This is a genomic window from Aliiruegeria haliotis (assembly GCF_003003255.1).
Classification (GTDB): domain Bacteria; phylum Pseudomonadota; class Alphaproteobacteria; order Rhodobacterales; family Rhodobacteraceae; genus Tropicimonas; species Tropicimonas haliotis.
Window position 1 is genome coordinate 56,784 of sequence record NZ_PVTD01000007.1, and the last position, 115,343, is coordinate 172,126.

A 115,343-nucleotide genomic window follows, 5' to 3' on the forward strand; every position below is an offset into this window, starting at 1 on the left:
TGGTGGCTGACATCTACGCGATCATCCAGATACTTTCATCGTCGGCGACGACCGCCGCAAAGATCATCTGGACACTCGTTATTCTGTTCCTGCCGGTGCTGGGGCTGATCGTCTGGTACTTCGCGGGTCCGAAACCTGGCTCCGTTTGAATTGGAGCTGTCGATCCGAGCGTAAGACACGTCATGCGCGATGGCGACCCGTTCATCCACTTCGCACCGGTCTGACGCCGTTTGGCGCAGGATCGGTGCCCTCTTGCGGGGGCTTTCCAAGTGGCGCGTCCATCGGGCGATAAAACCTGTACGTGGCCTGAACTTGAGTACGTGCCACCGGGTTCCACACGGCAAAAAACGGGATCTAGGACCCCATGAGAAAACTGTCTCTCCTCCTTTTCTGCGCGGCGCTTCTTGCCCTGCCGGGCCTTGTTTCCGCGCAGTCGGCGTCCGAGCCGGTTCAGACGGAGAGCACAATCGAGGTCGGCACTGATGCGGTGAGTGACGCCGAGATCCGGGGACGGATCGAACGGCTGCTGCGGGAGTTCAGCGGCTATGACAAGGTGCGCGTTTCGGTCTCCGAAGGTGTGGTTACGCTCAGCGGGACAGTCATAGACAACACCGCAAAGGATCAATTGACCAAGATTGCCGACCGCGTTGCAGGTGTTGTGGCAATCAACAACAAAACCGAACTGAGCGCCTCGCTCGAAGAGCGCCTGACACCGGCCGCCGAGAGAATTGCGAACCGGGCGCGAGACCTTATGGCCAATGCGCCGATCTTTCTCGTCGCTGTCGCCGCATTCCTCGTCGTGGCAATCGGTGGTTGGTTCCTGACCTCCCGGCTTCCGGTCTGGGACAGGATCGCGCCGAACAGGTTCATTTCCGATGTCTATCGTGCAGTCGCGCGGATTGTTTTCATCGTACTTGGTGTCGTTCTGGCGCTGGACATCCTCAACGCCACCGCACTGATCGGCGCGGTGCTTGGTGCCGCCGGTGTCGTTGGCCTCGCCCTCGGTTTTGCCGTTCGTGACACGGTCGAGAATTTCATCGCCTCGATCCTGCTCAGCTTGCGGCAACCGTTTCGCCCCGACGACTTCGTGGACATTCAAGGTGATACCGGCATCGTCGCGCGCCTCACCTCTCGCGCTACCATCCTGATCTCGCCCGAAGGCAACCACATCCGCATCCCGAATGCGACCGTCTACAAGGGACGGATTGTCAATTTCACCCGCGACCCACACCGCCGTTTCGACTTTGAGCTGGGGGTCGACGCCGATGCCGACCTGGCGGCTGCTATGGCAACGGCCGTGGCTGCGCTGGAGGGTTTGTCTTTCGTGCTCAACGACCCGGCAGTCGGCGCATGGGTGGAAAAGGTCGGAGACTCCAACGTGGTCCTCATATTCACAGGCTGGGTCGATCAACGAAAGACGAGCTTTCCGAAAGCCCGCGGAGAAGCCATTCGAACCGCGAAAACGGCCTTGGAATCCGCTGGGTTTGGGTTGCCTGAACCGATTTACCGCGTGCGGCTCGACGGGCAAGCGCCAGGTGGTCCGCCCCATCACGAGGCCGCGCAAGAAAGACCGGTGCGTCCCGCCGCATCTACGGCCGATGAGACGGCGCTGCCTGCGGCATCGGACCCGGCGCGAAAGGAACACGCCCAAACCGAAGCCGCCTCCCGCGAACGCGCCCTGGGCGAAAACGAGGAAAACCTGCTCGACCCATCCCAAAAAGCGGAATGAGTTGCGGATTCCGAAATGCCGTAACTGGCTTCAAAAAAAGGTCGCGATCAATGGAACTCATGCATGAGTTCAGGGTTTTATTTCGGTAGGCAGATAATGGAGCACTGAAATGGAATATGGTATTTTCGGAATTCTGGTCCTGATCGCGGACGTCTATGCATTGTACCACGTACTGAGTTCGAGCGCATCGACCGGATCCAAGGTCCTCTGGACAGTCGTGATCCTTCTTTTGCCGGTTATCGGCTTTATCGCATGGCTCGTCGCCGGTCCGCGGTCAGGTTCCGTACAGGCTTGATCGGACCTTAAATCCCCTCTTTTGAAAAGGCACCCGAAGCAATTGCATCGGGTGCTTTTTTTGCCTGGCCAACACGAAAAACCCTCTGAATCATCCTTCTTGCCCGACTACAGAAAACCATTTTATTTCATGATCTTGTCGAGACCATAAAACAAAACCGCCAACACAAAATATTTCAAGAATCCGACAGGTCAGCGGGAACCATATCCGGGACACGGCGTTCTCTTATCACAAGCGCCGGCAAGCAGGCTGGCAGACAAACGGACAACAGATAGGAGATCACAATGAAGCGCATTATCACTGCAGCAGCCCTGACGTTTGCAACCTCTGCAACCGCCGAAATGGCGATGACAGACGACATGCTGCGAGCCCGCGACATGACAGCAGCCGACATCTACACGACCGCAACGCAGGACGGCTACAAATGGGATCTCGAAGTCGAAATGACCGGGCTTGATCCCGAATGGAACCGGATCGGCGAAATTGAAGACGTGATGTTCGACAAGGAAGGCAAAATCGCCGGTGTCGTGGCCGAGGTCGGCGGTTTTCTTGATATCGGTGACAAGCACGTGTTCATCGGGATCGACGAAGTTCGTATGATCCGCAACGGAGACGCCGACGATGCCGAACTGGTCTTCGTCACCGGCGCCACCGAGGAACAGCTGGAAGAACGTGAAGGCATCGACGAAGGGTTCTGGGAGTAATCTCCCCACTCTCTGACAATACCATTGCCCGGGCCATTGGGCCCGGGCGCGTTCCCCGATTCCAGGAGGCGACCCAAGATGACACAGCACCCCAGCAAGATCACCCCGAAATCCCCAACCGACACTACATCGGGTACCGGTTCATCCGATGCCAAGGCTGCGCGGATTGACGAAGCCATCGAGACGACCGGCGACGCCGTTAAATCCACCGCACAAGAGCTGAAATCGGGCGCGGAAGACATACTGGACAGCGCTCGGGACACCGCCGACACCACTGCGGAGCGTGTCAGCAACGCGGTCGACCGGGCATCCGACACCTTGCGTGGCGCAGCGAACAGCCTGCGCGAAGGCTCCTTGCAGGAGCGGACGTTCGGCCAGTTGGCCGCCAGCCTTGCGGACGCATCGGATGCGATCCGTGACAGGGATCTGGGCCAGTTGAGCAAGGACGTGTCCAGCTATGCGCGGAACAATCCCATTGTGTTTATCGGCGGCGCTGCCCTTCTGGGCTTCGCAGTCGCGAACATGATGAACAAGTCGCGCCAGCAGTCGTGACAGCCATGAAACAGAACACAACCACAATCGGACTGGTCACCGACATCCTGCGCCAGGCGATGCGCCTCTTCCAGCACGAGGTGGAGTTGGCGAAAGCCGAGGTCTCCGACGGTGTCACGCGCGGCGCGGTTGCCGCCGGGATGCTACTGGGTGCTGCCGTGATGGCGATGATCGCATTGAACTTGCTGGCCGGTGCGCTGGTCGGATTTCTGGTCGCGGGCGGGATGGCGACGGGTGTGGCGACATTGCTCGTCGCCGGTCTTTTCGCGGCCGGCACCGGAATCCTGTATGCTGTCGCTGTCCGCATGTTTCGCCGTGCCAGCATCGTCCCGCGTCAGGCCTTTCACAGCGTCCGTCGTGACGCAGCTATGATCAAGGAGAACGCTCGTGTCTGATATCAATGACATTCAAAGTGACATTGCCGCCGAACGGATGGCGCTGGATGCCAAGCTTTCTGCACTGGGAAACCGGCTCTCTGTCGACAACCTGGCCGACGAGGCCAAGGATCACGCCCGCGGTCTCACGGACGATCTGGTCCGACCCATCCTCGACCGGGTATTGGAAAACGTCCAGCAACGCCCTGTTGCGACCGCGATGGTCGGGGCCGGACTGAGTTGGTTAATGTCGAAGCCCGCACAGCCACAGGCAGTGGCAACCAGTGAGCATCGATCCGTCGGCACATATAACGGTCCCAAACCAGCGGAGGGCGACCCCGGTCTGGAAACAACGGTTTATGGCGCCCCGGTTCACGGCCCGTCTGATCCGCCCAGCGATGCAACTGCGGTGGAAAAGGCACAAGACGTCGCCGAGCAAGTCGCCGAACAGGGGCGTCGGAAACTCATGGAACTCCGTGGCCAAGCCCGGGAATTGCGCCGTCACATTGCCGACGGCACCGAAGAGATGAGCGACGCTGCAAGGACGCGAGTCATTGAAGCCCGGGAGAAGGCGATTGACGCGATCGACAGCACCCGCACCCAGGCCCGGCGCTCCGCCCGGAGCAGCGCAGATTTCGTGCGAGAGAACCCGGCACTTGTTGGTGGGCTTGCTCTGACCGCAGGCGCGGCCCTGGCTGGCATCCTCCTGACTCGGCGCAGCTCGGACGAGGACACCGACCGTGACGATGATCGCCGTTTCGACGCATTCGACGAAGCCGACCGCATCTATGACGAGGAAGTGGCAAGGATGCACGTGGGCACCGATCATTCCATCACGGGAGAGCTGAACGACAGTGAAAAACGACAGGACGCCGGCACGTCGAGCCCCTCGCGCTCAGCCACAAGTGACGGCTCCGTCCTGTCGAAACTCAACGATTGAGTGTGTCATGGAACGCGGCAGGCAGGAGTGGACCGGTTCTGACAACGGCAAACAAATGGGGCGATTCTGCGTTGCGGGTCGCTGCCCGCAACGCAGCGCGCCATTCTACCGTGGTAGCATTCGCTCGTCCTTCCGCACTTCCACGCACTGGCCGTACATTCCCTTGTCGGCTGGATCCACTACCGGCGGCCCGACAACTCATTTGGAGGATTCCCCACGCGTCCTCCGCGCAGTCCGGCGTGTGTCCAATTCCCATCGGGTGCCTGAGCATCGTCCCAACTTGCCTCGACCAAGGCGAATGCCAATGCCCGATCCGCAGAGATACCTCGGATGTCTTGCGTCGCCTCCATTCGGCAACGCAGGGTCGTCCGGGCAAACGAAAGGCCCCAACTCCAGGCAAAGTCCATGAAATCTGAACGCACCCCCCGCGCGCATTGGTCTGTCATCGGCCTGTTTCTGATGGCGGCAGTCTACATGCTGCACTGGGCGCACGAATTCCTCGTGCCTCTGACCGCGGCGGTGCTGGGTTTCTTCGTGGCATGGCCGCTGGACAAACGCCTGTCACGGCTCGGGATTCCCAGCGCCGTCACCGCTCTGCTTTTCACCGGTGCCGTTGCCGCAGCCATTGTCGTCGCCATCGGTGTTCTGATCACACCGTTGACAACACTGCTCACCGATTTACCGGACATGATCCGCAACGTTCAGCGCGACCTGGCTGGCGCCGGCGGCGAGGCGATGGAGCAATTGCAGGAAGCAGCCGAAACGGCAGAGGACGCGCTCAACGGCGACACCGAGGACAAGATCGAAGTCGAGGTGGCATCCGACACCACTCTCCTGTCGCGTCTCCTTGCCACGGCACCTGCCGTGTTGGGGCAGATCGCATTGTCCCTGATCCTCATGTTCTTCCTGATCGCATCCGGTTCCAAGTTCGTCAGAAGCGTCGTTCAGGCCTCCGACAATTTCTCTGACAAACGCAAATCGGTGGAGACAATCCGGGCCGTCACTGACCGCCTTGGCACCTATCTTGGCGGGATCACCGCGATCAACGCCGGGCTCGGTGTGGCCATCGGCTGCGCGATGTGGATGCTGGGCCTGCCCAATCCGATACTCTTCGGGTTCATTGCGTTTCTGTTCAACTTCGTCCCTATCCTCGGGGCGATGGCCGGAGCGGGACTTGCGGCAATGGTGGGATACAGCGAAAGCACAGACCTTGCGGTGTCGTTCTGGGTGTTCGGGACCTACATGGCGATCACCTCGATTGAAGGCCAGTTCGTCACGCCCTACCTGATTTCGGGGCGGCTCAACCTGAATCCTGCTGTCGTCTTCATCTCGGTGGCGTTCTTTGCCTGGACCTGGTCGATCATTGGCATGGTCGTCGCCGTCCCGATCCTCGTGGCTGTCAAGATCCTGCTGGACGAGAACCCGTCCACGCGGGCAATTGGACGGTTCCTCGGCGAAGGGGAGGCGATTGCATCAGAAAACCAAGACCCGACGGATTGAGTACAACCCGTGTGACCTTCAGCGGCTGACCGGTTTCACTGCCCGTTCGAACATCCCTTTCGCCCACTGGTCCGCGACCATGCCGAAGCAGTCGTGTATGCTGTCGGCAGCAATGACGCTGCCCTCTGTCAGGCGCCCCAGCATCGACATTCCCCGCGTCGTGATCCCGTCTGCGGCCACAACCTGGCCATCCGAAACGGTTTCGACCCCAGCTGTGTCGGCAAGCGCCCGGACCGCGCCCCGCCCTGCAAGCCCGCGGATCAGCTTCGAGTCGAGAGAGGAAAAGGCAGCGGAGGGGAGGACGGCATCAATCATCACGCCAGCGGTGCGCCGCCCGTCAAGCCGCCAGCCTTCCGGCACCAGTTCGATATCGGGATCGTTGGCAACGGTCAGGCGAACCAACCCTTGCTCGATTAGCGCAAGCAGCAACCGCGCATCCTCGACCGGCGGGCCGTAGGAATAACGTTTCAGCCCGGTGTCGAAGCCGACAATGGCCATACGCGTGTCAGCGCGGGCGGGTGTGTTGCGCAAGACGCGCCGCAGATCGGGCTGCCAGCCGCGCCAGATCTGGCCAACCGTGTAGCCAACCGAAGGTGGCTCGTCGCCGGCCGCGATCGCGATATCCCGGCGCAGCGCGGCGACCGGATCTTCACCGCGTTGCGTGCCCGGGTTGATGAGTTCCGTGTCAATCCACTCGGATGCATCAGATCCGCAGATGCGGGCGACCGGTTGCAGGAGTGTCTGTGCCAGATGTCGCACGGATGCGTCCGGATCCAGCGCCAGTGCCTCCGCGAGCAAACGGCGGAACGTCTCTTTCTCAGAGGCGTCCAGCGCAAAACGCGCTGCCAGTTCCGCAGTTTCGGGCTTGGGCGCTGGCGCCATTCCATCGAGGGAGAACGGCAGGATCGTGGCGGGTTCACGACCCGAAGGGATATAGCGCCCCGCATGCATGTGACCGCCGCGCCCGAGCGTCAACACGCTGATCATGTCGAGTGTCGACAGCCCGAGACCACGGATGCCAACCACCGAATCCGTCCAGTTCTCCGCCGCAGCGACAACAGCCTCTGTGGGATACGCGGCCAAGAAAGGCAGGCGATGGCGATCCGCATGCGCCCGCCAGCGCGCGATCTGCTCGTCTGGAATCGTGTCCGGCTGGCCAAGGCTGAGCAGAACCTCGTCATAGGGACCAAAGGACTTGTCCCCCGCATTGAGCACCCAGGCCCCATCGTCGCCCTTCCCCGCATACGTCACGAAATGCGGCAGGATACGCAGTCGGAAAGTGTCAGGCAGAGCTTCGCGGACAGCAGAGAACCGAGCCGAGAGATACGCGCCCAGGTGTGCCCGTGGCAGAAAACGGTTCTGGTCGTGCTCCTGCACCCATTCCTGAAACTGCGGAAAGGAAACGTTCGGCGGATCCGGGAGCTTCACATCCCGCAACGGAAGGTTCAGCAGACAACGCGGATCCTCTTCGGGGCTGAAATTCGGGCCGGCGCCCGGGTGCGGATCAGGCTCGAAAACATCCACGGAGATCGGCCCGTGTCCGTGGCGCAGAAGTGCCTCCAGAGCACCCAGGCCGCGCGGGCCGAACCCAACAATTGCCAGGCGCATACGTTACTCCCCTGCCAGTTCCGGCATACGGACGATCCGAATGCCGGCCCCGACCAATGCGTCCCGTCCACGCGCGGTAAGATCCGAGATGAACGCAAATTGATCGCGGATCTCGAACGGATATGCCCGCAGCAGCACCCGCGTTCCGCAGGACTCGTTTCGCATCACCACGACAATCGGTCGTTCCCAATCCAGAAACGGGCTGGTGAGGGCCACATCTTTCAACAGATCGGAAATGCCATCGGCACGGCGCCCCGGGTCGATCAGGAACTCGGCCACGCACATCAACGTGTTTTCACCGTTGTTGCTGTTGATGATGTTCTCGGACCAGATACGCGAATGCGGGATGGTGACCACGTCATCATCTGCCGTGCGGAGTTCGACCGCCCGCAGGCCAATCTCGATCACCTCGCCATAGTCGTCACCGATCCGGACCCAATCTCCGGACCGATACGGCTTTTCGTAGACCGCAACCAGACCCGCGAATGCGCTGGTCGCGAAGTCCTTCAGCGCGAAGCCCAGAGCCACGCCAATCGTACCGAGGATCAACACCAGGTTTTCCACGGTCACATCGAAAAGCAGCGGAATGATCAGCAAAAGGGCTGCCAGCATCAGAACAATGCGTGCAAGGGGCACTGCGTTCAGCACCATGATCCGCAGGTTGGTGGGCAGCAACTCGGCCAGTCGCGGAAGCGCGATTTTCACCAACTTGTAGAGCAAGATGAACAGGACAGCGATTGTTACGGCCTGCAGGATGTTCCAGGTCCCGAAGTCCTCGAATAGCGACCTGATCTGGTCGGCACGATCTTCCATCGCCTATACCTCCCCGACCGGAAAACCGGCCTCGCGCAGAACCCTGTGAACATGCGACGCCATGTGCGGAACGATCCTCAGGTGGCCCGTGTCGTCCATGCACAGGAACCCGCGCCGCTTCAGGGCGCGAAGAAGGCCGTAGGGCAAGGTCAAGGGCAGCACGTTCGCGATGTCCTGTGGAGCGAGCCCGCCGTGGATCAACACCGCGTGCAGCAGGAACCTGGCATCACGCGTGTGGTTCATGGGCAAGGCAGGCCAGTCATACCGATCCAGCCAGGTCACATCGGCCTCCTCGGCGCTCACATTCCGCGTGACCGAGTGTTCAAACACCTCGAGTGCAGCCCAAGGGCACCCCCAGACGTCCGCAGCCAGGTCGATCATGTAATCGTCGGCAAACTCCCCATCCTCTGTGTTCAGGATGGCAGCGCCGGACTTCACCGACTTGAAGCAATGCGCATCGTGCTCGATTGCCAGCAAGGACGCGAGAGCCGCGGCGTCCAACGGCGGGATCATGCGAACGTCCGAAACAAGGAGGTCAAGTCCGCAGATCCAATGAATGAAGCTCCACTGGATCGTGGAGCCACATAGCAGCAGCCGCGTCTTGTCCGTCTCGGCCTTTTCGCAGAACCGGCGAAGGCGCTCCAACCCGCTCGGGCTGCGCTCGCAAAGCGGATCGAGCGAAGGCAGCACCGCAAACCGCAACCTGCCATCCAACTTGCCATCCTCCAGCGTGGCATGCCCGCGCGACTCTGCCCATCGCTGGAACAGATCGCTCGGTGCACTCGGCAACGACAGGCAAGCGCACACCCGATGCGGCGTGTCTTCCTCCTCGACCCAATCCGCGAAACTGTCATCCAGAAGGCCGAAAACGTGCTCGTCCAACCGGTCGAATGTCTCCTGTCCAAAGATCGGGGACGTTACGGATTGGAGGTCATCGGGGACGAGATCGCTTTCATCTTCGCCATTGTCCAGATGCAGGTTCCGGCGCAGTCGCAGGAATGCATCGCGCACCCGGTTGGTCGCCCGTGTCTGCGGCTTTGGATAATCCGGAAACGATACCAGCGATTTCGGAAAGTGTTCCATCCTGAATTCCTATAGAACCGTGTCCGGTCAAACTCACCAAACCACCAATCTGCCTGGGGAGGGAAATGAAAAATCCCCGCAACCGGCCCGGGTTCGCCCGGCGAGGCGTCAGGTTGCTTTCCTGTCAGGCTTGCAGCGAAAAAGGGCGCCGGATGCATGCGGCATCCGGCGCCTTGGCGACGTCTCGTCGCTTGCGCAGGTCATCAGCTGTTCAGCCAGCTGTCGACCTCTTCTTTCGCTTCCTGCTTGGTCTTTCCGTATTTCTGCTGGATGTGGCCTTCAAGCTGCTCACGATCACCGTCGATCTTGTCGACTTCGTCGTCCGTCAGCTCGCCCCACTTCTCCTGGACCTTGCCTTTGAGTTGCTTCCACTCACCTTGGATCTGATCCCAGTTCATATCCTGCTCCTTTCGTGTTTCGGTTTGGTCTGTTGTGCCGGTGTTCGACATGTCATCAACGCCGCTGCCAGCATTTCGTTCCCGAATTTCTGAGGCCGCGAGTTATTCCGCGCTCTGGTTGACGCCACCACCGGTCGCGATCGCTGTCATCCGGCGGTCGCCGTCGTAGCCGGCATCGAGCATCTCGGAGAGCGTTGCCGCATCACCATCCAGATCAAGCTGGTTGGCAAAGGCCCGCAGAGTGCCATAGGCGGCGATCGCGTAGTGTGCGAGGCGCTGATATTGCGAAATGATGACAGCGTCGCGCACGTCACCTGAGGTCATCTCGGCATCAACGGCGTGAGCGCGTGCCTCCGCTACCAGACCTTCCATCCCTTTGCAGTGATGTGCATCGGGATCGATGTCGTGGCTGGCACAGAGCGAAGTCAGAGCGTCCATTCCACTCGAAATGCCATTTGACGCGTCGACCAGGGCTTCGGACAGCGCCGTGTCCCCCGCTGCGCGGCCCATTTCAACGGTAACGTCGAGCGCCTGCTTGCAGGCAGAATACGCATCTTGCAGGCCTTCGTGGTAAACATCGTGGAGTGTCTTGTCGGACATGGTGACTTCCTCTTCGTACTGTTGCGTCATTTCCGAACTCGTGATCATCCAACAGCCAGACGAACCTTTTGTTCCCCAAGCGACGGTTGCGAACCGACACGGAACCAAAGCCGCCCTCGTGCGTTGCCAAGTCACTCAGTGCCCACGACGCTGTGCTTGCCATCGCGCACCGTGGAGCGGACCAATCAATACAGGAGAAACCCATGTCCAAGACGCAAACGCGCCACCATGTCATCGAAGGCCTTAGAGGATCCGAGCAGCACCACCCGCTTAAAAACGAGCCGGGGGAAAAGGGTGATCCGGACCACAACAAGCCCGAGTCCGAGGGTGGAGACGACAAGAAAAGCACGACGGATTGACGTCCACCAAGGGCGCATTGGCACCCGGGTCAACCGGAGGTTTCGGCGACGAGCCTTCGGGCGAGAGAGAGATCTACCTTGAGAGATCGCCGCGCGACCGCAGCGCTCTCGCCAGTCAAACGGAGGACATAGCTGGGGTGCCAGGTGAGAAGAACCTGTCCCCCGTCCGGTGTCCGCTCAATAGTGCCGCGCCTCGGCGCCAGCGGCGCGTCATTGCCTGTCAGCGCAAATGCAGCCGTCGCTCCCAGAGCGACGGTCAGCCGCGGTTTGACGAACTTCCGTTCCAGATCAAGCCACCAACGACAATGCAGGACCTCATCCCGCGATGGTGTCTGATGAAGGCGCCGCTTCCCGCGCGGCGTGAATTTGAAGTGCTTCACCGCGTTCGTGAGCCAAACCGGTCCTGTGCCGACCTCGCCCATCGCCTCGGTCAACACCTTGCCAGCCGGGCCGACGAAGGGTTGCCCGGAAAGGTCCTCAGCATCTCCTGGCTGCTCTCCTACGATCATCAACGGCGCCGACGGATCGCCTCGCCCCCAGACCGTCTGTGTGGCCGCTTCGCATAGACCACACCGCCGACACACACGCGCAGCATCGGCTGCGGCCTCCAGGCTATCGACCGATCCGGGCGCGCCTTCGGCGAGCCGTTTCAGGATACCGGAAGCGCGGCTCGGTGGGGACGCAGGCTGTGCTGCGCGCATCGCGGCCACGCGCCGGTCGGCCTGCGCGAGCATTTCGGGGATCAGTTGGGTTTCGGGCATGTTCTTCCAGTATTTCTTCGGCATCTCCGACTGCATCGCCTTCAAATGAAGGCGTGCGGGATTGAAGATGTTCTGGAAATAGGTTGCCCAAAGGCTCTCGCAGGCGTCTTCGGGGACATCGGGCCGTTGCGCTGCGGGGTGAAAAGAAAGTGCACCATTCTCGAACCGGGCGACGCCAGCCGGTGTTGCGATGGTCCAGTCCATGTCCGCAAAACGCTTGGCAAAAAACGGAGTGGCGGCCTCGACGATACGGTGTTCCGGCTCGAACCACGCACCAAAACGTCGCCGGCTGGTCTCTGTTGGTAGTTCGCGAAACCGGACAAAGGCGTGCATCTTGTGGATGTCGCGCCGAACGGCCTTCGCCAGACGCTCCAGCCGACGCGTGAGCGGGTCGGCGGGGTTGGCAATTGCCCTACGGTCGCTCTGATGCCGGTGGAACGCAGAGTAGAGCAAGGCGGGCACCTCGGCCTCCTGATGGCACAGCACGCTACCCGCCAGATCGTTCAGGGGACGTGAAACCGTCGCCCGGCGCGGTCCCACTTCTCCCGGCAGCGGATCGCAAGCGAAGAGGTCGCCGCCGCCGCCAAACCGCCAGATGATGGCGTCGGGCGCAATGTCATGGCTCAGAAGCAGCCGCGTCGCGTCACGCCACCGCTCGGCGAAACCAAGTTCGGGAAGATCGATGCGGTACATCAGAACAGGCTGAGTTGCTCGGGTGGCGGCTCTAAGCGCGCTTTCAGATCGTCCGCGTCGGTCATCGCGCGAGGAGACCAATCCGGCGTCAACACAAAGGGCTTTGCCTTGCTCATCAGCGCGCCGATTTTCAGAAGGTCTCCGTAGCGGACGAGTCCGGAACGCCTGGCATTCAGAATACGGCTGACCGTTCGGGTCCCGAATCCCGGAACCCGCAGCAGAGTGTCCCGATCGGCCAGATTGACATCGACGGGAAAGACGCCTCGATTTGCCAACGCCCAGGCCAGCTTCGGGTCCACCTTCAGATCGAGGTTGCCGTCCAGCGTGGGGGCGGTGATTTCATTCACATCGAAGCCATAGAACCGCAAAAGCCAGTCCGCCTGGTACAGCCGATGCTCCCGCATCAGCGGCGGGCGGATCAGGGGCAGCGCCGCCGACGCCTCGGGGATCGGCGAAAAGGCCGAATAGTAGACACGCTTCAGATCGTAGCCGGCGTAGAGGCGGACGGAGGTGGACAGGATATCCCGGTCATTGGCCTGATCGGCACCGACGATCATCTGAGTCGACTGCCCCGCAGGCGCAAAGCGCGCAGGTCGTTTGCCAGTGTGCGTTCGCTCGCGGCTCGCATCCCTTGCCAGACGCACGTTCGCCATCGCCGCGCGGATGGTTTCTGGCTTCTTTTGCGGCGCCAATGCGCGGGTACTGGCATCCTTGGGCAGTTCGATGTTGATCGACAGCCGATCCGCAAAAAGCCCGGCCTCCTCGATAAGCTCGGGGCTCGCTTCCGGGATGGACTTGAGGTGAATGTAGCCCTTGAACCCGTGGTCCCGCCGCAACATGCGGGCGATACGGACCATGTCGGCCATCGTGTCGTCCGGGCTGCGGATAATGCCCGACGACAGGAACAGGCCCTCGATATAATTGCGCCGGTAGAACTCCAGCGTCAGCGAGACCACCTCGGCAGGCGTAAACCGCGCCCGCTCCACGCCCGACGACACCCGATTGACGCAATATGCGCAATCGAAGATGCAAAAATTTGTCATCAGGATCTTCAGAAGGCTGATGCAGCGCCCATCCGGTGTGTAGGCATGGCAAATCCCGGAACCGCCCGCGCTGCCTATGCCGCCTGAGCGGCTGTCGCGCCGGGTCGTGCCGGAGGATGCGCAGGATGCATCGTACTTGGCCGCATCCGACAGAATGGCCAGTTTGTCTTGGAGGGTTCGTCGCATGAGAACAAATATAGAACACTTGGGAGCACTGACAACCCCCCGCACACTTCGTCACCGGGATGACGCGCGGCACTTGGAGGGCCGAACGCCAGACGCAGGGCCTACCAGCAGGACCGTAGCCCCCTCAAGCCTGTTTGGCTCGGCTACGCTCGCCGTATCCTAATCCTTGTGGGGTAAGAAACCTGAGGGCTCTTCCCCGACGACGGTTGTCTGTGAGATCGCGCGTTTGACGTCCAACGCACTGAGCGGTTGTCCTTGCAGCCCAACAAATGGACCGCTTCATCAAACCCCAAATGAGCAGTCCGACTTCTGCACGATCATTTCGCCCCAGGTGGCCCGGACAGCCTTTTTGCTCCATGGAATGCCGCAAACCCGATGCTGTTCCCAGAGCGCCCCACGCCGGACGGACTCCGTGCTGGAAGTGCTACCATATTCCTCTCACGACCAACAAAAGACCCTGCGCGAACAGGGCTTCAAACTATCGATGAGCGAAGCAGCCAATCAGGCGACCGAGGCGTGAGCGCTTGACGCTCTTTCGGCAACGGAATCGGTCGCCTTGTCCGGAGATCCGGGGCGCGAGTTGACGCGGCAAGGGCAAGGAAAAAAACGGGTGGAATAAAGGGGTGGAAAGGGCTAACGCAGGTGGCTAAGGAGCCTCGAGCATGTCACCATCTTCATCGAATTCGCCACTCAGGGGAGTATGGATGACCCCATCCGGGACGGCGATCTATCGGCACATTCCCAAATGCGCGTCCTCCACGCTTGGCCAGGTATTGTATTATCTGGAACAAGGAGAGTTCGCTCCCAGAGATATTCACGAGCAGAAAGAAGGTCTGATCAAGGGAGACACCCCCGAAGGCAGTGCTCAAATCCAGGATGCCCTGAAGCGCCAGAGCGTCTTCGTTTTCACATGCGTGCGCAACCCGTACCCGAGAATCCTGAGCAGCTTTTTCGACAAGATCTGCTCCATTCAGCGTTGGGGTCGCCGGTACCGGCAACAACAACTTTCGCCGATGCTTGAGGCCTATCGCATCGATGTCGGCAGCCCTGAGAACGGCTTCGACTTCGACCAGATCGCGAGTTTCCGAAAGTATCTTCGCTTTGTGCGCGACAACGTGCTGTATCATGATCCGATGCCACCCGATTTCCATTGGGACAGGATGGCGGGTCTGGCCTCAAATGTTTCGCGGGCAGGAGGGCGCTATGACACCGTCATCAAAGTCGAGGCTCTGGGAGAAGGCGTCGAGAAAGTCCTGACGCGCGTCAAGGCACGCCATCCTCTCCAGAAGGACGAAGTGCCACGCTTCAACGAAAGTGGGGATCGCGGCCCCAAACGGGCACATCCAGTATCCGACTACTACGGTCCGGAAGAGATCGACATAATGAAGGCGGTCTTCGAAAAGGACTTCGCGATTTTCGGATATGAAGCTGAGAGCCCTGGTGGCGGTCTTGGTTCATCCGAGCTTGATATCGATGAGGTCAATCGAGCCTTGGCGGCGACACGAGCCGACAACCGCAAGCCGACACGCACCATTCCTGCCGGGTCTCTTACATCAAGCTCAGGTTCAACTGATGCAGAGCGGGTGGAACGCGCAGTAAGGTTCCGTTTCGGCGCATCCCATGATGCAAAAAAGCTTGTCATGCCCGCTGAAGTCGCAACCACTGAAGCGACACTGAAGGAGAACGTTTTTGCGTTCGATTTGGCGGACATGAAGGTTCTTCCCCTCAATCATGGCCAAAGACGCATCAATGTTCGCAGAGACAGGTTCGTTCGCGGACGGGACGGAAAGGGAGCTGCGTGGCGGGCCGCCCAAACTGCCAACGCCGCACGTGCTGCAGGTGTGACCGTGCCGCTTCTAGCCAACCTGTCCGATGGAGCAGTGTTTGATCCCAAGAGACTCGGTCCGTCTTGGCGTGACACCCCGGTGGTCCAGCATTCCCGGCGTGTGGGATCGGATGGGCTTTCCGTACTGGTGCCACTCCCCGGCTATATGGAGCCACGTGGAGAACACCTTCCCATACCGGGCTTCGATCCCGTTTCCTTTTTAGAAAAGTTCCCGAAGGCGATCTGGCGAGGAAATCCTTCGGGTCTGATCACCACAGAGAATGGCGGGCGCCGGTTTCTGCCTTGGGTGCTCAACGTGGCAAACAATTCAATACTTTCTGGCGGCAAGGCGGATTTGACAACGGTCTCCAAGTTCAGACGATTCCGCTTCCTTTCGGGTTGCGCGGACAAGCCGAGGGTCGACGCCAAGTTCATTGCCCCCGAAAGCAGGGATGGTTTCTTCGAGTCGATCGCACCCGAATTTCAATCATTCTTCGGCACACCGATGCCGCGCGAGGCGCAACTCCAATACCGCTATATCATTGCACTGGAAGGCAATGATTTCCCGACAAGCCTGTATTGGTCTCTCGGCTCCAACTCGGTAGTGTTCTGCACGCCTCGCAAATGGGAGTGCATTCTGGATGAGGCCCTGACGGCCTGGGAGCACTACGTTCCCATTGCAGAGGATGGCTCCGACGTCGAGGCGCGCATCGACTGGTGCGAAAGCAATCCGAGAGAGTGTCTGGCGATCATTGGTCGAGCCAACGCAGCGATGCGCGAAATGACCGATATTGCGCTGAGGGATGCTATCGACGCGGCCGTGTGGGAGGTCTACCAGTCGAGACTTTCCGGTGTCAGCGCCTAGCGGAGAGATTGCGGCGCCCCCCCAAAAAAACGGGCCAGTGGTTGGTCCATAAAAAGGGGGGCGGAAGATGGCTCGGAAACGGTATTCGGGCGAGGATGTTCTGAAGCTTCCGCTTAAGATTGGGCTAAAACTGACGGGCGGTGACGACGTTTGGTCGGTGTCAGCCAAGCGACTTGCGACAATGAGCCATACCCGCAGCACAGGTCCGAGCGAGTTGCCGATGGTTTGCGCCACCGGCTCAAACAGCAATTGGCGACAGCGAATGTATCAACGGTTTTGTTGGATGGGCAATTCCCAGTTGCCCGAGTTGCGCAACCTTGAAAACGAGGACGCAAGGCTGGCGAAGATCGTGACCAAATGAAAAAGGGACAAAGCTGATCAAGAAGAAAAGCCAGAACTACCATAATCCGAGGGTTCCGCTGACCGGCGGGTGATTGCAAGGCAATCACCTAAAGGGAAACGGCGGGCCAGCTTCGTGAGATCGCGATTCAAACGCGCCAGTGGTTCGCAATGTAGGAACGCCAAACCTGAAGGCTGATCGGATTGGCACCCAACTCGACGCTGTACCCGGCGGTCACGAGGATCCATTTTGAACTGTGGCTTGCCATGATCCAAGGGGCAAAGTGCTGCGGTCACTACGGATATTGCAAGGTGGCCGACCTGCTGCGAGCTGAGCGCTGGTGCGGGAACCACGTCCAAGCGAAGCGGCTCTGTGGCGAGGAACGGCTCCGGCAACCACAGCGGCATATGAGAAAACGACGCCGCTATCACAATGGCAGCTTGATCATCCGGTGCCCCTCGCCCCCCCCCAACCACGTCTAGAGCGTCGACTTCGTTTTTATTGCAAACTCAGTAGTGGGTGCGTCTACAAGATGTTGACGACAAACGACGAATACTCTCGCCAAACACTGAAAGTGAACGCGCGCACCAAGATGCGACGAGTGGAGATGTTGTACAGCTGCTCCCGACGCGCGGGAACCTTGGCGGCGACGTCCCGAAGGACATCGCCCTCCGCCTTCACGGCAAGACCTGGCAATCTCCTCGCCCGTTTTACGTCATAGCTCCGCGAGGTAGAGGCCGAAACCTATGGCAACGACGGCAATGACGGCGGCAGCAACCAAACCAGATTTCATCACATTTCTCCGTGTGCGTGTTTCATCAGGTCAAAGCGCGATCCGGCAGCAAGGTTCCACCGCCGGTCAGATTGTCACGCCGGGATCACCCGCTTTCCCATCGCCTGATGCAACACACCGGTCTGTGCAGTCTCGAGCTCAAGGGCCTCGGCCAGGTTTTGCAGGAACGTCCGCTCGTGCCCGTTCTCGGGATCGCCCACGAGCAATGCCGCGGCATAAACCTCCTTGCGCGCATCGCTTGGCGTGTCGGCCGCGATCGCTCCAGCGTCAACAGGTTCTGTCAACGCATCTTGCAACAACCGGCGCTCTTCCTGTGTCGCGTCATCGAAAAACGACATCAGCGCGGATTGCTCGGCTTCATCAATCTTTCCATCGGCCCGCGCCATCTGGACCATCGCCCGGATCATCGGTCCGGCCGTCGACGTGTCCTCGATATCATTGAAGTCGAGTTCATCCTGAAGGTTGGGGCCAGACGCAGATGGCGCCTGCCCAGCCTGTCCGCCCAGAGCGGACGCAAGGGTTGAAAACAATCCTCCGATGCTCTGCGACCCAAGCTGTCCGGTCACGCCGGCTTCACGAGCGCCAGTTGCTTCTGCAAGACCAAGCGAGCCAAGCAGGTTCCCAAGCCCATCGGTGCTGGCATCCGTTGCCCCGCCAATGCGGCCAACCATGCCACCGCGGCCACCACCCGCCGGCACCGCGTTCGCGGTCATGGAGCGTTTCAGCCCCTCGATCCCGCCGGCTGAACGGAAAAGTTCCATCCCTTTCTTGGCAGCAAAGGCGAGGGCAAGTTTCGTGATCATGCGTTTCAACGACATCGGGTGTCTCCTTGTTGTTGGAAATCGGTTGTCGGTGGCGCGGGCGTGTGGTGGCTTCCCGGGATCCGGCGTGAGGATCGGCGCACCGCCAAGGGTGGCCGTGGGGTTCTACATGGTGAACGCACCCACAACGAACGACAGGATGCGTGCCGCGGAACACCGAACACGCGACAGGTAGAACCAAAAATCTCGCCAGCGTTGATCACGTCGAGTTTCCCAAAGCAGATGGAGCAGCAGTAGGCCGCATCCCTGAGGGAACAACTTGAAGCGGCAGGAGTTGTTCCATCAACGAGGCCGGCAAAGGAAACCGAATGGACATCCTAGGCGCAGAACCGACAGCCCAAATTGGCGCGGTAGCTTTTTCCACGCATAGCCCGGGGCATACGCCGGCTTTGGTGGCTATCATCGGACCGACCTCGAAGAGGCGCGCTCGGCGGGCCCTCGCATGCGTGTGGACGGCTCCTATCTGGCGGACTGCGCCCAGCGCGGTTTCCCCGGTTGTTTCCATCAGGGCCAACCCACAGAAGAATCCGCAGAGACCAGCCCTTACAATTCGTTTGAAAGCCAAAGGGTTAAACGAAATGAAAGGCGCGAAGCAACCGGCACCACACGCCCGACTTGGAGCAATTTCCCGGCGTTCTCCGAAGTGCCGGACCTTCACGCGCCGCCCGCGTCGCCCGCACCATGCGCGCTATCGACTCGGCAGCCGTCCTGCAGCGACTGAAGAGTATCGACCACGCCAACGGCACGAGGCGGAGTGCATTGTAACACGCCAAGCCAACGTAGGGCGGGCGACCCGGACCAGAGAACGAGGACGCAAATGACCGACACCAAAATCACCCCAACGGGCCCTGTCGAAGAGGAGAAGCTTGAGCAGGCCGAACCTCTTGCCCCGCCCCTGATCTACGAGGCCGTGCGGCGCGAAGGTCTCGCTGAACTGAAGCGACCCTTTCAGGCGTTGTTCTTTTCCGGCATTGCCGCAGGGATCCTGATCAGCGCGTCGGTCCTCGGCGAAGCGATCTTTCGTACCTACCTTCCAGAGGCGCCGTGGCGACCGCTGGTCGAGAACCTCGGCTATTCGCTCGGCTTTCTGCTGGTGATCCTTGGCCGGATGCAACTTTTTACCGAGAACACCATCACGACTGTGATGCCGTTCATAGCCGGCCCATCGGTGAAGAAGGCGGCAATGGTCGCCCGGCTTTGGTCCGTGGTGCTTGGAGCGAATGTCATCGGGGCGTTCATGGCCGCCGCCATGTTCCACACCGAAGCTGTTCCCAGCAATCTGTCACCGGCGATCCGGGCGCTTTCCGAACATGCGATCGGCATTGGAGCGTGGGACAGCTTCCTTCGCGGCATCCCTGCGGGCCTCCTGATCGCAACCCTGGTCTGGATCCTCGCGCAGGGCCGAACATCGGAGTTCCTTGTCATCCTCGCAATCACATGGCTGATTGCTGCCGGCGATTTCACACACATCGTCGCAGGCTCGGTCGAGGCGGCCTACCTGCTGATCGACGGCGCCGCTTCGCTTCCGGAGGTCCTGACAGGGTTCTTCGTGCCGGTATTCCTCGGAAATGTTGTTGGCGGGACGGCTGTGTTTACCATGCTGGCCTGGGGACAGGTGAAGGAAGAGATTGCGACAGACAGCGCCGCTCGACACCGCGTGGCGCGGGCGGAATGATCGGCACTCTGCCCGCCCTCGCCCCCCCGAGGCGATGTCTGCGATGTGGGGAAACCCTCATCGCACAGGCGGCGAACCCATAGTGCCGTCAATCGAGACCACCGCTTTTCTCGATGGCTTCTATCAGCGAGGACGTGGTGAACGGGATCGGAAGGCGCACGACAGCCTGCTGTTTCGACACGGCCTTTGGGTCCGGTTCCTCCGTGACCCCTTCGATGACAACCCACTGCGCGCCCGTGTCTCCCAGTTCTTCGGTCAAGGCTCTATAGCAGGACCGGGTTCCCAGATGGCCAGCAACGACCAACCGGGGCGGCGGTGGCGAACGCATGGACGCCACAGCGTCTGAATAGGTCGCCGCAACGACGGGGGCGCAGTTTTTCCACCGGTCCGAGACGATTTCGGCGATGTCCTCCGCGATGAGTGGGGTGGACTCAACTATGAGGATCTGGTGCATTGCTCTCACACGATCAGTTGGACGATCACCTTTAGACCGCTAGCGGGACCCCGGTCTTTAACATTTGATGTAGAGGGATCATGAAAGCAGAAACTGATTGCGCCGCCTGCCCTCTTCGGAAGTTCGCGCTCTTCGAGGCGCTTGACGAAAACGATGAAGAGGCGACCCGTCGCTTCAAGGACGGAGAGCGCCGGGTCGACCCCGGCACCATCCTGATGCATGAAGGCATGGTCAGCGAGGACTTCTACACCGTGCTTTCGGGCATGGGCTTGCGGTACAAAACGACACCCGATGGCAAGAGGCAGGTGATCAACTTCGTTCTTCCGGGAGATTTCATCGGTTTGCAGTCCGGCCTGATGTCCGAGATGAAGCACTCGGTGGAAACGACGACGCGGATGCACCTCTGCCGCTTCAAGCGCTCCTCCCTTCTGCCCTTCATGCGAAACAACCCCGGCCGCGCATTCGACGTGACCTGGTTGTCTGCTGTCGAGGAAAACCTCGTGGCCGAAGCGCTGGTGTCTATCGGGCAGCAACCGGCTGCCACGCGATTGGCCTGGGCCCTGCACAGGCTCTACACCCGCATTTCCGCTGTGGGCGCGGACCTCGGGCCTGGACGGATCCCCCTGCCTTACACTCAGCAGGACATGGCCGACGCGCTTGGCCTGTCTCTGGTGCATACCAACCGTATCCTGCGGCTTTTGCAAACCGACGGGATGATCAGTTGGCGCGACAAGGTCCTGACTGTGCATGATGAGCGCGCACTCGCGAACCGGGCGGGCATGACGGCCGACATGCAGGAGACGATCCCGCGACGCCCACTGATCTGACCCGTTTGCACGGCGAACCGGCCAAGGGCTTCATCCGCCTCAGTCCGCCTGATCGCTCTCCGGGTCAACGACTGGCAGCGCCACGAAGGTCATCGAGACGCAATAGATACCGTCATCGACCGACACAACAACCCGGCCGCCAAGTTGCAACGCGAACGTCTGGATAAGACGCTGACCCAGTGAGGTTGAAGGGCTCTGGACCTGCAACTGTCGCGCCTGTGCTGCCGAAACGCTGTTTTCGATACGAACCTCGACACCACCTTCGGCATCGGTTTCGCGTAATTGATAGCGAACCCAAGGGGCCGCGCCCCCGTCGGAATCGGCATAGGACACGGCATTCGCCAAGCCTTCGATCGTGAAAAAGGCCAACGGCAGAGCCTGATCCGGCGTCAACGGCACCGAGGCCACGTCCCGTTCGATCGGAATGTCGATCCTGTCCGCCCGTTTCGGCACGACATCCGCCAACATGCGGAACACCCGCTCCAGCAGATCATCGGCACGGAGCTTTCCAATGGCATCAGTTCGGTAGAGCACCTTGTGCACAACGGCCATGCCCGCGACCCGCCGCTGGATGCCATCCAGAACGGCCATCGATTCCGCTTCCTCGATGCCCCGGGACTGCATGTTGATCAGCGACGAGATCATCTGAAGGTTGTTGGATACGCGGTGATGAACCTCTTTCAGCAGCACCTTTTGCTCAACCATTGCATTCAGCAGATCAGCCTCGTCACGGATCAGCTTCTCGGCCATTTCCGCAAACGTCGTCTCGATATAGGCCAGTTCCTGCGCGACCTTCTGCTCCGGCGGAGCAGGCAGCTCACGTACCGCTGCGAAACGGCGCATCTTGTTGGCAAGACCACGCACGCTCGCCACGACCTGCCGCTCGACGGTCAGGGTGATGAGGATGAGGCTGGCCAGCCACATGGCGAGGGCAAAGGCTGCGGGCGTGGATAGAAAGAAGCGCGGATCGAACCCTTTGGGCTCGGTCGACCAGGCCCCAACGGCAAAGAACGACCCTGCAACAACCGGAACCACCGAGTAATGCGTCATGGTCCCCGCGCCGCTCTCGGCGTCGAAGTTCTGCGCCTGCTCTCCGTCAACGGTGAGTACCTGTTGATCCTTCGGAAGCACGGAAGCGGCGTCCTCCAGCTCGAAGGACGCGGTCACCAACTCGCCGTTCGCATTGGCGGTGAAGAACCACGCACTCGCATCGCTGACCGGCGAATTGGCCATCTCCAGCACGGTTTCCCTCGGAAGTGAGACGGTCATGAAGCCCAGAAGCTCATCATTCGCGCGCCGGATCGGAGCGGTAACGATGACAACGGCCTGTTTCGACATGGGACCGTTCGCGCTCACGTCGACCCGGATGCGCGGATCTGCAAGCGCACGTTGAAAGCTCTCCGTTTGAGAGAACTCGCCGGTCTGCCCGGTTGAGGAGCAGGTCATGTTGCCTTCGGTGTCCACGGCTCCGGCGAACACATAGGCACCATCCGATCGCGAAACGAACGCCCTGAGGTGTTCCGAGCAGGCCGGCGACGATAGTCCGAATGAAGCGGCAGAAAGCGCGAGGGCCTGCGAGGCGCCAATTGCCGTGTCGACCAGCGCACGCTCAGCCTGCGCGATTTGCACCGTCTCCGCTTGCAAGGCTTCTTCGGTCCTCAGGCGCAGATCTTCCTCGATCTGCATCGACTGGAGCATTGCGATCAGGCCCAAGGGGAGCAACGCCAGCGTCAGAAGGAAGCCCAGCCTCCTCGACAAGCCCCACCGGTTCTCCACCTGCCCGGTTGTCTCGGTGTCCGTCATTGTGCACCAGCACCCGGATCGCCTTCCGGATCATCGCCGCTGGCGTTCCCGGCATGGCCGGTGGGCGGAAGCGCGACATTCCCAAGCTTGCCCAGCAATCCGAGGAACTCATCGGACATGTCTTCACACGTGTCGTCCTCGAATGCTGACCGCAAGCTCGCTTCCAATTGCGCTCTGGCCAGATTGCTGATCCTGCCCTGTCTCACGTCATGCCTCGCCCGGTCTTCCTTTCCACCAACATCGGTGAACCACCTGCTCCGGCCTGTGCAACAACCGGAAAACAAACAAGAACCGGCATTGGATGCCGGCGCGGCCAATATTTCTCTGACCTTTGCACGGAACCAACGCACAAGTTGCGCGTTAGTTCCCCGAAACAGCAATCTTTTTTGGGAAACAAAATGACGCCGCAGGATACCTCCGCTGCCGAAGCGCCACGCACCATGCGCGGGCTCATCGCCCCCCACCTGCCCTTCCTTCGTCGCTATGCCCGTGCCCTGACCGGGCAGCAGGTCAGCGGGGACAGACTGGCGGCCATGACACTCGAGGCGATCCTGGCGGAGCCCGAAGCGCTTCCTGTCGGATCTTTGTCCCAAAGGGCCGCACTGTACTACGTCTTTCACCGCATCTGGGTCAGCCTTGGCCGCCCGATGGCAGACGACACGCAGGAGAGCGACCCGCTGCGGGCACGCGCGCAGGACAAGATCGCGAAGCTCACTGAGAACACGCGGGAGGCGCTGCTGCTCCACACGGTCGAAGACTTCTCGGTCCAGGATGTCGCGGCCATCATGGAACTGACCTTAGATGAAGCCCGCCATTTGATCGAAACCGCACAAAACGAAATGCTCGGTGCCGTTGCGGGTCGGGTGATGATCATTGAGGACGAGGTATTGATTGCAATGGACCTTCAGTCCATCGTCGAAAGCCTCGGCCACACTGTCACCGGCATTGCCCGGACGAAGGATGAAGCCGTGGCGCTCGGCAAGGCCAGCGAGCCCGACCTTATCCTCGCCGACATTCGGCTGGCAGATGACTCCAGCGGTATCGACGCAGTCAACGAGCTTTTGGAAGCGTCCCCCCAGGTGCCAGTGATCTTCATCACCGCGTACCCCGAACGCCTGTTGACCGGAGAGCGCCCGGAACCCGCTTTCCTGATTGCCAAGCCGTTCAACCAACAGCAGGTCATCTCCGCCGTGGGACAGGCGATGTTCTTCGCCTCGACGGCGCCACTGCATCGGCAATCGGCTTGAAGAAGAGCGCCTCCAGAGGCCCTCGCTTCAGTGCTGGAAGTTGCCGCCAGCAAGGCTGAGCCACCCTGGATGGCGATCCGGTCGCACCCACAATGGCGACCGGAACGCCATCAGGAGCCGCTATTGCGACTGGAGCGGCACAACAGCAGACAAGGCCATTTTGCCCGATCCGTCCGTGACTTGCGCGCCATGACTGAGATAGACCAGCGCGTTTCGAGCCGGATCGGCAATTCGCGTCACCTTGAGCGACTTGAGAATGAGCGACTGGCGTTCGGAGAAAATCTTTTCCTTCCGGGGAAGGTTGGCGATGTCCTCTGACGCGATGGGACCGGTCGCAACGCAATCGATGGCGCTGTAGCTCGGGTCTTCGAACCAGTTTCCCTTCTGGAGACGATCAATCATCCCCCGGTCGAAGTACGAGACGTAGCAGGCGACTTGAGGCAGATCAGGATCCTGAACGACTTCCACGATGACGTCGTTGCCCACCCAATCCACACCCACCTCGGCCACCACATCGGCATGCGCAGACAGGGGTGTGGCAAGGGCAACAAGCAGGCTGGCGCCCTTCGCCCACTTGCCTGCACGATTGACCGCTGACGTGCGGTGCGCTTTCAGGTCAGTCGGACGGGGTTTCCTGGCGGTCATACGCGATCTCCGGTTTCGTCTGCAGTGCACCACATGGGCAAGCTCGCTTTCCCAACGCGCAACGACCCATTTCGTTCCACTATAAGCGCACTTGGACCAGCGGCGATCGCCGGCCATCCCTGCCCTTTTCCACCTGTCCTTCGGTTCTGAACGCGGTCAGTTCGCTGCGCGTCTGTCCTCGCCCCCCAGAAGGATTTCTCGCGCCGTCCATTTTCACGGCGCCGATCGTCTTGCTTTGGCAACCGTTGTGCTCCCTGCGACGAGTGGCCGGGTGCAGCATGCACTTTCCCATGAAAATGACCGGTCTCAGGTCCGTCTTGCAGACCCTCAAACGGCGCTGAGCAAGGTCAGTGGCAGGGCCAGCGCCGTGCCGAGGGCGGCAAACCCGAACAGAGCGAACACGCCGTCGCGCATGAGCAGAGAGGTCGAAAACAGCACGACCGCAAGGCCGAGGATCGACGACGAAAAGGGCACGAGTTCCAGCAACGGCATGGCGCATCCGCAAATGAGGCACAAAAGCTGGATGGTCGAGCGTCCGGCCGGCTTCATCAACAACTGGAGGCGCTCCTTGGAGTGATCGTCCAACCAATCCGCAATCGACCGGAGGCGTATCATGACCCTTTCCGCCTTGTCGCCGTCAAGTTCGCGGCGCATCAGCCATCCGGGAAGCCAAAGCGACTCGCTCTGCATCAGCATTTGTACGGCGACGAATGCGATGGCGAGGCCACAGACAGTGGCAAACCCCGGAATGCCGCTCAGCGGCGATACGACCAGCAGCGCCGGCACCAGCATCACCGGCACGAAGCAGTCTGACCCGAACGCATCCGTCACTTCGGCAAGCGAGACCGTGTTCTGCTCCGCCAGTTCGGCCACGTTGTCGACGATGCATCGCACGGGCCGGTCCACCTCCTCCAGATCGGGCGCGGAAACGGAGTTGTTGTCGGTCATGGTGATTTGCCTTTCAGAAGGTGGCCGCCTGGCGCCCGCATCGCGAATGGTGCGCTGCCTGAGCGAAAACGCGGCCTATTGGCTGCCGACCGCTTCGCCGAGGCTATCTGCCTTGACGGCACCGCGCTCGCCCATCGGCTTCTCCGGCCCGACAGTCGAATCCTTCCGTGTCTGGGCCTCCATCTCTCCGTTCAACTCGGCGCCAAGCAGGATGATGAAGGCCGAGATCCACAACCACATCAGAAGCACGATGACACCGGCCAGCGCTCCAAAGCTCTCATTGTAGCTGCCAAAGGTACTGACGTAGAAGGCGAAGCCCGCCGATCCGGCCATCCAGAGCGCGCAGGCCACGATGGCTCCGGGCGTTACCCATTCGACCCGGGCCGCCGTGCGCGACGGCCCCCAGCGATACAGCAGGGCAAGGCCGATCATGGTCAGCACGAGCATCGCGACCCACGCGAGAGCAGTGCCACCAGCTTCGGCGACGCCACCCAGATTGATCGTGGCGAGGGTCGATGGCAGGACGATTGCCACCAGCACGCCGATGATGAGGCCGATGAGCAACAGCACGGTCATCCCCAGCGTCACGGCGGTCAACAAGAAGTATCCCCTCTTCTCCTTCTCGTCGTAGGCGACGTTCAGCCCGGTGATCAGGCCCCGCACCCCGCGCGACGCGGAGTAGATAGCCAAGCCGAGACTGAAGAGAGCGGCCAGCCCAAGGCGACCGTTCTCGGCCCCGGACACCTCCTGGGCCTGGCGTGTGATGATGTCGAGCGCGTCCTGCGGCACAAGCCCTGCGAGTTGGGACAGCGTATCCACGATCTCGTCTGGCTCGACCAACAGGCCCCCGATCGCAAGCACCGCGCTGATCGCAGGAAACACCGAGAGCAGACCATAGAATGCAGCGCCGGCGGCAATCAGGGAAATGTGGTCGGCAGTGACCTCATTCTTGACCCTCAACAGGATATCCTTCCACCCGGAGCGGGGGATCTGCGTCGGGGAAGTCGCCGTGCGTCCACGTGCCATGAGGGACCTCACTCTGATTGCAAAACAAAGCTGAACGGTGGCCCGGAAGCGGGGCTCCCGGCCGAACAGCAAACGGGAAAGTGTTGGATGGATGATGCGGCGGCACAATGCACCGCGAAAGGAGCGCCGATTAGAAGAGGAAACTGATGATTGCCAATGCCACGACGACGACGCCGATGATGTAGAAAAGCCGGTGCATGCTATTTGTCTCCGTTACTGATGCTTTCCTAGACAACGGCTCGCACCGGATTTGGTTCCCACGCACGGGCCATGTTTCCGGAATCGGTGACCGTGACCGGGCTCAAAGCGTCCAGAGAATGATCCCCGTGGCCACGGCCCCGATGCTGAGGATTGCGGCAAGCAAAGCCATTCGGCGCGCCGACTGAGCTTCCGCATCATGCTCGGACATACGTTTGTGGGCCTTGCGCGACTTTCTGACCGACGCCCAGAAGATCAGGAGGGCGGACAGGACGAAAATCTCGGCAACAGCCTTCGCCAGGAGCGGATAGTCCGTGTCCTGGAAGACGGCCTTCAAACCGAGCGCCACAGCGATACAAGCCATTCCGGTGCGCATCCAACTGGCAAATGTACGCTCGTTGGCAAGGATCGTGCGGTCCTCCGCCCATGCTGTGCGTGTATCGGCCAGTTCCTCTGAGGAGGGATTCTCGGAAAGATTGGTATCGGGCATCTGCGGATCAGGTCCTTGGTTGCGCGACCGTCAATAGGTGACGCTCAGGTGATTGCCTCGGTCAACTTGCGGGATTCTGTAACCAGTTCCGCCAAACCAAAATCGAGCACAGCGTTGTGAATCGCCTCGGGGTCGTCCGCCTCTTCAACCTGCCCCAAGTCGGGAGAGACCGGCAACTCGGCGTGCTCGCCGTCGGCCAGCTTCAAGAGCGCGTCGCAGATGCCTTCCATTTTCTGGCGCGTGCCTTCGTCGGCCGTCCAGCCTTCTTCCACGGCACGGTCGATGATCACGATGGAATTGTAGACCCGTCTCAGGTGCTGGATCTGGTCGTTCGCACCCGCGATGCTTCCCAGCCGCATTTCTTCGGCTGCGGTCGCCGCCCGGTCAAACTCCTGCCGGTAACGGCGGTCTGCCTCTGCTGCCACGGTGTTGCAATTGCTAGATGACGCTTTGAGCACTTGGGCCAAACGTTCCGAGAGTGCTGCCAGCGCCGCTCGACGATGCCGCACAAATCGCGCCTTGGCGCGATCCGGCCACACTAGGATCGACACTGCAATCCCCACCCCGACACCGATCAGAATGGCAACTCCACGGTCGATGCTCACGTCGACGACGTTCTCCGGATGGCCCAAAGACAAGGCAATCGCCGCCACCGTTCCATATTGCCATGACGGCCGCACGACCGAAATGGCGTTCAGCAGGAATACCGTGGTCGCGAGTGCGGAAACGGTGCCCCAGTGGCGTGGCAACAGCCAGAGGCACAGCAGCCCGATCAGCGACCCGACGAGCGTGGCCGCGATGCGGTGCATGCCGGCCCCGACGCTTTCGTCGGTATTGGTGGACAGGATGAACACCGCAGACAGGACCGCCAGGAACTCTTCCGGCAACGCCAGGCTGCGCATCAAGATGAGGGACGTGGCGGCGGCCACCGCTCCCTGGACACCAAGACGGATCGCCTCGCTGCCTTCGTGATGCCAGCGAAATTTCTCGACTGCCTGGTTGAATACGGACCCCACGACGCGCAACGTCTCCTACCCTTTGCGGAGTGCGTCTATGAGGTCGTCCTTTGACATGTCTGAACGGCCGTCGATCTCCAACTCCTGCGCCCGCTCGTACAGCTCTTCCTTGGTCCATGCCTCGTAGGCACTGGCCGATCCGCCCTTTTGACCAGGATTCTGCCGGTCGTTCGCGTGGGCATTCGCAATTCGCGCGGCCTTCTCCTTGCTGGCTCCATCCTCGCGCAGCGCTTCATAAACGTCGTCATCCTTGACCGAGGGTCCATGATCTGATGTCACAACCGGTCTCCGCAGTTTGAACGGTGAAAAAAATGGTGGGCCGCCAGGGGTGTGGTCGGCCCACCAAGTGAGGGACATTGAGCAGGCTCGCGACGAACCGTCTCTGTCTCGTGAACGTTTCAACGGCAAATTGGTTCCACAGCTTGACTGGGAAACTGGCCAATCAGCCGAATTCGACGGTGCTCCTGTCCCGCGCAGTCCCAAGCAGATCGGCAAGGCGCGCTTCGAGCTTGTCGATGGGCTCGTTGGTCAGGTTCTTGTCGACCTCGGCCACCACTTTGTCGCGCACTTCACTGTGCAACTCGGTGCGCAGATTGCCCAGCAGCGAGGGCGCAGCGACGATCACAATTTCCTCGAAGTCACCAGCTATGGCGCGTCGATACAGAAGGTCCGCCACATCGGTCGCAAAACGTTCCTTCTCCAGTTCGTGCCAGTCGGTATCCGCGACGGCCGAGCGCTGTACGGAGGGTCCATCGTTGAAACGTCCCGGCTTGTGCGCCCCCTGCTCCCGGGTCGCTGGATTGTCCTGCGTCTCCTTGCGGACGACCTCGAAGTGGAAGTCGAATGCGTCCCCCACATTGCGCAGGAACAACGCCTTTTCGCTGTCGGCGACGAGAACCCATGTTCCGGTCATGATCGTGGTACCCATCATTGATCCTCCTCTTCGTCGCTGCGGAGCACCCGGGTCTTGCCAGCCGGGCGTTCGTTGGCGCGTTTCAATTCGTCTCGCGTACCGATGTCGCGCGGCAGACGCCCACCGGAGCGGCCCTGTTGAGAGACGCTGCCTTCTGCACCGAGGAAATCCTTGTCCTCGTCCTTTTCCTTGCTCGGGTCATAACTCCGGGATTGTTTGCTCATGGTCCTGTTCCTTTCTTTCCCTGTCGCGTTGGACACCGACGGGCGTTTGGTGTTTGAACCGCCTCGCCCGCTCGGGCGCGCAGTGCACAGGGATCGGCACCGCCTTCTTCACACCGACAACGATTGCGAGAGGGAAATGTTCCGGCAGGTAAGACCTCTAACAGATCGAGAACGCCCCAACGCGCGCCCACCCGGCAGAGGCAAAGCGTCAAAGACCATTCCACCCACGGTGGCATTCCCGTCTGAAAGCCAGGACGAACGTTGATGTGCCGTTTTTGCCAAGTGCGGCATGGAGAATGACTGCTCGGACTCGGAATCAAGCTTCTGATATTGCGTCTGAAAAATAGTTGCGGCGACTCATAACCAGTGGTCTGGAACTCGTCGCGCAGCAGGCAGAGTGACTTGGTATTCTGCCCGAACTCCCTTGTCAGTCCAGACTACTTCGCCATGGATTGCCCTCCAAAACACCGGGCCATTGTCTGAACACGAAACGGGGGACACGAGATGCCTCGACGAAGGTACCCGGATGAGGACATCTGGAAGCTGCTGCGTGAGATAGAGCTGAAACTGGCGGATGGAGATGTCGTGCGGTCGGCCTGTCGTGCGGTCGGTGTCAGTGACCCAACCTTCTACAACTTGTGTCGTCGGTTTGGCGGCATCGGCAAATACCAGCTATCGGATTTGCGCAACATGGAGAAACAGAATGCCAGGCTGAGGAGCTAACGGGAGCGTGGCCGCAGTGCGGCCGTGTAGGCCCGCAGAACAGTGGCAGAGCGAGAACTCGATAGGCTCATTCTCAAGGAAAGCCTGAACCACCAGAAGCCCAGGGTCACGCTGACCGACAGGTGATTGCGGGGCAACTACTGAGAGGGAGACGACAAGCCAGTTTCGTCAGGCCGCCATTCAAACGCGTCAGAAGCTCGCCACACCCACTGCTCGCTGACGCCGATATCCCGAGACCAACGAGCGCATCTCCACCTGCTTTCAGCTACTCGATGTCAACTCTCTCGGCGGTTTTCCGGTCCAGCGCCGCATCGCTCGCGTCAGGGTTTCCTGGTTGGCGTAGCCGAGTTCGGTTGCGAGGTCTTTGAGCAGTGGTGGCGCCGGCTCCTCCAACCTCGCAATTGCCATGCTGGCCCGTGTGCCTTCCACGAGGCCAGAGAAGCTCTTTCCTTCTTCGCGAAGACGGCGTTTGAACGTCCGACTGCTCATGTCCGCGGCAGCGGCCACAGCATCGACACTGGGCTTCGTCCGCGGCAGCATGCTGGCAAGCAAAGTAACGACATCGTCGGCCAGGCAGTTACCTAGCTTCAGAGGGGGCACGGTGGGGTCGGCGATCTCGGACGCACGTTCCCGAACGCTCTCAGGCATCAAGCAATCAGCGACCTGCCCGTCTATTGCGATATCCAACAGGCGGTCCTTGCGGCCGCCGACCCTTTCTCCGAGGAACGGTTCCAGGTGTGAAACACCCTCACTTGGATGCGGAACAAGTCCGAGTGTGGCGATGCTGGTGGGGAACCCCGTCGCCTCGCTGCAGATCATGTCCACGAGAGAGGCCACATATTGCTGGACATAGTGCAGAACCTCGTCCTCTCCGAGATTCAGTGTCCAGCCGTCATTGATAGTGATGCCGGGACCATCCGTCTGAACGGCAAAGATCTCATGGGTAGAGTGAACGGGCATGCTCTGTGAAAGCCTCCGAAACCCGGCACGCACCGTGGGGCCCATGAGGGCCGCCGCACCAATGAAGCCAATCTCGTAGCCGCCACGACCCCTTGCGATCCGCCAGGGCGTGTCGGGACCATCGGTTCTTGCAATGTCCACCAGCAACCGAACCGCGCCAGAAAGCGGAATAGGAAGAAGGGGATCCCCCGTCGATATCCACTCAAGGCCGGCGCGCGTCATGAAGGGCGCAGGATCGTGGCCGGCCTCGACCAGCCATCGGTGCATCGGTGCGATCGATGCGGCCCGGATCAATGGAATGCTCTGCGACATAAACTCTCCTCTCGTGTGGATGATTATGGCCCAGGAAGTCAAATTCAAGCCGAATACCTTGATACAAATCATGATTGCGAGATGCCGCAATTTGAAGAGTGCGGTCGATGTCCGGAGAACGGGCGCAACAACAGAGGAAACGAAGATGTTCAAACGCGATATCTTTGCAGCCGTGTTGACAGGGGCAGTTCTGCTGATGCAGACGACGCTCCCCGTCGTGGCTGAAACAGCATCCGGTGCACCGGGCGCAACCCGGGTGATCGAGGGCGCGCAACTGCCGCCGGCGCCAGGGAAGTTTGGTGGTGATATCGAGCCTCAAGCAATGAAGTCGACGCCCTGGTGGCCCCCACGCGTAGTGCCGCCCAAGGACGCGCCCAATGTCCTGTTGATCATCCTCGACGATGCCGGCTTCGGCATTCCCAGTACGTTCGGCGGCGTGATCCCGACGGACACGATGGACGCGCTGGCCAAGGAAGGTCTGAGCTACACCAACATTCACTCCACCGCGCTCTGCTCACCGACCCGCGCGGCGCTGATCACCGGGCGCAACCACCATTCGGTGGGCTTCGGCGTGATCTCGGAGCAATCGACCGGCTATCCGGGATACAACTCCATCATCCCCGACAGCAAGGCGACGATCGGGCGGATCCTGCTGGAGAACGGCTACAACACCTCGTGGTTTGGCAAAGACCACAACACGCCGGCCTTCGCGGCGAGCCAGTCCGGCCCGTTCGATCAATGGCCGACCGGCATGGGTTTCGAATATTTCTACGGTTTTGTCGGTGGGGACGCCAACCAGTGGCAGCCGAACCTGTTCCGCAACACCACCCAGATCTACCCGTTCGACGGAGATCCGGAGTGGAACCTGATCACCGGCATGGCGGATGATGCCATCGACTGGATCACGCGGATGCACCAGATCGACCCGGACAAGCCCTTCCTGGTGAAATACGCGCCGGGCGCCACCCATGCCCCGCATCACCCGACGAAGGAATGGGTCGAGAAGATCGAGAAGATGGAACTCTTCGACGACGGCTATGAAGCGCTGCGCGAGACGATCTTCGAGAACCAGAAGAAGTTGGGGCTTGTGCCCGAGGATGCGACGCTCGCCCCCTGGCCGGCAGACAAGATCAAGCCGTGGGATCAACTGACGGACGAGGAGAAGAAACTCTTCATCCGCCAGGTCGAGGTCTTTGCCGCCTATGCCGCCTATACCGATCACGAGATCGGCCGGGTTGTGCAGGCCGTCGAGGATTTGGGTGAGACCGACAATACGCTCATCATCTACATCAACGGCGACAACGGCACCTCTGCCGAAGGTGGCCCGATGGGTACGCCAAACGAGGTGGCATGGTTCAACGGCATCGCCGCGATGCCCGCCAAGACACAGATGCAGTGGTATGACGACTGGGGCACCGAGGCGACCTACAACCACATGTCCGCCGGCTGGTCCTGGGCACTCGATACGCCCTTCGACCACTTCAAGCAGAATGCCAACCGCCTGGGCGGCATCCGGCAGAACATGGTGGTCTCCTGGCCCAACGGCATCACCGACAAGGGCGGCATGCGCGACCAGTTCATGCATGTGATCGACGTCGTGCCGACCATCCTCGAGGTTGCCGGGATCGACGCGCCGCAGGAGGTTGACGGCATCATCCAGTCGCCGATCGAGGGCACGAGCTTTGCCTATACGTTCGACAAGGCGAACGCGACGGCGCCGAGCCGCCACCGGACCCAGTATTTCGAGATGATGGGCCAGTGGGCGCTCTATCACGAAGGCTGGCTGCTGAGCACCAAGGTCAACCGGATGCCATGGGAAACGCCAAAAACGCCGAACGCGGACCCGCTCAACAACCAGGTGCTGCAACTCTATGACCTGACGACGGACATGAACCAGCGCAAGGATCTTGCCAAGGATCATCCGGAGAAGGTCGAAGAGTTGAAGACGATCTTTATCGAGGAGGCGAAGAAGTACCAGGTCTTCCCGATGGATGCCTCGGTGACATCTCGCCTTGCCCAGCCGCGGCCGAACATCACCGCTGGCCGGAGCGAGTTCGTCTACACCCAGCCGATGACGGGCCTGCCGCAGGGCGACTCGCCCTCGCTGCTCAACGCGTCCTACACGATCACTGCCGAGATCGACGTGCCGGAGGGCGGCGCAGAAGGCATGATCTTGACCTCGGGCGGTCGGTTCGCGGGTTACGGCTTCTACCTGCTCAAGGGCGTGCCGGTCTTCACCTGGAACATGCTCAACCTCGAGCGCATCCAGTGGAAGGGACAAGAGGCGCTGACCCCGGGCAAGCATACTGTCGAGTTCGACTTCAAATATGACGGGCTCGGTGCGGAAACCCTCGCCTATGGCAGCACCAGCGGCCTCGGCCAGGGCGGCACCGGTACGTTGAAGGTGGACGGCAAGGAGGTCGCTTCGAAGCAGATGAAGCACACCATCCCGACGATCCTGCAATGGGACGAGGCCTTCGATGTGGGCGTGGACACGCTGACCGGCGTCTATGACACCGACTACACGCCGCCCTTCGCGCTGACCGCGAAGCTCGACAAGCTGACCATCAAGGTCGACCGGCCAAAGCTGAGCAAGGCAGACATCCAGAAGCTCGAGGAAGCCGCCCAGAAAGCGAGTGACTGAACCGAAGGGCGTCGGCCGGGCCCCATCGCCCGGCCGACGACACACTCAAAAAGCGACCAGAATCCGAACCAGGGAGGGATGTATGGCGACCAAATTGAACGGATGGAAAAGGAGCCTTTGGGTCACGGCCTTTGCCGCCGGGCTGGTGTTTTCCTGGACCAGCGGACCTGTCGAAACAATCACCGGAACCGACCTGTCCGGCAGGCTCGGTTTCGCGGTCGCCGAGGCGCGCCCGGGCGCTCGCACTGTGCGTCGCGTCGATCGGCGCACCACGCGCCGGACCGTTGCGGCGACCACCGCGTACCTCAGCACCTTGCCGGGGAATTGCCCCCAGCGGGGTCGCTATTGGTATTGCGACGGCACCTACTACGAGCAGGTAAACCATGAGGGACAAGACGTCTATGTGGTGGTGACGCCATGATCCGGATCACACAAGCCGTCCTGCGGCTGTCCGCCATATCCTGCCTTGTCCTGACCGCGCTGGTATCGACACCCGAACCGGCCGCAGCCAACGACATCATCGGTGCCTGCGAAACGGAGATTGCCACCTTCTGCGCCGCGGTCGAGCCGGGCCACGGGCGGCTCGCAGCTTGTCTCTATGCCCATGAGAACAAGCTCGATGCGGCCTGCGACAGCGCGATCGGCGATCTTGGCGACATGCTTGACTTGTTCTTCGAGGAGGTCCGTTTCCTGTCCCAGGTATGTGCCGATGACATGACCAATCTCTGCGCCGAAAGCGCCGCGGAAGCCGGCGGTCACTTCTACTGCCTGAAGGAACACCAGACGGAGCTTTCACCGGGCTGTGCAGCCGTCGTCGAACCCCTGCGTCTGATTGACGACTGAGCTGCTCACGCGCTTGCTTCCTGGTGGGGAGCAAGCCTACCAGCCGAGAGAAACCCGAAAACACGTGAGCCGAAGGTTGCTGCACCGGCGTAGCTTGGGTTGCGTCGATTGAAGGAACTGCATCACTCGGAATACGACTTTTGTTGCGGGGTACTACGCTCCGGCGCCTTGGGTGTGGCGGTGAGCGGTGAGCGGACACACACTCCCTGCGGCTGAGGCGTTTCAAGCGCCGATCACGACAGTTCTCGTCGCAGAAACGCGGCAGCCGGATCCGGTCTTTCTCGGTGCATATTGATCGCACCGGAGCAGCCGAACGGAACGGTTTAGCACCCGCTCCCCCGAACACACTGCTCGTTGAGCGAGATCGTCGTCACCAGGGCGACAGCGATGCCCCTTGAGCGTGTCGTTGTCGGGCAATCAAAGCCAGCGCGGCTGCGGAAGGATCGCACTGCGGGGGGCTGTCGGACGAGTTTGCGCCACTCTCCGAATAGTCAGTCAGCCCACCCAATATGCCGCGCTGAGTTCGCGCCCCTCGTTGGAGCGGCGAGACGGCCGGCCGGAGTCGTGGAGGGCCTACCAGCGGTCGCTCAATACAGCCCTCCCGTTCCGCATTCTCGTATCAAAGCTCTCCAAAACGTCTTCTTCTTGATAACAGACTGCCAGCGTTCATCGTTGACCTTTGCGAGAGCATCGTCGAGGTTCCTGCGCCACTGTGACCAAACATACCGGCGTTCTGCGTGTTTTCCACGAATCCTGGAAGCGAAAGTCGGGCTAAATCGCCGCTGCCGGAACTGAACGGCTTCATGACCGATCTCGATCCCGCGCTTTCGCGAAAGGCCTTCGCCGTCTCCGAATCAGAGTGGAAATCTGAAGGACAGCATCGCCACCAAGCGGGCCGTTTCCGGGCCGATCATGAGGTGCTTGCAAGGATCGCCTCTCGTTGCCCGGCAAGGCTGGCCAGCCCCTGCCCGGCCTCAAACCAAGGTCGTGTGACAACCCGACCGTCGGACTGCACGACGCCCCCCAACCGGGGGGCGCAGCAGATATCTCAGATCCCGCAGATATTGACCGAAATCCCGAGCTTCCTGGCCAGCTCGGCGCGGATTGCGAGTGCCCGGTCGGCCTCGTCTGCGCTGTTTGCGTAAACGACCTGGATGTGATTGGCACGGTGCCGCGCCATCATCTGATCCCGGCTGACGCCAGTCAGCACTCCGTGCATGACCGGCCATTCCGGAGTGGTCGAAGCGCTGCGGCGATTGGTTTCCGCTTCCGGAAGTGACACCGCCTGACCGCGGCCAATGTCCATGTGAAGAGCCCCATCTTCGACGAAAATCCGCGACCAGATGATCTCGCCCGGCTTGGCGATGCCCTTGAGCGTTCCGCCGCCATTGGGGAAGAACATCGGCGGCTGCCGCAAGCTCTCGCTTCCGGCCCAGCCTCCTACGTTGTGCGCCGGCGGAACCGCACCGGAGATCTCGAACACCCAGACAAAGTCGTCACGGTTCCCCGACCGGTCCGCATCTCCCCACCGAAGGTCATGCAAGGTCGTCTCCACTGGCTGACCAAGCGCCCGATGAACCCGGTTGATCAGGACGGCATCGAGGCCGGCGCATTCATCCACCTCATTGAAATGCACGATCGCTTCGCCCGGGCGGATCGGCTGGCCGTCCGCGTCAACGACATCGGGCCGGTCATCGTTGTTGAGCATCCCTTCCACCAGATCCGAAGCTGGCATCAGGTCTTTCAACCCCTGCTGGTACTGTATGCCTATGGCTTCGCAGCCAAACTCATCGGCCAGCCGAACAGCCGCGATATACATCCGGCATTGGTCAATCACCTGCGCCTCGGTCAGATCGGTCGCGTGATCCGGGCCGAAGTCGAACGAAAGCCCCCGCGCCTTCAGCCAGTCGAACACGGCGCGGGCTTCGACCTCGGGCACCTGTGTTGCGGCATGGAACAGCGTGGATTGTGACAGCCGTTCCTTGAACACGCCGAGCGGCATCAGAAGCTCGTCGGGGATGATGGCGTTGAACATCCCCATGCAACCTTCATCGAAAACGCCGAGGATCACCTTGTTGCGCATCAGGTCATCTGCGATGGCCGAAACGATGTTGCGATCCTCAGCGCCGAGATCGGCCCCCTCGAAGGGCCGGACATGGCTCAAGTCATGCGTGACCGAACCGGAATCCAACCACTCACGCAGACCGGCGAGGAAGAAATCGTCATCGAAATTCTCGCTCCATAGCGTGGAAAACCGCACGCCCGCCTTGATGAGCGAGCCATTGAGGTTGAGCATCCCGACCAACCCCGGCCACTGCCCGGACCAGTTTGCCACCGTCAGGATCGGCCCCTTGTGAGAGGTCAGCCCGGCGAGAACGTGGTGGGAGTATTGCCAGACCGCTTCTGCCACGATCAATGGGGCCTGCGGATCGATACCGCGAAAGACGTCCATGCCCTCGCGCTGCGAAGCGATGAAGCCGTGGCCGGCAGGCTTGATCGGGTGAGCCCGCTTCACGCTGTGGCCCATGTCCGCCAACACTTCGGTCAGCCCGTCCTCCATCGCCTTTTGCGCAGGCCAGCACATCACGTTGGCGCTTTCCCGAAGGTCGCCACTGGCGATCAGGGTAATCTCGGTCATTGTTCCGTCTCCTCGGAGTGCATGAGTTCGGCGTAGGCGGCGAAGTCGTCCTGCATCCGCCTGAACACCCGGTACTTTCTGTCGTGGTATCGGGCGATTGCGTCGCCACGCGGCCTGACGACCCGTCCCGGCCCGCTCATGGCCCGCATCGCGGCCTCAAGGCTTTCGTAGTCGCCGCCGGCCACCGCACCCAACATGGCCGAGCCGAGCAAGACGGGCTCCTGCTGGTCCGGCACGATCACGCTGACGCCACAGGCATCGGCCAACTCGCGCAGAAACAATGCGTTCTTCGCCAATCCGCCGCTGACCACCATCGTCGAGACAGGGGCACCTCGCGATGCCATTTCCTCCAGAACATGTCGGGTGCCATAGGCCAGCGCCTGAAGGGTCGCGAGGTAGTCGAGGGCAAGGTCCGTCATCCCGTGGTCGAGCGACAGCCCGCTGATTGCGCCTCGGCGTGTCGGGTCGGCCAAGGGCGCGCGGTTGCCATGAAAGTCGGGCTGGACGTGCCGTTCGGTCGTCAGAACCGTTGTCTCCTGTCCCATCTCCTCCAAGAGTTCTTGAAGGATACGGTGGATGCTCCTGCCCGACGATTTGGCCCGTTCGTGCAGTTCAGCGCTGGCGGAGTGACGCGCGATAACGGCGTCGATCAGTGCGCCGGCCGCCGATTGCCCGCCTTCCAGCGCCCAGAGGCCAGGAAGCAGCACCGAGTAATATGGCCCCCAGACGCCAGGAACGAAGACCGGGTCCGACGACAATGCGATGTGACAGGTCGATGTGCCGGCGATCACCGCCATCCGCTCGCTCAGCGCGGCGACATCGGGCTGGCAGCCAAGTGTGCCAAGTGCACCCGAATAGGCGTCGATCAATCCCGCGGCGACGGGGATACCCGCGACCAATCCCAGTTCGTCGGCCGCCTCCGATGTCAGAGACCCGATCGGTTCTTCGGGGGCGCAAAAGGCATCGCCGATTTTCGTGCGGCCTTCGCCAGTAAGATCCTCGAGGCCAATCCTCGTGAGGAAGGCGTCGTCCCACCCCTCTCCCGATTGTCCCTTGTGGGCAAGGTAGGTCCATTTGCACGTGCTCGAGCACAACGAGCGCGTCTTGCTCCCGGTGGCTCGCCACGCCAACCAATCAGGAAGGTCAAAGAACAGTCCGGCCTTCGCCCAGACATCCGGCAAGTTGCTCTTCAGCCACCGCAACTTGGGCATTTCCATTTCTGGCGAAATCGCTTTGCCGACGTAGTCCAGCACACCCGCCCCGGTTGCGTTGATCTCGTCGGCGTCACTGATAGCGCGGTGATCCATCCACAGGATGATGTCCTGCTCCGGAGCCCCATCTGGCGAGATGCTCAACGGCGCACCATCACCTTCGGAGACAACGAGGGAGCAAGTCGCGTCAAACCCGATCCCGCCAATATCTTCCGGCGCGACACCGGATTGATCCATCGCCTTGCGAACGGACGCGCAGATCGCTCGCCAGATATCGACCGAGGATTGCTGTGCGAAATCGGCGGCCGGTCGCCAGGTCCGGGTGTCGCGGGAACCGACGCCCAACAGACGCCCTTCGCTGTCAAACACGCCGGCCCGCGCGCTACCGGTGCCAACGTCGATGCCAAGATAGCAGCTCATGTCCGTCCCTCGATCCTATCCATTCGATGTATCCCCGGTCGGAGCGACCTATCGCCGGCGCATCGCTGAAAAGCGCCGGACTTACTGAAAGGCAATGCAGCCAATGGCTTGCATCCATCGGCCTCGGGATAGCCGACTTTCGAAACTGCATTTGCCTGACCTTCCGGTCCCATTCTGACGGCCACCCTTGGGCTAGCGAGCGCGGGGTGGCGCGGTTGAGCCACCAAGCTCGAGCTCCGGAACCATGAAGGCCTCGCGCGGCGGTTGGCCCGTATCCGCGCCCGGAAGGGCCAGCCGCTCCAGCAGCCACCCGGTTGCCTTGGCCGCCATTTTTGAAACCGGTTGAGCCGTGCATGTTACTCTCGGTTCGATCAGATCGCTCCAGGGAAGGTTGTCGACACTGGCCAGCGAAACGTCCTCCGGGCAACGCAGCCCAAGCGCCCGGACCGCCTTCAGGGCGCCGTGCGCGGAGGTGTTGTTCGCCGTGATGATAGCGGTGGGCGGCTCCGGTCGGTTCAGCAGATGGAGCGCCTGCGCATAAGACGGCTCTGACCGGAACTGACCATTCACCACGAGGTCATCAGGCAAGGGCAAACCCGCTTCCGACATCGTCTCCCTGATACCTTCCAGCCGTTCACGGGCGGTCCAGAGCCCCGGTGTTCCCGCGATATGAGCAATCCGGCGATGACCAAGGTCCAGCAGATGCCGGGTGAGCATTCGAACGGCGAGCCGATTGTCCAGGCCGACGTGGTCACAGGCCAATCCATCCAGATGCTGGTCGAAGGTCACGAACGTCATCGGTAGCGAGGTAAGCTCCTCCACGTACTGCGCATCATTGCCGGACGCGGTGAGGATTGCCCCGCGAATCCGCATGGACTGGAAACGCCGCAGAATCTCGCGCTCCCGGTCCGGGCTGTCATCGCTGGTCGCCGTAATGACCAGAAAACCCTGTTGCGCAGCATTTTCCTGCACCGCCCGCAAGATCGACCCGTTGTGGGGGTTGCGCATGTCACTGACCATGAACCCGATCAGCTTGTTTCTGCCGGACTTGAGGCTTTGGGCCATCGCATTTGGCGCATAGCCGATCGCTCGCGCGGCGCTCAGCACGCGCTCAAGCGTGTCAGCCGAGACCCGCTCAGGCGCACTGAACGACAGCGATGCCGTGGACTTTGCCACCCCGGCCCGCTGCGCGACATCGGAGATTGTTGCATGTTTTCCGGTTCGTCGCGTCAAACTCGGCACCTCGTAGTTACGAACCGGTTCGAAGAAAGCCGGTTCACCTTACCGCCCTGAGAGTAGGCTTCTGAAAAAATTGTAGCCAACTCATCTCGATTTGACCATAGTAAATATCGAACCGGTTCGATTGATTCGACGCGATGCCCGCAAGAAGGTCGACCGGTCCGATTCTGGGAGGAAGCAATGAAAGTACTGGGCACCGCCTGCGTTGTGTCTCTGGCAGCACTGGCCATTGGAATGCCGGCCGTCGCGGCCGACAAGGCGACGGTCAAGTTCTGGACCCTCAAGAACCCTGGCATGGCAGAATTCGCCGCAGAAGCCATAGAGGCCTTCAAGGAGAAGCGCCCCGACATCGAGGTTGTCTACGAGGACTTTCCGAACGAAGCGTACAAAACCGCGATTCAGGTTGCCTTGAATGGCTCCGAGCCGCCCGACGCGTTCTACAACTGGGTCGGCGAGGACTCTGCCCGCCTAGTGCGGGAAGGCCTGGTCATGGACGTGTCCGAATACGGCACAGAGCCGGACGGGTTCCAGTCAATTCTGAGCGACGGCTGGCTCTCGACACTGCAATATGACGGCAAGCAATACGGTGTTCCGCTGGAGGCCGTGTCCAAGTTCTTCTACTACAACACGAACTTCTTCGCCGAGCATGAGCTGAAAGTGCCGGATTCCTTCGATGGCCTGCTACAGAGCTGCCGCGATATCCGTGCGATCGACGAAGACATCGTGCCGATGCCGCTGGGCAACTCGGAACGCTGGAAGCTCAACCACTTCATCACCATGCTGAACGAACGCGTCGTTGGGCATGAGGCGGCGAACCCGGACTATGCGCTGGAGGCCGACGACGCCACGCTCTTCACCAATCCGCGGTATGTTGAGGCTCTTCAAAAGGTTCTCGACCTGCAGGAAGCTGGCTGTTTCCAGGATGCGCCGAACGCCACGTCGCCCGAGTTGACGCGCACGATGTTCGCCACCGAGGCCTCCCCGATGATCTATTGCGGGTCTTGGTGTGCCGGCATTTTCAACGGCGAAGGTTTCGAGGACTTCAAGATGTTCCGCATGCCGGAAGTCAAAGGTGGTGACGGCGCCGATGGCACCAACTTCCTGATTGTCCAAGGCTACCAGATCTCGGCCAAGAGCAAGTACCCCGAAGAGACCGTTGCCTGGCTGAGCCACCTGGTTTCTCCGGAAATGGCCGTTCGCTATGCCGAGACGATGGGCCGTGTTCCGTCCAACCCGGCGAGCCTCGACAGCTCCGATCAGCTGACGGAATCGTTCAAGTGGATCGCCAAGGACGTCTCGGAGATCACCGTTCCGATCAACGTGCTTGACGTGAAACTGGAGAACACGGTTTCCGAAGCCTACCTCGACGGCGGCGTCGAACTGCTCAACGGAACCCTTACTCCCGAGCAGGTGATGGAAAAGGTGCGGGAAACCGCGCTCAAGGCCAAGGCCAAACTTGACAAGTAACCCCATCACCTGACCCCGCGTCCGCCCAACCATCTATGGGCGGACGCATTTTCCCGGAGAAGGCTCCGTCATGTCACAGACATCCCGGCCCCGCAGTCGGAGCGGCAACCTGGCCGCCGAAAAACTGACCTACGCAGCCATGCTCACACCAGCTCTGCTGCTTCTCGCGGTCTTCGTCTTCATCCCGGTCGCGCTCGTGATCTACGGATCGCTGTTCGACTTCGGCCTGACCTCCCGCGACTGGACGTTCGTCGGCCTCGGGAACTACGTCGAGGCCTTTGGCGACGACGTTTTCTGGATCGCGCTGCGCAACAACCTCATCATCGTTATCGGTTCCATCGTCCTCCAGGTCGGCTTCGGTACGCTTCTGGCGGCGGTTCTTGACCGCGGTGTCCGGCTCGGTCGAACGTTGATGCGGACCATTATCTTTGCACCGATGGTTATTTCCAGCGTTGCCGTCGGCCTCATCTGGCTCATCATCCTCGACCCGAATGTCGGCCCACTGAATGCCGTGGTGAAGGGCGTTGGCCTGACCCCGCCAAAACTCGGCTGGCTCGGCGATCCCTCGATCTCGATCTGGGTCGTTCTCGGTATCGCCGCCTGGCAATACACCGGCTTCATGATGGTCCTGATCCTTGCCGGACTACAGGCAGTACCGAAAGACATCTACCAGGCAGCCGCACTCGACGGCGCCACCGGGCTTCGGGCCTTCTGGTACATCACCCTGCCCTCCATCCGGAACATCCTGATCGTGGCGATCCTCATCACGACGGTTGGTGGCTTCAAGGTGTTCGACCTGATCTTCGTGACGACCGGCGGCGGGCCAGCAAACTCCACGCAAGTGCTCGGTACCTACATCTACCTGCAAGCGTTCAACATCGGTGAAATGGGCTTTGCCAACGCGATCTCCGTGGTCCTGCTGCTGATCGCGGTCGGGTTGGGCTGGCTGCAACTCAAGACATCTCGGAAGGCGTGACCGGTGGAACAGCGTAGATTCAAGGCAACGTCCCTCGTCCTGTACGGTTTCACCGGACTGTGGAGCCTGATGGTCCTGATACCCATCGCCTACATGATCATGGCCGCGTTCAAGACCAAGCGTTCCATGTTCATAGACCCGATCGGATGGCCTGACGCCCTCAACTGGGAAAGCTTCGAGCGTGCCTGGGGCGTCGGTGTTGGCGGGTTCATGATCAACTCGGTCCTCGTGACATTCCTGTCAGTCGTGGTGATTGTCATCTTCTCAGGCATGGCAGCCTATGCATTGACACGAATGCCCGGGCGAAGCGGGCAGATCATTTATCTGCTGATCGTCGCCGGGTTCGCGATACCGGTACAGGCCGTGTTGGTTCCAGTGTTCCAGATCATGTCCGGAGCCGGGTTCCTGAACTCACGGCTGGCGCTGGTCCTTCCCTACGCCGCCTACGGCATCCCGTTCACAGTGATCCTGTTTTACGCTTTCTTCCTGGACTTCCCTCGCGAACTGGAAGAGGCCGCGCGTCTTGATGGATGTACCCGGTTCCAGACTTTCCTGCGGGTGATCCTGCCGCTGTCCGGCCCTGCCATCGCCAGCGCCGCGATCTTCCAATCCGTCTTCATCTGGAACGAGTTCATCCTGGCACTGCTGATCCTCACCAAGCCGGCATTCAAGACTTTGCCGGTCGGGATCCTCGAACTTCAGGGCGAATTTACGTCCGATTGGCCGGCGGTGATGGCCGGGCTCACACTCGCCACCCTGCCGCTGCTGCTGATCTTCGTTCTGGCACAGAAATACTTTGTCCGCAGCCTCGCGGGCCTGGGCAAATGACAAAGGACACACCCTCATGAGCACCGTTGAGATATCGGGCCTCGTAAAGAACTTCGGCGCGTTCCAGGCACTCAAGTCCATCGATCTTTCTATCGGAGACGGAGAGTTCGTGGTCATGGTGGGGCCATCTGGCTGTGGCAAGTCCACATTGCTACGCGCGATTGCCGGACTGGAAATGCCCGATGACGGCATGATCATGGTTGGCGACCGCGACGTGACCTTCGAAGAGCCGGCCGACCGTGGCGTAGCGATGGTCTTCCAGAACTACGCGCTCTACCCGCATATGACCGTGGCAGGGAACATGGGGTTCGGGCTGAAAATGGCCGGGATCGCGAAGGACGCCATTGCGGACGCCGTACAACGGGCCTCCGACATCCTGAGCATCGGGGATCACCTCCACAAGCAGCCCAAGGCGCTGTCTGGAGGGCAGAAACAACGCGTCGCCATCGGCCGCGCAATTACCCGGCAGCCGAAGGTGTTCCTGTTCGACGAGCCGCTCTCAAACCTCGATGCCGCGTTGCGCACGCGGATGCGTGTGGAACTGGGCCGGCTGCACAACGAACTGAATGCCACGATGATCTATGTCACGCACGATCAGACCGAAGCGATGACGATGGCCGATCGCATCGTGGTTCTGAGCAGCGGCGCCATCGAGCAGGTCGGAAGCCCGCGAGACCTTTACAACCGGCCGGGCAACCTTTTCGTGGCGGGCTTTCTCGGCTCACCGAAGATGAACGTTCTGCAAGCAACCCTGGTGTCCGCTACAGACGGCGAACTGACCGCTTCAGTTGCCGGGTTGCCCGATATCACGCGCCCGCTGGACGTGACCGAGGGCCGTGAACTGGCCGTCGGTGACAAGGTTTTGCTGGGCATACGGCCCGAGGCGCTCGGTGAAGGTGACATCAGTTTCAATCTCAAGGCACGGGTTGTCGAGAACCTTGGTCGGGAGACTCTCATCTACGGGACGCCCGAGAATTTCCGCTCTTGCGACGGCGATGCGGAAGACGGCGATATCGTCGTCCAGTATCCGCGCCAATACGATGCCGCAGCAGGGCAGACACTCACTGTCGGAATGCCCCTCGATGCCTTCTACATCTTCGACTCCGATGGACGGACCCGCAGCTTCGCCGCCGCCCACTAAACGCACATCAAGGACGTTTCCCATGCGCTACCGCCAAATCCACCTCGACTTCCACACCTCTGGAAAGATCCCCGGCATTGGCAGTCGGTTCGATCCCAAGGACTTCGCGCAGACCTACAAGAACGCTCACGTCAATGCGGTGAACCTCTTCTCCAAGTGTCACCACGGGTACTCCTACCACCCGACCGAGATCGGCGAAATGCACCCCCATCTGGAGTTTGACCTCCTGCGGGCCCAGGTCGACGCGCTGCAGGCCGAAGGGATAAAGACGCCGATCTATGTCTCGGCAGTGTGGGACGAACTGGCCGCCGCAAAGCACCCGGAATGGCGCATCGTCAGCCCGGATGGGGAGCAACCGATGTTCTATGGCGAAGAGGCCGGTGGCGGCTGGAAATTCCTCGATCTCAGTTCACCTTATGTGGACTACCTGATTTCGCAGATCGAGGAGGTGGTCCACCTGTTCCCGAACCTGGACGGGCTGTGGATAGACATTTGCTTCCAGTTGCAATCTATCAGCCCCTCGGCGCTTGCCGGGATGGCTTCCACCGGGCTCGACTTCCAGAGTGAAGCGGATCGGATCCTCTTCGCCGAGCAAACTGCCCTTGCTTTCTACGGTCGGGTTCGTGCCATCGCGGACAAGGCCGGCGTCCCAGTGTTCTTCAATCTTGGTCACCTGCGGCGGGGCAGGACCGACGTCTTGCGCCGCTATTTCTCCCACCTGGAGATCGAGTCCCTTCCGACAGGAAACTGGGGGTACGAGCATTTCCCCGTCAGTGCCCGATACATGGAACCGCTCGGAATGGAGTACCTCGGCATGACCGGTAAGTTCCACCACATGTGGGGCGAGATGGGCGGCTACAAGAAACCCGAGGCCCTGGTCTACGAGTGCGGGGCAATGCTGGCGCAAGGCGCGCGGATCTGTATCGGCGACCATCTGCACCCATCCGGCCGGATCGACCCGTCGACCTACAAGGCAATTGGCGAAGCCTACAAATGGGTCGAAGATCGTGAACCCTGGTGTGAGGGCACAGCGAACCGGGCAGAGATCGGAGTCATCAGTACAGAATCCATCGACAAACCGGCCTACGGCGATCGCCCGGAGCACCACAACGCTGCGGATGACGGGGTCGTGCGAATTCTGCTGGAGTCGAAGTTCACCTTCGATTTGCTTGATGAGGACAGCGACTACGCCCCGTACCGGCTTCTGGTATTGCCCGACCGGGTTCGCATCGATGCAGCGCTCAAGGACAAGCTGGACGCCTATCTGGCACAAGGCGGACGTCTGCTTCTGACGGGTGCCAGCGGAATCGACGGCGACACAATGCTCTATCCAGCCGGGACCGAGTGGCACGGGACATCCCCAAACAAGGGTGGAGATTTTGGCCTTCCGGTGCAGGATCTGCGCTCCAGCTTTGTCGACGAACCGCTGTTCTACTATGCACCCGCCGAGCGGTTGACCCTCACGTCCGGCAAAAGCCTCGGCGACGTCTATGAGCCGTATTTCGATCGCGGCGAGAACTTCAGCGGTCACCTGAACACGCCCTGTCAGCCCGACCCGAGCGCCTATGTCTTCGGAGCCAGAGACGGGGCCGTCACACGCCTGGCCTTCCCCGTTTTCTCCGCCTACTACCACGCAGGCGCGGTTGCGATGCTTGAGATCGCGACCCGGGCCATTGAATCCGCCCTTGGCCGAGAGCGGATGATCCGTAGCGATCTGCCCACTGGTGCCCGAGCCACATTGCGGGCACTGCCAGATGGAAAGGGAGACGTTCTTCACCTAGTATATGCAACGCCGGTCCTGCGCGGCGTGCTGCGAGAGGACAACGTGCAACCGATTCAGGACATCGTTCCGTTGAAAGACATCTCCGTCGATCTGGAAGCCCGAAACGTCACGTCCGTACGCCTTGTCCCGGAGGGAACGGCTCTAGAGTTCGACGCGACCGGGGATCGTCTTCGCTTCCGCGTACCGTTCATCCGTGCGCATCAGATGGTAGAGGTGTGCTGACCGGGGCGTCTGCAGATGAATGATCTGGGGCCGGATCCTGACCGGCCCCAGGTTCCGGCAAGCAAAAGTGTCATAACAGGCAGACACGGCGTGCATCGTGGACCAGTCAGACAGGTACAGCCCACGCAATCAGAACTGGACTGAGTTCGGAAAGTGGCGCTGTCCATTGTACCGGGCAGGTGCCACGCCGTTCAGCAAGAGCCGCCGCGGGGTTGGCCATGAAGAGGTTTCTGCCGAAGAGGCTGCGTTCCTAGTTGAGGTGTATTTGCGACTGTGGCGTGGGCGGCGGCGGATTTCTGCAGCCTTCGCACGCTCAGGAACTGGATCATAGCTCGCTCCCGTTCTCGGAGTGGAAAGTGCGAACTAAAAAACTCTGTTGCTAGACGAGCTTCCCTTCCCCAGCCAATCGTCGGTATCGAGCGATTTTGGAGCGGCACCACAGTGGCCAAGTGTGTCCTTTGCGATCGCCTCTACTCAACCCTGCTTTCAGGATCTCAATCGTCAGCAACTCATTTGTCGGCCCCGGGCGTTATTAATTTCCACCGAAGCTGTCGGCGGCAACCCGAGAATGTGAAACCTTCTCCGATCGGACGAAATGGAACGCAAGGATCCGCCTCACCGTGTCGGACGGGCAATTGGCTGGCAGGAAGTTGCGCAGAAGAAATGGTGTGGATACCGGAAGCGGCACAGGATTTGCCGAACTCGCGCAAGTGGCTGCTGTTGTCCTATCTGCGTCATGCGAGCCTTCGCCGTGCCGCGCAGATGTCGGTGTCACCTACGAGTGCGCCTCGACCTGCATGAGGAACATCTGCGACAGCTTGTTGAGAGAAAGAATGAGTTGATCCGATCGGTCCTACACAACCAGGCGGCATTCTGCGATCGAATGGAGGCGCCGAACAACCTGACGCAGTTTGCAACCATGGGGCCGTCGCGGACCCACCGAGACCAAGTTCGCCTTTAACACTGCGTCCCGCAGGAGCCCAGAGCGCTCCACCAGCGCAACCCATTGCGATTGATTGACAGTATTCCACTCGAATCTCGTTTGCCATCCACGCACTGCTTACGGTGCTACCTTGGGAGAAAGGGGCAACCTTGGCTGCCTGCGCGTCGGCCAGCCAGAAAGAGTGTCTCCTGTCACCGCTCCGCTCTTCTTGGGGGCTTTGAGCCACACCGACTCATGGCAATCATTGCTCCCGATCCTCGCTTTTGCCCGCACTCCCCATGCGAACGTCAGGATCGTTAGCTACCGTCGCGGTTCCTAATCGGCGAAGGGACTGACGCATTTCTCCTTGCGGAACAGTGCCCCGTCGACCACGACTCCCTCTGCGTTCCAACCCGAGTTCAGCAGCGAAAATGATGCCCGGAACCCGGGCGCAACGCGTCCAAGTTTCCTATGAAGGTTCAGGCAACGTGCCGGATTGGCCGTAGCCATTCGAACACAGCGGCCCAATGGTGTCTGGGCAAATCGGTGCAGGTTCCGGACCGCCTCGTTCATCGCCAGATGGGCACCAGCAAGGGTACCGTCCGGTCCGGTCAGCTTTCCGTCCAATAGATGAATAGATTTGCCATAAAGGTCGAACTCGGTTTTCCCGCCGGCGAGGGTTTGCATCGCGTCGGTCACAAGGCAGAGTCCATCCGGCAGGGAACGCGCAGCCAGTGCAAGGTTCAGGGGATGGACGTGAATACCATCGGCGATGATCCCGGCGAAACCGTGTTGTGTGCCCAGAACCTCGCCCACGATACCCGGATTGCGCCCAACCGTCTGGGACATTGCGTTGAACAGATGGGTTACACCAACCACGCCATCGGCGCGCGCGTCCGCCATCTGTTCGGCACTCGCCGCGCTGTGCCCGGCAAAAAGAACGACACCGGCCGCAGACAATTGACGGAGGTGAGGTCGATGCTGGCATTCGGGCGCCAGCGTCAGCAGGATCGGCAGATCCGCTGCCGCCTGGCAAAGGTAGGCGACATCTTCCTGGTCCAATGCACGGATATGCTCTGTGGGGTGGATCCCCGGGCGTTGCAGCGAAAAGAACGGGCCTTCGAGATGAACACCCAGAATGCCCGGTACGCCTTCGGCAATTGCCTCGCGCACAGCGTCGACTGCACGTTGGTAGTCTCGTCCGGGCGCAGTCGTGAAGGTGGGAAGAAGATACGCGGTTCCGCCGGCGCGCGCGCCTGCGGCGATCGCTCTCAGGCCGGCGACATTCGGCTCGAAGTTGAACTGGATGTCATTGGCGCCATTGATCTGCAGGTCGATAAACCCCGGCGTGACGATTTCCGCTTCGATGCACTCCGACGGCAGTCTGAAGCCGCCCCGGACCGGGCTGAGGCTCTCGATCCTGCCGGCCGCGATACGGATCAGCACATCCTTGGCCGGCACCTCAGCCTCACCGTCGTAGAGGGTTCGAGCAAACAGGTGGAAGGATCGCTGGTCAGCCATGGGACGGCTGCACGTCGATTCCATCCGGGTGGACGTATTGATAATACTCGCGGAGCGTCAGATCAGTGGCCGCGGCGGCATCGAGAACCACCGTTGCCTTGGGATGCAGTTGCAAGGCCGAGGCGGGGCAATGCGCACCAAGCGGCCCCTCGATCATTTTCCGCACCGCGTCTGCCTTGTTGCTGCCGGTCGCCAGAAGGAGGCAATCCCGCGCGTCGAGAATGGTTCCGATACCCATGGTGATGGCGTATTTCGGGGTGGCCTCCTGCCCGTCGAAGTATTGCTGGTTGGCCATCCGCGTGCTTTCCGTCAGGGTCTTCAACCGCGTCCGCGAGGCCAGGCTCGATGTGGGCTCGTTGAAACCGATATGCCCGTTCTGTCCGATGCCGAGAAGCTGGAGATCAATGCCGCCCGCGTCGCGGATCTTCGCCTCGTAGGCTGCGGATTCCGCGACGGGATCGGCCGCATCAGACGCTGGAAGAAACGTCCGGCCAACAGGGAATCCTGCGCGACCGAACAGCCGGCTGTTCATGTAACTCCGATAGGTCGCCGGGTGATCTGGTGCCAACCCCCAGTACTCATCAAGGTTGAACGTCTTGACCTCTTCCACCGGGACGCCGCTTTCCGACAATGCAAGGATCAGCCGGTCATAAACCGCTTCCATCGTTCCACCGGTCGCCAGCCCCAAGACAGACGCCGGACTTGCGGCGATCCGGTTCGACAGGATGTCGGCCACAGCCTGTTGGGCCAGTTCTGCAGAATTGTGTATCAGGACTTTCATCTGGTTTCGGTGCTCCAATCCATTGCTGCGAGCGCCCCGAGCAGCACGCCGTCCGCGCCGAGCCGGGCAGGAACGACGTATGGCCGGAACAGGGACGGCTCGGTGCCCAGATAGTGCGAGACTCTCTGCGCGTACCCCTCCGCCAGGCCAATCCCCCCGCCCAGGACAACGCGATCGATACCTAGAGTTGCGGTTAGGTTGGCGCACATCTCAGCCACCGCGGCGGCCGAGGTGTTGATGATATCCGCGGCCCAGTCGGCACCTGCGCGCCAGTGCTCGAACACCTCCCGAGCGTCCTTCACCCGATGCCCGCGCCGGTTGGCCTCTGCCGAGATGGCGCGACCGGCGGCGATGCTCTCGACCGTCCCCAGGCGCCCGCACCCACATCGTTGCGACGCGAGCCGCGATGTCGAAAATCCGATATGCCCCGACAGCCCGTTCGCGGAGCGGAGCGGCATTCCACCGATCACGAAGCCACCGCCAACTCCAGTTGAAACCGTCACATAGGCCATTGCGTCGCTGCCTTGCCCGGCCCCGAAATGGTACTCTGCAAGGGCGGCCGCCTGCGCGTCGTTGATCACTGAAACCTGCCGGTCGAATACATCCGAACCGAGTGTGCGCAGGTTCACGTCCGAAAGGTTGCTCAGGGTCTCGCTGTTGACCGCCCGCCAGATGCCACCGGCATCCACCCGCCCGGCGACGGCCATCGCGATAGGATCAGACGTTTCCAGTCCAACGTTTCGGGCGAGATCCTGCATGTCCGCAACCTGATCGGCCGTCGACGCGGCGCCGCGCGTCGGCACCTGTGCGCGAGCAACGATGTCGCCGCGTTCAATCCGCGCCGCGGCAAGTTTGGTGCCGCCCAGATCCAGCGCCACGCCAGACAGCGCGCTCCGTGAAAGAACCGTCATCGCCGGAAGCCGTCTCGCACAGCCGCGCTGAACCAACCCGCAATATGCTCGACACGCGTGATCGCACTGCCGACAGTCACGCAGTCTGCCCCTGCCTCGATAGCCTTCCGGGCAAGATCCGGAGAATTATAGCGCCCCTCGGCCATGACGAACGCGCCGAGACCGGAGAATACCTGCACGAGGGCGAGATCGGGCGCCTCCGAACCTGTGTCGGTATCGGCCGTGTAGCCCGACAGAGTGGTGCCAATGATCCCTGCGCCATTGGCAATCGCAGCCTTTGCGTCCGCGACTGTCGAGCAATCAGCCATCGCAATCCGTCCGGCGTCCGTGACTTCGCGCACGATATTCTGCCGAGCATCCGGCATCGGCCGCGAGGTTCCATCATAAGCGACGATGTCCGCCCCCGAGTCGACCAACGCAATCGCATCCGACAGGTAGGGCGTGATCCGCACGGGCGTATCCGGCAGGTCCCGCTTGACGATGCCGATGATTGGCACATCGACCGCGGCGCGCACCGCCCGGACGTTTTCTGCCCCCTCGATGCGCAGACCGCTGGCACCTCCGTTCACGGCGGCCTGCGCCATCGCGACGATGATATCCGTATGGTCCATGGGACCGCCGGTTACGGGTTGGCAGGATGCAACGAACCCGCCTTTCAGGTGTGAGAGTGTCTGCATGGTCATTGCATTAAGCTGGGCAGGCCTGTCGCCAGGATCGGGAAGGCGCAGACCAGCACCAGAACGATGAGCGGCGGGATCAACCACGGAAGAATTGCCTTGGCGAGCTTGTGGTACTCGATCTCGCCAACCTGGGCGACGACGAACAGGGCCATCCCCATGGGCGGCGTCAGCGTGGAGATCATCAGGTTCAGCACGACGATGATCCCGAAATGCACAGGATCAATCCCGAAACCGAGCGCCAGCGGGATTAGGATCGGCACCACGATCAGCAGGATCGCCAAAGATTCGATAAAGGCACCCAGCACGAAGATCATCAGGTTGATTGCGATCAGGAAGGACAGCGGGCTGTCGACAAAGTCGAGAAAGAAGCTTGCGATCTGTTGGGGGGCCTGCTCGCGGGCCAGCACGAAACCGAGCACGGAGACGCCGGCGATAATCGTGCCGATGGTGGCCGAGGTCACGGCGGTTTCATAGATCGCGTCGAAGAAACGGCGCAGCGTCAGCTCACGATAGAACACAAGGTCGATGATGATGGCGTAGAGCACGGTCACGGCCGCGGCCTCGGTGGGCGAGAACAAGCCGCTGAAGATGCCGCCGACAATGACCATCGGGGTCAGCAGTGCGGGGAAGGACTTCAGGAACAGCCGCCAGACCTCGCCCGCGCTGTGGACCGGGTCCTTCGGGTAGTTTCGCCTCTTGGCGAGCACGTAGACCATTGCCATCAACGCGCCGGCGCAGAGGAACCCGGGCACGACCCCGCCGAGAAAGAGCTTGCCGATCGAGGTGTTGGAGATCACGCCATAGAGAACCATGGTGATCGAGGGCGGCACCAGCGGACCGATCATCGAGGACGCGGCCGTGACAGAGCCGGAGAACGCGTCATCATAGCCTGCGTCGCGCATCGCCTTGATTTCCATCTTGCCCAGCCCCCCGGCATCGGCGACCGCCGAGCCAGACATGCCAGAAAAGAACAGGGACGCGAGAACGTTCACATGGCCCAGCCCCCCTGTGAAGCGCCCGACCAGCGCGCGTGCAAAGCCGAACAAGTGGTTGGTAATGCCTGCGGAGTTTAGGATTGCGGCGGCCAGCAGGAACAGCGGCACCGCGAGCATCGGAAAGGAGTTGAGCCCGTCCACCATGCGCTGCACGGCGAACGACATACCCATTCCGGTGTGATAGAAATACCCGACCGATACGAGGATCATGGCGATGCCGATCGGCACGCCACCGAAGACCATGAACAGCCAGACGGCACAGACGACGATCAGGGTCATTTGGTGCCCTCCGGGTCAAAAGCAAAGGGACGGCGATGGATCAATTGCCAGCGGATGCGGCTGGCGACACGCCAGATGATGAAGACCGCGGCAATCGGATAGGACGCGTAGAGCACGGCATCCGAGAAAGGCAGCGTCACGGATTCGTTGCTCCATGTGCGCAGGACGGTCTTGTAGCCGATCCAGAACAGGTGGCAGGTGACCGCAAGGTAGATGATGTCGATGGCGGTGAAGAGAACGAAGCGCATCCGGCCAAGAAGCAATTCGGCCAGGATCCCCATGCGAAGCTGAACATTCCGGCGCTCCGCTTCCCCCGTGGCAATGAACGCCATCCAGACCCAGATCCAGCGCGCCAGTTCCTCGGTCCAGACCGGCGCAGCGAACAGTCCCGAGCGGCCGAAGACCTGCAACAGAACCACGAAAATCAGCCCGAGAAACAACACCGTCGCGGCGTATCCCTCTATGCTGTACCTGCCATTTCCCGACATCTACCTGCTCCGGTCCTGCCTTGGGTTGAAGACGGCGCGCCATGAAACGGCGCGCCGCCCCGTGCTTTATTTCTTGAACAGGGCAGAGATGCTGCCCTCGCCGAATTCGCCCTCAAGCTCATCGTAGTAGGGCTGCATCGCATCGCGGAACGGACCGGTATCCGGGCGCGTGATGGTCAGGCCCTTGGCCTCGAAATCAGCGATCAGGCTCTCTTCCTTGTCCATCACGATCTTGTTGGCGACTTCGCCGCCCTTCATGATGGCTTCCTGCAGCCAGGCCTTTTCCTGATCCGACAGCTTGTCCCAAGTCTGCGTGCCGACCTGAATGGCCGACGAGGCAACGAAGTGGCCGGTCAGCGCGATGTGGTCCTGAACCTCGTAGAACTTCATCGCCTCGATGGTCGGCAGCGGGTTTTCCTGTGCATCGACCTGATTGGTTTGCAGCGCAAGGTAGACCTCGGCAAATGCCACGGGCGCGGGCGACGCACCGGTATTCTCAGCATAGGCGATCAGGAACGGCACGTTGGGCGTGCGCATGCGCAGGCCTTTCAAGTCCTCAAGGGAATTGATCGGCCTGTTGGCCGTGGTGTGGCGTGTGCCGAGGTACCAGACATCAAGAACCTTGACGCCCTGCTCCTGGAAGGCAGCGTCCATCTTCTGGCCGAACTCGCCTGCAATCAGCTCTTTCAGGTGGTCGAAGTCGGAGACCACGTAGGGGGCACCGATCAGCTTCAGCTCCGGAATGATGTAGCTCATGTCCGGATAGCCGGTCATCACGAGGTCGAGTTCACCGGCCTGAGCTTGCGCAACCATCGCCTTGAAATCGCCAAGGGTCGAGGACGGGAACATCTTCAGGGACATCTCGCCGCCGGAGATCTCCTGCAGCGCTTCGTCCATGGCCAACATGCCCTGGTACATCGGGGATGCTTCGTTTTCCTGCGTCCCGAATGTCAGGACGGTTTCTGCCTGCGCGGCGGCCGTCAGCATCACGCTTGCTACGACTGTCCCCAGTATCTGTTTCAACATTTCTCTCTCCTCACTGAAGTGTTGTTTCCCGCAATCGAAGAACAAGGCCGGCCTGCGCCGGTGTCCTTCAGCTACTCCCTGCCGGCACCTGCCAGCCTGGATCTGTACGATCGCATCAGGTGCTGATCGGTCAGTTCCGCCGCCTTCATCGGGTCGCCCGCGACAATGGCATCGTAAATCGCGACATGCTCGTCATAGGAAATCCGATCGGACACATTCAGCGAAGGCCTTCTCGGTCTGTTGGCGAGCATGTTGCTCACGAACATGTCGTGCAATTTCAGGATGATCGGATTGCCGACAACGGCAACGATCGCACGATGAAATGCAATGTCGCTTGCCGGGAAGCGGTCGGTGTCGATATCGGCCTCGTTCTGCTCCAAGGCCGACTTGATCTTGTGAAGCTGGATCGACGTGGCATTTGCGGCCGCGATCCGCGCAGCAGCGGCCTCGATAAACTGGCGCAATTGTTCGAGATGTGCCCCGCTCTCGGCATCCCCCAGAAGGCTGGAGATGTGGCTGGCAGCCGATGAGAGGATGCCGTCCAGGGTCGGCTGCGCAGCCCGTGGTCGGCGGCCGGTCTCAAGCTTCACATAGCCACGGCCCTGCATCAGCAGCAGGGCTTCGCGCACTGTTGGCCGAGAGGTGGCGAACTCTTCACACAACGCTCGTTCCGTTGGCAGGGGGTCGCCAGCCGGAAGTTCGCCGGAGTTGATCCGCCGCTCCAGTGCCGCCGCGATCTCAACGGCAGCGCCTTTGGTCCTGGTGGCATCCTTGTCTGTCGAGCTGAGAATCACCGGACCCCTCCAAGTCGTTGATGTTGATTTTTGGTAAAGCCAAACCGTCCTTATTGTCAAACAATACTTTACCACTTCGATTTTTTGATTTACCAGATACGCCAGATTGTTGAGTCCTGTTGGCAGGTCGTCTTGCCCGGGCTTCGAAAGTTCCGAAGGAAAATCAGATGACTAATGCACTCGCCGGAATGTACGCAGCGCTCCTCTCCGGATTCGCGGACAACGAGGATCTGGACGAGAAGCGCCAAAGAAACATCGTCGACCATGTTCTGCGTCAGGGCCTGAAGGGTCTCTATGTCGGCGGAAGCACAGGCGAGTCCGGCCTGATGAGCACCGACGAGCTGTTCGAGCAGCAAGCCGTGGTGAAAGATGCCACCAACGGCCACGAGACCAAGCTGATCGCCCATGTCGGACAGCCCTCGCTGCGGGATTCGATCCGCCTCGCCCGCAACGCCGAAAAGCTGGGATATGACGCGCTGTCAGCCCTGCCACCGCATTCCTACCGGTTCACGCCGGACGAGATTTTCCACTACTACAAGGCGCTGGCCGCCTCGACGGGCCTGCCGCTGATTATCTACGAGATTCCCGGGCGTGTGGGGCGCGAATCCTCTGTGGCCGAGCTTTCGGCTATCCTGGATCTGCCGGGCGTCGCCGGAATCAAGTTCTCCAGTATGAACCTGATGATCCTGTCGCAGCTGCGAAGCAAACACCCCGACAGCGTGATCTACTTCGGCTCGGATGAAACGTACATGACAGGCGCGATTGCGGGAGCAAATGGCGGCATCGGCTCCACGTACAACGTTCTTGGCAAACTCTATGTTGCCATGGACGAGGCCATGAGTGGCGGCCAGATCGAGCGCGTACGGGACCTTCAGGCGATTTCACGAACCTACGTCGAACGTCTGTTCGAGGTGGGTGTGATGCCCGGAATAAAACTGTCCCTGAGGCACCTCGGAGTTGATTGCGGCCCCTGCCGTGCGCCGTTCCGCATCCTGTCCGACGCAGGCCGCAAGCCTTTGATCGATTTTCTGGAACAACCGGACGTCAAACCTTGGGTTTCGTGAAGGCGCAGGAGATCTTAGGGACGCTACGGGCACTTGTCCGAGGGTCAGCTTCGCGGCCTTGGTATCCATTTGAGGGTCCTCTTCGGGATCGCCGCATCGATCCCTGATCAATCAGCGGCAGTCACCGACCAGGGAGCGGCTTCGATGCGGTCGCATGTCCTGTGTAGTCCACCAGGTTCTTCTGGCACCGCCGACATTGCAGATCCAAATCCTCACCTTTTCGGCCTTTCTCAAGTCGAGCAGAAGAAAGCGAACAGCACCAAAATCCCCGATGGGCAGGCCGACAGATCGGACATCTCTGACACCAAGTGCCAGTGCTTTCTACGTCCCCCGCTACCGGTTTCGTCGACGCCACGCCTTGAGATGTGTTCGGCCAATATCCCGGGTCTCGCGATGCTCCGGTTTGCCAGCGAGGTTGGTTGTCTCGGCCGGGTCTGTCTCCAGATCGTACAACTCGTCCAGATCGCCCATTGGGTCGTCGATGAACTTGAAACGGCCGAAACGAACCATTGCGCGCTCCCCTTCGGCCTCGCGCCGCAGAAGCGTTTTCTTGATCGCCTCGATGCCCGCTGGCGCACCGTCGTTTGCGTAGTCTTCAAACCTGTAGAGTGGACCGCCGGCGCCGTATTCCGACACGACAGATGTGCGGAACGGTTGTATCAGCGCCTCGGCCAGACCGTCGACCGCACCCAGAATGGACGGATCCGTGCCTTGTGCGGACAGCAGGAACGGCAGGATGTCGACAAGACTCACTGGCTGTTGTGCGCGAGTTCCAGCCGGCAGGATACCGGGCGCCCGCACCACCAGCGGCACCCGCGCAAGGCAGTCCGGGAAGCCCCCCCCCTTGCTCATCATGCCGAAATTGCCACCGAAATCACCATGGTCGGCACAGAAGACGACGATCGTGTTGTCGGCCTGTCCCGTATCCTCCAATGCATCGAGGATTCGGCCGAGATAGTGGTCGACCTGACGGATCATCGCAAAATAAATGCTGACACAAATGGCGAGATCTTCCTGCGCGTCGGCCGGCCATGCCAGCATTCCGTGCAGAATGCGCAATCGCTCGGGCATTTGCCCCCAATCGACGGGCCGTTCCTTGGGAAGGTCCGACAGGTCAATCCGCGCTTCATCGAACCAGCGGCGCGCAACCTCGAAGGGCGGGTGCGGGTCGGGAAAGGACACCCATGCGGCGAAGGGACGATCGGACGTGGCGATGAACTCAGCCGTGCAAGCCGCAATCGCCGGTGTCGCGTAGTGCTCTTCCGGATGGTCCGTAGTCGCATGTGGATACGGTGCGTCTGTCGCGGGCATGTTCCGGCGCATTGTATTCGCCGCATGCACCGCTCGTGCCCGATCCGGGTCCCGCTGCCATGCCTCTGCCGATTCCGGGACGCCGTAGTGCTCAACCTCGAACGCTTCGTCGAAAGCCTGTTTCTGTGCCGCGGTGAAGCAATGATCCTTTCCGATCAGCGCCGTGCGGTAGCCCATATCACGCCAGAGCGAGAAAGGGTTCGGACGATTCTCCGGAAAGCTGTCCTGATTGGTCTGGCAACCGGTGCGGGAGGGGTGGCATGCGGTCCACGTGGCGATACGTGCCGGCACGCAGAGCGGACAGGGCGTATAGGCGCAGTCATAGACCACACCTCCGGTCGCCAACCGCTCGAGAGAGGGTGTCGGCACCAGCGGGTTACCGTAGAGCGAACTCGCCTGCGCGCTCATCTGGTCAGCCATGATCACCAGGATGTTCGGCAGCGGAGTGGACACGCGCCTATCCTTTTCTGATCGATGTGTCGTTCGCATCGAAGAAGTGAACGGCGCCCTTGTCGAGGGTCAGATGTACGGCCGTTCCCTCCGGTGGCGATGTTTGGCCGTGATGGACGATCAGGCAGGGCGCACCGCCGTCCAGTTCCAGGTGGATCAGGGAATTGCCCCCGGTGTATTCACTCATGCGCAGAACCGCGGGCATGCCCCGACCGCCCGGGTCAATCGAAAGGTCTTCGGGCCGCATCCCGACTTTGACCGCGCCTTCCGGCACGCCGAGTTGCGCCGCAACCCCGGGTGGCAATTTGTCGATGTCGAAAACGTTCATTCGCGGGCTGCCGATGAACTGCGCCACGAAGAGGTTGTCGGGGCGCAGATACAGCTCTTGCGGGCTGCCGACCTGTTCGATCTGCCCGTCACGCAACACCACGATCCGGTCGGCAAGCGTCATTGCCTCGATCTGGTCGTGGGTCACATAGATCATCGTGTTGCCAAGCCGTTCGTGCAACTGCGCGATCTCGGCCCGCATGTGGACCCGCAACTCGGCATCCAGATTCGACAGCGGTTCGTCGAAGAGGAAAATCCGTGGGTTTCCGACGATGGCCCGCCCGATTGCCACACGCTGCCTCTGCCCACCGGACAATTCACGCGGGAAACGGTCCAGCAAGGCATCGAGTTTCAGGGTCGCCGAGGCATCGGCCACGCGGCTCTCGATTTCGCGCGCCGGCATCTTCCGCACCTTCAGGCCAAAGCCCATATTCTGGGCTACGGTGAGATGGGGGTAAAGCGCGTAGGACTGAAACACCATCGCCACCCCCCGGCGCGCGGGCGGCACATCGTTTACGACGCGCTCTCCGATCGAGACGGTGCCCGACGTGACGTCCTCCAGACCCGAGATCATTCGCAGCAGGGTGGACTTGCCACAGCCCGACGGACCGACGAAGACGACGAACTCGCCCTCCCGGACCTGAAGATCCACGCCGCGGATCACGTTCACGGCGCCGAAACTCTTGGCGACGTTCTGGAATTCAAGGGCCGGTAGCCTGGGGTCCGAAGTGGTCGCCTGCTGGGTGTCCATGGTTGGTCTCATCCTTTCACTCCCGACAGGGCGAAGCTTTCGATGATCTGGCGTTGTGCCAGAACGTAGATGGTCAGCACCGGCACCACGGCCAACGTCGTGGCTGCCAGTTGCAGATGCCACAGCGGCATCCCGTAGGCGTCGGTGAAGTTGGCCAGCGACAACGGCAGCGTGAACTTTTCGAGGCTCGACAGGAACACCAGTGGTTCGAGGAACAGGTTCCAGGAGAACAGGAAGGTGATGATCGCCACGGCGCCGAGCGCCGGGCGCGACATCGGCAGGGCAATCTTCCACCACACGCCAAGGCGACTGAGCCCGTCCATCGTTCCAGCCTCTTCCAGTTCCTTGGGAAGCGCGACGAAATACTGCCGCATCAGGAATGTGGCCATCACACCGTGGGAGCCGAAAGTCGGCAGCAGGATCAGCGGGGCATGTGTGTCCATCAGGCCGAGCCAGCGCACGAGGAAGAAGTTGGGAATGATGGTCACCTCTTCGGGCACCATAAGTCCGGATACCAGAAACAGCATGATCAGCCCGGCCCCGGCAAAACGCATCCGTGCAAGCGCATATCCAGCCAGCGACGCGATGATCAGGGTCAGCCCAGTCACCGAGAGCGAGATGTAGATGGAGTTGAAATAGTGCCGGGCGAAGGGTTGGTAGTTGAACACTTCGACGAAGTTTGACCAGAGGAATCTGTCCGGGATCAGGCTGGGTGCACCAAAGATCTCGGCGGCGCTCTTGAGCGAAGACGACACCATCCACAGGAACGGAAAGACGAAGGGCACCGCCACCACCAGCAGCGCGCTTGTCCAGCAGACACGAGTGATCAGGCGGATGCGTTTGTGCGATGGGCCCTTGTGGACCATTTGCGCGGCGGCGGTTTCGGTCGGGTTCATGCCCTGTCCTTCCGACGGAAGTAGACCTGCAAGAGCGTCAGGGCCATTGCGATCACGAACATGATCACCGCCAGAGCGGAGGCATAGCCGATTGCGAAGAACTCGAAGGCTTGCTGATAAATGTAGAAGGCCAGAACGAGCGTGCCGTTCTCCGGACCGCCCTCGGTCATCAGGTAAATGTGGTCGAACACCTTGAGCGAGCCGACAACGGTGACGATGGAGATGATGAGTGTTGCGGGTGCCAGAAGCGGCCATGTGATCATGCGAAAGATCTGCCAGCCCGAGGCACCCTCAAGCCGCGCCGCGGAATCATAGTCGCGCGGGATGGATTGCAGCGCGGCGATGTAGAGGATCATGTTCAACCCGACCATCTTGATCACGCGCGTCACGATGACAGCCGCCATGGCCCAGTTCGGCTCGCGCAGCCAGTTCGGCCCGTCGATCCCCATAAGAGCCAGCATTTCGTTCAACGCCCCGGCCTCGCCCTGCAAGAGGAACTTCCAGACGATGGCCCAGGCCACGGCAGAGGTGACGACGGGGGCAAAGAAGATCACCCGAAAGAACACCACCCCCCTGAAGGGGCGGTGCAGGGCCAGCGCAAGCAAGAGCGCGAGTCCCATGTTCAGCGGCACGAGGCCCGCCGCAAAGACAAGCGAGTTGCGCAGCACCCGCCAGAAATCGGGGTTGTGACGCAGTGCATCGGCATAGTTGGCATAGCCGACAAAGGTGGCCTCGCCCGTCAGCAGGTTCCATTGCAACATGGAATAGCCGATCACAGCAATCAAAGGTCCGAAGAAGAAGACGAGGAACCCGATGGTGATCGGGCTGACGAAGAGAAGCGCCGTAAGCGCTTCCCGCCGCCGGAGAGAGAGCCGGAGCATCCGGCCCTTCCCGTTGTTTACAGTCGACAGGTCTGTCATGGCGCTGGCCATTTTGCCTTCCTCAACCGAAGGGCCGGGTCAGAGATGCGGCTTGATGGCGTCGCAAACCGCGTTCAGCACGGCGCCAACATCGGCGTCCGGGCGCCACAGGCCGTCAAAACGCGGCTTCGCAGCGGCCATGATCTGCGCGAACTTCTCGTGCGAGGCCAGCACAGTCCCCGAGGAAATGGCATCGGCAACCCAGGCCATTTCCTGCTCGCTGAGCAGGGCGTTGGACGAAGTGAAGCTGTCAGACGCCAGGACCGACGCGCGGATCGGCGGGAAGAACTCAGCCATCCTGGCGGTGTTTTCCGTGTTGGTCATATGGGCCACGAATTCGGCCGCGAGCTCTGTATTCTTGCCGTTTGCAAAGGCTACGATGGCGGCTTGCCCGATGATATCGGCGCGCGATCCGTCGGCTGCGGCCGGCAGTGGCGCAATCCCCCATTCGAAACTCGCATCCTTCAGCTTCGAGGTGCGCGAGATCTGGTTGCTGGTCATCGCGGCACCGCCGGCAAAGAAATCGTCCTGCTCGCCCGGCGGTACGATGGATTTGTCGACAAAGATCATTTCATGGAGCGTCGTGACCGCCTCGACGGCCTCTGGGCTGTTCAGCAGGCACTCGCCATCGGCCCAGACATCGCCGCCATTGGCATAGATCGCCGGTTCAAGGAACTGCATGATCCGGGCATCAAAGCCCGCGCCGTCCTTGGTCTGAAAACCGAATGCCGCGTCCGATGTTGTGGCCTTGGCCGTCTCGCGGAAGGTTTCGTAGTTCCAGGTGCCAGCCTCGAAATGCTCAACCGGCGTCTTGACGCCCGCAGCTGCGAACAGGTCCTTGTTGAAGAAGGTCATGAAAGGCGACGTCGAGAACGGAATACCATAAACCGCATCATCCCTGACCCACAGGCTCTGCGCCGGCTTTGCAAGGTCGTCGTAGTCGTATCCGTCAGTCGACTTGAGGACATCGGCGACGTCCAGAAGCACACCTGCGTTGACGAAACTGGGTGCTGCGGTTTCCAGCAACCACCCCAGGTCAGGCACGTTGCCACCAGCCTGTTGCAGCGTGATCTTCTGCGTGTATTCCGAGAACGGGATCGTCTCGAACCGCACCGTGACACCCTCGTGGTTTGCAATGAAGCTGTCGGCGATCTCGTTCAGCATGTTCAGATGGGCTTCGTTGCCCGACCAGACAGTGAACCGCAGTTCCTGTGCCGTGGCCGGCGCCGCAAGTGCGGCCGCGCTCACCAGCGCCCCCGCGAGCAATCTTGCCTTGAGTTTCATGTCTTCCTCCCTTCGGTTTCCCTACCGCGAATGCGGCATCTGTCCGGCACGGTTCGTCCGCACCGGTTGGTTCAGCGTGGCGACATGTTTGCCGCCAGTGCGTCCCCGGCAGACCATCCTCCGTCCACCGGGATATTGACCCCGGTGATGTAGCCACTCTCCTCCGCGGCCAGCATCAGATAGGCCGGCACACAATCCTCCGGGGTGCCGATCCGCCCCACCGGAACCTTTGCAATGACCGTTCTCTGCACTTCGGGATCCGCCAGCGCCGCACGGCTGCGATCCGTTTCGATGGAGCCGGGCGAAACCACGTTCACCGTGATCCCGTCGCGCCCAACCTCCCGAGCCAAGGCCGCGACAGCGGTAAGCTGTGCCGACTTCAACGCGGCATAGGCCAGCGTCTCGGCGCGTGGCCGGGCGGCCATGATGCTCCCGGTTGCGATGATCCGACCCCATCCCTTTGCGCGCATGCCGGGCACAAGCGCCTGAGCAAGAGCAATTGTTGCCGTGAAGTTCGCCGCCACGTGGTTCGCAATTGACGCCTCGGACAGTTCGTTCCAATCGCACCTGCGCTCGATGGCGGCGTTGATAACGGCAATGTCGACCGGTCCCTCCGAAAGAACGGCTCGGGCAAGCGAGCCCGCCGCACCCGGCTGTGTCAGGTCGGCCTCGAGGACAGACACGGCGACACCGAGCCCGCGCGCGGCATCCGCTACTGCTTCTGCACTCTTGGAATTGGAGAAATGGTGCACCACGAGGTCCGCCCCCTGACCAGCGAACGCCAGAGCCACTGCCCGGCCGATCCCGGTATCACCCGCGGTGACCAACACGCGGCGTCCCCGATGCGACTGCGGCGTCACCAGCCATTTCCTTTCTGAACGAGCTTTTCCACCTCGACGGCGGCCAGGTCGGCGGCGGCAAAATGGTCGCGCATGGCGGTTTCCGCGGCATCCGGATCGCCGGCCTCGATAGCCTCTGCAATCGCCACATGGCGGTCGATCGTTTCCGCCCATTCGGTCGGGCCACGAGTGTTGCGGTGACTGAACACCTCTGACACCGCACGCTGGATGGACTCCAGCCCCTCCATTTGCACCCGGATCAGGAAATTCCCCGTGGCGAGAGCGATGGCATGGTGAAAGGCGACGTCAAGATCTGGAAAGTGATCGGCATCGACATCCATTGCCTCCATCCCCTTCCGCGCTTCGCGCATCGCCTCCATGCCCTCGGGATCCTGGCGTTCCGCTGCGATCCGGGCCACGCCCGGCTCGACCACCAGCCGCAACTCGTTGGCATGGCGCATGTGTTTGGGATTGGCGCGTATCGCCATGCCATAGACCCGGTCGAGGGGTCCGCCGTTCAGCCGCTTCGCCCGCGAGAGTTTCCCGTGCTGGGTGTGCACCAGCCCTGCAGAAGCCAGCGCGCGCAGAGCCTCCCGGGCGATCGGCTTGCTGACACCGAATTCGGCGCTGATCTCAGCCTCCGACGGCAGGGCGTCCCCGGGGGCGATCCGCCCCTCCAGCAACGCCATGGCGATCGCATCGGCCACCGTTTCGGCGAGCCGCCTCGGCCCCCCGGGCGCCGCGAAGGGCGTGTTCGTTCGTTTGTCGAGTATTGCCATCTGAACGCTCCGATTCCCCTCACGCTACGCTCAGCTCTCTTTCTTAGCAACTGAAATTATAAGTTGCTTAGTTACTATGTTTGACGTACCGCTTGTAGGGCCCGACCTGGCAGGAGACCGGCATGCCTCAGACAGTTGACCCCTCGGTGGACAACGGCTTTCGGATCACGGACGTAATCGCCCATCCGGTGACGCAGCGGCTGCCGCAGCCGACACACACGGCATGGGGCGTCTATGAAGAGGTCTCCATCGTTCTGGTCGAGATCCGCACCGAGGGCGGCGCGGTCGGCGTGGGGGAGTGCCTCGCGCGGTTTTCGCCGCTCGCATATGCGTCGCTCGTCGAGGATCTGCTGCGCCCGGTTCTCGTCGGCCAACCGGCCTCTCCCATCGGCCGGCACTGGCGAAACATGAGCCGAACGCTTTCCGGCCGGCAGGGTGGCGCGTTGATCGAGGCGATCTCTGGCGTCGATATCGCCCTGTGGGACCTGCTGGGAAAACAGTGCCAGCAGCCCATTTCAACGCTGCTGGGCGGTGAGGGGCGCACCCATGTGCCGGTCTACGGCGCATCCGTGCACTGGGGAGAGGATGCCAAGGCGCTGGCAGGGTTGGAGAGCCTTTTGGAAAGGGGCTTTCGCAGTATCAAGGTCAAGATCGGTGGCACCCCACGCGAAGCTGCCAGCCGCATCGCCCTCATCCGTAAGGCTGCCGGTGACGAGATCGAACTGACCGCCGATGCAAACTGGAATTTCACCCGAGCCGAAGCGATCGAGGTCGGGAATGCATTGCACGACAACGGCTATGCCTGGTTCGAGGAACCCGTGCGCCCGGACGACGAGCAGGGCTATCGCCTGCTGGCCGAGAAGCTCTCGGTGCCGCTTGCGGCCGGAGAAAGCAACTTCACCGCGCGGCAAGCCCTGCCACTGTTGCAATCGGGGGCCTTGGCCGTTTTGCAACCGGACGTGGCCCGCGCCGGGGGGATCTCGGAAACATGGCTGGCCGCGCAGCTTGCGGACACCCACGAGGCTCAGTTCGCCCCCCATGTCGGCATGTCGGGCATCGTCTGCGAAGCCGCAAGCCTCCATCTCGCGGCGGCGGCTCCCAACACGCGAGCCATGGAATGCGCGGCTACCGCCAATCGGTTCAAGTCCGATCTGGCAGACATGCGCCCAACAGTGGAACAGATGCGCGACGGTGTCGTACCGGTTCCCACTGGGCCAGGGTTGGGGATCGAGATCAACTGGGAGGCGGTCGCCGCGATGCGCCCGGAGTAACAAGACACCATGCAGGACTACACAACCGATCCCTCGATACGCATCACCGATGCCATCGCCCATCCTCTTACCCAGAAGATGCCCCGCCCCACCATTACCTCATGGGGCACCTACAGCACGGTGTCGCTGGTGCTGGTCGAGGTCCGCACCGATGCGGGGCATGTAGGTGTCGGCGAAACGCTGGCCCGGTTCGCGCCACGCGCCTATTGCGACCTGATCGAAACCGCCCTGAAACCAAGACTGGTCGGCCAATCGCCGTTCGACATCTCCGCCCATTGGCACTCTATGCGCCGAGCCCTGTCAGGCCGCTCTGGAGGCATGTTGTTCGAAGCCATCTCCGGCGTCGATATCGCACTTTGGGACATTCTTGGCAAAGCAGCAGGGCTGCCCGTCTGGGCCTTGCTTGGCGGGGTCGGCCGCAAGCAGGTCGATGTCTACGCGGCAGCGGTGAACTGGGGCGACGACGCGCAGGCCGATGCCGAGCTGGACAGCTACATCGAACGTGGCTTCTCCCGGATCAAGGTGAAGATGGCCCGCCCTGTTGATGAAGCCTGCCGGCGGATCGAGCGCATGCGCAAGCGCGCGGGCGACGGTGTCGGCCTGTGTGTCGATGCCAACTGGGCCTACGAGCTTGACGAAGCGGTGGAAGTCGGGCGCGCACTCACGGCCAATGGCTATGACTGGTTCGAAGAGCCCCTGAAACCCGAGGACGAGGCCGGCTACGAGGCGCTGCGCGCCCAATGCGGCACGCCGCTGGCCGGTGGCGAAAGCAACTACACCACCGATCAGGCTGTCCGACTGGTTGCCGGACGCACGCTTTCGGTGCTCCAGCCCGATGTCGCCCGGGCCGGCGGCATCACCGAAACCCGACGGATGGCCGATCTTGCCCAGACCTTCAACGTCGCCTATGCGCCGCATATCGGCATGTCCGGCATCGTTTGCGAGACGGCCTCCGTGCACCTCGCCGCCGCCATGCCCGCCTTCCGCGTGATGGAATGCGAATGCGACGAAAGCCCGTTCAAGACCCAACTGGCCGATCTGCCCCCCGGCTGCCTGAGGCAGAAGGGCGGACAGGTCTCTGTGCCAAAGGGCCCGGGGCTCGGGATCGAAATCGACTGGGATGCGGTACGTGCGTTGCGTGACGGCTGACCGCATCGACGACCCGTGCAAGCAGAAGGAACTGAAATGGATACTGAAACCCTTGTCACAGCGTTGCGGCGGGCAGACCCACGTCTCAGCCGCTTCAATCCGCTTTCCCGAATTTACAGTCACGACGAATTCCTCAACGGGTTCTGCGGCTGGTCGCAGCTGGTTGGCAACTACGAGGATACGCTCGACTCGATGCACCCGGGCTATGCACAGCACCTCAGCCCGATGCTATCGACGCTCGGCCATTGGGATGCAGGCTCGCATGGCCCGCTGAACGACGGCCATGCGCTCAAAATCGCCACCCGCCCGCGCCGCGGTGCGCAGAATGTCGCCCTGAAGCGTCAGACATTCAGGGAGGCCGGAAAGATCCGTTTCGAGGCCTATTTCACGTTCAAGCCCGAAGCTTGCGAACTTCAGCTTTCCGAAGCCGACGTGCGTTCGGTAGGGTTCCTGTTCGATCTTCAAAGCGGAGATACCGCGTCGAATCCCGAACGCGTCATGCCGCACCTTCGTTTCCTGAATGCGCTTGACGGAGAGCATATCCAGAAATGGCAATTCAAACGGGACACTGCGTTCCGCCCGATCGGTGACGGCACAAAGACAGTGACGCACTACCATTTGTCGCCCGAGAACTGGGAAGATCTGCCAGGTGGTGAGCAGCGACTTTGCTACAACGAGATCCCGACCAAGGTGAACTGGACCTACCTGTGTTTTGATTTCGACCTCGCGTCGATGCAGGCGCTTTCATTCCGCTGCAATGACCGTGAATTCGATCTGTCGGGGTTCGAGTCGATCCACATTCCGGCGATGAAGAACCTCTGGTGCATGCTGAATGTCTGCGTCTTTGCCGAAACCGATACTGACAAACGGGCCTTCCTCTACATGGATTCTGCCTGCATCTCCGGAGATTTCTGATGGCGACCGAGTTTACTGCAATCATCGCCCGAAACGAACCCTGGCAAGAGACGGGCGCGACGGAGCCCTACGAGGCCGGCTGGGCCCGCGAGGCCGTGATTTATGCCCGATCCCTCAAGCCAGCCAGCGGCGCCGGACTGACAGCACGCGTACAGATGTCGCCGGACGGGATACGTTGGGTGGACGAGGGCACGGTGCTTGAGATTCCGGAGGACTGCGAGACGGTGGCAATGGCCCGGGTTGCGCATTTTGGCAACTGGCTGCGGCTCTCGGCGGATCTCGGGGACGGCGGCCACTGCTGCCTGCTCTTGACATTGCACCTCAAGGATTGAGGGCGCGCCGCAGATGGCACTGCCCGAAATCGATATCCTCCCGCTGACACCGAACGCTGTCGGCGAGGGCATCCTGTGGTGTGAGCATAGCCAAAGCCTCTGGTGGGTCGATATCCGGGCGCCGAGCCTGCATCGGTTCTGGCCAGAGACTGGCCGGTCTGAGCACTGGGAGATGCCGCAGACCATCGGCTGCCTCGCCCTCACCGAGGCAACCGGGATCATCGTGGCGTTGAAGGCGGGTCTTCACCTGTTTGACCCGGAGAGCGGGGCGTTGAGCCTGCTCACGTCCCTTGCCGGCGAACCGCCCGGCAACCGGCCGAACGACGGCGCGGTCTCACGATCGGGGCGGTTCTTTGTGGGCACCATGCCGGAACACGACCGCTCGAAACCGACAGGCCAGGTCCATCGCCTCGACGGTACGGTGGCGCGGCCGCTGCTGGGTGGGCTTCACATCACCAACGGGCTCGCTTTCAGCCCGGATGATCGCACTGCCTATCTCTCCGACTCCTGGCCCGACGTTCAAACGATCTGGGCGTTCGACCACGATCCCGAGGACGGCGCGCTCTCAGGCCAGCGCCTGTTTTTCGACTGCGCGGCTACCGCCGGCAGACCCGACGGCGCATGCGTCGACACGGATGGTTGCTACTGGATGGCCGGTGTCGGCGGCAGCGAGGTTTTGCGCATCACGCCGAAGGGAGACGTCGACCGCCGCATCCCACTTCCGGTGTCAATGCCGACCAAGCCCTGCTTTGGCGGCCCGGATCTGCGGACGCTCTTCATCACCAGCATCGGCCTGAATTCCAATGCACCAAGCCCCGACGGGCGTGTCATTGCAATAGATGCAGGGTTTCAGGGGGTTCCCGAAGCTAGATGCGCAGTGCCCTGACAGGGTGGTGTCGGACCACTCGACGTTGTCTCTGCAAGGTCAGGATCGCGGTCTCCTATGCCGTGCCGAGGTGACACGACACGGCAAGGTGGACTGTACGGTTCTTTCCCGGGGGCCTTTGGCTGAGGGGGCGCTCCGCTCCGGAATTGAATGATCGAAGCCACAGGAGTGAACAGCGGCAAACGACTGGAGACTTCGCATCCGCCGGAGCCGGAGCATCGTCCACTCTCGTCGCCGGAACAACTGGTGTGAGCTTTCGACCCATTTGTTGAACAAACTGCCCGTTTACTCGCAGTTTGCCACTCCTTTCATCTTTCACGAAGCGCCGCAGGACCGCTGGTACGGGTCATGAAGTCATCCGCCCAGACGTGGCGCTTCAGCGATCTGCTGAGAAGTTTCAATGCCGCCTCTTGGTCACGAAGCTCTCAAGGACATCGCGCTCGTGGTCGACGGCCCGCCACAGGTAGTGCCGCTCTCCGTTGATCTCCACGGATAGCGCGCCGAGATACCATCGCCATTGGCACAAACGCTCCCGTTGACGCGGCTCTACCGGGTCCGGATTGCAGGCAACGGCCCGATCCGTTGCCACATGTAGCGGTCCGTTTCGTGGCTGATATCGCCCCCTCACTCATGAAGGAATTCCTTGAAGTTTCGGGGAGAAAGCGGGAACCGGATACTCATCATCACCGCGAGGCGGAGGATCTCATCGCGCGCCTTGAAGTATCCGAACGGATCGCGTTTCGTGATCCCAGGACACGCCCCTGCCCCCGGCACCGGCTCAAACAGGGTTCTACCCCCTGCCCCATCCACAACGGCCGAACCCGAAACCATGTCGGTTTCTGGAACTCGCCGTGAAGACGTTGGACGGAAGGCCGTCCATGGCAACCGGGCAGCCACACCGTCTGGCTTGGCCAGGTCGAACCCTCCCTCTGGGTTTGATGATGTCAACAGGCAGGCGCGGCCTCACGGCCTTCGGAAACCTCGACCACTGTTCCCTGAGTCTGCCGTACGTCCGGTGACTCTGTCAGGCTCCCCCGGCAATCACGCCACGCAACACGGCAAGGGCGATGCAGTGGGACACGATGATCGTCGGCCCGCCGGTATCGCGCAGCAGATCCGAATAGCAGCGCTCGACCTCCTCCAGCCGCTCTCCGTCGGGCGCAGCAAACAGAAGGGCAATGCGATTGCGTTGTTTCAGGTCCCCGTTTCCGTTTTCCTTCGCGATATTGTCGAAGGTTCACCCCTCCCACGCACCGATGTCGATCTCTCGTAGCCGCGTGTCGATGCGCGCGATGAGCCCGAGACCCTCAAGCGCGACTTCAGCCGTCCTGCGGGCACGGCCAAACGGGCTGCACAGTGCATCGAAAGCGACCACACTGCAATCCGACAACGGCATATCGTATGTCGCCGAGGATCTCGCCGACGTCCTTTGGGACAAGGGCATGGATCACGTTCGCGGCGGACCCACCACCCCCAAACGCAGGGCAAGATGAACGCTGGCATCAGACCATGAAGATCCGAGACCTTGTTGAAAACTATAGTCTACCCGGCGACCAAGAACGGCAGACCAAAGCATTCGCCGAGCACGACACCAACCACCGATACCATGAGTGTCCGGGTATCCTGACGCCCGCCCATGCCTACCACGGACGAGGCGCTCAGATCATGCGGATCTGAGAGGAGATCAAGAAACAGACCATCCAGAACCGCCGCTTGCAGCACAATAGTGCCGCCGCATGACCTCAAATCCAAAGCGAACCGGAATCCACGCTGCGAAATCGCCACCCGCTCTCCGAGAAACTCTGGAGGCGGATACGGCATCACCGCCGACCGGATGATGTCCACGCTGCCTTGAATCCTGTTGCACGGATCAGGCTTGGTGGTGTTTAGACGCCAAAAAGCAGCCCTACCCGCCCCAATGGGAATTCGTCTGACCAAACCCTATTGAGGGTTTGACCGAGCACCTGGGCCAGGGATTGCGCCTTCAGGGCATTTTCCGAGGATGATCATCCCCAGCACATCATCCTGCGACACATCTGACGTATTTGCTGTGCCGACAACCTGGCCGTTTTTCATAACCACCACGCGGTCTGCGAGGTCAAAGACATCGTGAATATCGTGGCTGATCAGGAAGATGCCGATACCTTTTGATTTCAGTTCCCGGATCAGGTCAGCAACCATCGCGGTTTCGTGTGGGCCGAGTGCCGCGGTGGGCTCGTCCATAATCAGAACATGGGCCTCGAAATGGATCGCACGGGCAATGGCAATCGTCTGTCTCTGCCCGCCCGAAAGGTCGCGGCATGGGGTGTTCAGGTTGGTGAACCGCGGATTCAGCTGGCTGATCACCTTGGCGGCGACATCCCGCATCCGTGCACTGTCCATGATGCGGAACGGGCCAACGCGCCACGCAATCTCGCGCCCCAGGAACAGGTTCGCGGTGGCATCAAGATTGTCGGCAAGCGCCAGGGTTTGGTGGATGGTTTCTATCCCGAGCTCAAACGCTTCGGCCGGGCTGGCAAGCTCCGCCGCCTTGCCATCAATATGGACGGATCCGGCGTCGCGTCTGTAGGCGCCCGCGAGCATTTTCATGAGCGTGGATTTTCCCGCTCCGTTGTGGCCCAGCACGGCGACAACTTCACCCGCGTGCAGGGTCACATCGACATCCTCGACCGCGTGAACCCCGCCGAACGCCTTGAAAACACCTCGCATTTCGACGAGCGGCTTGCCTGTTTGCGTCTCCATCATTCTTCCCCCGAGAGGTATTTGTCGGCAAAAACCGCCGCCATCAGCACAAGGCCGATTGCCACCATTCGTTGAGAGCTTGATGCACCAATCAGTACCATGCCGCTTTCAAGACTTTGTATGATCAGGGCCCCAACGACTGCGCCCGCGATCGTGCCGCGACCACCTGACAGGGATGCTCCGCCAATCACAGCGGCCGCGATGGCTGACAGTTCCAGCAATTCGCCGGTACTGGAGGTTCCCGCGTTCAACCTTGCAGTGGTCACGACGGCTGCGATGGCGCAGAGCACCCCCATGGTGATGAAAGCCACGAGAACAGTGCGTCTGGTCGGTATGCCGTTCAATCGCGCCGCGTCGATATTGCCGCCGATGGCAAAGATGTAGCGGCCGAAGGTCGTGAAGCGTGTGACAAACTCCATGAACAATACAACTGAAAGCAGCACCAAGGCGGGGATCGGCACGCCCCGGCCAATGTCGCTGCGCGGTTTCAGATAGGAGTTCATGGTGGCAACAAAGGCTGCCGCAGCGACCAGAACGAGGGCGAAACGTAGGACTTTTGCGCGGGCCTTCGAGTGGAAGCCCAAGCGTGTTTGCCGGCGATGCACGAGGATTTCTCCGAGCCCGTACAGGACCATGATCACCACGAACAGCATCCAGCTCGGACCGACGCCCAGGGCGCCATCAATGCCCCCACCGAACAGGCGATAGATCGGGTCGAAGGGGGCAAGCGTTTTGCCTTGCGCCACCTCGAAGGCCGCACCCCTGAAAATCAGCAATCCGCCGAGCGTCACCACGAAGGAAGGCACCCCGAGATAGGCAATCCAGAATCCGTGCCACGCTCCGATCAGCGCGCCCAATGCAAGCCCGATGACGACGGTAAGCGGCCAGTTCCAGGCCGCCTCCTGCGGGAAAATCTGGATCTGCAACAGCGCGATCACCATGCCCACGCAGCCCAGAACCGACCCGACGGACAGGTCAATGTTGCGGGTAACGATGACGATGGTCATGCCGCAGGCCAAAATGGCCACCACGCTGGTTTGCACCACGATATTGTAGAGGTTTCGCGCCGTCAGGAACAAGCCACCGGAAAGCAGGTGAAAGGTCACCGCAATCACAAAAAGGAGGCCGACAAGGGACAATGTGCGGACGTTGAATCCACTGTCACGCGGCGCGACGTTCATGGCAGGCGGGTCGAGGGACTCTGTGGTCATGATGCTCCCCAGCGGTTGAACGGGTCGGTTCACAGGACCGACCCGCATCAGTTCACTTGCAGGCGTCCGGTGCGTTGTCGGTCACACCCGCGCACAGATCTTCCTTGGAGATCCAGTCCGCGTCCAAAACGACATCAAGGTTGTCGCGTGTGATCGTGACAGGCGCCAGGACGGCAGCATTCTGGGCCGTCCCCTTGGGACCCTTGTCCCAGACGACTGCACCTTCGATTTCTTCAGGTGCCGTGCCACTGGCAAGCGCCGCAGCGACTTTGGCGCCGAGGCGACCGAGCTCGCGTGCGTCTTTCCATGCGGTCACAGTCTGCGAGCCCAGGGCGATCCGGTTCAGAGCAGCAATGTCTCCGTCCTGTCCAGATACGGGGATCCCTTCCAGACCGACCGACGACAGCGCGGCCACGACACCACCTGCGGTTCCATCGTTCGACGCCAGGACGGCATCGACCTTGTCGTTCACCGCGGTCAGGATGTTCTCCATGTTCTTCTGCGCGTTGTCCGGCACCCAGCCGTCAGTCCATTGCTCACCGACGATCTTGATGTCGCCATTGTCGATCAGCGGATCGATGATCTCTTTCTGACCGGTGAGAACGTAGTGAGCATATTGGTCCGTCGGGCTGCCCTTGATGATGACATAGTCACCCTTTGGCTGCACCTTGACCAGCTCGCGGGCCTGAATGCGACCCACTTCCACCGGATCGAATGCAACGTAGAACACGCCCGGATATTCAATTTGGCGCTCATAGGCGATGACCGGAATTCCCTCGGCCAAGGCACGCTCAACCGAAGGGATCACGGCCTCGGAATCCCAGGCCACAATCAACAGGGCATCGACTCCGCGTGCCAGCAGGCCATCGATGTCCGAGGCCTGGCGCTCATTCGAGCTCTGAGCGTCAGCCGTCACGAGGGTTGCACCCATTTCCTCCAGTCCGGCGCGCAACCCGCTTTCGTCGATCTTCCAGCGTTCTTCTTGGTAGTTCGCCCAGCTCATGCCAACAGTGATGTCGGCTGCCAGCGCCGGCGCAGTCAGCAAGGCGCTCATGCTCAAGCCTGCCATCAGGCTCATCAAGGTTCTGCGTTTCATCGTTCCTCTCTCCCTCTTGTTGGGCGGGTGTTCCGCCCTGGTTGACGTCAGGCGCCCGGATTGTCCTCCACGGTGCCCGCAACGTATTGGTCAAGATCGATAATTGCCCCGGTCATCATGGCTGCATCGCTTGAAGTCAGAAACGCGATCAGTCCGGCGGGATCTTCAGGAAACAGCAGGCGCCCGAAGGGTTGCCTGGCTCCAAAAGTCTCGTACCAGTCATCGGCCAAACCGTGCACTTTGGTCTGGACCTCCTGTTCTGATGGCGTCCATGTCCAGCCGAGGTTGATCCCGAAAACATGCAGGCCGTCCCGCTTCAGGGTGTTGGCCGCGCCCTTGGTCAGTGCGACAAGCGCGGCCTTGGACGCGGAGTAAGCCAGCAGGAACGGAGGCCCGCCATAGGCCAGCATGGAGCAGATATTCACGATCACCCCACCTTTCCGCATTCTCGGGGCGACCACCTGCATCAGGAAAAACGGTGCGCGAACATTCAGGCCGAAAATGCGATCGAACGCTGTGGGGTCGGTGTCCAGCAATCCCCCTCGCTCGGTCGTTCCGGCCGCGTTGATCAGGGCATCAACCCCTCCCAGTGCGTCGGCCGCTCTGGCGACCTCGTCGCACACCGCTTCGGCGTTCCGCAGATCAATGCAAAGCGTGTCCGCCTGAACGTTTTCGTTGGTCAAGCTCTCGGCGACCAACCTCAACGACTCGTCCTGCCAGTCGATCAAGAGCAGACGCGTGACCCCCTCTCGCACCAGCCTTCGCGCCGCGGCCTCGCCGATCCCCTGCGCTGCGCCGGTGACAATTGCGGTGCGATTGGTCATGCCGCCCCCTCCCGATTTCCAGCAAAATGCGGTTCTGGCCGGCCGGAAACGCCAAGGCCATCGATCACGAACAGCGAACCGCGCAACGGGCCGTCGCCTGGGTATTTCGGCAAGGGCGGCTCTGCCATCGACGTCACGAGAAGGCGATTCAGGTTCGCACCGCCAAAGGCGATACTGGTGATTTTGCACACCGGCATCTCGATCTCGCGGTCGACCGTGCCGTCCGGGGCATAGCGAAAAATGCGCCCGTCAAAGACGCCCGCAGACCAGACAAAGCCCTCGGCATCGACAGTCGCCCCGTCCGGGGCGCCGCCACGTGAGGCATCCATCTGTCTGAAAACGCGACGGTTCTCTGCGGTGCCCGTAGCAACATCGTAGTCGTAGGCGTAGATCTCGCCCTGGAAACTGTCAGCGAAATAGAGCGTGGCACCATCCGGCGACCAGCATGGGCCGTTGGAGCAGATTATTCCGTCGTCCAGTTTGGTGACAGCAAGGTCAGTACCCAACTGCCAAAGCGCGCCAGTCGGGGTTTCCTCGCCAGTATCCATGGACCCGCAAACGAAACGTCCAGCCGGGTCGACCTTTCCATCATTCATGCGGTTGCCGGGCTGATCCGGCTCGGGGTCAACGATCGGCACCAACTCTCCGCTCTCCAGGTCGAGCCATTGAAACCCGTCGCGAAGGGCCACAACGAGGGCTTCTTTCCCCGCCAACGCGATTGCGCCGATCTCGGAAGGTGTTGTCCAAGCCCGCATCTCGCCGCCTTCGGCATTGCAGCGGAACACCCTCTTGCCCAAGGCGTCCACAAAATAGAGACGCTCTGTCTTCACGTCCCAAAGCGGTCCTTCGCCAAGACGTGGTTTCACATCTGCCAGAACCGAAATCTCCATCAGAAACGCACCTCGCCCGCGCCCTTCAGGCCAAGCAGATCACGCGCCTCGTCGGGTGAGGCAATTGTCAGCCCCAATCCCGAAATGATTTCTCCAACTTTTAGAACCTGCTGCGCCGATGAGGTCGCCTTTTCACCCGGACCGGCCCACAACGAGTCCTCCAGACCAACCCGTATGTGCCCTCCCATCGCGGCAGACATCGCGGCGATCCGCAGCTGGTTTGCGCCCGCACCGAGGACAGACCATTGATAGCGATCCCCCAACAGGCGATCCGCGGTTCGGCGCATCATCTGCACGTCTTCGGGATGCCCGCCTATCCCGCCCAGAAGACCAAACACCGACTGAACGAAGAGCGGACCGGTCAGCCCCTTCAGTTTCGTCATGTGGTTCAGCGAGTAGAGGTGACCGATATCGTAGCATTCGAACTCGAACCGGGTTCCGTTCTTCCCGCCATTGTCCAGAATGAAGCCGATGTCCTCGAACGTGTTCTTGAAGATCACGTTCCGCGAATTCTCCAGATGATCCCGTTCCCATTGCTGTTCCAGATCGGGAAACCGAGCCAACATGGGGTAGAGCCCGAAGTTCATCGACCCCATGTTGAGCGACGCGAGTTCCGGCGCGTAGTGCAAGGCCGGTGCCGCCCGCTCTGACACATCCATGAAGGGGCTGCCGCCCGTTGTTATGTTGATGACGGCGCCAGTTTCCTTCAGCGCGGGCAAGATCCGGGCGAAGGCCTCAACCGATTGGTCCGGCCGCCCGGTTTCCGGGTCGCGGGCATGGACGTGCAGGATGGCTGCCCCAGCCTCCACGGCGCGCTGCCCTTCGGCAATGATCTCGTCCGGTGTCACCGGCAGATAGGGTGACATCGACGGTGTGTGGATCGCCCCGGTCAGGGCGCAACTGACGATGACTTTTCGCGACTTAGACATACGTCCCCCCATTCTTTTCTTCGTTGAAGAAGGCCGCCAACTCCGCGAGTTTCCGATCCCGCCACCCTTTCCGAGCGGCCAACTCGCACTCGGGAAGGGCATCGCGCCTGGCAGCGACAAGACGCTCGGCCAATGGGCCGGTCCAGTCGTGACGCGTCGGTCGGTCACGGCCGATTGTCCGGTAGGCTTCACCATATCGGTCGAAGAATCCTGCGATTCCTTCGGGAGCGTTCAGATCGATGGTTTCCAGCGGTCCCATGAAAGACCAGCGACGCGACAGCCCGGCGCTCATTGCCAGGTCAACATCCTCTGGCTCGGCAATTCCTTCAGCGATGAGTTTGATCGCTTCGTCCAATACGGCGCCCTGGAGCCGGTTCATGATGAAGCCTTCTGTCTCCCGGTGTGCAACCACAGGAGATTGCCCGATGCGGGTCATCAACTCTGCCGTGCGCGCAACCGTCTCTGCGGCCGTTGCAGGTGCCGGAACAATCTCTACCGCTGGAATGAGGTGTGGCGGGTTCAGCGGATGCGCAACAAGGCAGCGCGAAGCACCTGGCAAACCGTCCGATATACGGGATGGAAGGAGTGCAGATGTCGAGCTCGCAATCGGCACGCCATCCGGGGTCGCGGCATCAAGCGCGGCAGTCAGTTCGCGTTTGACTTCAATTCGTTCGGGTCCGTTTTCCTGGACATAGTCTGCAGCGCCAACCGCCTCGTCCAACGTTGCTGCCGGCTTCAAGGCGGCCAGCACTTCTTTGCTGGAACTCTGCCGCAACAGACCGAGCGAATCCAGGTCTTCCAGCTGTGCAGCAATTGCATCCAGCGCCCCTTCAACCACTCCTGGCTGAACGTCGTAGAGGTCCACCTCGCAGCCTGAGCGGGCGAAGCATATCGCCCACGAGCGCCCCACGATTCCCGCCCCGACAATGCCAATTCTCTTGGTCATGCGATCCACCTTCCGTTTCGCAATCAGAACTGTAAACGTTTCCACAAGTCAACGAGAAGTTTGTCAAAGACGGTGAGACCTTCTCTAGAAGATCAACCCGTCTTGATAATAAATGTTTTAAATTATATATTTACAGCGCGGAATACGGACACCGCTCGCTCTCGCGACCAGAACTGACTATGTAAACGTTTCCTTTTTGGTGTGTTTTTTGGGGACGAATCACGGCAGCGGAGGCATCAAGCGCACAAGGTGTCGCCTTGACCGAGCGCGGTGAGCGATTTCTTGTGGGTCGAACCGGGAGTGATGAATGGAAAACTCAGACGATACCGAAGCAGGTGATCGCTCCAGCGGTTCTGGTCAGGCGACATCGATTCACGATGTTGCAAGGATGGCTGGTGTCTCGATCGCGAGTGTTTCGAGAGCACTCAACTCGGGTACGGGCAGCGTATCCAGCGCCACCAGAGAGAAGGTTTTTGCTGCCGCCAAAGCTCTGAACTACCGTCCCAATCAGGTGGGTCGTGCACTCCGCTCGCAAATGACCAATACATTTGCGCTGATAAACTCGAACATCCAGAACAACTTCTATGCCGCCGTCGCGTGGGAGCTTGAACGGTGCCTCGCGGCAGAGAAGGCAGCCCTGCTGGTGTATACGTCAAACGAGGAGCCGGAGACGCAGGACAGATGTATCGAAGATTTGCGCGCAAGACGGGTCTCCGGTGTCTTTTTCCTGTGCGCCGTGGACAGTCCGGGACTCGAAGTCCTGATCGGCAACGATCCGGTGGTTTTCATAAACCGCCGGTTGGAAGCATGTCCGGGGTTCTCGTTCGTTGGCATCGATGATTTTGCCGCCGCCCGGGCGCAGGTCCGCTCCGGTGTGCGTCGACATCTGAGAGATATCGCGATCATTCACGGCCCCACCACTTCCGACACAAGCGCCCGGCGTCTTCGCGGAATGCTGGACGCCGCCAAAGATGCTGGCGTCGAGGTGCCGCAATCGATGATCCATGAAGCACGCCTGTCCATGGAGAGCGGCTACGATTGTGCCGGTCCAATCCTTGATCATGGCGCGGTCGACGCGGTGTTCTGTGGCAACGACCAGATCGCATATGGAGTCTATCGGCGGTGTCTTGAACGCGGGGTGCGGGTGCCGGACGATCTTCGGATCTATGGATTTGACGACAATCCGATGAACGAGTGGCTTGCACCATGGCTGAACACGGTGCGGGTCCCTCATATTGATTTGGCGAGAGTTGCGTTCGAGCAGATGCAAGTTCTGCTTTCCAGTGGCGAGAAACGTGAAGTGATATTGCCCTACGAGCTGATTCAACGTGCCTAGAGCGGCCGTCGCTTTCGGGCGTTGACTGTCAACTCGGGCACAGATCGTCACAGTGTGATCTGCAAATGCTCAGCCCCGGCAATCGTGGACTGCCCCCTGGGGTGGCCGGATCTAAAAGCCAGTGTATGTCTCTCCCCCGGTCTCACGGCATGCCGCTTTGACGCGGACGCTGGTCTATGAAGGTTCTTAAGATCCGCTGCCGATGCCCTATTGTCAGAAATGCGATGGGACGATCGGGTTCGGCTGCAACATCAGCCAGCGCAGGCTCGGCCGCCCGAAATGGACACCGGAAGACGCGCAACTGCCAGCGCCCCAAGTGGAAGCGCCTGGGGTCAAACGCGAGTGCGGGCGGCTGATCGGCAAGCGGGTGAGTGCCGGAAATGTCTGGATGGCTCTGCGCATCGCCTCGGATTTGCTGTTGCAACCGATTGGCACGGCGAATGCAGCCGTAGGGCAACTCATGGTGCAGTGTGGTGCCGGTAATTCTCGGCCCACTTAGTGGGTGACTCGGTGCTCGATTGAAGGTGCCGAGAACTCGCAGGGCTTGGTGATGGGGCGTACATGCGAGGTATCTGACGTCTATGCGGCGGCTTTCTCCCTGCAGCGAAGGTGTCAGCCCCACACGCCAGCCGGCAAAATGCTGATAACTCCGGCAACATCGAGCTGCATCCATTCGATAGACCCGAAACCACGAGAGAAATCCGGGCGTTAAAGTCGGAGAACGGAACCGACCCGATCAGCCGAATACGAGAAATGTCATCGGGGTGAACGGGGCAGTGGCGGGGATGGTTCGGTTCCAGTCTACCTGTGCGCCGAAACACCCATCCGGAACCGCGCCCGGTCGATCGCCGCGGCCAGTTCCGGCCGAAATGCGAAACGGACAAACATGCGCGGCCCGGATATCGAGAAAATGCCAGGGCGAACTGGAGAGTGCGGATTCTGGCGGATGAGCCACTCGAGTCGCGCGAGACCACGTTACGCGCCGTCTCCTGCTTGTTTGTGGTTGCCATTCGCTCGTCGTTTGGCGCCATCTCCGCGAACTGAGGAATCCTCCCCGCCAACGGAAACAGTAGGTCGCGGGACGTCCCTGCACCGAAGGCTCCCTCAATCACAAGGGCATGGTCGCGGTTTTGATTTCCCGTTACGGTCCTGGCGTCGACGTCTCGGATCTCACCCAATCGATACGATCGAGCTTTCGCCGCGCCCCCGGTTGCGAGTGTAGCGCATCCTGTTCCCGCAGATCTCGATGATCTCGCAATCCGTTGAAAGATCGTCATTGTTCAGGCGCGCTTCCCTGCAAAAGCAAGTGTCGCGCCAAACCCATTTCCCGGTCAGGCATCGCCCTTCCACCATACCGGAGATCCGTCCGTCCGAATGGAGGATGAACTCCATGCCGTCACCTTTCAGGCACTTGTCTCCAATCGCCTCGACGAACGCATTGCGTGTTTTGATCCTTGTCCAGACGGTCATGGTGTCCCTCGGAAAAAATCGGGTTCGCGCGACCGCCATTCAGACGTGCCACGACCCGTTAAAACCCCACTACAACTTCGCAACAGCTTCGGCGAACCGTACGATCTCCTCATCGGTGTTGAAATAGTGGACCGAGGCGCGGGCAAGCGCGTCGAGCCCGCGCGCACCGAGGTCGAGGCGCGCATTGGGCAGCTTCGAGACAGAGATGTTGATCTCCTGAGTTCTCAAGCGGTCCGCAATGGCGGCCGCCTTCAGGCCATCCTTGCGGAAGGTCACCAGCCCGCATCGCGTTTCTCCCTGATCGTGGACCATGACTCCGTCAATCGTGGTGAGCTCGTTGCGCAGACGGGTTGCAAGGCCTGCGACCCGCGCCTCGATCTCCGGCAGGCCAATCTGGCGGGCATAGCGAACGGCGGCCGCAAGCCCGACACGGCCTGCGACATTGGACTCCCATGTCTCGAAGCGGCGTGCACCCGCGGCCAGCTCATAGCTGTCCGGTCCCGTCCAGGTGGCCGCGTGCAAGTCGATGAAAGGCGGATCAATCCGGTCCAGAACCGCCTTCCGCACGTAGAGGAAACCGGTACCGCGCGGACCTCGCAGGTACTTGCGGCCTGTGCCGGAAAGAATGTCACAGCCGATCTTATGCACGTCCACGTCGACTTGACCGACCGACTGGCAGGCGTCGAGCAGGTAGAGTATCCCGCGCCGTCTTGCCACCTCCCCAACTGCCGCCGCCGGGTTGACCAGTCCGCCCTGCGTCGGAACGTGGGTGATCGCGATCAACTGCGTGCGCGGGGTGATCATGTCTTCCAGCGCGGCAACGGCGATCTGGCCCGATGGGTCCGAAGGGGCCACGTCAATATGGAACCCGCAACGGCCGGCCTGGTGCAGCAGGGCAAGATAGTTGGACGCGTATTCCGAGCCGTGGGTGATCACCCGGTCGCCAGGCTTCAGGTCGAGCCCATAGAATGCCATGTCCCACGCGCGGGTGGCGTTTTCCACAAAGGCGATCTCGGTCGGGTCGGCGTGCAGCAGCGCGGCAAATTCGGTGTAGAAGGCGGCAAGATCGTCAGCGGCGCGGCGTTCAGCCTCGTAGCCGCCGAAGGTCCGCTCGTCCTCAAGAACCCGTTGCATTGCCTGCCAGACCGGTTCGGGCATGAGCGAAGCGCCGGCATTGTCGAAATGCAGAACATCCTTGCACGCCGGTGTATCGGCTCGCAGACTGTCGATATCGACCATCTCTTGCTCCTTTCGAAGTACCTCGTCCGAACCTGGTGGGCTATACCCCGACCTCCCTGAACATCAGCACCCAATCCCTTCCGTGCAACGGCAAATCGCCCTTGACGATAGGTGCCCGGGCAACCTCACGGAATCCCAAACGGGTATAGAGCCGTTGGGCCGGATTGGCATCGCGCACGATCAGGCTGAGCCGGGTAAAACCCTCATACGCCGCCCGCTCCCCGACCTCGGCGATCAGGGCGGTTGCCGCTCCCTGCCCCCGCGCCTCCGGATAGGTCGCCAGCAGGTTGATGTTCCACGTCGACACGGCCTGTTGTTCGAGCGCGACCAAGGGACGGAAGACTGCCGGTATGTCGAAACCGAAGTCCGAAACGTCTTCTGGCTCCAACGGAAAGGAGACAATGGCCGCGATTACACCCGACCGGCCGAAGGCAACTTCCGCGTTGTGATAGGAAAAGCCTTTTCTTCGCTTCGCAGCACGCCGGGCGCCGGCATCGAGCACCGTCTCGCCCGGCCCGCGCATAGCCTCCCAGGTGATGCCAGTGAGGCCGTCACTTGCGATCAGCGCAAGTCTGGCTATGTCCGCCGCCTCGGAGGTCGAGGCCGGGCAGATCGTGAACTGGTTCCTGACCTGCATGAGCATGGAACGTCTCCCGATCGGGTCAATTGAGGATTACGGAGTTCCCCGGGCCGCAATAGGGCCCGGGGTATCGGGGTCACCCCCAGTTACGCGCATTCTCGGCATGGGTCCGCAGATAGGCGCCCTTGTCGAAATGCGTGTCGTAGAAGCCGGTGTCGAGCTTGTGTGCCTGCAAGTACATCAGGGTGAAGATCGCCGGCACCGTCGCCGGGAAACGCCCGAACGTCTCGTGGATGTAGTCCGCCATCGCCACCACGCAGTCGATCGCCTCTGGCCCGAACGGAGCAGCATTGGCCCGCACCATCTCGGACTTCTTGTACGGGCCACCGGTGCCACCGCTGAACGGGCCGCCGGTTCCGAACTTGCGTTCGACCACCGACATCACGGCGGCACGCATGTCGGGGAAGTGCGGCGGCACATGGCCCTCGAAATGCCCCTCCAGTCCTGTGACATGCGGCAGGATCGCGCCTTCGGGCATGTCAAACCGGAAGCCAAGGCCGGGCACGTCCGGGTCACCGCTGGCACCAAGGACACTGAACGGATTGATCCCTTCGTACATCCAGCCGCCCAGCCCGAGTGCCTGAAGCATCAGCGCACCAGCATAACACGAGGTTGACGTCTCAACGGTGACTTCGGTGATCGCCAGTTGCTCGACATAGGACAGCGGAAAAGGGTTCTCGACATCGATGATGGCGCTGTATTTTTCCATCGTCGGAATGGGCCGTCCGTTCACGTCATCGAACAGGCAGGCACCGTTCTGCACCAGGTAGCACAGCACAAGGATCATGTGTTGCGCCAGATCGGCGACCGGAATGATCAGCGTGCTGCCGGGCACGTTGGCGCACCATTCGTTGTGCATCTCCATGTGCTGCGGCACCCGCGGCGTGTTCATCCGGCCCTCGCCAAGCTTCACGATCCGTGCCCTGTGCGCGTCGAGATATGCGGCAAGGTCGATGTCCGCGCCCGGCGCGGTGACAGGCACCATGTCCCGCGTCGGCATCATGTAGGTGCCAGTGTCGTCGGTGAAAAAGATCTCAGAAGTGTGGAAGCCGGCCGCGGACGGAAAAGTCCGGCCACCCGCTGATCCTGCATAGTTGGGGATCTTCGGAGCATAGAACCGGTTGTGCGGGATCAGGTTGGACCAGCCCGTGTTGCCAGCGACCGTGGTCAGAAGCAGCATCTGTTCGGTGTCGGTCAACGGTTCCGGCGGCTCGGTTGAGCTATGAGCCAGTGGACCGTCAGGGATGGTCGCTCCCTTGGCAAAGCGACGCGACCGGCGGCCATGGATCGCTTCGATCAGCGGAAATTCTGCGGCCTCAACGAGGCCCTTCGGGAAGGCCGGAACCTTGTCGAGCATGATACGTCCCTTTCGTTTTGCGTCATTCGCGACGGCCGGAAGGCCGGTCGCATTCAACACCGCTCCGGCCCCGATCAGCGAGGCGCCGAGCAGTTTGCGGCGTGAGGTTTCAAACATTGCAGAGGTCTCCTTGAAGTCGGAGGAACCCGTCCTCCGGCGATGTCGCTAGCAGCGGTGATTGGGAACGTGTCGCCGCTGCGCATACGGGATGTCCCCTCGCGTCAGCCCTATATCGCGCAGAAGGTGGTCATCGAGATGCTGCACTTTTGCGATCGATGCGCGCCGAGTGCGTCGGGCGGCGGCGTCGCTGTGCCAGTGTCGGATATGTCGGATCATCATGGAGTCCTTTCCTGAGTTTCGCCCGTCGGGGCGTCGTTTCTGGAAAGGGTGTGCCATGGAGAGAGCGAACAGCGTTAGAATCAGAATTGACAAAATCGGGCCAAATATGCCAATTGACGTCATGCCCATTTCACAGAACGCCCGCAAACTGTCGGTCGGTCTCCTGGCCGTGCCGGAATCCTCGGCGGCGGTCATCTACGGGCTGCACGAGGTATTTTCCTGCGTCGGCACTGTCTGGCAGACCTTGACCGGGGACCGCGTTGCTAGCCGTAGAATGAATCCACGCGTCATCGGCGTGACGACCGATCCCATTCGCACGACTCTTCGAGTTCCGCTGGTGCCCGAGGGAACCTTTGCCGATCGCGCCCAGATGGACGTGGTGATCGTGCCGGACTTGTTCCTGGAGCCCGACCCCGTTCTGACAGACCGGTGGTCGGAAGCGGCGGCCTGGCTGACGGCCCAGCGCCGCCAAGGGGCGATCATCTGTTCTGTCTGCACCGGCTCGCTGTTGCTTGCGCAGGCCGGCGTTCTGGATGGGCGCGAGGCGACGACACATTGGAGTGTCTGCGGACTTTTCAAGACGCATTTCCCGGAGGTCGACCTCAAGGCGGAACGCGTGCTTGTGCCCTCCGGCAAGGAGCATGACATCGTCACCGCTGGTGGATCCGCTTCTTGGACCGACCTGTCGCTCTACCTGATCGCACGATATTGCGGCGAGGATGAGGCCCGGCGGATTGCCAAGATCTTCTTGTTCGGGGATCGCAGCCAGGGGCAGCTGCCTTTCGCAGCCATGGTCCGTCCAAGGCAGCATGAGGACGCGACGATCGCCGTGTGTCAGCAGTGGATCGCCGAGCACTACGAGACGGCCAACCCTGTCGCCGAGATGACCGCCCGCTCGGGCCTGACCGAGCGAACATTCAAGCGGCGGTTTCGCACGGCGACGGGCTACACGCCGATCGACTATGTCCAGTCACTGCGCGTTGAGGAAGCCAAACACCTGCTGGAAACCACCGACACCTCCGTCGACGACGTTTCCGAACAGGTCGGCTACGAGGACAGCGGTTCCTTCCGTCGCCTTTTCAAACGACAGGTCGGAATCCCGCCACAACAATACCGGCAGAGATACAGGGCTTGAGTGCCGATTTCTCGAAGTACTGAAACGATTGGTCGGTACGTAAATGCGAACCATTGGATTTCTCGGTGCACACGAACCAATGGCTGTGGTCGCGCCGCAGGCCGCGATGCAGGTTATTTCCGGCGATCACCGGTCGAGGCAATCCGCGACAGTACCAACATCGATCGCCCATCCGGCGGCCTCAGACTTAGATTTCCCAGTTCGCTGCGGCGCGAACGAGGCCGCCCTTCCAGGTGCATGTCGGAAGTCCGAGGCGGCGTTGTGCGATCCCGACGACTGCATGTCCCTGACATGACCCACATCAGGGCAGCCGCAGACGCCCCATCACGATCGCGTCGTTAAATCCTGTGGCTGATCGGGCGTAGCGCCTTAGCGTGCCCTCCTCCTCGAAACCGAAGGCTTCATATACACGCTGGGCCGTCGCGTTGGCCGACCACACCTTGAGTTCCAGTCGTTCCAGCCCAAGCTGGGAATCCGCCAGATCGATCACGCCGGCGATGAGTGCACGCGCCACACCTTGCCGCTGCATGTCTTCCCGCGTGGCAACCAGGTTGATTTCGCCATAATGCGCCCATCGCGGGTTCTCCGGGTGCGTGATCAGCTCTGCAAATCCCACGATCTCCTCTGTACGAAGCGCCACAAGTTGATAGCGCCCGGGCTGTGCAACGAGACGGTCGCGCGTTGTCGCCAGCGGCATGTAGGTCAGCCGCATGGTGCCCTCCGCCACATGGGGCGAAATCAGGATCGCATGAACCTGCGGTGCGTCTTCGGGTTCGGCATGTCGTAGTGTGATAGTCATCTCGATGGCTCCAGTTGCGCCGGACACCGGCGGCAATCGCCGTCCCGCCGCTTTGCTTGTCCGCAGTGACCGATTTCAGGTTCCGACCAATGCTGGTCCCCCAAAAAACCGCACGCAGAATGCTCGAACAGGAATACTGTGGATCGCTCAAGGCGGTCGGCGTCGGCCGCTACGAAGCCGCGGTACATTGTGGTTGCACTGTCGGGCAGACTGGGAGCGATCCCGGGCGTCAGCCTCTGTTCCCGGTCCCATTGGAGGCCGAGGCAATTTCGGATCGCAGTTTCTGCGGCAGCGAGTAGAGACCTCAGCCCCAACAAATCGAGCCGGTGCACCGCGGTAACGTGATTGAACGGAGGCATCGCATTGAACCCTTTGGATCGATTGCCGTGTGCCAAAGGCGGCATGTCAGGCATATCAGAGTTCCAGCATGGGCAGCAGGCCAGATTTGGCAGATGAACCTCATGTCGGACTCGCCCTGGTTGCCAGCCTTGGTCGCGGCTTTCGCGCTCAAGGTGTCGCTGGTGCTTTGCCTCGGTAGTTCGGTTGCGGGGCGGGGTTGCTCGAAACCCGGGCATCGATCTGATCCTGGTCGGGTTGATCCTGCCCGCCGGAGCAACCGGCGGGCCATCTTTGCTACTTGGGCGACGGCGCGTCGCCGAGGATGTGCAAGCTGGCATGGTCTTCGTTCACAACGATCCGGAAGGTCGCGTTCACGGCAAAAAACTCGCTGAACCCCAGCAGGGTCTGGCCGACAACGCCGTCCTGACCGGCCAGGTCGCCGCTGGCGCCGGTGATGGGGCGCGGGTTTTCCACGCCCACATCGGCCAGTTCGGTTCCCTGGGTCACGATCGTGTTCCCGTCGCCGAAATCAAAGATCTGACGGCTGACCAGCCAGACGCCGCGCTCGGTATTGCCACCTTCGCCTACGAACCAGCCATCGCAGGTCCAGGTGCCAAGCACCTTGTCGGGAAAGACAGGGCTGCCATCCTCGCGCGCACCGGCAACGTTTCCGGCCAGGGTTCCGGCGGGATAAATGTACCCCTGGGTTACGAACGGGTTGCCGTGGGCGGGCATGCCATTGTCATGAACCGGCGCCGGGGCAAAGACAAAGCGGGTGTGATCCTCGGCCACGTCAAAGGCCATAGGCGTATCCGCGGCGGCGGCGAGTGCGTTGGTTGCAATCAACGCGGCGGCGAGTGAAGTTGTTTTGAACATGGTGTTTCCTTTCGTGGAGTTTTTTTTTGGGGGGGGGAGGCAGGCATCGGGCGCCTGCGGTTTTCCTGTTAGCCGTCCGTGCAGTCTGGGACGCCGGTATCGGCCTGGAGGATCACCGAATCCGGCTGCTCCGGAGCGGGGACCGAGACCTCTCCGTCACTGGCGGCGGCGCCTGCGTGAAGTGGCAGGCTCACTGCGACCAGAACGGCGACAATCGGTGGGGCAATACGCATCAATTTGTCCTTTCCTTGTGCATTGACGGAGTTGGCGCGCGGTCCTCGGAACGCGCAGGGTGTACCGGCAGCCCGGACAGGACCGTCGTCGGGATCAGGTGAGACCGGTCAACAGCCGTTGGATCGGTCAGCGAGTTCAGGAAGCCCAGCAGGTCGTCGATCTCGCTCTCGGTGAGGACGACCGGGGCCAGGATGTTGGCCTTCGCGATGCGTTCACGCAGATGCCTGTTCGATTGAACATATGCGTCCCGCCGGTCGAAGCCTTCACGCCGTTCGGGCGCGAGTGGCTTGAAGTGCAGCGTCCAGTTGCGGCCGCGCGCTTCGATCAGGTCGTCGAGGGTCGGCAGTCTCTCCGGCCCGAGCCGGTAGACATTCAGGCTCCGGACGCTGTCCATGTGATGCCGCACGACGCCTTCAAGCGTATCGAAACTGCCCGCATGGCCCCAGGGGCCTGTCAGGGCGACATTGCGCAGCGAGGGCGTGCGGAAGGCGAAGAGATCCGCCTCGTTCCCGGTCACGTTGTAGCGGCCCTCATCCTCCAGCCGTGCCCGGAAATTCGCCACTTTCCAGTAGGTCAAGTCATTGCCGTGCCCCTTGCCCGGCCCGATCTGTGGCATGGCAATGGCGTGAAACCGGTGATCGGTGAGCAATGGGCCAACGTGGCAGGCACTGCACCCGGCCACGCCATAGAACAGGCTCGCCCCGCGCTGCGCCGTCTCGGGAAGGGCGGACAGATCGCCCGTCGCCAGGCCAGCATCGAAGGGGCTGCTGTCGGACTTGAATGCTTGCGTTTGAAAGGCCGCGAGGGCAGTGGCGGCATGGGCATAGGTGATCGGGTTGCCTTCGCGGATATCCGCGAAGGCCGCCGAGAAAGCGTCGACATAATCCGGGATCCCGGTCAGCCGCCTTGCAATTAACTCCCATGCGGTCGGCCAGTCGTGATCCGCCACGGCATCGGCCACCAGGTTTTCGCCCTTTTGGCCGGCCATCTCAACGGAAGACACCACCGGAAAGAACGCCTGGGCGGACAGCACATTGTCCAGCCCCTGTGGCAGGCGGTCATGGGCGGGGCTACGGAAACCGCCCGGCTTGCTGTCATCCACCTCGACCCGGCCGTCATGGAACAAGGACACATAGGCCCGCGCGCCGATATTGTAGAGCGGCTGGGCATTGCGCGGAACGCGACCGGTGACGGCATCGGCAGTGCGCCGGGCATGCCCTGCCCCCGTGCCACCCTCGCCGATGCCGAGCGCCAGCCCGTCGCCGGTTCCGTCAGCAGGGTGATGGCAGGTCCCGCAGGAGATATTTCGATTGCCGGACAGGATGGGGTCGAAGAACAACGACTGCCCAAGAAAAACCAGAGCCGGGTCGGGAGCCGCATCATGGAGGAAATCGCTGTCCTGCAATGGGGGCGGCAAGGCCACGCCCGCCGGCGACCCCAAGGACAGGTCCGCGAAACCGGGCCCTGATGCGCGCGGATCGTCGGCACGCGCCGAGACGGCCAGCGCAACCAGAACTGCGCCTGCTGCCGCGGGAATGGCGCAACGAAGTAACATGGTGTTTCCTTTCCACCGGGCTTTCGGGGGGGGGGGGCGGTCCGAGCCGCCCCCAGTGGCTGTCAGCTTGTGAAATGGCCGGCGATATTTTCGATGTGGCGGTGATCGGTGCCGCAACAGCCGCCCATGACCTTCAGGTTCGGCAGGATCGCGGCGAGGTCGACATGGTGATGCCCGAACTCCACCGGATCGCCAGCATCGAGGTTTTCGGCTTCGTCCAACTCTGCATGGCTCATGCGGGAGGCATTGGCGCGCACACCGCCGATCCGTTCGAGCCAGGCAGCATCGCGCTGAAGGGCGTCGTCGAAATGGCTGGGATGGGCGCAGTTGATCATGAAATAGATCGGCCCCTCATCCGTGGCTGCATCCACCTCCTCGACAAAGTCACCGATATCCTGGCCGGTGGGCAGCCGCCCGTCCGTCTCGGTCGTGAAGGCGACCACGACAGGCACGCGAGCCGTCTGTGCGGCCCGCACGATCCCGATGGCCTCGGCGGCATAGGTCATGGTCAAGGCGGTGATCATCTCCACCCCGGCGGCGGCAAGGCTTTCGACCTGCGGGCGGTGATAGGCCTCGGCCTCCTCGGCGCTCATTTCGGTGCCGACGACATAACCGTCACCGCGCGGACCGATGCAGCCGCTGACGACGATGGGCGCCTCTGCGGGCCCGGCCTCGCTGCGGATCTCCTTCAGGAATGCCACGGCGCGGGTATTGATCCGGGCCAGCGCTTCGGAGTCGAAGCCCAGCAACGCACCCCAATCGGCGCTGGCACGCCATGTTGGAGTTTCGAGGATGAAGCCAAGCCCATGCATCATTGCCACCCCGAGATGACGGCGGAAGTAGCGGCGCAGGACGGCGGTGCCTTCGCGACTCTCGAAGAGGGTAAAGGCGGCGAAATAGGGCAGGTCCAGCTTGTCGTGGAAGATCAGCGTGGTTTCGACGCCGCCATCCATCAGGAAAGTGGCGTCGGCCTCATGCGGAAGCCGCAATGTTGCAGTTTGAGGATGATCCTTCATGATGATCGCGCTCCAATTGATGTCGATGGACCGCTTTTGCCGGAGACCGCATGTTCCCGCTTGAAGATCACCTCCTGTTTTTCTCCGTTTTTTCTCCGGACGAACGGGCGGTGCGGGACGCCGTGCGATGATTTACCGCTTCGGAGATTTCCGTCTGGACACAGTCACGCAGGAATTGTCCGGCGCGGACGGGCCGATTGCCGTCGAGCCGCAGGTCTTTGCCATGCTCGTGTTTCTCATCGAGAACCGTTCGCAGGTGGTCTCCAAGGATGATCTGGTCGATGCCATTTGGGACGGACGGATCGTTTCGGACGCCACCATCTCCTCGCGGATGAACCTTGCCCGTCAGGCAGTGGGCGACAGCGGGCGGGCGCAGGCGGTCATTCGCACCTTTCCCAAGCGCGGTTTCCGCTTCGTTGCCGAAATCCTTCAGGACCCGGAGGCGATGCCCCCGGCGAGCCACGCCCCGCTGCCCCCACAGGAAACCGGCGCCTCGCTCCTCGTGCTTCCTTTCAACGATTTCTCCGCCGACGGGCCGGGGCCGCTTGCAAGGGGGCTGACCGAGGACCTGATCGTGGCGCTGTCGCGATACCGCGAACTCCGGGTGATTTCGATCAACTCCGCCCTCGTCCTTGGCGAGAACGCGTCCTTGCTGGAGAACCCGCTTGCGCAGGTGTGGGCGACCTATCTCGTTTCAGGCTCCGTCCGGCAGGCAGGCGACAGCCTGCGCGTCACAGTGCAGCTTTCTGAGAAAGCCAGCGGGGCCACGATCTGGGCCGAAGCTTTCGACCGTCTGGCCACAGACTTGTTCCGAATCCAGGACGAGATCGTAACCTCCATTGCCGGACAACTGCCCTGGCGTCTGCTCGACAGGGCCAGCCGTGACGCCGCCAGTTCCACGCCGGAGCCTCGGCTCTCCTCCCACCAGGCATTTCTGCGGGCCAGTTGGGATCTTTCCCGCGCCGATATCACCCGCAAGATTGCCGAGTTCCAGAAGATCGTTGATGACGATCCCAAACATGCCTTGGCGCAAGCGCTCCTCGGGTTCCTGATCGCCTATAGTGTCTTCGAAACCGGGCAGCAAACCGCTCAGGATCGTGCCCGCTCGCTGGACCACGCTCGCGAAGCCCTGGCACTTGGCCCTGACAATGAGCGCGTGCTGTCTCACGCGGCCATGACCTTCCTGTTTGCCGGTGAGTTCACCCGCGCGCGCCGCTACAGTGACCAGGCCATATCGATCAATCCCAACTCCACTGATTGCACCCATCTACATGCCACGATCCTTGGGGCGACCGGCGATGCGGAAGCGGCGCTGGAATGTCACCGACGCACCATGGAGCTGGACCCGCTCTTCCCGGAGGCACATTTCGAAGGGATGATCGAGGCGCATTTCCTGCTTGGCCGCTACGGAGATGCTCTTGACCTCTACGACCGCTTCTCCGAGCCGCCAAGCCATGTCCACCTCCATGCCGCACTCTGCCACGCGCTTTCCGGGAATGACGGGATGGCGGCGCAACTCACAGAGCGGTTCCTGACGCAAGCTCCTCCGGGGTTTTCCTGCCCCGTGTTTGTCGAAGCCGTGATGCGCTATCACGCCCGGGCTGAGGACCGGGATCACTGGCGGCGCGGATATCTCGCCCTGGACCTCCCGGGAGTTTCGGAGGGCAAGATTCCATCGGCGAACGCACCTACCCCCGCCGAGCCTGCGCGCGAACGGCGCGCAATCACACTGGTGGCCATTTTGCCTCCCGATCTCCCCAGAGATCCCGAGGCGTTCGAGGCACTGGCCATGCCGCTGCGCGCGCGCATTGCCGATCTTGCCGACGACCATGGCGGATTGCTCATGGCGTCATCCGGCCCCACGTCGCTCTGTGTGTTTGGTGCAGGATCTCCCATCGAACACCACACCAATGATGCTCTTTCCTTTGCCGGCGCGCTGCTTTCGGAGCCCGGTATGGATTCCCTGAAGATCGGCGTTGTTCGCGGTGACGCGATTTTCCAGAGAGACACGCTGTTTGCTGCCACCGACCACCGGGTCGTTGCACATCTCGCTGCCGGGGCGGTGGAACTTGCGCAGCAAGGGGCACAGGGTAGCATTGCATTCGATCTGCCCGTTGAGGAGGCGATGAGACCGACCTTGGATGACGGCGATCACAGCGCCGTGCCATTTGTGGCCCGCGAAACCGAACTGGCACAGCTCTTGGCCGAGCTTCGCACCGGAGGGCGTTTTGTCGGCATCGTTGGCGAGGCCGGAATTGGAAAAACTGCATTGATTCAGGCGGCGCTGGCTTCAAATGCGGCGCAGCGCTTCACTGTTCTGACGATCGACACCCGCGAGCGCAGCAAAGGCACCGCTTTCGAGCCGCTGCGCCGCCTGTTCATGAGCTGGCGGTCGGAGGGCGCCGTTCCGGGCGAACTGGCACCCACATTGCGCCATTTCGTTGATCAGCGGAACAACGACCCGACGTGGCGCGCCCTATCTCCGACTGAACGGCGCCGGAGCGTGGGAGCTCTGTTTCGCCACACGATCGACTTCTACGCCCGAAAGGGGCCATTGGTCTTGGTGCTGGAAGATCTCCATTGGATCGACCCGGAAACAGAGGCGTTGATCGGGCAGGTCATCGACGACCTGCCAGGCTCCGAGATTTCTGTGTTGGCCACGTATCGGCCTGACTATGAGAACGCCTGGGCGGGCCGCAGTTTCTTTCGCCAGATATCGCTTGGCCCGCTCGACGACGACGCCTCTCGCCAACTTCTGCACGCCCTTCTTGAGCCGTGTGGAGATGACGTGGGCGCAATAGAGGCTTTGATCTCGCGAACAGCAGGCATTCCGCTTTTCCTTGTGGAGTCGGCCCGGCATGCCGATGCCGCCGACATGGCCTCCGACCCGCCGGCGGTCCCGCCAACCGTCCGGGACATCCTTTCCGCCCGCATTCAACAGATCCCCACCGCAGCCCGGCGGAGCTTGCAATGCGCTGCCATACTGGGCACCAACTTCTCCGAAAGTCTGCTGACCAAACTTGCGGATCAAAAGGAGGAGGTCTGCGAAGAGCATCTCGCCGAGTTGCGTGCGCGGGAAATCGTCCGCCGCAACCACAACACTGCCCAGGCTGAACACCGGTTTCAACACGCGCTGCTGTACGAGGCGGCATATGCTTCCATGCTCCGCAAGGACCGGCAGGCTCTCCACCGCCGCGCACTCGATTTGCTATCCGATACCACGGACACTTCAGGCGACACCACGCCCGACCGCGCACATCATGCATTGCAGGCACAGGAGTGGCGGATTGCAGGCAATCTCTATCGGCAGGCCGGGGACAGTTTTGCCGAACTCTCCGCCTATTCCTCGGCACGAGACGCCTATACACTCGCCATCGGGGCCCTGCGAAATCTGCCCCGTGCAACTGACGTCCAGCATGAAATTGTCGACCTGCATATCCGCCTGCGCCCGGTGCTTGTTCCACTTGGTGAATACCAGGCCACGGTCGGCCATTTGGAAAAGGCAGAGCAGATCGTGCGCCAGCTTGACGATCCGTGTCTCACCGCCGCCACCCTGATCGGCAAGAGCTACCTCTTCAGCACACATGGCCGATTGGCAGCCGCAATCGCATCCGGGGAACAAGCGGTACAGGCTGCTCCGGTCGGCTCACAACAGGCGCAGGAAGCACGGCTTGCTCTCGGGCAAGCCCTCTCCATGGCGGGCGATTGGTCCCGTGCCATTGCTACAATGGAACCCACCCTGCCCTTCTGGGACGAACACCCGGATGGGCGCTTCGGCCAGACCGGCACCCGAGCGGTCTGGTGCCACGGGCATATTGCCCGCTGCCACAGGATCCACGGCAGTGTCAAACCGGCCCGGCAACATGCCGAACGTTGCCTTGAATTGGCAGAGAAAAGCCGGCGGCCTTTCGACATGATATTCGCCCGCCACCGGTTGGCCGAGGCCATACTGCTGACCGATACCGGTGACGAAGCTTTCGCATTGCTCAACAGCGCGCTTGAACTCGCCGAAGCAATCGAAGCGCCGATCCTTGAATGCTGGGTCGTGGCTGATTTCGCTCCACTTCTGATCGCGCAGGGCCAAACAGATCGCGCCGAGAAACTGTTGGCCACTCAGCGCGAAGCGGCGGAAAACCTGGAGTTGGCTCAATTTCACGCGTGGATTGTCGCCGGTCAGGCACGGCTACGTTTGGAGGCCGGTCATCTACAGCAAGCGGAAACTCTTGCGGAGGAAGCCCTTTCCGCTGCACGCAACCTCGGGGATAACTTCTTGCAAGCTGTGCTGCTGAGGGAGGTGTCGGCCAGAATCTCAGACGCACCGCACCGACTTGAGCTGGCCCTCGACATTGCCAGCAAATATGGGTTTCTAGGGGTCTCCGATCTTTGCCGTAGAGCGTTGGCCAGCCTGACCTGAAGCAAGAACCGGCCCGTGGCCTGATGCTGAACGCGCCGAGGGAACAGCACCGTCCTGTTGCAGACGTCCTCTGAGCGTTTCATTTCGTGAATCCAGTGTGGTAGCCGGAATGTATGAGCAGACCCACACCCCAATCTACAGGACCAGGAACCGGTCGGCTCACAAAGAAGCGTTCAAGCGCCGGGGCTCGCTGACGATCTGGTTCGATCCCGATCAGAGCCGGGATGCCGTGCCGACGGGCAGGCGTGGCAGCCAGCAGACCTACAGCGATACTGTCATTCAAAGCTGATTGACGATAAGGGTGCTCGCTCCGGCAGACGACCGGGTTCGTCGAGAGCCTGTTGCGGCAGGTTGGCCCTGACTGGACGGTGCGCGATTTGAGCACGCCGACTCGCCGCCAAAAGACACTTGCAGTGAACATCCCGTAGCGCGCCACCAAGGGACCATCGTACCTGCTGCCCCCCTCTCGGGCATTGCTGCGCAATACCCTGCCGGGCAGCGAACACCACGGGAATCAGGGTAGAGGGTGAAGGCGAAAGGCATGCTCAAAAGCACGGCGGTCCCAAACGGCACGTCTGGCGCAAGATCCATCTCGGGATTGATGAGAGAACATTGGAGGACCACTTCACTGGGTGAAAACCACGTCCCAAGTCCAATTCAACTCTCTGATATTGCTGTTCAATTCGGGTTGTAGGTGATGTTTTCGACTGCCGCCTTCAGGGTGTAGGCCGACAGTAGTAAAACAAAATGCAATGGCTTCAGCGACTTTTGCGGTGTGTATTGGAAGTCACAGCGTTTTTGCTCCGACATTGCAGGATACTGACCGGCTTGCGGAGGCAAACGGACAGAAACGGAGTATGTCGCTCAAGGTGGCATTGATCTGTTTCGGCAGCGAAGCCCCTCCGGTCGAACACACATTGGTGGCGGCTGATCCCAGTTTCGCAGGCAATGCGCGAGACGACACAACTGGTTTGAGCATCGCTCCTTGGTGCTGGAATGGACGCTCGTACTCACATGTCGCCAGTGACGTCGAGAATGCTTCAACGCTTCCCGGCGGCGCATGGTTCACCTTCAACGAAACCGAAGGGTGAGTTGCTGAAGCCATGGTTTTTCCACACCTGTCGCCTGATACATCGCGTGAAGAAAACGGTGAGCCGTCGCAGGGTCGCTCATGAACGGAGAGGTTCTGATTTCGCCCTTCTCCGTCTTTTCGACCGCCTCGTAGATGACTTCGTTTTCCTTGATGGTCGCCAGCACCCGGATTTCGTCCAGCGTCTCGGGGTCGATGGCCGTGGGGTCTTCGGAGAGCAGCACGAAATCCGCGAGCTTGCCTGCCTCGATCGAGCCTTTGTCCTCCTCCTCAAAATGTTGATAGGCCGGCCAGATTGTCAGCGCCTTCAGGGCGGTCATCACATCCACCCGCTGGTGCGGGCCAAGGATGTCGCCCGACCGCGTGCGGCGGGTCACGGTTGCATCGAGGATGCGCATGCTGTCTGGGAACGCGACCGGCGCATCATGGTGCGAGCCGAAGATCATGTCCCGTTCGACCAGCCAGCCGGTAGGTGAAATGTTCTCGGCGTTGACCGGGCCGACTGTATGATCGCGATGCCAGTCCCCCCAGTAAAAAGTATGCATCGGAAAGACCGACATGAAGACACCCAGCCTCTTATAGGCGTCTACCTGATCCTCCCGCAGGAACTGCCCGTGGACCAGCACGGGCCGGTTGCCCGGGTCGCCATACTCATCCTGCGCAGCTTCAAGCGCCGCGATCAACATGTCCGACGCGCCTTCGCCATTGGCATGCGTGATGATCTGGATGCCATTCTCGTAGCACCAGTTCACGGCTTCCTGCACCTGATCCATGGTCACAGCCGCATAGCCTGAGTACCCTGCCGGATAGTTCCCGACCGGGTCGTAATAGGGACGGTCACGCAGCGCGGTGAAGCCTTGCGGGGACCCGTCGATCGTCAGCTTGCAGCCGCCGACGCGAACGCCGTTGTCATAGTCCTTGGAAACGTTCTCGCCGATGTAGTCCTTCGCTTCGAGTACGTCCGGATACGCCACGACATCGATGGGAATGCGCCCTTCGCTCGCCATGGCTTTGAGGGTTTCGACATTCGCCCCGGTGGACCTGCCATCCTGCCCGGTGGTGTAGCCGAAACTCGCCCACAGCTCCGACCCGGCGACAGCAAACTCCGCGAAGGCTTCCGGCCCCAGCTGTGTCAGCAAGGGGACAAGCGCCCCGAAGAACGCATATTCTTCGAGAACCCCGTTCGGTTCGCCGTCGGAGCCGCGCCGGATCACCCCACCTGCCGGATCTTGGGTCGACGCATCGAAACCAACGACTTCGAGCGCTTTGGAATTTGCCACGCCGAGATGCCCGGACTGGTGAACAATGATGACAGGCAGGTCGCGCGAGACGGCGTCAAGGTCTTCGCGGGTTGGGTGGCGCTGTTCCGCAAGTTGAGCGTTGTCGTAACCGAAGCCGATCACCACACCGGCCTTTTCCACCGCTTCGCTATGTTTGCTGGTCCAGTCACGCAAGGTCTGCTGCAAGCTGGCAATGTCGCGGACGTCGCCGTCCGGCGGCGCAAGAAGATTTGCAGACAGGGCTTGCAAGCCCCCAAAAACCACGTGCCCGTGACTGTCGACGAAGCCCGGAACCATCGTCCGACCGTCGAGATCAAAGACGTCTGTCGCATCGCCCTGATGCGCCATCAGGTCCGCTAGTTGGCCAACGGCAAGGATCCTTCCGTCTTTAACGGCGACAGCCTCCGCGCTCGGCTCTGCGTCGTTGATGGTGAGGATCGGGCCGCCAGTATAGATGGTGTCAGCGATCTCCTCAGCGCATGCCGATCCAACCGAAAGGGCGAAGCTCGTTAGACAGGCAATTCCGAACCTTTTTCGCATCTGAGAGATACTCCATGTAAACTAAGAAAGCTGATCTATCGGGGTCTATCTATGGCGGCCCGTCAACAATCCTCGATTGCAAGACGCAGCCAGTCAAGTTTGCTCGGAGATAGCGACAAGCAGTTCTGGGGTCTTGGCCATGGAGGGACAAGAGGCTCGCTCGGTCAATTGGCCGCTTCCAACGTCCGTAGCGGTCTCCAACTCAGTAAAGAAATTGCTCGGCAACCTGCGTGGATTGCGATGCCTTCGCAAATGTGCCCCTCTTCCGCTGTACTTCCGCAAGGCGCCTTCGACCCAAACTGGACTGTCGCAGCTCAGCTTCGGGCGTTATCAAGCCAACCCGAGCTCGCCTCCAGAAGGGCAGGATGACTGCCTCTTATGTAGCACTGAGTCGATCTCACTCCGCGAGAGAGGTTGTGCGGATCTTGCTGCAAAGGGCTGTTGATGACAGGTGTTGCTCTAAAATGGGATGGTTTTGGGCAGCAACAGGAACGACGGCAAACAACTGAACATGTCGCATTCTCGAGGACCCTGCATCGTCCATTCGCGTCGTCGAAATGGAAGGTGACACTTCTCGATCCTGTTGTTCTGTCACCGATCCGCTTTCTACTGATAGCGGGTATAACTCGTTGCCAAGCGGATCGTGGCCAGCAGTCGGGCACAACCGCTTTTCTCGACGGCTTGGTACTGCATCGTACTGCAGGTAAGGCCTTTCACGTTGCGGGTTCGCCGCTCTTAGGTTGCGAGTTTCTGGCACATGCGAATGGCGGCCCGACGTAGCGGCTTCACCGCCAATCCCGTTGTTCCAGGGTTTTCGGGCTTTCCTTGATGATCAGATTGTTTAGCCAAGCGTTCGCTTCCTCAAACCTGCGCAAATGCGACCTACCCACCCCATCAAGCCGAAGCCACCTAGTATTGCTGGTGGCGGCGCTCACACCAACCGAGCGACAGCACGTCCTGAAAGCAGCACCAGCCCTCACCTTAAGATCGATCTATCGCAGCAGCTTCAGGTCGTCGTCGTCCGAACACTGTTTCCGAGCCATCTTGCATTCCCCGGTTGTGGTCCGGTCGTTGGCTCAGTTTCGGGGGGCAGTTGCTCCATGTCAGCTTTGGGCCGCATGTGCGAGCCTAGAGCTAGGCGCAGCAATGGCGGCACTGTCAGCAGCGTCAGGAAGGCGGACATGGACAGCCCTCCGACAACAACCGCGCCCAAGCCGCGGTAGAGCTCCGATCCAGCGCCAGGAAACACCACAAGCGGCAGCATTCCGAACACCGATGTCAGCGTCGACATGAAGATCGGGCGGATCCGGTTCCGGGTTGCTTCTTCAATGGCGTCGGACGGCGACATGCCTTCGTTTCGCAGGTGGTAGAGCGACTGGTGAACGATGAGGATCGCATTGTTCACGACGATGCCGACGAGGATCACAAAACCGAGCAGGGTCAGCATGTCGAGCGGTTGCGATCCGATGGTGTTCAGAACGGCCAATCCGCCGACACCGCCGGCCGCGGCCACCGGAACCGAGATCAGCACGACCAGCGGCAGCACAAAGCTCTCGAACAGGATCGCCATCACCAGGAAGACAATTACCAGGGCAACCGCGAGATTGATCTGGATGGCGTTCCAGGTCTGGGACAGCTGGTCCGCCGTTCCGGACACCGACAGTCGTACCCCGGGGGGCAGGCCGCGATCCTGCAGGGGGGCGATCACCTCCTGTTCGAGCAACTCGACGGCAGCTTCCAGAGGCAGGGCATCCGACGGGCGCACCTCCAGAGTGACTGTCCTGAGCCGCTCAAGGTGACGGATCTCGGTCGGACCGGCGGTCACCCGGACCTCTGCCAGGCCGCCAGCAGGCACGATCTGTCCGGAAGCGGTGACGACGGGAAGCGACGCGATGTCCTGGGTGCGTAGTGCGCTCTGAACCGTTGCATCGCCTTTCAGCGTCAGATCCAGCCGGCGATTTCCGACATTGATCTCGGCGACCCGGATGCCGTCGTTGTAGGCATCGACCGTGGCCGCGAAATCCTGTGTCGTAAGCCCGGCATCGGCAAGGCGAACCCGATCCGGGATCAACCGAACTTCGGGAGCTCCCAGTTCCAGACCCGGGATCGGACGGAACTGGTGCCCTTCAGAACGTGGCAGAAGCCCGGCGATGACGCCCGCAGCCTGTCCGGCGACACCGAGGATGTCCTCAAGCTCGTTGCCGGAAATGTTCAGTTCGATCGTGCGCCCACCGCCGACGCCGCGCCCGAAGAGCGACGGCTGGGTCATGAACCCGAAGGTGCCCGGCTCGGAGAAAATCGGGCGCGACAGGACCGGAATGACCTCGGCGACGCGCGCGCCATCCACCGTCGCCGCACCAACGAAACTGTTGCCGGGCGTCGCCACAAAGAAGAAGCTTTGCAGGGCGGGCGTGCCATCTGCGGTTTCGGTCGCCGGCGCGGCTTCCCACATCGGGCGGGCGACTTCCTCGATCCGTTCCGCAATCGTCTCCGTTGTCGCGAGGTTGTAGCCCGGCGGCGGGATCAGGAGACCGAACACCAGGTTTCGGTTGCCCTCCGGAAGGTACTCCAGTTTCGGAAGAAACGCCCACGCGGCAAAGGCGGCCCCGGTGCCGATCAGTATGACAAAAGTAAGCCCGATCGCGCGCACGCGCACCGTCAGGCGCACGTATTGCATCACAAGCCAGCTGAATCCTGCGGCAAGGTGGTCGACCCCCGGAACGCGACGGCTGCTTGCGCTGCTGCCTTGGAGCAGCCTGCTGGACAGGGCTGGCACGACCGTGACCGCCACCAGAAGCGACAGGATCACCGACACGGAGATGGCCACCGCGATGTCGCGGAATAGCTGGCCGGCCTCCAGTTGCATGACAAGGATCGGGATGAACACCATCACCGTGGTCAGAGCCGAGACCAGCACCGCACCCCAGACCTGCCTCGCGCCTTCGTACGCGGCCTGCCGACGGCTCATGCCCTTTTCCATCAGGCGGTAGATGTTTTCGAGCACGACGATGGCCGCATCGACGATCATGCCCACGGCAAAGGCGATACCTGCGAGCGAGATCACATTCAGCGTCCGGCCGGTGGCCGCCATCGCCACGAAGGTGGCAACGATGGAGACGGGAATGGCGAGGCTCACAACCAGCGTTGCCCGCGGCGAACGGAGGAAGATCAGGAGTACCGTGGCGGCCAGCAGCCCGCCGATCCAGATATTCTGGACCACGAGGTCGATAGCACCTTCGATATAGACTGTTTCGTCGTAGACCTGCTCCAGCGTCAATCCGGCCGCCGCCACCGGCCCGGCCTCCAGTTCGTCGAGCACGCGCTTGACCTCTTCCATCGTCGCAATAACGTTGGCGCCCTGTTCGCGCACGAGGTTGAAAGCCATGGCGGGTTCGCCGCGGAACCTCAGCTGCGCGTTGCTGTCCTTGTAGGCGAATTCCACATCGGCCACATCCATGACGCGCACGCGGCCAAGCGTGTTGCTGGCCCCTTGCGTCTCGCTCCGCAGAACCACGTTCTCAACGGCTGCGATCGTGTCGAGCCTGCCGTCCGCGCGCACCAGATAGCGGCGCTTGCCTTCCTCCACATCTCCCGCCGATACGCTGACATTCTCCGCCCGCAGGCTGTTCAGAACAGCCGGGATCGTCATGCCATAGCGCGCAAGCTCATCGGGATGGATCACGACCTGAAGTTCGCGTGCCACGCCGCCGAAGACATTCACGGTCGAGATACCGTCAATACGCTCCAGCCTCTCCTTGACCTCGTCCTCGACGAAATCACCGTATTCCGAGATCGGGCGGGCGGTGTCGTCCTTCGCGCGGACAATCACCCATGCAATCGGGCTGTCGTCCGAGCCCGACGTGTTCAACGTGGGTTCATTGGCCTCGTTGGGATACCCGCCCACGCGATCGAGCCTGTTCGACACGAGGAGCAGCACGTTGGCCATGTCGGACCCGACGGCAAACTCAAGAGTGACTTCGGCGTCACCCTGACGGGCGCGGCTGGTCATGCGCTCCAAGCCTTCGAGGCCGCGGAAGGCATCCTCCTGCGGGTTCACGATCTCGCGTTCGACCTCGGCCGGCGCTGCGCCGGGCCAGCTGGTTTCGACAACGACGATCGGCTTTCGGACGTCGGGGGCGAGCTGCACCGGAATACGTGTCAACGCCAGGGCCCCAAAAAGCACGGCCATCACCACGACCGCCAGCACAGCGATGGGGCGTTCAATCGCGAAGCGGATCGGGTCCATGGTATCAGCCCCGTCCACGCACGGTGCCTGGTACGGCGGCGGCCTCGTCGGAGACGTTCGGGGCGGTCGCAGACGCCGGGCCCAAGCTGCCCTCGTCCTCGCCGCGCTGCGTAGAGCGAGGATCCCCTGCCTCCGCAGGGCTGCGGGTCGTGGCGGGTTGGTCCTCAACGCCATCCTGGGGGCCGCCATTGAGCGGCACGATCGATTGGCCGGGGCGCAAGCGCTCGTTTCCCCGAACCACGACTTTGTCCCCGGCCTGCAGGCCCGACAACACCTCGAAACCGCCGCCGATGGCCTCTCCGATCTCAAGGGTGCGGGGCATGGCAGTTCCGTCGTCATTGACGAAGACGCTCCACCCGTCGCGAGATTGCACCAGCGCGTCTTTCGGAACGACCAGCACATCCCGAGGGGCACTTACCGGAACGTTCAGCGTGACCGTTTGCCCGACCGCGACACTGCCGATGGCGTCAGACAACTCGAACAAGACGGGCCGGGTGTGAGTGGCGGCGAACTCGGTCGGAAGAATTGCCCGAAGTGTCAGCCCCAGTGCTACGCCTGTGCCGGTTTCTCCTTCAACCGACACCTCCGGACGCAGCGCGTCAATGAGTTCCGCAGGAACATTGGCCTGTACTTCCAGCTGACCGACATCGAGTAGCGTCGCAATCTGGCTGCCCGCCGACACGTACTGGCCAACCTCTGTCGAGACCTCCAGCACCACACCATCGAAGGGTGCCGCGACCGATGCATTGCGGAAGTTGTACTGTGCGCGTGTCATGGCATTGCGGGCCGACGCAATTCGCGCTTCCGCCTCCCGCCGCAGGCCACGTGCCTCGGCCAATGCCGAGACACGGTCTTCGAGAGTTGCGTCAGAGATGTTCGCACTCGCCCGAAGGTTTTCGGCGCGGGCGAACGCCTTGACAGCGCGATCCAACCTCGCATTCGCGACTTGCAATCCAGCCTCGGCGATCATGAGTTCGGTCTGAGCGCGATCGGCCTCGATCTGGAGGAGTTCGGTATCCAATTGCGCAAGCAGGTCGCCACTTTTCACCCGGCTGCCAACGCGGACGGGGATCTCCACCGCGATCCCCGGGACGCGGGCGGCGACAGCGCTTTCCCGCTCGGCAATCACCTGTCCAAAAACTCGGGAAGTCTCCAACATTTGTTGGACCGAAACTACATCGGTCTGCACATCGGCAGGACGCCCTTGGGCCCGTGCGGCAGAGGGTTCCACGATTGCCAATGATACAAGCGCCCCAACAGCACCGATCTGAACGCAGAATCGCATTTTGCTTCCTCGAAGTAAAACCGCACTATTCTAGATACGCCGCGTAGGCTCTATTGGATCTCAACTGATGGCGCACATACGGCAAAGGTCCGAGGTTTCGGGTCGCGAAGTTGCCGTTCGAGCCGTGATGTCAGACAGAATCAAACGTCTCTAGGCAAGGACAGTTGGTCTGCCCTTTATGCTCCGCGAAGACCTCGCCACCCGGATAGCGCGGAGGCTCGGTTCTGCACATGGCCCAGCGCAGGCTGAGCGCTCAGGGCAAACCGACCCTCAATATCTCGCACCGACAGGACGAAGTGAACAACTGTTCGATTGCGTTCCTTTTTTCGAGGGTGCTCGGGTTACCTCGGCGGCTGCGGGGACCGAAGTCTCCGTCGAAGCCATGGACACGGCGATGATCTGTGAGATCTCGGATCGTTTTCCGAAGAGCCACGACGTCCGCGGCGACATGTTGGCGGATACACGGACTGAGGACCGCCAATTTTGTGCTGAGCGTGAGCGTCAACCTGCACGCTGGAGAGGGCTTCGATCCGGGTGGAGAGCTGGGTTCGGGCGGCGCCGAAATAGCCCGTGCACCCTTCGGAGTGGACCGTCAGCTCTCCGGAACAGTTTAGGTCGCCGGCCTGGAGTTACGACTGCGCTCTCCAACTGATGCGCAGGCCGCTAACATCGCCCTGGAGCCAAAGAACCGCAAGTTCGACAGATTGCTGTTCAATTTCCGCGACCAGCCGCGGGCGACGACAAACGGACCGTGTACATGCCTGCCCGGTGACATCGGCACCGCAACCGCAACTAATTGAGGCGCCGCCGTGCGCCTGTGAGGATTGGTGGCAGGCGCCGGGCTGGAACAGGGACGGATTGGTATGCGGCGGGCTGCTGCGAGAGATCGGCGTCTTTGCGGCGTTGCCAAAGCTCAAACGATTGAGAGCAAGGGCTCCAAATAGATCGACAAACTTGATGACGCACCTCCATCCCAAGATGTTCAGTGAACGGCAGCAATAGTAGCTGACACGATTGGGCCAGCCATTTACCGCAGCCGGCACAAGGATCTGGCAAAGAACGGAACAGGCATGCAGTCCGTCTCGGCGCAAGTCCGCAGCGAGCAATCAGAACGCTGAAATGAAAAGCTCTCAAGCCAGAAGCACGCCAAGATATGTGAGGCAAGCCAGCAAGAAAAGGCCACCTTCGCGCCGACTAACTGTCCAGCCGCTACGGGCAAACGCTATTGGTACAAGGGTTGAGGCACAGAGGACCCAGATGTCCAGATTGGCAATCTCTTTCGGGATAACGATCGGGTGAACGAAGACCGTAACTCCAAGAATCCCTGGTATGTTGAAGATATTGCTGCCCAATACGTTGCCCAGTGCGACGGCCCCTTCGCCCTTGCGGACTGCAATGACCGAAGTCAGGAGTTCTGGCATCGAAGTCCCTTGCAACAATGGCAAGACCAATCACCGTTTCCGAAAGCCCTGCAGCTTGAGCAAGCAAAACGGCACCGGATACCAAGAAGCGTGGACCAAGAATGGTCAATACCAAGCCTGACGCGGCGATAGACAAAGACACACCGAACGACATTTCGGGACCAACCGCGGCCTTTGCTTGGTTCTCGTAGACAACGGAAGCGGGAGTTCCACCGGGCTGCATCTCGGACCACAGCGTGAAGCCAAGATACGTCGCCAAGATCATGACAAATGCCGCTCCGATCATCGGGCAAATTCCTCCGAGCAGAACTGCGCCCAAGAAAAAATTGCAACCACAACCACCGCGCCGTCCCGCCGGAACGCCTTTTGGAACGAGATTACACTCCAAATTGAAGGGTTAAAAAACAGAGGCGTGGACGGCGGTGAACAACTGCAAGCTCCTCATTCGTCAGAAGCGCAGCATTGATCGCACTCGTCATCGAAACGGCAGGTACGAACCCTCCGCCCTGTTGTTCAACCAACGGCCAATTTGCTGGCCGTCTGCCGCTCCGGTCTCCCTCGACACGGCACCACATGACCGCAGTCCATCAGCGACGAAGAAATCCACGTGGCCATAGCGCTTCAGCGTTTTCCTTGAGTTTTCCAAGGGGGCTATCTTGTCCCGCGGCTTTGTTTCGTAGCTTTCCAGGGCCTCGCCGTCGTGATCGACCGCGCGTCACAGACAGTGACGCTCTCCGTTGTTCTTCACGATCAAATCGTCGAGGTGCCAACGCAGGTGGCTCGGCCGCGAACCTGTGACCCGGCGCTTTCAGATCTCGGCAGCAACCAACGGCTCGAACCGTTGCCACCAGTAGAAGAAAGTTAACTGCCTGATACCGACGCCCCGCTCAGGATGCAGATCCTCCACGGATTGGAGCAAAAGCAGGAAGCCGTTGTACATCATCACGCCAAAAGGATGTTCTCCTTGCCTTTGAAGAATATGAACGGACTGCATTTTGTCTTCCGCAGTCGCCAGTCAACTCGCTGCCCCGACGCAAGCGAGTTACTTCTGCCACCACCGTCCGGAATGCCGCCACAGAACACAACCAGACGCGAGTCAGTGCGCCGTTCTATCGATTCTCCCAACCCGGAAGAAGCTCGCAGCGGACATCGCCGGGTTGGACGCTGGCGACGCGCAAAAGCCTACAATTCATGGCTGGTTTGGTTCCGCGGGAGGATGCAGCCAGAATTCGCGGCATTGCTTTTGGAAGCCATACGGGGCGGCTTCCTTGAAGGGCGGGCGACATCCTCCCACGCCGCACGTACTAGGCGAGGGCGAGGCGCGGTATGGCGTTCTCGGGTGCCCTGATTTGGGACACATTGGATTGCGCCACGCCAGCCACATAGGTCTCCGCGATGCTTCGGTCGTCGCCCATGATCTGGAGCACGAACAATTCCTCGGCCAGCGTTTCCGCCCGTTCCATGCGCAGCGCCATGGCGCCGGTGGCCCGCGAGTCCAGCACCACGATATCCGCATCCGTTCCGACCTCCAGCGTGCCGATGCGATCCTGCATGCCCAGAGCCGCCGCGTTGCCGCGTGTGATCCAGTGGAAGGCCCGCAAAGGATGCAGAATCTGCCCCTGAAGCTGAAGGATCTTGTAGGCTTCATTCAGCGTTTGCAGCATGGAATAGCTGGTGCCCGCGCCAACATCGGTGGCGATACTGTTGGATATCCCACGATCCCGCAGCCCGGCATCGTCGAACAGGCCGCTGCCGAGATAGAGGTTCGAGGTCGGGCAGAAAGCCGGGTGCGCCCCGGTCTCGGCAAGGGCGTCGATCTCGCGCGGCTCCAGATGGATCGAATGACCTAAGAACGTGCGCGGGCCGAGCAGTCCGTGATTCTGATACACGTCCAGATAATCCCGGGCCTTCGGATAGAGCGACTTGGTGAAGGCGATCTCGTCGCGGTTCTCCGACAGATGGGTCTGGACGAAGCAATCGGGGTATTCTGCCACCAACGCGCCAGCCATGTCGAGTTGCTCTGGCGTGGAGGTGATGGCGAAGCGCGGAGTGATGGCATAGCGCGCCCTGCCCTTGCCATGCCAGGCATCGATCAGCGCCTTGCTGTCGTCGTATCCGGTCTGTGCGGTATCCAGCAGCGCCTCGGGCGCGTTGCGGTCCATCATCACCTTGCCGCCGATCATAGCCATATTCCGGCGCTCGGCCTCCTCGAAGAACGCATCGGCAGAGGATCTGTGAACCGAACAGAAGGCCAGCGCGGTGGTCGTGCCGTGCGCGGTCAACTGGTCATAGAAAGCGCATGCCATTGCCCGGGCATGATCGGGATCGGCGAAGCGGGTTTCCTCGGGGAACGTGTACGTGTTCAGCCAGTCCAGGAGCTGCGCGCCCCATGAGGCGATCACCTGCACCTGCGGAAAGTGAATATGCGTGTCGATGAATCCGGGCATCAACAGGTGCGGCCGGTGATCTATCAGTACGGCATCCGGCGCCTGGGCCGCGACAGTGGGAAATTCTCCGACCCCCTCGATCAGTCCATCGGCCACCAGCAGCGCGCCATCCTCGATGTAGAGATAGGCGTCGGCGTCGTCGGGGCCTGCCGGTTCTGAACGGAAGGACAGCACGCGCCCGCGCAGGAGTGTCTTGGTCATATCGATCTCTCTGGTATCTGATCATTGCAAGCGCGGGCCCGGGAGGAGCCGGACCCGCGCTGCCCCGACAGGAGGAGGGCTACTCCGCCGGTTGGGTCGGCTCGTCGACAACGACGTTGTGGTTCACCAGCTCATCGTCCCGGTGGAAGATCGGGTAGATGAACAGGAAGGCGGCCGAGATCAGGTATCCCGCCGACACACCGCTCATGACAGGCATCTGCAGCGTTCCGGCATGGATGACCCCGACCATCGACATCGCCGCCGCTGCCAGCGCGAAGCCACCGGCATTGCGGAAGTTACCGTCGATCACCGAGGCGACGATAGCGCCCCAGATCAGACCGGTCAGAATGGCGCCTTGGCTGAGCGCGAGGTGCCCCTCGAAATGCGCCCCTTGTTGCAGCAGAGCGGCGGTCAGGTCCGGATCGCCAAGCTGCGGCAGCCCGGCAACGCCTGCTGCACCGAGCGCGCCCATCAGCGAACCCCACTTGGTGATCAGGAAGGACGACACATGTGGCATCATCGCGATGCTCACCGCGGCCATATGTTCGGGCTTCACCGAATGGGCGGTGTTGGTGATCAGGCTGAGCGCGACGAACACCAGAACCGGCGCAGCAGCGGCCACGGGGATCAGGTTGTTGAGGAAGGCCAGCAGGCCAAGAAAGGCTGCTGCCGGGATCACCACGCCGACTCCGATGATATAGCCGGCATGCGCTCCCATCCGCTTGTAGGCCGGGTGGCCGATATAGGCGGTGGTCGGGAAGGGCGAGCCGAAGAGCGCGCCGATCATCGTGCCAAGGCCGTCGGTGATCTGGCATGTGGCGACCGGGTAATGGTCACCCGCAGCCTCGGCACTTTCCACGTTGTTCATCGTCTCGATGAAGTTGTAGATCTGCACCGGGACCAGGACGAGGAACAGTTCCGGATTGGCGAAAAGGTGTTGGATACCGGCGATCAGGTCACCGACATAGGGCATGGGAAGGTAGACACCGACACCATCGAAGCTGACATTTGCCTTGCCGATGGAGAAGGCGACGATCGTGCCGACGATCAGTGCCAGCAGACCGGCCGGGATGTTGTACGGAAGCCGGAACCGGCCGACGAGCCCCCACAGGATAATGATCATCGAGGCGAAGCCGACGAAAGGCTCCTCAAAGACGATCGCCAGCGGCACGCTGCCGATGAACACCAGCGCAATGCCGCAGAGCGTGCCGAGCATGCCCGCGCGCGGCGTCACGCGCTTCAGCCACGGGCCGATCACGGCCCCGAAGGCCGCGACGATACCGCCCATGAAGCCCGCGCCGATCCCGACCTGCCAGGCCAGAACGGGGTCATTGGTCGACCAGTAGATCGGCCCGATCACCCCGAACAGGTATACGAACATCACGGGCGTCGAGATGCCGTAGGGGATCGCCGTCACGTCCCGCCCGTGCCGGGCGGCAGCGCGCCGGGCAAGGCCGACATAGACCAGAATACCGGCCAGAATGGCCACGGCCGCGCCGGGCACGATCCGTCCGAAGACAATGTCGGCCGGCATCTGGAAGACGAACTGGCAGATCCCGGCCAGGACCATCAGGTTGATCAGGTTGTCAGTGAACAGCGCCCAGAAGGCGCTGAAATCGCTGCGCACAAACAGCTTGTAGGTGTACCCTTGACCGCTCATTGGCGGGCCTCCTCTGGTTGTCGGAACAAGCCGATGCCTCCTCCTCTGAGGCAATCGGCCGCCCGGTTCACATCTCCGATGCGATCGGAGCCTTCCCCCGTTCGGGGGCGTGCGCGGCAGTTTCAGAGGTCAACGCCGTGATCACTTCGGCGACGACGGTCGCTGCAATCACGGACGGCCGCTTGTCGCGGCTACCGCTTGCCCCAATGGGGCAAATGAGAGCGTCCGTCTCCACACCGTCGCAATGGCGACGGCAATAGCTGGAAAAGGACGCGCGTTTCGTGGCCGAGCCGATCATGCCGACATAGGCCGCATCGTTCCGGGCCAACGCCTCGGAGGTCAGCAGGAAATCGAGCGCGTGGTCGTGGGTGAGCACGATGAAGGCGCTTCCCGCAGGCGCGTTGCGGATCTCCGCTTCGGGCAGCGCGGTATGCCGGGTTTCGACGCCTGCGGTCACATGCCCCAATTCTTCGGCGCGTTCGTCGATCAGAAGGGGCCGGACGGGGAGGTGCTGGAACTGGTCGGCCAGCGCGCGGCCCACATGGCCGGCACCGAGGATGAACACCTGCGGCAGCATCTCACGCTCTGCGTCTGATACCTGCACGACCTGCGAACGCGCAGCACCATCCATCCACGAAAGCGCAATCTCGACCCGTCCACCGCAGCACTGGCCGATCTCCGGCCCGAGCGGCACATCCATCTGCGCGGATGCCTCGCCGCTCCGCAGAAGCCTGCGCGCATGGTCTATCGCCATGTATTCCAGTTGCCCGCCGCCTATGGTGCCGATCATCGCATCTGGCGCGACCAGCATGAAGGCCCCCTGCTCGCGCGGAGACGAACCGCGGACCCGGGTCAACTCGACCCGCATGATGTCCGCATGGTCGGCCAGGAAGGCTGAGAGGCGCGCCGGCGTCATGGGTCAGGCTTCGCTCAGGCGGTCCACCGCCATCAGGATGCGTTCCGGCGTCGCCGGCGCTTCGAGCCGGGGGCATTCGCGGTACTCGGCCACCGAGGCCACGGCCATGGACAATGCCTCCAGCACCGAAATGCCGAGCACGAAGGGTGGCTCACCCACTGCCTTGGACCGCTTGATGGTCAACTCGCGGTTCTCGGACCAGTCCGCCAACTTGACGTTGAACTCGCGCGGCCGGTCGGAGGCCAGCGGGATCTTGTAGGTGGAGGGCGCATGGGTGCGCAGACACCCCTTGTCGTCCCACCACAACTCCTCCGTGGTCAACCAGCCCATGCCCTGCACGAAAGCGCCTTCAACCTGCCCCTTGTCGAGGATCGGGTTCAGGGACTTGCCGACATCGTGGATAATGTCCGTGCGCTCCACCCGGTATTCGCCGGTCAGCGTATCAATGCTCACCTCGGAGACCGCCGCGCCATAGGCGTAGTAATAGAACGGCCGGCCGGTGCCGTTGGCCCGATCCCAGTGGATTTCTGGCGTCTTGTAGAAGCCTGCGGCCGAAAGCTGCACGCGATCCATGTAGGCCAGCTTGATGAAGGCATCGAAGCTGTAGATCTCGCCGCCCACGCGCACCTCGTTGGGCGCGAAAACCACATCCTCGGCGGGGACGCCCCATTTCTCACAGGCAAACCTGACCAGCCGGTCGCGGATCTGAACACAGGCATTCTGTGCCGCCATACCGTTCAGATCCGCACCGGAGGACGCCGCCGTTGCCGAAGTGTTCGGCACCTTTTCCGTCGTGGTCTTTGTGATCTTGATCCGGCTGACATCGATCTGGAACTCGCTCGCAACCACCTGCGAGATCTTGGTGTTGAGCCCCTGCCCCATCTCGGTGCCGCCGTGGTTCAGGTGGATCGAGCCGTCGTTGTAAATGTGGATCAGCGCGCCGGCCTGATTGTACCAGGTCGCGGTGAAGGAGATGCCGAATTTCACCGGCGTCAGCGCGATCCCCTTGCGGGTAATGCCGCCCTTTGCGTTGTGCTCCAGGATGGCGGCGCGGCGGGCCTGATAATCGGAGGTCTCTTCCAGTTCGTCCACCAGTCGGGCGATCACGTTGTCCTCTACCGTCTGGTGATAGGGCGTCACGTTCCGCTCGCCCTCGCCATAGAAGTTCAACTTGCGGATCTCCAGCGGGTCCTTGCCCAGCTTGAAGGCAATTTCCTCGACAATCCGCTCGGCCATCACCGCGCCCTGAGGCCCGCCGAAGCCCCTGAAAGCCGTGTTGGAGACGGTGTTTGTCTTCATCGGGCGGGATGTGAGCTGCACATTCGGGTAGAAGTAAGTGTTGTCGGCGTGGAACAGGGCCCGGTCGGTCACCGGCCCGCTCAAGTCCGCGCTGTAGCCGCAGCGGGCCGCGAACTGGGCATCCACCGCCTCGATCCGCCCATCGCCATCGAAGGCCACGTCGTAGTCGACAACGAAATCGTGTCGCTTGCCGGTGCTGGTCATGTCCTGATCGCGATCCGGGCGGATCTTCACCGGTCGGTTCAGCTTCTTGGCCGCCACCGCGGCCACGGCGCAGAACAGGTTCATCTGGCTTTCCTTGCCGCCGAAACCGCCCCCCATGCGCCGCACGTTCACCGTCACAGCGTTGGAGGGTACGCCAAGCACATGGGCCACCATGTGCTGCGCCTCGCTTGGGTGCTGGGTCGAGCAGTGGACCACCACGTCGTCATCCTCGCCCGGAATGGCAAAGGCGATATGGCCTTCCAGATACATGTGATCCTGGCCGCCGACCTTGAGCTGCCCGGCGATCCGGTGGGTCGCGGCGTCCAGCGCCGGGGCCACCTCGCCGCGCCTGAGCGTCAGCGGAGCGGTAACATTGGGATAGCCCGCCGCCATCGCCGCCTCGGTGTCGGTCACATGCGGCAGCACCTCGTAGTCCACTTCGCCCATCTCGGCGGCTCGGCGGGCCATATCACGGCTTTCGGCGACGACGGCAAACAGTGGCTGGCCCCAGAATTCCACCTTGTCGGTGGCAAAGACCGGTTCGTCATTGAGCCCGGTGGGGCTGATGTCGTTGCTGCCCGGAAGATCTTCGACAGTGAGCACGTCGACAACGCCTTGCGCGGCGCGCACCTTGGTGAGGTCGATGGACCGGATCCGGCCATGCGCCACGTTCGAGACGCCAAGATAGGCATGCAACGTGCCGATGGGTTCGGCAATGTCGTCGCAATACTCAGCCCGGCCGGTAACATGTTTGATGGCGGACTCGTGCTTGAGATCGGTATGCGCGGCGCCGTGGATGGTGACTTGGTCTCTCATGGCAGATCCTCCGGCTCAGGCGTGCATCAACGGCGCGGGGGCCGCGTCGACGTGATCGAGATAGAAACGGCGGAACAGGTTCTGCGCGACCCTCATCCGGTAGTCGCTGCTCGCACGCATATCCGTCAGCGGGGTGAAATCCTCCGTCAGAGCCCTGGACGCGGCCACCAGTGTTGCCTCGCTCCATGGCTGGCCAATCAGCGCGGCCTCGGCAGAGCTGGCCCGCTTCGGTGTGGCTGCCATGCCGCCAAAGGCGATCCGGGCCCCGGTGATCGTGCTTTCCTCGACGCGAAGGTTGAACGCGGCACAGACCGAGGAGATGTCTTCGTCCCGACGCTTGGAAATCTTGTAGGCGGCATGCAACCCGCCCGGCTCACGCGGGATGGCGATGCACTCGACAAACTCCGCCGGGTCCCGGTCCTGCTTGCCGTAAGCGATGAAGAAATCTTCGAGCGGCAGGTGACGACGCTCCGCGCCCTTGCGCAGGGTGATCGTGGCATCCAGCGCGATCAGGACGGGAGGCGTGTCCCCGATGGGCGATCCGTTGGCGATGTTGCCGCCGATCGTGCCCATGTTGCGCACCTGCCAGCCTGCGATGCGGTCCCAGAAGGCCGTGAGATGCGGGAAAGCCTCGCCAATCACCTGCTGGCTTTCCGTGTAGGTAACCCCTGCCCCAAGGGTGAGCGCATCGTCGGTCAGGTGAATCTCTTTGAGGTCGCGCAGATTGCCGATGAAAATTGCAGGGGAGATCCAGCGCATCATCTTCGTCACCCAGAGTCCCACATCGGTCGATCCGGCGACTATGGTCGCCCCTGGGTTGGCGGCAAGGATCTCTGCGAGATCGTCGCTGTTGGCCGGAAGGAAGGCGCGGCTGCATTTCCTGCGCACTGCAACTGTCCGGCCATCGTCCAGCGCTGTCAGTTTGGCGGCGATCTTGTTGCGCTGCGCGACGAGGAAATCGCGGGTGGGCGTACCGTAGCGGGAAACTGCCAGCGCCGCCCGGATGATCGGCTCGTAGCCGGTACAGCGGCAAAGGTTTCCCTGCACCGCGCTTTCGACCTCGGCCTCCGTGGGCGTCGGGTTCTCCATCCACAGGGCATAGAGCGACATCACGAAGCCCGGCGTGCAGAAGCCGCATTGGCTGCCGTGGTAGTCAACCATCGCCTGCTGAACGGGATGCAGGGCCCCGTCAGGGCCGACAAGATGCTCGATTGTGACAATGTGGCATCCGTCCAGCGAGGCAAGGAAGCGGATGCAGGCATTTACGGCCTCATAGCGAAGCGCGCCATTGTCGATGCGACCGACCAGAACCGTGCAGGCCCCGCAATCGCCCTCCGCACAGCCTTCCTTGGTTCCGGTCAATCGACGATCGATCCGCAGGAAGTCCAGAACGGTGTCATCGGCGCCCACGGTGTCTAACGAAACCTCGCGGTCGTTCAAAAGAAACCGGATGTCCTGTCGATATGTCATTGGGCGCCTCCAATTGTGTCCGGCAACACCGGCCCCGAAGGCTTAAGCGGAATAGCGCTTCAACAAAACGTCGATATTGGTTATGTTGTTTCTACGTTTTGTTGAAAGTTCTGCCGCCGGACATCGCTTTCAAGTTCGCCCGTTGCGGAACCAGGGTTGAAGGAGAAACCGATGCAGTATGTGGACTGCCTGAACGTGTTCGTCCGCTCTGTTGACCTTGGAAGCATCACCTCCGGTGGCCGCGATTTGCGCCTGACCCCCGCGGTTGCCAGCAAACGCATCAAGGAACTTGAAGCGCATCTTGGCGTTCGCCTGCTTAACCGAACAACCCGCTCCCTGACACCAACGGAAATCGGCAAGGTCTACTACGATCACGCAAGATCGGTCTTGGAATCCATCCGCGAGTCCGAGGCGGCGGTTGCAGGGTTTTCAAGCGCCCCGCGCGGTACGATCAGCGTTGTGGCCCCACTGGGTGTCGGCCGGCGCCTGATCGCCCCCCTCGTGCCGGAATTCGTCGCGCAGTATCCAGAAGTCAATATCCGGTTGCGCCTGTCGGATCGAAAGGTCGACATGTTGGCCGACAATCTGGACCTGGCGATTTTTCTAGGGGAGCTTCGGGATTCAAACCTGAAGTTCCGCAAGATCGCGTCATGTGAAAGAGTCCTGTGTGCATCACCAAAATACCTTGCGTCGCATGGCCACCCTAAAACTCCCGGCGATTTGCTGAGGAACGACCACAACTGCCTGCTTTTGCGTTACCCACGATCGCCTGAGTATTTCTGGACACTACAGGGTCGCGACGGTCCGGAACGCCTGGAGGTCGCGGGGAGATACGACGCAGATGACGGCGATGTCCTTACACGCTGGGCGGAAGAAGGATGGGGGATCGCCAACAAGCCACGCTTCGATGTTGCCGAGGCGCTCGCAAATGGATCGCTAGTCGAGGTTTTGCCCGACACGCCCCCCGTATCGGCGACGCTGGGCTGCCTCTACCCCCACCGACGGCTCCAGGACCCGAAAATCCGGCTGTTTCTGGATTTCGCCGTGATGAGACTGAAGGAAACCCTTTTCGCGGGGCGCCGGTAGCCAAAACAAGGTGGTGTCAGACCAATTCGCACTCAACTCTGCGAGGCAGGATCGCTGTCCTTTGGGCTGAGCAGAGTTGGCGCCACTCGTTGAGAGCGGCGGCAATGTTGGCTTTGAAGGTGACCCGACTGTAGAGGCTGCGCTTCAGGTTTGGATGGCTATTTTTCGAGGCGTGGACGGCGACAAATCTCTGCAAACACCGTGATGACCGGAACCGTTGCATCGCCCGTTCCCACCTCCGGAACGGCTGGTGCGGGTTTTCGTCCCGATTGCTCAACCAACGGCCGGTTTCTTGCAGAACTACAGCTCTCATTTCCTTCAAGGCAGCGTCGTAGACCGAAGCAAGTCCGTGACCTTGGCTACAGGCCGACCGCACCACGGCAGAGTTTTCTTGAGGCGTTTCAATGCGGCCTTCTCGTCCCGCGGCTCTGAGACGAAGCCCTCCAGAAGCTTGCTCCTGTGGTCGACTGCCCGCCACAGGTAGAGCCGCTCGCCTTTGATCTTCACGAAGATCTCGTCCAGATGCCATCGCCAGAGGCTCGATTTCATCCCATAGATCCGGCGCTTTCGGATCTCCGATGCGAACATCGGTCCGAAACGATGCCACCGATACCGGACTGTCCCGTGACCAATGGCAACCCCGCGCTCTTGCTGCGGGTCCTCCACGTTGCGGAGCGTCAGAGAGAACCAGATGTACAGCATCACCGCCAGGCGGATGACTGCTGCGCTGTTGAAAAAGCCCTTCAATGGGGCACGTTTTGCGATCTGGCGACGCTACTCAGCCCCTGCCCCGCAACAAGCCAAGTTGCTCTGACACCGCTATGGTGACAGTTTTCGGCTGGCTCGAAGCTGGTCTCGACAGATCAAGCAGAAATCCTGGGCAGGGATGTCGTTCGGTCCTCGCGGACCAAGGGGCCCCGGCATCCGCCAGCTATTTGGAGAGCATAATTCCCAATGTGCCAGACACCCCCACCTGCCGGCTTATTGCTCCGCCCAGTGGACGGACTCTGCGCGCTGTTGACGTCTCGGACAAGACACCAATCGTTACTGTGTCGGGCGCTCAGAGTCATGGCTGGGCTCGGATTGCAGCCCTCGAAGACCAGCTGTGCGATCTTGTGTATACCCAATTTAGGTCGATGTGGATGGTCAGCGACGCAATAACTGGCCAAGGTCGCGAGTCGCGGTCCGTCGGCAATCCCACTCGAACCGTATCGAACCAGTTGCCGCCTAGCATGCGTCAGAACTCATGTGGGGGCGGTTTCACTTCCG

Annotated in this window: 100 protein-coding genes and 3 pseudogenes (1 of these 103 only partly in view); 36 read left to right on the top strand and 67 right to left on the bottom strand. The window is 61.3% G+C overall.

From position 1 onward, the window contains the following. The 8 genes from CLV78_RS16070 to CLV78_RS16105 all read left to right on the top strand — a co-directional run. Positions 1-149: the 3' portion of a PLD nuclease N-terminal domain-containing protein gene (locus CLV78_RS16070; protein WP_106205880.1), read on the top strand. Its footprint begins 28 nt before the window's first position; 149 of the gene's 177 nt are visible here — the last part of the coding sequence; its start codon lies off the left edge, out of view; its stop codon occupies positions 147-149. Between the two features lie 215 nt (positions 150-364). Further along, positions 365-1,729, top strand: coding sequence for a mechanosensitive ion channel domain-containing protein (locus tag CLV78_RS16075; RefSeq protein ID WP_106205882.1), 1,365 nt, complete (start codon positions 365-367; stop codon positions 1,727-1,729). Between the two features lie 109 nt (positions 1,730-1,838). Continuing rightward, the gene (locus CLV78_RS16080) at positions 1,839-2,024 is read left to right on the top strand and encodes a PLD nuclease N-terminal domain-containing protein (RefSeq protein WP_106205884.1); all 186 of its coding nucleotides are present in this window, start codon (positions 1,839-1,841) and stop codon (positions 2,022-2,024) included. A 284-nt stretch (positions 2,025-2,308) separates the two neighbouring features. Then, entirely contained in the window at positions 2,309-2,728 is a 420-nt protein-coding gene (locus CLV78_RS16085) for a PRC-barrel domain-containing protein (RefSeq protein WP_106205886.1), read from the top strand. Positions 2,729-2,806: 78 nt separating this feature from the next. Then, positions 2,807-3,280 (top strand): hypothetical protein, encoded by a 474-nt coding sequence (locus tag CLV78_RS16090; protein WP_106205888.1) that lies wholly within the window; start codon positions 2,807-2,809, stop codon positions 3,278-3,280. 5 nt (positions 3,281-3,285) lie between these two features. Next, positions 3,286-3,675, top strand: a complete 390-nt coding sequence (locus tag CLV78_RS16095; RefSeq protein WP_106205890.1) for a phage holin family protein — start codon at positions 3,286-3,288, stop codon at positions 3,673-3,675. Next, positions 3,668-4,594 carry a DUF3618 domain-containing protein gene (locus CLV78_RS16100; protein ID WP_106205892.1) on the top strand — a complete coding sequence of 309 codons (927 nt, stop codon included), beginning with the start codon at positions 3,668-3,670 and terminating at the stop codon, positions 4,592-4,594. Before CLV78_RS16095 ends, CLV78_RS16100 begins: the two co-directional genes overlap by 8 nt. A 405-nt stretch (positions 4,595-4,999) precedes the next feature. Next, positions 5,000-6,094 carry an AI-2E family transporter gene (locus CLV78_RS16105; RefSeq protein WP_158263559.1) on the top strand — a complete coding sequence of 365 codons (1,095 nt, stop codon included), beginning with the start codon at positions 5,000-5,002 and terminating at the stop codon, positions 6,092-6,094. 18 nt (positions 6,095-6,112) lie between these two features. On the opposite strand, the gene CLV78_RS16110 is transcribed toward CLV78_RS16105, so the two are convergent. The 5 genes from CLV78_RS16110 to CLV78_RS16130 form a co-directional block, all read right to left on the bottom strand. Then, positions 6,113-7,702, bottom strand: a complete 1,590-nt coding sequence (locus tag CLV78_RS16110; RefSeq protein WP_106205896.1) for an FAD/NAD(P)-binding protein — start codon at positions 7,700-7,702, stop codon at positions 6,113-6,115. A 3-nt stretch (positions 7,703-7,705) separates the two neighbouring features. Next, positions 7,706-8,515 carry a mechanosensitive ion channel family protein gene (locus CLV78_RS16115; RefSeq protein ID WP_106205898.1) on the bottom strand — a complete coding sequence of 270 codons (810 nt, stop codon included), beginning with the start codon at positions 8,513-8,515 and terminating at the stop codon, positions 7,706-7,708. A gap of 3 nt (positions 8,516-8,518) precedes the next feature. Beyond that, positions 8,519-9,598 (bottom strand): hypothetical protein, encoded by a 1,080-nt coding sequence (locus CLV78_RS16120; protein WP_106205900.1) that lies wholly within the window; start codon positions 9,596-9,598, stop codon positions 8,519-8,521. A gap of 203 nt (positions 9,599-9,801) precedes the next feature. Beyond that, positions 9,802-9,996, bottom strand: coding sequence for a CsbD family protein (locus CLV78_RS16125; protein WP_106206172.1), 195 nt, complete (start codon positions 9,994-9,996; stop codon positions 9,802-9,804). Between the two features lie 102 nt (positions 9,997-10,098). Beyond that, positions 10,099-10,626, bottom strand: coding sequence for a DUF892 family protein (locus CLV78_RS16130; protein ID WP_245925119.1), 528 nt, complete (start codon positions 10,624-10,626; stop codon positions 10,099-10,101). A gap of 173 nt (positions 10,627-10,799) precedes the next feature. Here CLV78_RS16130 and CLV78_RS23935 point away from each other — a divergent pair, with 173 nt between their 5' ends. Then, positions 10,800-10,955 carry a hypothetical protein gene (locus tag CLV78_RS23935; protein WP_158263560.1) on the top strand — a complete coding sequence of 52 codons (156 nt, stop codon included), beginning with the start codon at positions 10,800-10,802 and terminating at the stop codon, positions 10,953-10,955. A 29-nt stretch (positions 10,956-10,984) separates the two neighbouring features. Here CLV78_RS23935 and CLV78_RS16135 read toward each other — a convergent pair whose 3' ends face one another. Both CLV78_RS16135 and CLV78_RS16140 read right to left on the bottom strand, forming a co-directional pair. Beyond that, entirely contained in the window at positions 10,985-12,409 is a 1,425-nt protein-coding gene (locus CLV78_RS16135) for a UdgX family uracil-DNA binding protein (RefSeq protein ID WP_106205902.1), read from the bottom strand. Continuing rightward, the gene (locus CLV78_RS16140; protein ID WP_106205904.1) at positions 12,409-13,638 is read right to left on the bottom strand and encodes a putative DNA modification/repair radical SAM protein; all 1,230 of its coding nucleotides are present in this window, start codon (positions 13,636-13,638) and stop codon (positions 12,409-12,411) included. The genes CLV78_RS16135 and CLV78_RS16140 overlap by 1 nt, the downstream gene beginning before the upstream one ends. Positions 13,639-14,342: 704 nt before the next feature. On the opposite strand from CLV78_RS16140, the gene CLV78_RS16145 reads away from it, so the two are divergent. Further along, positions 14,343-16,328: a glycosyl transferase family 90 gene (locus CLV78_RS16145; protein ID WP_158263561.1), complete on the top strand. Its 1,986-nt coding sequence runs from the start codon at positions 14,343-14,345 to the stop codon at positions 16,326-16,328. Positions 16,329-17,535: 1,207 nt separating this feature from the next. On the opposite strand, the gene CLV78_RS16150 is transcribed toward CLV78_RS16145, so the two are convergent. Continuing rightward, entirely contained in the window at positions 17,536-18,279 is a 744-nt protein-coding gene (locus CLV78_RS16150; RefSeq protein WP_106205908.1) for a tellurite resistance TerB family protein, read from the bottom strand. An 820-nt stretch (positions 18,280-19,099) separates the two neighbouring features. Here CLV78_RS16150 and CLV78_RS16155 point away from each other — a divergent pair. After that, complete coding sequence (locus CLV78_RS16155; protein ID WP_106205910.1) at positions 19,100-19,957, top strand: formate/nitrite transporter family protein; 858 nt, start codon at positions 19,100-19,102, stop codon at positions 19,955-19,957. Positions 19,958-20,045: 88 nt separating this feature from the next. On the opposite strand, the gene CLV78_RS23945 is transcribed toward CLV78_RS16155, so the two are convergent. Then, positions 20,046-20,216 (bottom strand): hypothetical protein, encoded by a 171-nt coding sequence (locus CLV78_RS23945; RefSeq protein ID WP_158263563.1) that lies wholly within the window; start codon positions 20,214-20,216, stop codon positions 20,046-20,048. A gap of 275 nt (positions 20,217-20,491) precedes the next feature. Here CLV78_RS23945 and CLV78_RS16165 point away from each other — a divergent pair, with 275 nt between their 5' ends. Continuing rightward, positions 20,492-21,238, top strand: a complete 747-nt coding sequence (locus CLV78_RS16165; protein ID WP_106205914.1) for a Crp/Fnr family transcriptional regulator — start codon at positions 20,492-20,494, stop codon at positions 21,236-21,238. 39 nt (positions 21,239-21,277) lie between these two features. Here the strand turns inward: CLV78_RS16165 and CLV78_RS16170 are convergent, their stop codons facing one another. After that, entirely contained in the window at positions 21,278-23,041 is a 1,764-nt protein-coding gene (locus CLV78_RS16170) for a sensor histidine kinase (RefSeq protein ID WP_106205916.1), read from the bottom strand. Here CLV78_RS16170 and CLV78_RS23950 point away from each other — a divergent pair. Together CLV78_RS23950 and CLV78_RS16175 are read left to right on the top strand one after the other, a co-directional pair. Continuing rightward, positions 23,041-23,190, top strand: coding sequence for a hypothetical protein (locus tag CLV78_RS23950; protein ID WP_158263564.1), 150 nt, complete (start codon positions 23,041-23,043; stop codon positions 23,188-23,190). The two genes, CLV78_RS16170 and CLV78_RS23950, sit on opposite strands and share 1 nt — an antisense overlap. Positions 23,191-23,439: 249 nt before the next feature. Next, positions 23,440-24,288 carry a response regulator gene (locus CLV78_RS16175; RefSeq protein ID WP_106205918.1) on the top strand — a complete coding sequence of 283 codons (849 nt, stop codon included), beginning with the start codon at positions 23,440-23,442 and terminating at the stop codon, positions 24,286-24,288. A gap of 120 nt (positions 24,289-24,408) precedes the next feature. Here CLV78_RS16175 and CLV78_RS16180 read toward each other — a convergent pair whose 3' ends face one another. The 8 genes from CLV78_RS16180 to CLV78_RS16215 all read right to left on the bottom strand — a co-directional run bounded on the left by CLV78_RS16180 (position 24,409) and on the right by CLV78_RS16215 (position 29,748). Further along, positions 24,409-24,933 carry a CreA family protein gene (locus CLV78_RS16180; RefSeq protein ID WP_106205920.1) on the bottom strand — a complete coding sequence of 175 codons (525 nt, stop codon included), beginning with the start codon at positions 24,931-24,933 and terminating at the stop codon, positions 24,409-24,411. A gap of 327 nt (positions 24,934-25,260) precedes the next feature. Next, positions 25,261-25,881 (bottom strand): exopolysaccharide biosynthesis protein, encoded by a 621-nt coding sequence (locus CLV78_RS16185; protein ID WP_106205922.1) that lies wholly within the window; start codon positions 25,879-25,881, stop codon positions 25,261-25,263. 75 nt (positions 25,882-25,956) lie between these two features. Continuing rightward, positions 25,957-26,841, bottom strand: a complete 885-nt coding sequence (locus CLV78_RS16190; protein WP_342751838.1) for a YihY/virulence factor BrkB family protein — start codon at positions 26,839-26,841, stop codon at positions 25,957-25,959. A 367-nt stretch (positions 26,842-27,208) separates the two neighbouring features. Beyond that, on the bottom strand, positions 27,209-27,595 hold the full coding sequence (locus tag CLV78_RS16195) for a YidH family protein (RefSeq protein WP_106205926.1): 387 nt from the start codon (positions 27,593-27,595) through the stop codon (positions 27,209-27,211). A 44-nt stretch (positions 27,596-27,639) separates the two neighbouring features. Further along, the gene (locus CLV78_RS16200) at positions 27,640-28,611 is read right to left on the bottom strand and encodes an FUSC family protein (protein WP_106205928.1); all 972 of its coding nucleotides are present in this window, start codon (positions 28,609-28,611) and stop codon (positions 27,640-27,642) included. A 15-nt stretch (positions 28,612-28,626) separates the two neighbouring features. Next, on the bottom strand, positions 28,627-28,890 hold the full coding sequence (locus tag CLV78_RS16205) for a Rho termination factor N-terminal domain-containing protein (protein WP_106205930.1): 264 nt from the start codon (positions 28,888-28,890) through the stop codon (positions 28,627-28,629). Positions 28,891-29,053: 163 nt separating this feature from the next. Next, positions 29,054-29,539: a baeRF12 domain-containing protein gene (locus CLV78_RS16210; protein ID WP_425427957.1), complete on the bottom strand. Its 486-nt coding sequence runs from the start codon at positions 29,537-29,539 to the stop codon at positions 29,054-29,056. After that, the gene (locus CLV78_RS16215) at positions 29,539-29,748 is read right to left on the bottom strand and encodes a hypothetical protein (protein WP_106205932.1); all 210 of its coding nucleotides are present in this window, start codon (positions 29,746-29,748) and stop codon (positions 29,539-29,541) included. Before CLV78_RS16215 ends, CLV78_RS16210 begins: the two co-directional genes overlap by 1 nt. A 504-nt stretch (positions 29,749-30,252) precedes the next feature. On the opposite strand from CLV78_RS16215, the gene CLV78_RS16220 reads away from it, so the two are divergent. Then, entirely contained in the window at positions 30,253-30,471 is a 219-nt protein-coding gene (locus CLV78_RS16220) for a transposase (protein ID WP_106205934.1), read from the top strand. A 261-nt stretch (positions 30,472-30,732) separates the two neighbouring features. Here CLV78_RS16220 and CLV78_RS16225 read toward each other — a convergent pair whose 3' ends face one another. Then, positions 30,733-31,896, bottom strand: coding sequence for an AraC family transcriptional regulator (locus CLV78_RS16225; protein ID WP_146136708.1), 1,164 nt, complete (start codon positions 31,894-31,896; stop codon positions 30,733-30,735). Between CLV78_RS16225 and CLV78_RS16230 the strand changes: the two genes are divergently transcribed. The 3 genes from CLV78_RS16230 (at position 31,889) to CLV78_RS16240 (ending at position 35,230) form a co-directional block, all read left to right on the top strand. Next, on the top strand, positions 31,889-34,387 hold the full coding sequence (locus tag CLV78_RS16230) for an arylsulfatase (protein WP_106205938.1): 2,499 nt from the start codon (positions 31,889-31,891) through the stop codon (positions 34,385-34,387). The genes CLV78_RS16225 and CLV78_RS16230 overlap by 8 nt on opposite strands. A gap of 82 nt (positions 34,388-34,469) precedes the next feature. After that, positions 34,470-34,808 (top strand): hypothetical protein, encoded by a 339-nt coding sequence (locus CLV78_RS16235; protein ID WP_106205940.1) that lies wholly within the window; start codon positions 34,470-34,472, stop codon positions 34,806-34,808. Continuing rightward, entirely contained in the window at positions 34,805-35,230 is a 426-nt protein-coding gene (locus CLV78_RS16240) for a cysteine rich repeat-containing protein (RefSeq protein WP_106205942.1), read from the top strand. The genes CLV78_RS16235 and CLV78_RS16240 overlap by 4 nt, the downstream gene beginning before the upstream one ends. Positions 35,231-36,278: 1,048 nt before the next feature. Here the strand turns inward: CLV78_RS16240 and CLV78_RS16245 are convergent. The 3 genes from CLV78_RS16245 to CLV78_RS16255 form a co-directional block, all read right to left on the bottom strand. Beyond that, a complete protein-coding gene (locus CLV78_RS16245) occupies positions 36,279-37,868 on the bottom strand; it encodes a fucose isomerase (RefSeq protein ID WP_106205944.1) in 1,590 nt (529 codons plus the stop codon). Beyond that, entirely contained in the window at positions 37,865-39,499 is a 1,635-nt protein-coding gene (locus tag CLV78_RS16250; protein WP_106205946.1) for an FGGY-family carbohydrate kinase, read from the bottom strand. The genes CLV78_RS16245 and CLV78_RS16250 overlap by 4 nt, the downstream gene beginning before the upstream one ends. Before the next feature lie 192 nt (positions 39,500-39,691). Then, positions 39,692-40,732 (bottom strand): LacI family DNA-binding transcriptional regulator, encoded by a 1,041-nt coding sequence (locus CLV78_RS16255; protein ID WP_211301011.1) that lies wholly within the window; start codon positions 40,730-40,732, stop codon positions 39,692-39,694. 186 nt (positions 40,733-40,918) lie between these two features. Here CLV78_RS16255 and CLV78_RS16260 point away from each other — a divergent pair, with 186 nt between their 5' ends. The 5 genes from CLV78_RS16260 to CLV78_RS16280 all read left to right on the top strand — a co-directional run bounded on the left by CLV78_RS16260 (position 40,919) and on the right by CLV78_RS16280 (position 47,155). Next, positions 40,919-42,205: an ABC transporter substrate-binding protein gene (locus CLV78_RS16260; protein WP_106205950.1), complete on the top strand. Its 1,287-nt coding sequence runs from the start codon at positions 40,919-40,921 to the stop codon at positions 42,203-42,205. Between the two features lie 70 nt (positions 42,206-42,275). Beyond that, positions 42,276-43,181, top strand: a complete 906-nt coding sequence (locus tag CLV78_RS16265) for a carbohydrate ABC transporter permease (RefSeq protein ID WP_106205952.1) — start codon at positions 42,276-42,278, stop codon at positions 43,179-43,181. 3 nt (positions 43,182-43,184) lie between these two features. Then, positions 43,185-44,009 carry a carbohydrate ABC transporter permease gene (locus CLV78_RS16270; RefSeq protein WP_245925121.1) on the top strand — a complete coding sequence of 275 codons (825 nt, stop codon included), beginning with the start codon at positions 43,185-43,187 and terminating at the stop codon, positions 44,007-44,009. Positions 44,010-44,025: 16 nt separating this feature from the next. After that, entirely contained in the window at positions 44,026-45,150 is a 1,125-nt protein-coding gene (locus CLV78_RS16275; protein WP_106205954.1) for an ABC transporter ATP-binding protein, read from the top strand. A gap of 22 nt (positions 45,151-45,172) precedes the next feature. Next, positions 45,173-47,155, top strand: coding sequence for an alpha-amylase family protein (locus CLV78_RS16280; RefSeq protein WP_106205956.1), 1,983 nt, complete (start codon positions 45,173-45,175; stop codon positions 47,153-47,155). A 1,258-nt stretch (positions 47,156-48,413) separates the two neighbouring features. Here the strand turns inward: CLV78_RS16280 and nagA are convergent. The 8 genes from nagA to CLV78_RS16320 all read right to left on the bottom strand — a co-directional run bounded on the left by nagA (position 48,414) and on the right by CLV78_RS16320 (position 55,552). Beyond that, positions 48,414-49,598, bottom strand: coding sequence for an N-acetylglucosamine-6-phosphate deacetylase (gene nagA, locus CLV78_RS16285; RefSeq protein WP_158263566.1), 1,185 nt, complete (start codon positions 49,596-49,598; stop codon positions 48,414-48,416). Next, on the bottom strand, positions 49,591-50,379 hold the full coding sequence (nagB, locus tag CLV78_RS16290; RefSeq protein ID WP_106205960.1) for a glucosamine-6-phosphate deaminase: 789 nt from the start codon (positions 50,377-50,379) through the stop codon (positions 49,591-49,593). Before nagB ends, nagA begins: the two co-directional genes overlap by 8 nt. After that, entirely contained in the window at positions 50,376-51,290 is a 915-nt protein-coding gene (locus CLV78_RS16295; RefSeq protein ID WP_106205962.1) for an ROK family protein, read from the bottom strand. Before CLV78_RS16295 ends, nagB begins: the two co-directional genes overlap by 4 nt. Further along, the gene (locus CLV78_RS16300) at positions 51,287-51,973 is read right to left on the bottom strand and encodes an N-acetylmannosamine-6-phosphate 2-epimerase (protein WP_158263567.1); all 687 of its coding nucleotides are present in this window, start codon (positions 51,971-51,973) and stop codon (positions 51,287-51,289) included. Before CLV78_RS16300 ends, CLV78_RS16295 begins: the two co-directional genes overlap by 4 nt. Beyond that, the gene (locus CLV78_RS16305) at positions 51,970-53,244 is read right to left on the bottom strand and encodes a TRAP transporter large permease (RefSeq protein WP_106205966.1); all 1,275 of its coding nucleotides are present in this window, start codon (positions 53,242-53,244) and stop codon (positions 51,970-51,972) included. Before CLV78_RS16305 ends, CLV78_RS16300 begins: the two co-directional genes overlap by 4 nt. After that, a complete protein-coding gene (locus CLV78_RS16310; RefSeq protein WP_106205968.1) occupies positions 53,241-53,732 on the bottom strand; it encodes a TRAP transporter small permease in 492 nt (163 codons plus the stop codon). Before CLV78_RS16310 ends, CLV78_RS16305 begins: the two co-directional genes overlap by 4 nt. 66 nt (positions 53,733-53,798) lie before the next feature. Next, complete coding sequence (locus CLV78_RS16315; RefSeq protein WP_106205970.1) at positions 53,799-54,758, bottom strand: sialic acid TRAP transporter substrate-binding protein SiaP; 960 nt, start codon at positions 54,756-54,758, stop codon at positions 53,799-53,801. 71 nt (positions 54,759-54,829) lie between these two features. Continuing rightward, positions 54,830-55,552 (bottom strand): FCD domain-containing protein, encoded by a 723-nt coding sequence (locus tag CLV78_RS16320; protein WP_211301012.1) that lies wholly within the window; start codon positions 55,550-55,552, stop codon positions 54,830-54,832. Positions 55,553-55,719: 167 nt separating this feature from the next. On the opposite strand from CLV78_RS16320, the gene CLV78_RS16325 reads away from it, so the two are divergent. Beyond that, complete coding sequence (locus tag CLV78_RS16325; protein WP_211301013.1) at positions 55,720-56,616, top strand: dihydrodipicolinate synthase family protein; 897 nt, start codon at positions 55,720-55,722, stop codon at positions 56,614-56,616. A gap of 333 nt (positions 56,617-56,949) precedes the next feature. Here CLV78_RS16325 and CLV78_RS16330 read toward each other — a convergent pair whose 3' ends face one another. The 7 genes from CLV78_RS16330 to CLV78_RS16360 all read right to left on the bottom strand — a co-directional run bounded on the left by CLV78_RS16330 (position 56,950) and on the right by CLV78_RS16360 (position 64,173). Next, positions 56,950-58,380, bottom strand: coding sequence for a sulfatase family protein (locus CLV78_RS16330; RefSeq protein ID WP_158263568.1), 1,431 nt, complete (start codon positions 58,378-58,380; stop codon positions 56,950-56,952). Between the two features lie 4 nt (positions 58,381-58,384). After that, the gene (locus CLV78_RS16335; RefSeq protein ID WP_245925123.1) at positions 58,385-59,467 is read right to left on the bottom strand and encodes an ABC transporter ATP-binding protein; all 1,083 of its coding nucleotides are present in this window, start codon (positions 59,465-59,467) and stop codon (positions 58,385-58,387) included. After that, a complete protein-coding gene (locus CLV78_RS16340) occupies positions 59,464-60,351 on the bottom strand; it encodes a carbohydrate ABC transporter permease (protein WP_211301014.1) in 888 nt (295 codons plus the stop codon). The genes CLV78_RS16335 and CLV78_RS16340 overlap by 4 nt, the downstream gene beginning before the upstream one ends. Then, the gene (locus CLV78_RS16345; RefSeq protein ID WP_211301015.1) at positions 60,348-61,283 is read right to left on the bottom strand and encodes a carbohydrate ABC transporter permease; all 936 of its coding nucleotides are present in this window, start codon (positions 61,281-61,283) and stop codon (positions 60,348-60,350) included. Before CLV78_RS16345 ends, CLV78_RS16340 begins: the two co-directional genes overlap by 4 nt. Positions 61,284-61,310: 27 nt before the next feature. Continuing rightward, positions 61,311-62,555, bottom strand: a complete 1,245-nt coding sequence (locus tag CLV78_RS16350) for an ABC transporter substrate-binding protein (protein WP_106205978.1) — start codon at positions 62,553-62,555, stop codon at positions 61,311-61,313. Positions 62,556-62,626: 71 nt separating this feature from the next. Further along, positions 62,627-63,415: an SDR family NAD(P)-dependent oxidoreductase gene (locus CLV78_RS16355; RefSeq protein ID WP_211301016.1), complete on the bottom strand. Its 789-nt coding sequence runs from the start codon at positions 63,413-63,415 to the stop codon at positions 62,627-62,629. After that, the gene (locus CLV78_RS16360; RefSeq protein WP_106205980.1) at positions 63,412-64,173 is read right to left on the bottom strand and encodes a FadR/GntR family transcriptional regulator; all 762 of its coding nucleotides are present in this window, start codon (positions 64,171-64,173) and stop codon (positions 63,412-63,414) included. Before CLV78_RS16360 ends, CLV78_RS16355 begins: the two co-directional genes overlap by 4 nt. 122 nt (positions 64,174-64,295) lie before the next feature. Here CLV78_RS16360 and CLV78_RS16365 point away from each other — a divergent pair, with 122 nt between their 5' ends. From CLV78_RS16365 to CLV78_RS16385, 5 genes are read left to right on the top strand one after another with little or no spacing between them, the layout of a single operon-like run. After that, the gene (locus CLV78_RS16365; protein WP_106205982.1) at positions 64,296-65,444 is read left to right on the top strand and encodes a mandelate racemase/muconate lactonizing enzyme family protein; all 1,149 of its coding nucleotides are present in this window, start codon (positions 64,296-64,298) and stop codon (positions 65,442-65,444) included. 9 nt (positions 65,445-65,453) lie between these two features. After that, a complete protein-coding gene (locus CLV78_RS16370) occupies positions 65,454-66,593 on the top strand; it encodes a mandelate racemase/muconate lactonizing enzyme family protein (protein WP_106205984.1) in 1,140 nt (379 codons plus the stop codon). Positions 66,594-66,629: 36 nt separating this feature from the next. Continuing rightward, positions 66,630-67,508, top strand: a complete 879-nt coding sequence (locus CLV78_RS16375) for a DUF6772 family protein (RefSeq protein WP_106205986.1) — start codon at positions 66,630-66,632, stop codon at positions 67,506-67,508. After that, the gene (locus CLV78_RS16380) at positions 67,508-67,840 is read left to right on the top strand and encodes a hypothetical protein (RefSeq protein WP_106205988.1); all 333 of its coding nucleotides are present in this window, start codon (positions 67,508-67,510) and stop codon (positions 67,838-67,840) included. The genes CLV78_RS16375 and CLV78_RS16380 overlap by 1 nt, the downstream gene beginning before the upstream one ends. Before the next feature lie 13 nt (positions 67,841-67,853). Further along, on the top strand, positions 67,854-68,726 hold the full coding sequence (locus CLV78_RS16385; protein WP_106205990.1) for an SMP-30/gluconolactonase/LRE family protein: 873 nt from the start codon (positions 67,854-67,856) through the stop codon (positions 68,724-68,726). Between the two features lie 397 nt (positions 68,727-69,123). Here CLV78_RS16385 and CLV78_RS16390 read toward each other — a convergent pair whose 3' ends face one another. Together CLV78_RS16390 and CLV78_RS16400 are read right to left on the bottom strand one after the other, a co-directional pair. Beyond that, a complete protein-coding gene (locus CLV78_RS16390; protein WP_158263569.1) occupies positions 69,124-69,315 on the bottom strand; it encodes a DDE-type integrase/transposase/recombinase in 192 nt (63 codons plus the stop codon). Positions 69,316-69,963: 648 nt separating this feature from the next. Continuing rightward, entirely contained in the window at positions 69,964-70,170 is a 207-nt protein-coding gene (locus CLV78_RS16400) for a histidine phosphatase family protein (protein ID WP_106205996.1), read from the bottom strand. Here CLV78_RS16400 and CLV78_RS24540 point away from each other — a divergent pair. Then, positions 70,103-70,466: pseudogene (locus CLV78_RS24540) on the top strand (IS3 family transposase); the annotation flags it as partial. The gene CLV78_RS16400 and the pseudogene CLV78_RS24540 overlap by 68 nt on opposite strands. Positions 70,467-70,667: 201 nt before the next feature. Here the strand turns inward: CLV78_RS24540 and CLV78_RS16410 are convergent. The 7 genes from CLV78_RS16410 to CLV78_RS16440 are packed head-to-tail and all read right to left on the bottom strand — an operon-like array spanning position 70,668 to position 77,364. Then, positions 70,668-71,468, bottom strand: a complete 801-nt coding sequence (locus CLV78_RS16410) for an ATP-binding cassette domain-containing protein (protein WP_211301028.1) — start codon at positions 71,466-71,468, stop codon at positions 70,668-70,670. Next, positions 71,468-72,679 carry a sugar ABC transporter permease gene (locus CLV78_RS16415; protein WP_158263571.1) on the bottom strand — a complete coding sequence of 404 codons (1,212 nt, stop codon included), beginning with the start codon at positions 72,677-72,679 and terminating at the stop codon, positions 71,468-71,470. Before CLV78_RS16415 ends, CLV78_RS16410 begins: the two co-directional genes overlap by 1 nt. A 52-nt stretch (positions 72,680-72,731) precedes the next feature. Beyond that, the gene (locus CLV78_RS16420; RefSeq protein WP_425427958.1) at positions 72,732-73,775 is read right to left on the bottom strand and encodes a substrate-binding domain-containing protein; all 1,044 of its coding nucleotides are present in this window, start codon (positions 73,773-73,775) and stop codon (positions 72,732-72,734) included. Between the two features lie 47 nt (positions 73,776-73,822). After that, positions 73,823-74,599: an oxidoreductase gene (locus tag CLV78_RS16425; RefSeq protein WP_106206004.1), complete on the bottom strand. Its 777-nt coding sequence runs from the start codon at positions 74,597-74,599 to the stop codon at positions 73,823-73,825. Then, a complete protein-coding gene (locus CLV78_RS16430; protein ID WP_106206006.1) occupies positions 74,596-75,489 on the bottom strand; it encodes an SMP-30/gluconolactonase/LRE family protein in 894 nt (297 codons plus the stop codon). The genes CLV78_RS16425 and CLV78_RS16430 overlap by 4 nt, the downstream gene beginning before the upstream one ends. Next, positions 75,489-76,418: a 3,5-dioxohexanoate:acetyl-CoA acetone transferase gene (gene kce / locus CLV78_RS16435; RefSeq protein ID WP_106206008.1), complete on the bottom strand. Its 930-nt coding sequence runs from the start codon at positions 76,416-76,418 to the stop codon at positions 75,489-75,491. Before kce ends, CLV78_RS16430 begins: the two co-directional genes overlap by 1 nt. Next, complete coding sequence (locus CLV78_RS16440; RefSeq protein ID WP_106206010.1) at positions 76,411-77,364, bottom strand: 3-hydroxyacyl-CoA dehydrogenase; 954 nt, start codon at positions 77,362-77,364, stop codon at positions 76,411-76,413. Before CLV78_RS16440 ends, kce begins: the two co-directional genes overlap by 8 nt. Positions 77,365-77,671: 307 nt before the next feature. On the opposite strand from CLV78_RS16440, the gene CLV78_RS16445 reads away from it, so the two are divergent. Beyond that, positions 77,672-78,700, top strand: a complete 1,029-nt coding sequence (locus CLV78_RS16445) for a LacI family DNA-binding transcriptional regulator (protein ID WP_106206012.1) — start codon at positions 77,672-77,674, stop codon at positions 78,698-78,700. A 1,170-nt stretch (positions 78,701-79,870) separates the two neighbouring features. Here CLV78_RS16445 and CLV78_RS16455 read toward each other — a convergent pair. The 5 genes from CLV78_RS16455 to CLV78_RS24935 all read right to left on the bottom strand — a co-directional run bounded on the left by CLV78_RS16455 (position 79,871) and on the right by CLV78_RS24935 (position 83,940). Continuing rightward, positions 79,871-80,170 carry a hypothetical protein gene (locus CLV78_RS16455; protein WP_106206016.1) on the bottom strand — a complete coding sequence of 100 codons (300 nt, stop codon included), beginning with the start codon at positions 80,168-80,170 and terminating at the stop codon, positions 79,871-79,873. Between the two features lie 69 nt (positions 80,171-80,239). Next, positions 80,240-81,409 (bottom strand): aminotransferase class V-fold PLP-dependent enzyme, encoded by a 1,170-nt coding sequence (locus CLV78_RS16460; RefSeq protein ID WP_106206018.1) that lies wholly within the window; start codon positions 81,407-81,409, stop codon positions 80,240-80,242. A 40-nt stretch (positions 81,410-81,449) separates the two neighbouring features. Then, positions 81,450-82,052, bottom strand: a complete 603-nt coding sequence (locus tag CLV78_RS16465; RefSeq protein ID WP_106206020.1) for a GNAT family N-acetyltransferase — start codon at positions 82,050-82,052, stop codon at positions 81,450-81,452. Positions 82,053-82,125: 73 nt separating this feature from the next. Beyond that, positions 82,126-83,523, bottom strand: a complete 1,398-nt coding sequence (locus CLV78_RS16470; protein WP_211301017.1) for a hypothetical protein — start codon at positions 83,521-83,523, stop codon at positions 82,126-82,128. A 48-nt stretch (positions 83,524-83,571) separates the two neighbouring features. After that, positions 83,572-83,940 (bottom strand): DUF1127 domain-containing protein, encoded by a 369-nt coding sequence (locus CLV78_RS24935; RefSeq protein WP_106206022.1) that lies wholly within the window; start codon positions 83,938-83,940, stop codon positions 83,572-83,574. On the opposite strand from CLV78_RS24935, the gene CLV78_RS16480 reads away from it, so the two are divergent. Further along, entirely contained in the window at positions 83,867-84,880 is a 1,014-nt protein-coding gene (locus tag CLV78_RS16480) for a GlxA family transcriptional regulator (protein ID WP_106206193.1), read from the top strand. The genes CLV78_RS24935 and CLV78_RS16480 overlap by 74 nt on opposite strands. 301 nt (positions 84,881-85,181) lie before the next feature. Here CLV78_RS16480 and CLV78_RS16485 read toward each other — a convergent pair whose 3' ends face one another. The 5 genes from CLV78_RS16485 to CLV78_RS16500 all read right to left on the bottom strand — a co-directional run bounded on the left by CLV78_RS16485 (position 85,182) and on the right by CLV78_RS16500 (position 89,699). Then, on the bottom strand, positions 85,182-85,679 hold the full coding sequence (locus CLV78_RS16485) for a GNAT family N-acetyltransferase (protein ID WP_106206024.1): 498 nt from the start codon (positions 85,677-85,679) through the stop codon (positions 85,182-85,184). A 633-nt stretch (positions 85,680-86,312) separates the two neighbouring features. Next, positions 86,313-86,894, bottom strand: coding sequence for a hypothetical protein (locus CLV78_RS16490; protein WP_106206026.1), 582 nt, complete (start codon positions 86,892-86,894; stop codon positions 86,313-86,315). A gap of 68 nt (positions 86,895-86,962) precedes the next feature. Further along, positions 86,963-87,127 carry a hypothetical protein gene (locus CLV78_RS23965; RefSeq protein WP_158263574.1) on the bottom strand — a complete coding sequence of 55 codons (165 nt, stop codon included), beginning with the start codon at positions 87,125-87,127 and terminating at the stop codon, positions 86,963-86,965. Further along, positions 87,127-88,683 (bottom strand): cytochrome-c peroxidase, encoded by a 1,557-nt coding sequence (locus tag CLV78_RS16495; protein ID WP_106206028.1) that lies wholly within the window; start codon positions 88,681-88,683, stop codon positions 87,127-87,129. The genes CLV78_RS23965 and CLV78_RS16495 overlap by 1 nt, the downstream gene beginning before the upstream one ends. Before the next feature lie 62 nt (positions 88,684-88,745). Continuing rightward, positions 88,746-89,699 carry a homocysteine S-methyltransferase family protein gene (locus CLV78_RS16500; protein ID WP_106206030.1) on the bottom strand — a complete coding sequence of 318 codons (954 nt, stop codon included), beginning with the start codon at positions 89,697-89,699 and terminating at the stop codon, positions 88,746-88,748. 127 nt (positions 89,700-89,826) lie between these two features. Between CLV78_RS16500 and CLV78_RS16505 the strand changes: the two genes are divergently transcribed. The 3 genes and pseudogenes from CLV78_RS16505 (at position 89,827) to CLV78_RS23675 (ending at position 95,204) form a co-directional block, all read left to right on the top strand. Continuing rightward, positions 89,827-94,113, top strand: coding sequence for an AAA family ATPase (locus tag CLV78_RS16505; RefSeq protein WP_106206032.1), 4,287 nt, complete (start codon positions 89,827-89,829; stop codon positions 94,111-94,113). 113 nt (positions 94,114-94,226) lie between these two features. Then, positions 94,227-94,731 (top strand): annotated as a pseudogene (locus CLV78_RS16510) (transposase); the annotation flags it as partial. A 239-nt stretch (positions 94,732-94,970) separates the two neighbouring features. Next, on the top strand, positions 94,971-95,204 hold the full coding sequence (locus tag CLV78_RS23675) for a hypothetical protein (RefSeq protein WP_146136709.1): 234 nt from the start codon (positions 94,971-94,973) through the stop codon (positions 95,202-95,204). On the opposite strand, the gene CLV78_RS16515 is transcribed toward CLV78_RS23675, so the two are convergent. The 10 genes from CLV78_RS16515 to xdhA all read right to left on the bottom strand — a co-directional run bounded on the left by CLV78_RS16515 (position 95,185) and on the right by xdhA (position 112,988). Next, complete coding sequence (locus CLV78_RS16515) at positions 95,185-97,023, bottom strand: amidohydrolase (RefSeq protein ID WP_106206034.1); 1,839 nt, start codon at positions 97,021-97,023, stop codon at positions 95,185-95,187. The two genes, CLV78_RS23675 and CLV78_RS16515, sit on opposite strands and share 20 nt — an antisense overlap. 1,006 nt (positions 97,024-98,029) lie before the next feature. Next, entirely contained in the window at positions 98,030-101,269 is a 3,240-nt protein-coding gene (locus CLV78_RS16520) for an efflux RND transporter permease subunit (RefSeq protein WP_106206036.1), read from the bottom strand. A gap of 4 nt (positions 101,270-101,273) precedes the next feature. Then, complete coding sequence (locus CLV78_RS16525) at positions 101,274-102,554, bottom strand: efflux RND transporter periplasmic adaptor subunit (RefSeq protein ID WP_106206038.1); 1,281 nt, start codon at positions 102,552-102,554, stop codon at positions 101,274-101,276. A gap of 1,130 nt (positions 102,555-103,684) precedes the next feature. Next, positions 103,685-103,975 (bottom strand): sodium:calcium antiporter, encoded by a 291-nt coding sequence (locus CLV78_RS16530; RefSeq protein WP_146136710.1) that lies wholly within the window; start codon positions 103,973-103,975, stop codon positions 103,685-103,687. An 808-nt stretch (positions 103,976-104,783) separates the two neighbouring features. Then, positions 104,784-104,969 (bottom strand): hypothetical protein, encoded by a 186-nt coding sequence (locus CLV78_RS24545; protein WP_245925127.1) that lies wholly within the window; start codon positions 104,967-104,969, stop codon positions 104,784-104,786. Positions 104,970-105,279: 310 nt separating this feature from the next. Continuing rightward, positions 105,280-106,623: a guanine deaminase gene (guaD, locus tag CLV78_RS16540; RefSeq protein WP_106206042.1), complete on the bottom strand. Its 1,344-nt coding sequence runs from the start codon at positions 106,621-106,623 to the stop codon at positions 105,280-105,282. 79 nt (positions 106,624-106,702) lie between these two features. After that, the gene (locus tag CLV78_RS16545; protein WP_106206044.1) at positions 106,703-108,283 is read right to left on the bottom strand and encodes a xanthine/uracil/vitamin C permease; all 1,581 of its coding nucleotides are present in this window, start codon (positions 108,281-108,283) and stop codon (positions 106,703-106,705) included. Positions 108,284-108,350: 67 nt separating this feature from the next. Then, positions 108,351-109,199 carry a xanthine dehydrogenase accessory protein XdhC gene (xdhC, locus tag CLV78_RS16550; RefSeq protein WP_106206046.1) on the bottom strand — a complete coding sequence of 283 codons (849 nt, stop codon included), beginning with the start codon at positions 109,197-109,199 and terminating at the stop codon, positions 108,351-108,353. A gap of 3 nt (positions 109,200-109,202) precedes the next feature. Then, positions 109,203-111,518, bottom strand: coding sequence for a xanthine dehydrogenase molybdopterin binding subunit (gene xdhB, locus CLV78_RS16555; protein WP_106206048.1), 2,316 nt, complete (start codon positions 111,516-111,518; stop codon positions 109,203-109,205). 15 nt (positions 111,519-111,533) lie between these two features. Further along, positions 111,534-112,988 (bottom strand): xanthine dehydrogenase small subunit, encoded by a 1,455-nt coding sequence (xdhA, locus tag CLV78_RS16560; protein ID WP_106206050.1) that lies wholly within the window; start codon positions 112,986-112,988, stop codon positions 111,534-111,536. Positions 112,989-113,159: 171 nt separating this feature from the next. Here xdhA and CLV78_RS16565 point away from each other — a divergent pair, with 171 nt between their 5' ends. Beyond that, positions 113,160-114,074, top strand: a complete 915-nt coding sequence (locus tag CLV78_RS16565) for a LysR family transcriptional regulator (RefSeq protein WP_106206052.1) — start codon at positions 113,160-113,162, stop codon at positions 114,072-114,074. Positions 114,075-114,090: 16 nt separating this feature from the next. On the opposite strand, the pseudogene CLV78_RS16570 reads toward CLV78_RS16565, so the two are convergent. After that, positions 114,091-114,839 (bottom strand): annotated as a pseudogene (locus CLV78_RS16570) (IS6 family transposase). Positions 114,840-115,343: the final 504 nt, after the last annotated feature.

Coding starts and splice junctions, on each gene's coding strand:
- CLV78_RS16140 (WP_106205904.1), bottom strand. CDS start 13,638: ATGCGACGAACCCTCCAAGACAAACTGGCCATTCTGTCGGATGCGGCC.
- CLV78_RS24545 (WP_245925127.1), bottom strand. CDS start 104,969: ATGCAGTCCGTTCATATTCTTCAAAGGCAAGGAGAACATCCTTTTGGC.
- xdhA (WP_106206050.1), bottom strand. CDS start 112,988: ATGACATATCGACAGGACATCCGGTTTCTTTTGAACGACCGCGAGGTT.
- CLV78_RS16240 (WP_106205942.1), top strand. CDS start 34,805: ATGATCCGGATCACACAAGCCGTCCTGCGGCTGTCCGCCATATCCTGC.
- CLV78_RS16325 (WP_211301013.1), top strand. CDS start 55,720: ATGACTAATGCACTCGCCGGAATGTACGCAGCGCTCCTCTCCGGATTC.
- CLV78_RS16305 (WP_106205966.1), bottom strand. CDS start 53,244: ATGACCCTGATCGTCGTCTGTGCCGTCTGGCTGTTCATGGTCTTCGGT.
- CLV78_RS16500 (WP_106206030.1), bottom strand. CDS start 89,699: ATGAAGGATCATCCTCAAACTGCAACATTGCGGCTTCCGCATGAGGCC.
- CLV78_RS16150 (WP_106205908.1), bottom strand. CDS start 18,279: ATGTCGTTGAAACGCATGATCACGAAACTTGCCCTCGCCTTTGCTGCC.
- CLV78_RS16210 (WP_425427957.1), bottom strand. CDS start 29,539: ATGGGTACCACGATCATGACCGGAACATGGGTTCTCGTCGCCGACAGC.
- CLV78_RS16115 (WP_106205898.1), bottom strand. CDS start 8,515: ATGGAAGATCGTGCCGACCAGATCAGGTCGCTATTCGAGGACTTCGGG.
- CLV78_RS16430 (WP_106206006.1), bottom strand. CDS start 75,489: ATGGAGATTTCGGTTCTGGCAGATGTGAAACCACGTCTTGGCGAAGGA.
- CLV78_RS16410 (WP_211301028.1), bottom strand. CDS start 71,468: ATGGAGACGCAAACAGGCAAGCCGCTCGTCGAAATGCGAGGTGTTTTC.
- CLV78_RS16340 (WP_211301014.1), bottom strand. CDS start 60,351: ATGAACCCGACCGAAACCGCCGCCGCGCAAATGGTCCACAAGGGCCCA.
- CLV78_RS16530 (WP_146136710.1), bottom strand. CDS start 103,975: ATGCCAGAACTCCTGACTTCGGTCATTGCAGTCCGCAAGGGCGAAGGG.
- guaD (WP_106206042.1), bottom strand. CDS start 106,623: ATGACCAAGACACTCCTGCGCGGGCGCGTGCTGTCCTTCCGTTCAGAA.
- CLV78_RS16370 (WP_106205984.1), top strand. CDS start 65,454: ATGCAGGACTACACAACCGATCCCTCGATACGCATCACCGATGCCATC.
- CLV78_RS16460 (WP_106206018.1), bottom strand. CDS start 81,409: ATGGTCGATATCGACAGTCTGCGAGCCGATACACCGGCGTGCAAGGAT.
- CLV78_RS16350 (WP_106205978.1), bottom strand. CDS start 62,555: ATGAAACTCAAGGCAAGATTGCTCGCGGGGGCGCTGGTGAGCGCGGCC.
- CLV78_RS16300 (WP_158263567.1), bottom strand. CDS start 51,973: ATGACCATGCAGACACTCTCACACCTGAAAGGCGGGTTCGTTGCATCC.
- CLV78_RS16445 (WP_106206012.1), top strand. CDS start 77,672: ATGGAAAACTCAGACGATACCGAAGCAGGTGATCGCTCCAGCGGTTCT.
- CLV78_RS16265 (WP_106205952.1), top strand. CDS start 42,276: ATGTCACAGACATCCCGGCCCCGCAGTCGGAGCGGCAACCTGGCCGCC.
- nagB (WP_106205960.1), bottom strand. CDS start 50,379: ATGAAAGTCCTGATACACAATTCTGCAGAACTGGCCCAACAGGCTGTG.
- CLV78_RS16085 (WP_106205886.1), top strand. CDS start 2,309: ATGAAGCGCATTATCACTGCAGCAGCCCTGACGTTTGCAACCTCTGCA.
- CLV78_RS16400 (WP_106205996.1), bottom strand. CDS start 70,170: ATGCCCTTGTCCCAAAGGACGTCGGCGAGATCCTCGGCGACATACGAT.
- CLV78_RS16565 (WP_106206052.1), top strand. CDS start 113,160: ATGCAGTATGTGGACTGCCTGAACGTGTTCGTCCGCTCTGTTGACCTT.
- CLV78_RS16385 (WP_106205990.1), top strand. CDS start 67,854: ATGGCACTGCCCGAAATCGATATCCTCCCGCTGACACCGAACGCTGTC.
- CLV78_RS16235 (WP_106205940.1), top strand. CDS start 34,470: ATGGCGACCAAATTGAACGGATGGAAAAGGAGCCTTTGGGTCACGGCC.
- xdhB (WP_106206048.1), bottom strand. CDS start 111,518: ATGAGAGACCAAGTCACCATCCACGGCGCCGCGCATACCGATCTCAAG.
- CLV78_RS16080 (WP_106205884.1), top strand. CDS start 1,839: ATGGAATATGGTATTTTCGGAATTCTGGTCCTGATCGCGGACGTCTAT.
- CLV78_RS16185 (WP_106205922.1), bottom strand. CDS start 25,881: ATGACCGACAACAACTCCGTTTCCGCGCCCGATCTGGAGGAGGTGGAC.
- CLV78_RS16145 (WP_158263561.1), top strand. CDS start 14,343: ATGACCCCATCCGGGACGGCGATCTATCGGCACATTCCCAAATGCGCG.
- CLV78_RS16155 (WP_106205910.1), top strand. CDS start 19,100: ATGACCGACACCAAAATCACCCCAACGGGCCCTGTCGAAGAGGAGAAG.
- CLV78_RS16360 (WP_106205980.1), bottom strand. CDS start 64,173: ATGGCAATACTCGACAAACGAACGAACACGCCCTTCGCGGCGCCCGGG.
- CLV78_RS16230 (WP_106205938.1), top strand. CDS start 31,889: ATGTTCAAACGCGATATCTTTGCAGCCGTGTTGACAGGGGCAGTTCTG.
- CLV78_RS16440 (WP_106206010.1), bottom strand. CDS start 77,364: ATGACCAAGAGAATTGGCATTGTCGGGGCGGGAATCGTGGGGCGCTCG.
- CLV78_RS16335 (WP_245925123.1), bottom strand. CDS start 59,467: ATGAGACCAACCATGGACACCCAGCAGGCGACCACTTCGGACCCCAGG.
- CLV78_RS16090 (WP_106205888.1), top strand. CDS start 2,807: ATGACACAGCACCCCAGCAAGATCACCCCGAAATCCCCAACCGACACT.
- CLV78_RS16135 (WP_106205902.1), bottom strand. CDS start 12,409: ATGTACCGCATCGATCTTCCCGAACTTGGTTTCGCCGAGCGGTGGCGT.
- nagA (WP_158263566.1), bottom strand. CDS start 49,598: ATGGCTGACCAGCGATCCTTCCACCTGTTTGCTCGAACCCTCTACGAC.
- CLV78_RS16345 (WP_211301015.1), bottom strand. CDS start 61,283: ATGGCCAGCGCCATGACAGACCTGTCGACTGTAAACAACGGGAAGGGC.
- CLV78_RS16365 (WP_106205982.1), top strand. CDS start 64,296: ATGCCTCAGACAGTTGACCCCTCGGTGGACAACGGCTTTCGGATCACG.
- CLV78_RS16250 (WP_106205946.1), bottom strand. CDS start 39,499: ATGAGCTGCTATCTTGGCATCGACGTTGGCACCGGTAGCGCGCGGGCC.
- CLV78_RS16490 (WP_106206026.1), bottom strand. CDS start 86,894: ATGTTCAAAACAACTTCACTCGCCGCCGCGTTGATTGCAACCAACGCA.
- kce (WP_106206008.1), bottom strand. CDS start 76,418: ATGTCTAAGTCGCGAAAAGTCATCGTCAGTTGCGCCCTGACCGGGGCG.
- CLV78_RS16455 (WP_106206016.1), bottom strand. CDS start 80,170: ATGACCGTCTGGACAAGGATCAAAACACGCAATGCGTTCGTCGAGGCG.
- CLV78_RS16310 (WP_106205968.1), bottom strand. CDS start 53,732: ATGTCGGGAAATGGCAGGTACAGCATAGAGGGATACGCCGCGACGGTG.
- CLV78_RS16480 (WP_106206193.1), top strand. CDS start 83,867: ATGCCCATTTCACAGAACGCCCGCAAACTGTCGGTCGGTCTCCTGGCC.
- CLV78_RS23935 (WP_158263560.1), top strand. CDS start 10,800: ATGTCCAAGACGCAAACGCGCCACCATGTCATCGAAGGCCTTAGAGGA.
- CLV78_RS16220 (WP_106205934.1), top strand. CDS start 30,253: ATGCCTCGACGAAGGTACCCGGATGAGGACATCTGGAAGCTGCTGCGT.
- CLV78_RS16110 (WP_106205896.1), bottom strand. CDS start 7,702: ATGCGCCTGGCAATTGTTGGGTTCGGCCCGCGCGGCCTGGGTGCTCTG.
- CLV78_RS16130 (WP_245925119.1), bottom strand. CDS start 10,626: ATGACGCAACAGTACGAAGAGGAAGTCACCATGTCCGACAAGACACTC.
- CLV78_RS16315 (WP_106205970.1), bottom strand. CDS start 54,758: ATGTTGAAACAGATACTGGGGACAGTCGTAGCAAGCGTGATGCTGACG.
- CLV78_RS16465 (WP_106206020.1), bottom strand. CDS start 82,052: ATGCTCATGCAGGTCAGGAACCAGTTCACGATCTGCCCGGCCTCGACC.
- CLV78_RS16505 (WP_106206032.1), top strand. CDS start 89,827: ATGATTTACCGCTTCGGAGATTTCCGTCTGGACACAGTCACGCAGGAA.
- CLV78_RS16515 (WP_106206034.1), bottom strand. CDS start 97,023: ATGCGAAAAAGGTTCGGAATTGCCTGTCTAACGAGCTTCGCCCTTTCG.
- CLV78_RS16495 (WP_106206028.1), bottom strand. CDS start 88,683: ATGTTACTTCGTTGCGCCATTCCCGCGGCAGCAGGCGCAGTTCTGGTT.
- CLV78_RS16195 (WP_106205926.1), bottom strand. CDS start 27,595: ATGCCCGATACCAATCTTTCCGAGAATCCCTCCTCAGAGGAACTGGCC.
- CLV78_RS16245 (WP_106205944.1), bottom strand. CDS start 37,868: ATGACCGAGATTACCCTGATCGCCAGTGGCGACCTTCGGGAAAGCGCC.
- CLV78_RS16470 (WP_211301017.1), bottom strand. CDS start 83,523: ATGTTTGAAACCTCACGCCGCAAACTGCTCGGCGCCTCGCTGATCGGG.
- CLV78_RS16180 (WP_106205920.1), bottom strand. CDS start 24,933: ATGACCGCCAGGAAACCCCGTCCGACTGACCTGAAAGCGCACCGCACG.
- CLV78_RS16125 (WP_106206172.1), bottom strand. CDS start 9,996: ATGAACTGGGATCAGATCCAAGGTGAGTGGAAGCAACTCAAAGGCAAG.
- CLV78_RS16280 (WP_106205956.1), top strand. CDS start 45,173: ATGCGCTACCGCCAAATCCACCTCGACTTCCACACCTCTGGAAAGATC.
- CLV78_RS16120 (WP_106205900.1), bottom strand. CDS start 9,598: ATGGAACACTTTCCGAAATCGCTGGTATCGTTTCCGGATTATCCAAAG.
- CLV78_RS16105 (WP_158263559.1), top strand. CDS start 5,000: ATGAAATCTGAACGCACCCCCCGCGCGCATTGGTCTGTCATCGGCCTG.
- CLV78_RS16095 (WP_106205890.1), top strand. CDS start 3,286: ATGAAACAGAACACAACCACAATCGGACTGGTCACCGACATCCTGCGC.
- CLV78_RS16075 (WP_106205882.1), top strand. CDS start 365: ATGAGAAAACTGTCTCTCCTCCTTTTCTGCGCGGCGCTTCTTGCCCTG.
- CLV78_RS16425 (WP_106206004.1), bottom strand. CDS start 74,599: ATGACCAATCGCACCGCAATTGTCACCGGCGCAGCGCAGGGGATCGGC.
- CLV78_RS24935 (WP_106206022.1), bottom strand. CDS start 83,940: ATGACCGCCGCCGAGGATTCCGGCACGGCCAGGAGACCGACCGACAGT.
- CLV78_RS23965 (WP_158263574.1), bottom strand. CDS start 87,127: ATGCGTATTGCCCCACCGATTGTCGCCGTTCTGGTCGCAGTGAGCCTG.
- xdhC (WP_106206046.1), bottom strand. CDS start 109,199: ATGACGCCGGCGCGCCTCTCAGCCTTCCTGGCCGACCATGCGGACATC.
- CLV78_RS16215 (WP_106205932.1), bottom strand. CDS start 29,748: ATGAGCAAACAATCCCGGAGTTATGACCCGAGCAAGGAAAAGGACGAG.
- CLV78_RS16420 (WP_425427958.1), bottom strand. CDS start 73,775: ATGAAACGCAGAACCTTGATGAGCCTGATGGCAGGCTTGAGCATGAGC.
- CLV78_RS16375 (WP_106205986.1), top strand. CDS start 66,630: ATGGATACTGAAACCCTTGTCACAGCGTTGCGGCGGGCAGACCCACGT.
- CLV78_RS16260 (WP_106205950.1), top strand. CDS start 40,919: ATGAAAGTACTGGGCACCGCCTGCGTTGTGTCTCTGGCAGCACTGGCC.
- CLV78_RS16165 (WP_106205914.1), top strand. CDS start 20,492: ATGAAAGCAGAAACTGATTGCGCCGCCTGCCCTCTTCGGAAGTTCGCG.
- CLV78_RS16520 (WP_106206036.1), bottom strand. CDS start 101,269: ATGGACCCGATCCGCTTCGCGATTGAACGCCCCATCGCTGTGCTGGCG.
- CLV78_RS16525 (WP_106206038.1), bottom strand. CDS start 102,554: ATGCGATTCTGCGTTCAGATCGGTGCTGTTGGGGCGCTTGTATCATTG.
- CLV78_RS16415 (WP_158263571.1), bottom strand. CDS start 72,679: ATGACCACAGAGTCCCTCGACCCGCCTGCCATGAACGTCGCGCCGCGT.
- CLV78_RS16380 (WP_106205988.1), top strand. CDS start 67,508: ATGGCGACCGAGTTTACTGCAATCATCGCCCGAAACGAACCCTGGCAA.
- CLV78_RS16485 (WP_106206024.1), bottom strand. CDS start 85,679: ATGACTATCACACTACGACATGCCGAACCCGAAGACGCACCGCAGGTT.
- CLV78_RS23675 (WP_146136709.1), top strand. CDS start 94,971: ATGTCGCTCAAGGTGGCATTGATCTGTTTCGGCAGCGAAGCCCCTCCG.
- CLV78_RS16275 (WP_106205954.1), top strand. CDS start 44,026: ATGAGCACCGTTGAGATATCGGGCCTCGTAAAGAACTTCGGCGCGTTC.
- CLV78_RS16295 (WP_106205962.1), bottom strand. CDS start 51,290: ATGACGGTTCTTTCACGGAGCGCGCTGTCTGGCGTGGCGCTGGATCTG.
- CLV78_RS16175 (WP_106205918.1), top strand. CDS start 23,440: ATGACGCCGCAGGATACCTCCGCTGCCGAAGCGCCACGCACCATGCGC.
- CLV78_RS16545 (WP_106206044.1), bottom strand. CDS start 108,283: ATGAGCGGTCAAGGGTACACCTACAAGCTGTTTGTGCGCAGCGATTTC.
- CLV78_RS16170 (WP_106205916.1), bottom strand. CDS start 23,041: ATGACGGACACCGAGACAACCGGGCAGGTGGAGAACCGGTGGGGCTTG.